107 protein-coding genes and 1 pseudogene (1 of these 108 only partly in view) are annotated in these 111,992 nt (G+C 71.0%); 46 read left to right on the forward strand and 62 right to left on the reverse strand.

From position 1 onward, the window contains the following. Positions 1-276: 276 nt before the first annotated feature. Entirely contained in the window at positions 277-1,743 is a 1,467-nt protein-coding gene (locus tag ACZ3IJ_RS07490; protein ID WP_467466716.1) for a DUF3152 domain-containing protein, read from the reverse strand. 8 nt (positions 1,744-1,751) lie between these two features. Then, a complete protein-coding gene (locus ACZ3IJ_RS07495) occupies positions 1,752-2,783 on the reverse strand; it encodes an alpha/beta fold hydrolase (RefSeq protein WP_467466717.1) in 1,032 nt (343 codons plus the stop codon). Between the two features lie 135 nt (positions 2,784-2,918). Between ACZ3IJ_RS07495 and ACZ3IJ_RS07500 the strand changes: the two genes are divergently transcribed. From ACZ3IJ_RS07500 to ACZ3IJ_RS07515, 4 genes are all read left to right on the forward strand, one after another. Then, positions 2,919-3,134: a hypothetical protein gene (locus ACZ3IJ_RS07500; protein WP_391798599.1), complete on the forward strand. Its 216-nt coding sequence runs from the start codon at positions 2,919-2,921 to the stop codon at positions 3,132-3,134. Positions 3,135-3,281: 147 nt separating this feature from the next. After that, positions 3,282-3,941, forward strand: a complete 660-nt coding sequence (locus ACZ3IJ_RS07505) for a TetR/AcrR family transcriptional regulator (protein ID WP_467466718.1) — start codon at positions 3,282-3,284, stop codon at positions 3,939-3,941. Between the two features lie 186 nt (positions 3,942-4,127). Beyond that, positions 4,128-4,355, forward strand: coding sequence for a DUF3107 domain-containing protein (locus tag ACZ3IJ_RS07510; protein ID WP_467466719.1), 228 nt, complete (start codon positions 4,128-4,130; stop codon positions 4,353-4,355). 205 nt (positions 4,356-4,560) lie between these two features. Next, positions 4,561-4,830, forward strand: coding sequence for a hypothetical protein (locus tag ACZ3IJ_RS07515; protein WP_467466720.1), 270 nt, complete (start codon positions 4,561-4,563; stop codon positions 4,828-4,830). A gap of 138 nt (positions 4,831-4,968) precedes the next feature. Here the strand turns inward: ACZ3IJ_RS07515 and ACZ3IJ_RS07520 are convergent, their stop codons facing one another. Then, positions 4,969-5,748 carry a ferritin-like fold-containing protein gene (locus ACZ3IJ_RS07520; protein ID WP_391798602.1) on the reverse strand — a complete coding sequence of 260 codons (780 nt, stop codon included), beginning with the start codon at positions 5,746-5,748 and terminating at the stop codon, positions 4,969-4,971. Between the two features lie 488 nt (positions 5,749-6,236). Here ACZ3IJ_RS07520 and ACZ3IJ_RS07525 point away from each other — a divergent pair, with 488 nt between their 5' ends. Together ACZ3IJ_RS07525 and ACZ3IJ_RS07530 are read left to right on the forward strand one after the other, a co-directional pair. Beyond that, positions 6,237-8,402 (forward strand): DEAD/DEAH box helicase, encoded by a 2,166-nt coding sequence (locus ACZ3IJ_RS07525; protein ID WP_467466962.1) that lies wholly within the window; start codon positions 6,237-6,239, stop codon positions 8,400-8,402. A 94-nt stretch (positions 8,403-8,496) separates the two neighbouring features. After that, positions 8,497-9,381 (forward strand): alpha/beta fold hydrolase, encoded by an 885-nt coding sequence (locus tag ACZ3IJ_RS07530; RefSeq protein WP_467466721.1) that lies wholly within the window; start codon positions 8,497-8,499, stop codon positions 9,379-9,381. Here ACZ3IJ_RS07530 and ACZ3IJ_RS07535 read toward each other — a convergent pair. Next, positions 9,378-10,316, reverse strand: a complete 939-nt coding sequence (locus ACZ3IJ_RS07535) for an NYN domain-containing protein (protein ID WP_467466722.1) — start codon at positions 10,314-10,316, stop codon at positions 9,378-9,380. The two genes, ACZ3IJ_RS07530 and ACZ3IJ_RS07535, sit on opposite strands and share 4 nt — an antisense overlap. Before the next feature lie 183 nt (positions 10,317-10,499). Between ACZ3IJ_RS07535 and ACZ3IJ_RS07540 the strand changes: the two genes are divergently transcribed. Beyond that, a complete protein-coding gene (locus ACZ3IJ_RS07540; protein WP_391798605.1) occupies positions 10,500-10,652 on the forward strand; it encodes a hypothetical protein in 153 nt (50 codons plus the stop codon). 90 nt (positions 10,653-10,742) lie between these two features. Here the strand turns inward: ACZ3IJ_RS07540 and ACZ3IJ_RS07545 are convergent, their stop codons facing one another. From ACZ3IJ_RS07545 to ACZ3IJ_RS07560, 4 genes are all read right to left on the reverse strand, one after another. After that, a complete protein-coding gene (locus tag ACZ3IJ_RS07545; protein WP_361436347.1) occupies positions 10,743-11,348 on the reverse strand; it encodes a MarC family protein in 606 nt (201 codons plus the stop codon). 700 nt (positions 11,349-12,048) lie between these two features. Beyond that, on the reverse strand, positions 12,049-12,912 hold the full coding sequence (locus ACZ3IJ_RS07550) for a PHP domain-containing protein (RefSeq protein ID WP_467466723.1): 864 nt from the start codon (positions 12,910-12,912) through the stop codon (positions 12,049-12,051). 107 nt (positions 12,913-13,019) lie between these two features. Next, a complete protein-coding gene (locus ACZ3IJ_RS07555; RefSeq protein WP_467466724.1) occupies positions 13,020-13,658 on the reverse strand; it encodes a DUF6758 family protein in 639 nt (212 codons plus the stop codon). A gap of 196 nt (positions 13,659-13,854) precedes the next feature. Further along, positions 13,855-14,439: a suppressor of fused domain protein gene (locus ACZ3IJ_RS07560; RefSeq protein WP_467466725.1), complete on the reverse strand. Its 585-nt coding sequence runs from the start codon at positions 14,437-14,439 to the stop codon at positions 13,855-13,857. A 416-nt stretch (positions 14,440-14,855) separates the two neighbouring features. Between ACZ3IJ_RS07560 and ACZ3IJ_RS07565 the strand changes: the two genes are divergently transcribed. Together ACZ3IJ_RS07565 and ACZ3IJ_RS07570 are read left to right on the forward strand one after the other, a co-directional pair. Then, positions 14,856-15,995 (forward strand): magnesium and cobalt transport protein CorA, encoded by a 1,140-nt coding sequence (locus ACZ3IJ_RS07565; RefSeq protein WP_467466726.1) that lies wholly within the window; start codon positions 14,856-14,858, stop codon positions 15,993-15,995. 213 nt (positions 15,996-16,208) lie between these two features. After that, on the forward strand, positions 16,209-16,727 hold the full coding sequence (locus tag ACZ3IJ_RS07570; protein ID WP_467466727.1) for a hypothetical protein: 519 nt from the start codon (positions 16,209-16,211) through the stop codon (positions 16,725-16,727). Positions 16,728-16,752: 25 nt separating this feature from the next. On the opposite strand, the gene ACZ3IJ_RS07575 is transcribed toward ACZ3IJ_RS07570, so the two are convergent. Further along, a complete protein-coding gene (locus ACZ3IJ_RS07575) occupies positions 16,753-17,565 on the reverse strand; it encodes a hypothetical protein (protein ID WP_467466728.1) in 813 nt (270 codons plus the stop codon). Between the two features lie 185 nt (positions 17,566-17,750). On the opposite strand from ACZ3IJ_RS07575, the gene ACZ3IJ_RS07580 reads away from it, so the two are divergent. Genes ACZ3IJ_RS07580 through ACZ3IJ_RS07590 form a run of 3 tightly spaced genes read left to right on the forward strand, consistent with a single transcriptional unit; the run spans position 17,751 to position 20,772 of the window. Then, positions 17,751-19,022 carry a magnesium transporter MgtE N-terminal domain-containing protein gene (locus ACZ3IJ_RS07580; RefSeq protein ID WP_467466729.1) on the forward strand — a complete coding sequence of 424 codons (1,272 nt, stop codon included), beginning with the start codon at positions 17,751-17,753 and terminating at the stop codon, positions 19,020-19,022. Next, positions 19,012-19,596: a DUF1003 domain-containing protein gene (locus ACZ3IJ_RS07585; protein WP_391798612.1), complete on the forward strand. Its 585-nt coding sequence runs from the start codon at positions 19,012-19,014 to the stop codon at positions 19,594-19,596. Before ACZ3IJ_RS07580 ends, ACZ3IJ_RS07585 begins: the two co-directional genes overlap by 11 nt. A gap of 42 nt (positions 19,597-19,638) precedes the next feature. Beyond that, entirely contained in the window at positions 19,639-20,772 is a 1,134-nt protein-coding gene (locus ACZ3IJ_RS07590; protein ID WP_467466731.1) for an Mrp/NBP35 family ATP-binding protein, read from the forward strand. A 54-nt stretch (positions 20,773-20,826) separates the two neighbouring features. Here ACZ3IJ_RS07590 and ACZ3IJ_RS07595 read toward each other — a convergent pair whose 3' ends face one another. The 5 genes from ACZ3IJ_RS07595 to sigE all read right to left on the reverse strand — a co-directional run bounded on the left by ACZ3IJ_RS07595 (position 20,827) and on the right by sigE (position 25,780). After that, positions 20,827-21,453 (reverse strand): hypothetical protein, encoded by a 627-nt coding sequence (locus tag ACZ3IJ_RS07595; protein WP_467466732.1) that lies wholly within the window; start codon positions 21,451-21,453, stop codon positions 20,827-20,829. A 93-nt stretch (positions 21,454-21,546) separates the two neighbouring features. Then, positions 21,547-21,990, reverse strand: a complete 444-nt coding sequence (locus tag ACZ3IJ_RS07600) for a sec-independent translocase (protein WP_467466733.1) — start codon at positions 21,988-21,990, stop codon at positions 21,547-21,549. A 92-nt stretch (positions 21,991-22,082) separates the two neighbouring features. After that, the gene (locus ACZ3IJ_RS07605; protein WP_467466735.1) at positions 22,083-23,939 is read right to left on the reverse strand and encodes a S1C family serine protease; all 1,857 of its coding nucleotides are present in this window, start codon (positions 23,937-23,939) and stop codon (positions 22,083-22,085) included. A gap of 78 nt (positions 23,940-24,017) precedes the next feature. Then, positions 24,018-25,025 (reverse strand): anti-sigma factor family protein, encoded by a 1,008-nt coding sequence (locus tag ACZ3IJ_RS07610; RefSeq protein WP_467466737.1) that lies wholly within the window; start codon positions 25,023-25,025, stop codon positions 24,018-24,020. Further along, positions 25,022-25,780: an RNA polymerase sigma factor SigE gene (gene sigE, locus ACZ3IJ_RS07615; protein ID WP_352191173.1), complete on the reverse strand. Its 759-nt coding sequence runs from the start codon at positions 25,778-25,780 to the stop codon at positions 25,022-25,024. Before sigE ends, ACZ3IJ_RS07610 begins: the two co-directional genes overlap by 4 nt. A gap of 140 nt (positions 25,781-25,920) precedes the next feature. Between sigE and ACZ3IJ_RS07620 the strand changes: the two genes are divergently transcribed. Next, positions 25,921-26,586 (forward strand): O-methyltransferase, encoded by a 666-nt coding sequence (locus tag ACZ3IJ_RS07620; RefSeq protein WP_467466738.1) that lies wholly within the window; start codon positions 25,921-25,923, stop codon positions 26,584-26,586. 133 nt (positions 26,587-26,719) lie between these two features. On the opposite strand, the gene ACZ3IJ_RS07625 is transcribed toward ACZ3IJ_RS07620, so the two are convergent. Further along, entirely contained in the window at positions 26,720-26,887 is a 168-nt protein-coding gene (locus tag ACZ3IJ_RS07625) for a DUF3117 domain-containing protein (RefSeq protein ID WP_006346801.1), read from the reverse strand. A 301-nt stretch (positions 26,888-27,188) separates the two neighbouring features. On the opposite strand from ACZ3IJ_RS07625, the gene chcB reads away from it, so the two are divergent. The 3 genes from chcB (at position 27,189) to ACZ3IJ_RS07640 (ending at position 30,637) form a co-directional block, all read left to right on the forward strand. Then, positions 27,189-27,992 (forward strand): 2-cyclohexenylcarbonyl CoA isomerase, encoded by an 804-nt coding sequence (gene chcB, locus ACZ3IJ_RS07630; protein WP_467466739.1) that lies wholly within the window; start codon positions 27,189-27,191, stop codon positions 27,990-27,992. Positions 27,993-28,118: 126 nt separating this feature from the next. Further along, the gene (locus ACZ3IJ_RS07635) at positions 28,119-29,369 is read left to right on the forward strand and encodes an FG-GAP-like repeat-containing protein (protein WP_467466740.1); all 1,251 of its coding nucleotides are present in this window, start codon (positions 28,119-28,121) and stop codon (positions 29,367-29,369) included. Positions 29,370-29,407: 38 nt separating this feature from the next. Beyond that, positions 29,408-30,637, forward strand: a complete 1,230-nt coding sequence (locus ACZ3IJ_RS07640; protein ID WP_467466741.1) for an FG-GAP-like repeat-containing protein — start codon at positions 29,408-29,410, stop codon at positions 30,635-30,637. Between the two features lie 53 nt (positions 30,638-30,690). Here the strand turns inward: ACZ3IJ_RS07640 and ACZ3IJ_RS07645 are convergent, their stop codons facing one another. Both ACZ3IJ_RS07645 and ACZ3IJ_RS07650 read right to left on the reverse strand, forming a co-directional pair. Beyond that, positions 30,691-31,275: a DNA-3-methyladenine glycosylase I gene (locus tag ACZ3IJ_RS07645; protein ID WP_467466742.1), complete on the reverse strand. Its 585-nt coding sequence runs from the start codon at positions 31,273-31,275 to the stop codon at positions 30,691-30,693. Further along, complete coding sequence (locus ACZ3IJ_RS07650; protein WP_391798623.1) at positions 31,272-31,628, reverse strand: hypothetical protein; 357 nt, start codon at positions 31,626-31,628, stop codon at positions 31,272-31,274. The genes ACZ3IJ_RS07645 and ACZ3IJ_RS07650 overlap by 4 nt, the downstream gene beginning before the upstream one ends. A gap of 104 nt (positions 31,629-31,732) precedes the next feature. On the opposite strand from ACZ3IJ_RS07650, the gene folP reads away from it, so the two are divergent. Next, a complete protein-coding gene (folP, locus tag ACZ3IJ_RS07655; protein WP_467466743.1) occupies positions 31,733-32,593 on the forward strand; it encodes a dihydropteroate synthase in 861 nt (286 codons plus the stop codon). Between the two features lie 62 nt (positions 32,594-32,655). On the opposite strand, the gene ACZ3IJ_RS07660 is transcribed toward folP, so the two are convergent. Further along, positions 32,656-33,405 carry an LOG family protein gene (locus ACZ3IJ_RS07660; RefSeq protein WP_352191178.1) on the reverse strand — a complete coding sequence of 250 codons (750 nt, stop codon included), beginning with the start codon at positions 33,403-33,405 and terminating at the stop codon, positions 32,656-32,658. An 84-nt stretch (positions 33,406-33,489) separates the two neighbouring features. Continuing rightward, complete coding sequence (gene dapE / locus ACZ3IJ_RS07665) at positions 33,490-34,572, reverse strand: succinyl-diaminopimelate desuccinylase (RefSeq protein WP_467466744.1); 1,083 nt, start codon at positions 34,570-34,572, stop codon at positions 33,490-33,492. Positions 34,573-34,601: 29 nt separating this feature from the next. On the opposite strand from dapE, the gene ACZ3IJ_RS07670 reads away from it, so the two are divergent. After that, complete coding sequence (locus ACZ3IJ_RS07670) at positions 34,602-35,531, forward strand: VldE C-terminal domain-containing protein (protein WP_467466745.1); 930 nt, start codon at positions 34,602-34,604, stop codon at positions 35,529-35,531. 281 nt (positions 35,532-35,812) lie between these two features. After that, positions 35,813-36,244, forward strand: a complete 432-nt coding sequence (locus ACZ3IJ_RS07675; protein WP_467466746.1) for an ATP-binding protein — start codon at positions 35,813-35,815, stop codon at positions 36,242-36,244. Between the two features lie 87 nt (positions 36,245-36,331). On the opposite strand, the gene dapC is transcribed toward ACZ3IJ_RS07675, so the two are convergent. Beyond that, a complete protein-coding gene (gene dapC / locus ACZ3IJ_RS07680; protein WP_467466747.1) occupies positions 36,332-37,441 on the reverse strand; it encodes a succinyldiaminopimelate transaminase in 1,110 nt (369 codons plus the stop codon). A gap of 83 nt (positions 37,442-37,524) precedes the next feature. After that, the gene (gene fdxA, locus ACZ3IJ_RS07685; protein ID WP_003985062.1) at positions 37,525-37,845 is read right to left on the reverse strand and encodes a ferredoxin; all 321 of its coding nucleotides are present in this window, start codon (positions 37,843-37,845) and stop codon (positions 37,525-37,527) included. Between the two features lie 112 nt (positions 37,846-37,957). On the opposite strand from fdxA, the gene ACZ3IJ_RS07690 reads away from it, so the two are divergent. From ACZ3IJ_RS07690 to ACZ3IJ_RS07705, 4 genes are read left to right on the forward strand one after another with little or no spacing between them, the layout of a single operon-like run. Further along, positions 37,958-38,959 (forward strand): GNAT family N-acetyltransferase, encoded by a 1,002-nt coding sequence (locus tag ACZ3IJ_RS07690; RefSeq protein ID WP_467466748.1) that lies wholly within the window; start codon positions 37,958-37,960, stop codon positions 38,957-38,959. Next, positions 38,956-39,801 carry a transglutaminase family protein gene (locus ACZ3IJ_RS07695; protein WP_467466749.1) on the forward strand — a complete coding sequence of 282 codons (846 nt, stop codon included), beginning with the start codon at positions 38,956-38,958 and terminating at the stop codon, positions 39,799-39,801. Before ACZ3IJ_RS07690 ends, ACZ3IJ_RS07695 begins: the two co-directional genes overlap by 4 nt. A gap of 57 nt (positions 39,802-39,858) precedes the next feature. Next, complete coding sequence (locus ACZ3IJ_RS07700) at positions 39,859-40,161, forward strand: ArsR/SmtB family transcription factor (protein WP_391798631.1); 303 nt, start codon at positions 39,859-39,861, stop codon at positions 40,159-40,161. Continuing rightward, the gene (locus ACZ3IJ_RS07705; RefSeq protein ID WP_467466750.1) at positions 40,158-40,547 is read left to right on the forward strand and encodes a VOC family protein; all 390 of its coding nucleotides are present in this window, start codon (positions 40,158-40,160) and stop codon (positions 40,545-40,547) included. The genes ACZ3IJ_RS07700 and ACZ3IJ_RS07705 overlap by 4 nt, the downstream gene beginning before the upstream one ends. A gap of 33 nt (positions 40,548-40,580) precedes the next feature. Here the strand turns inward: ACZ3IJ_RS07705 and ACZ3IJ_RS07710 are convergent, their stop codons facing one another. After that, a complete protein-coding gene (locus ACZ3IJ_RS07710) occupies positions 40,581-42,401 on the reverse strand; it encodes an FG-GAP repeat domain-containing protein (RefSeq protein WP_467466751.1) in 1,821 nt (606 codons plus the stop codon). A gap of 94 nt (positions 42,402-42,495) precedes the next feature. Continuing rightward, entirely contained in the window at positions 42,496-43,377 is an 882-nt protein-coding gene (locus ACZ3IJ_RS07715) for a MerR family transcriptional regulator (RefSeq protein ID WP_467466752.1), read from the reverse strand. A gap of 114 nt (positions 43,378-43,491) precedes the next feature. Between ACZ3IJ_RS07715 and ACZ3IJ_RS07720 the strand changes: the two genes are divergently transcribed. The 3 genes from ACZ3IJ_RS07720 (at position 43,492) to ACZ3IJ_RS07730 (ending at position 46,190) form a co-directional block, all read left to right on the forward strand. Then, on the forward strand, positions 43,492-44,034 hold the full coding sequence (locus ACZ3IJ_RS07720; RefSeq protein ID WP_467466753.1) for a DapH/DapD/GlmU-related protein: 543 nt from the start codon (positions 43,492-43,494) through the stop codon (positions 44,032-44,034). A 106-nt stretch (positions 44,035-44,140) separates the two neighbouring features. Then, a complete protein-coding gene (locus ACZ3IJ_RS07725; RefSeq protein WP_467466963.1) occupies positions 44,141-44,461 on the forward strand; it encodes a GatB/YqeY domain-containing protein in 321 nt (106 codons plus the stop codon). Between the two features lie 121 nt (positions 44,462-44,582). Then, a complete protein-coding gene (locus ACZ3IJ_RS07730; RefSeq protein WP_467466754.1) occupies positions 44,583-46,190 on the forward strand; it encodes a serine/threonine-protein kinase in 1,608 nt (535 codons plus the stop codon). Here ACZ3IJ_RS07730 and ACZ3IJ_RS07735 read toward each other — a convergent pair. Further along, the gene (locus ACZ3IJ_RS07735; protein WP_467466756.1) at positions 46,173-46,406 is read right to left on the reverse strand and encodes a DUF397 domain-containing protein; all 234 of its coding nucleotides are present in this window, start codon (positions 46,404-46,406) and stop codon (positions 46,173-46,175) included. The two genes, ACZ3IJ_RS07730 and ACZ3IJ_RS07735, sit on opposite strands and share 18 nt — an antisense overlap. Further along, on the reverse strand, positions 46,378-47,220 hold the full coding sequence (locus ACZ3IJ_RS07740; RefSeq protein ID WP_467466758.1) for a helix-turn-helix domain-containing protein: 843 nt from the start codon (positions 47,218-47,220) through the stop codon (positions 46,378-46,380). The genes ACZ3IJ_RS07735 and ACZ3IJ_RS07740 overlap by 29 nt, the downstream gene beginning before the upstream one ends. A gap of 115 nt (positions 47,221-47,335) precedes the next feature. On the opposite strand from ACZ3IJ_RS07740, the gene ACZ3IJ_RS07745 reads away from it, so the two are divergent. Together ACZ3IJ_RS07745 and ACZ3IJ_RS07750 are read left to right on the forward strand one after the other, a co-directional pair. Then, the gene (locus ACZ3IJ_RS07745; RefSeq protein ID WP_467466759.1) at positions 47,336-47,560 is read left to right on the forward strand and encodes a hypothetical protein; all 225 of its coding nucleotides are present in this window, start codon (positions 47,336-47,338) and stop codon (positions 47,558-47,560) included. Between the two features lie 252 nt (positions 47,561-47,812). After that, a complete protein-coding gene (locus tag ACZ3IJ_RS07750) occupies positions 47,813-48,703 on the forward strand; it encodes a hypothetical protein (RefSeq protein ID WP_467466760.1) in 891 nt (296 codons plus the stop codon). 25 nt (positions 48,704-48,728) lie between these two features. On the opposite strand, the gene ACZ3IJ_RS07755 is transcribed toward ACZ3IJ_RS07750, so the two are convergent. Next, a complete protein-coding gene (locus ACZ3IJ_RS07755; protein WP_467466761.1) occupies positions 48,729-48,905 on the reverse strand; it encodes a hypothetical protein in 177 nt (58 codons plus the stop codon). Positions 48,906-49,071: 166 nt separating this feature from the next. Here ACZ3IJ_RS07755 and ACZ3IJ_RS07760 point away from each other — a divergent pair, with 166 nt between their 5' ends. Continuing rightward, positions 49,072-49,650, forward strand: a complete 579-nt coding sequence (locus tag ACZ3IJ_RS07760) for a phosphoesterase (protein WP_467466762.1) — start codon at positions 49,072-49,074, stop codon at positions 49,648-49,650. After that, entirely contained in the window at positions 49,647-51,221 is a 1,575-nt protein-coding gene (locus ACZ3IJ_RS07765; protein ID WP_467466763.1) for an alkaline phosphatase D family protein, read from the forward strand. Before ACZ3IJ_RS07760 ends, ACZ3IJ_RS07765 begins: the two co-directional genes overlap by 4 nt. Positions 51,222-51,298: 77 nt before the next feature. On the opposite strand, the gene ACZ3IJ_RS07770 is transcribed toward ACZ3IJ_RS07765, so the two are convergent. From ACZ3IJ_RS07770 to ACZ3IJ_RS07785, 4 genes are all read right to left on the reverse strand, one after another. After that, entirely contained in the window at positions 51,299-53,503 is a 2,205-nt protein-coding gene (locus ACZ3IJ_RS07770; RefSeq protein WP_467466764.1) for a peptidoglycan binding domain-containing protein, read from the reverse strand. 185 nt (positions 53,504-53,688) lie between these two features. Beyond that, a complete protein-coding gene (locus ACZ3IJ_RS07775; protein WP_467466765.1) occupies positions 53,689-54,033 on the reverse strand; it encodes a DUF6113 family protein in 345 nt (114 codons plus the stop codon). Further along, positions 54,030-54,926 carry an N-acetyl-1-D-myo-inositol-2-amino-2-deoxy-alpha-D-glucopyranoside deacetylase gene (gene mshB / locus ACZ3IJ_RS07780; RefSeq protein ID WP_467466766.1) on the reverse strand — a complete coding sequence of 299 codons (897 nt, stop codon included), beginning with the start codon at positions 54,924-54,926 and terminating at the stop codon, positions 54,030-54,032. The genes ACZ3IJ_RS07775 and mshB overlap by 4 nt, the downstream gene beginning before the upstream one ends. 55 nt (positions 54,927-54,981) lie before the next feature. Further along, positions 54,982-55,176, reverse strand: a complete 195-nt coding sequence (locus tag ACZ3IJ_RS07785) for a hypothetical protein (RefSeq protein WP_137993529.1) — start codon at positions 55,174-55,176, stop codon at positions 54,982-54,984. 174 nt (positions 55,177-55,350) lie between these two features. Here ACZ3IJ_RS07785 and ACZ3IJ_RS07790 point away from each other — a divergent pair, with 174 nt between their 5' ends. Further along, complete coding sequence (locus ACZ3IJ_RS07790; RefSeq protein ID WP_467466768.1) at positions 55,351-57,516, forward strand: S9 family peptidase; 2,166 nt, start codon at positions 55,351-55,353, stop codon at positions 57,514-57,516. A 1-nt stretch (position 57,517) separates the two neighbouring features. On the opposite strand, the gene ACZ3IJ_RS07795 is transcribed toward ACZ3IJ_RS07790, so the two are convergent. The 13 genes from ACZ3IJ_RS07795 to ACZ3IJ_RS07855 all read right to left on the reverse strand — a co-directional run bounded on the left by ACZ3IJ_RS07795 (position 57,518) and on the right by ACZ3IJ_RS07855 (position 75,452). Further along, positions 57,518-58,447 (reverse strand): hypothetical protein, encoded by a 930-nt coding sequence (locus ACZ3IJ_RS07795; RefSeq protein WP_467466769.1) that lies wholly within the window; start codon positions 58,445-58,447, stop codon positions 57,518-57,520. 199 nt (positions 58,448-58,646) lie between these two features. After that, positions 58,647-59,690, reverse strand: coding sequence for an ABC transporter ATP-binding protein (locus ACZ3IJ_RS07800; protein WP_467466770.1), 1,044 nt, complete (start codon positions 59,688-59,690; stop codon positions 58,647-58,649). Beyond that, on the reverse strand, positions 59,683-60,657 hold the full coding sequence (locus tag ACZ3IJ_RS07805) for an ABC transporter ATP-binding protein (RefSeq protein ID WP_352191202.1): 975 nt from the start codon (positions 60,655-60,657) through the stop codon (positions 59,683-59,685). Before ACZ3IJ_RS07805 ends, ACZ3IJ_RS07800 begins: the two co-directional genes overlap by 8 nt. A 6-nt stretch (positions 60,658-60,663) precedes the next feature. Beyond that, a complete protein-coding gene (locus tag ACZ3IJ_RS07810; protein ID WP_467466772.1) occupies positions 60,664-61,659 on the reverse strand; it encodes an ABC transporter permease in 996 nt (331 codons plus the stop codon). Next, positions 61,652-62,575 carry an ABC transporter permease gene (locus tag ACZ3IJ_RS07815; RefSeq protein ID WP_352191204.1) on the reverse strand — a complete coding sequence of 308 codons (924 nt, stop codon included), beginning with the start codon at positions 62,573-62,575 and terminating at the stop codon, positions 61,652-61,654. The genes ACZ3IJ_RS07810 and ACZ3IJ_RS07815 overlap by 8 nt, the downstream gene beginning before the upstream one ends. Positions 62,576-62,657: 82 nt before the next feature. Next, on the reverse strand, positions 62,658-64,283 hold the full coding sequence (locus ACZ3IJ_RS07820) for a peptide ABC transporter substrate-binding protein (protein ID WP_467466773.1): 1,626 nt from the start codon (positions 64,281-64,283) through the stop codon (positions 62,658-62,660). A gap of 145 nt (positions 64,284-64,428) precedes the next feature. Next, on the reverse strand, positions 64,429-65,592 hold the full coding sequence (locus ACZ3IJ_RS07825; protein ID WP_467466774.1) for an ABC transporter ATP-binding protein: 1,164 nt from the start codon (positions 65,590-65,592) through the stop codon (positions 64,429-64,431). Continuing rightward, positions 65,585-66,643 (reverse strand): ABC transporter ATP-binding protein, encoded by a 1,059-nt coding sequence (locus ACZ3IJ_RS07830; protein WP_467466775.1) that lies wholly within the window; start codon positions 66,641-66,643, stop codon positions 65,585-65,587. The genes ACZ3IJ_RS07825 and ACZ3IJ_RS07830 overlap by 8 nt, the downstream gene beginning before the upstream one ends. A gap of 17 nt (positions 66,644-66,660) precedes the next feature. Continuing rightward, a complete protein-coding gene (locus tag ACZ3IJ_RS07835; RefSeq protein ID WP_467466776.1) occupies positions 66,661-67,614 on the reverse strand; it encodes an ABC transporter permease in 954 nt (317 codons plus the stop codon). Further along, a complete protein-coding gene (locus tag ACZ3IJ_RS07840) occupies positions 67,607-68,533 on the reverse strand; it encodes an ABC transporter permease (protein ID WP_361436229.1) in 927 nt (308 codons plus the stop codon). Before ACZ3IJ_RS07840 ends, ACZ3IJ_RS07835 begins: the two co-directional genes overlap by 8 nt. Positions 68,534-68,622: 89 nt before the next feature. Beyond that, positions 68,623-70,266 carry a peptide ABC transporter substrate-binding protein gene (locus ACZ3IJ_RS07845; protein ID WP_467466777.1) on the reverse strand — a complete coding sequence of 548 codons (1,644 nt, stop codon included), beginning with the start codon at positions 70,264-70,266 and terminating at the stop codon, positions 68,623-68,625. Between the two features lie 515 nt (positions 70,267-70,781). Next, a complete protein-coding gene (gene typA, locus ACZ3IJ_RS07850; protein ID WP_391798657.1) occupies positions 70,782-72,683 on the reverse strand; it encodes a translational GTPase TypA in 1,902 nt (633 codons plus the stop codon). A 303-nt stretch (positions 72,684-72,986) separates the two neighbouring features. After that, a complete protein-coding gene (locus tag ACZ3IJ_RS07855) occupies positions 72,987-75,452 on the reverse strand; it encodes an ABC transporter family substrate-binding protein (protein ID WP_467466778.1) in 2,466 nt (821 codons plus the stop codon). A 260-nt stretch (positions 75,453-75,712) separates the two neighbouring features. Here ACZ3IJ_RS07855 and ACZ3IJ_RS07860 point away from each other — a divergent pair, with 260 nt between their 5' ends. The 4 genes from ACZ3IJ_RS07860 (at position 75,713) to ACZ3IJ_RS07875 (ending at position 79,524) form a co-directional block, all read left to right on the forward strand. Next, complete coding sequence (locus ACZ3IJ_RS07860) at positions 75,713-75,943, forward strand: hypothetical protein (RefSeq protein WP_391798659.1); 231 nt, start codon at positions 75,713-75,715, stop codon at positions 75,941-75,943. A gap of 92 nt (positions 75,944-76,035) precedes the next feature. Continuing rightward, complete coding sequence (locus tag ACZ3IJ_RS07865; protein ID WP_467466779.1) at positions 76,036-76,872, forward strand: hypothetical protein; 837 nt, start codon at positions 76,036-76,038, stop codon at positions 76,870-76,872. 1 nt (position 76,873) lies between these two features. Further along, entirely contained in the window at positions 76,874-78,757 is a 1,884-nt protein-coding gene (locus ACZ3IJ_RS07870; protein WP_467466780.1) for a fumarate reductase/succinate dehydrogenase flavoprotein subunit, read from the forward strand. Then, entirely contained in the window at positions 78,754-79,524 is a 771-nt protein-coding gene (locus tag ACZ3IJ_RS07875; protein ID WP_467466781.1) for a succinate dehydrogenase/fumarate reductase iron-sulfur subunit, read from the forward strand. Before ACZ3IJ_RS07870 ends, ACZ3IJ_RS07875 begins: the two co-directional genes overlap by 4 nt. Before the next feature lie 252 nt (positions 79,525-79,776). On the opposite strand, the gene ACZ3IJ_RS07880 is transcribed toward ACZ3IJ_RS07875, so the two are convergent. Continuing rightward, positions 79,777-80,796, reverse strand: a complete 1,020-nt coding sequence (locus ACZ3IJ_RS07880; RefSeq protein ID WP_467466782.1) for a glycoside hydrolase family 18 protein — start codon at positions 80,794-80,796, stop codon at positions 79,777-79,779. Between the two features lie 127 nt (positions 80,797-80,923). Between ACZ3IJ_RS07880 and ACZ3IJ_RS07885 the strand changes: the two genes are divergently transcribed. Together ACZ3IJ_RS07885 and ACZ3IJ_RS07890 are read left to right on the forward strand one after the other, a co-directional pair. Continuing rightward, positions 80,924-83,041, forward strand: coding sequence for a TPM domain-containing protein (locus ACZ3IJ_RS07885; protein ID WP_467466783.1), 2,118 nt, complete (start codon positions 80,924-80,926; stop codon positions 83,039-83,041). Between the two features lie 80 nt (positions 83,042-83,121). Next, complete coding sequence (locus ACZ3IJ_RS07890) at positions 83,122-83,829, forward strand: PspA/IM30 family protein (protein WP_467466784.1); 708 nt, start codon at positions 83,122-83,124, stop codon at positions 83,827-83,829. 38 nt (positions 83,830-83,867) lie between these two features. On the opposite strand, the gene ACZ3IJ_RS07895 is transcribed toward ACZ3IJ_RS07890, so the two are convergent. The 5 genes from ACZ3IJ_RS07895 to ACZ3IJ_RS07915 all read right to left on the reverse strand — a co-directional run bounded on the left by ACZ3IJ_RS07895 (position 83,868) and on the right by ACZ3IJ_RS07915 (position 89,146). Continuing rightward, on the reverse strand, positions 83,868-86,456 hold the full coding sequence (locus ACZ3IJ_RS07895) for a SpoIIE family protein phosphatase (protein WP_467466785.1): 2,589 nt from the start codon (positions 86,454-86,456) through the stop codon (positions 83,868-83,870). A 147-nt stretch (positions 86,457-86,603) separates the two neighbouring features. After that, a complete protein-coding gene (locus tag ACZ3IJ_RS07900) occupies positions 86,604-87,023 on the reverse strand; it encodes an ATP-binding protein (protein ID WP_391798667.1) in 420 nt (139 codons plus the stop codon). Between the two features lie 141 nt (positions 87,024-87,164). Continuing rightward, a complete protein-coding gene (locus tag ACZ3IJ_RS07905) occupies positions 87,165-87,608 on the reverse strand; it encodes a (deoxy)nucleoside triphosphate pyrophosphohydrolase (RefSeq protein WP_467466786.1) in 444 nt (147 codons plus the stop codon). A 24-nt stretch (positions 87,609-87,632) separates the two neighbouring features. After that, positions 87,633-87,812, reverse strand: a complete 180-nt coding sequence (locus tag ACZ3IJ_RS07910) for an SPOR domain-containing protein (protein WP_352192255.1) — start codon at positions 87,810-87,812, stop codon at positions 87,633-87,635. 581 nt (positions 87,813-88,393) lie between these two features. Continuing rightward, complete coding sequence (locus ACZ3IJ_RS07915) at positions 88,394-89,146, reverse strand: GntR family transcriptional regulator (RefSeq protein ID WP_391798669.1); 753 nt, start codon at positions 89,144-89,146, stop codon at positions 88,394-88,396. Positions 89,147-89,371: 225 nt separating this feature from the next. Here ACZ3IJ_RS07915 and ACZ3IJ_RS07920 point away from each other — a divergent pair, with 225 nt between their 5' ends. Continuing rightward, positions 89,372-90,715: a glycoside hydrolase family 18 protein gene (locus tag ACZ3IJ_RS07920; RefSeq protein WP_467466787.1), complete on the forward strand. Its 1,344-nt coding sequence runs from the start codon at positions 89,372-89,374 to the stop codon at positions 90,713-90,715. A 126-nt stretch (positions 90,716-90,841) separates the two neighbouring features. Here ACZ3IJ_RS07920 and ACZ3IJ_RS07925 read toward each other — a convergent pair whose 3' ends face one another. Together ACZ3IJ_RS07925 and ACZ3IJ_RS07930 are read right to left on the reverse strand one after the other, a co-directional pair. After that, positions 90,842-91,936: a DUF4190 domain-containing protein gene (locus ACZ3IJ_RS07925; RefSeq protein WP_467466788.1), complete on the reverse strand. Its 1,095-nt coding sequence runs from the start codon at positions 91,934-91,936 to the stop codon at positions 90,842-90,844. Between the two features lie 370 nt (positions 91,937-92,306). Beyond that, entirely contained in the window at positions 92,307-93,881 is a 1,575-nt protein-coding gene (locus tag ACZ3IJ_RS07930; protein WP_467466789.1) for a S8 family peptidase, read from the reverse strand. Positions 93,882-94,059: 178 nt separating this feature from the next. Here ACZ3IJ_RS07930 and ACZ3IJ_RS07935 point away from each other — a divergent pair, with 178 nt between their 5' ends. Further along, positions 94,060-95,190 (forward strand): threonine synthase, encoded by a 1,131-nt coding sequence (locus ACZ3IJ_RS07935; RefSeq protein ID WP_467466790.1) that lies wholly within the window; start codon positions 94,060-94,062, stop codon positions 95,188-95,190. Here the strand turns inward: ACZ3IJ_RS07935 and ACZ3IJ_RS07940 are convergent. The 11 genes and pseudogenes from ACZ3IJ_RS07940 to ACZ3IJ_RS07990 all read right to left on the reverse strand — a co-directional run bounded on the left by ACZ3IJ_RS07940 (position 95,162) and on the right by ACZ3IJ_RS07990 (position 106,714). Then, positions 95,162-95,644 (reverse strand): cupin domain-containing protein, encoded by a 483-nt coding sequence (locus tag ACZ3IJ_RS07940; RefSeq protein WP_467466791.1) that lies wholly within the window; start codon positions 95,642-95,644, stop codon positions 95,162-95,164. The genes ACZ3IJ_RS07935 and ACZ3IJ_RS07940 overlap by 29 nt on opposite strands. Before the next feature lie 30 nt (positions 95,645-95,674). Next, positions 95,675-95,905: a hypothetical protein gene (locus tag ACZ3IJ_RS07945; RefSeq protein ID WP_383571234.1), complete on the reverse strand. Its 231-nt coding sequence runs from the start codon at positions 95,903-95,905 to the stop codon at positions 95,675-95,677. 29 nt (positions 95,906-95,934) lie between these two features. Continuing rightward, the gene (locus ACZ3IJ_RS07950; protein WP_467466971.1) at positions 95,935-96,762 is read right to left on the reverse strand and encodes a hypothetical protein; all 828 of its coding nucleotides are present in this window, start codon (positions 96,760-96,762) and stop codon (positions 95,935-95,937) included. Between the two features lie 246 nt (positions 96,763-97,008). Next, a pseudogene (locus tag ACZ3IJ_RS07955) lies at positions 97,009-97,290 on the reverse strand (WhiB family transcriptional regulator); the annotation flags it as partial. Between the two features lie 115 nt (positions 97,291-97,405). Next, on the reverse strand, positions 97,406-97,996 hold the full coding sequence (locus ACZ3IJ_RS07960) for a hypothetical protein (protein ID WP_467466792.1): 591 nt from the start codon (positions 97,994-97,996) through the stop codon (positions 97,406-97,408). 11 nt (positions 97,997-98,007) lie between these two features. Beyond that, positions 98,008-100,299, reverse strand: coding sequence for a hypothetical protein (locus tag ACZ3IJ_RS07965; protein WP_467466793.1), 2,292 nt, complete (start codon positions 100,297-100,299; stop codon positions 98,008-98,010). 60 nt (positions 100,300-100,359) lie between these two features. After that, entirely contained in the window at positions 100,360-100,893 is a 534-nt protein-coding gene (locus ACZ3IJ_RS07970) for a hypothetical protein (RefSeq protein WP_467466794.1), read from the reverse strand. A 48-nt stretch (positions 100,894-100,941) separates the two neighbouring features. Continuing rightward, positions 100,942-103,947: an ATP-binding protein gene (locus tag ACZ3IJ_RS07975; RefSeq protein WP_467466795.1), complete on the reverse strand. Its 3,006-nt coding sequence runs from the start codon at positions 103,945-103,947 to the stop codon at positions 100,942-100,944. A 7-nt stretch (positions 103,948-103,954) separates the two neighbouring features. Next, positions 103,955-104,509: a hypothetical protein gene (locus ACZ3IJ_RS07980; RefSeq protein WP_467466796.1), complete on the reverse strand. Its 555-nt coding sequence runs from the start codon at positions 104,507-104,509 to the stop codon at positions 103,955-103,957. Between the two features lie 72 nt (positions 104,510-104,581). Continuing rightward, positions 104,582-104,845: a TrbC/VirB2 family protein gene (locus ACZ3IJ_RS07985; protein ID WP_391798682.1), complete on the reverse strand. Its 264-nt coding sequence runs from the start codon at positions 104,843-104,845 to the stop codon at positions 104,582-104,584. Between the two features lie 111 nt (positions 104,846-104,956). Further along, entirely contained in the window at positions 104,957-106,714 is a 1,758-nt protein-coding gene (locus ACZ3IJ_RS07990) for a conjugal transfer protein (protein ID WP_467466797.1), read from the reverse strand. 291 nt (positions 106,715-107,005) lie between these two features. Between ACZ3IJ_RS07990 and ACZ3IJ_RS07995 the strand changes: the two genes are divergently transcribed. The 7 genes from ACZ3IJ_RS07995 to ACZ3IJ_RS08025 form a co-directional block, all read left to right on the forward strand. Continuing rightward, a complete protein-coding gene (locus ACZ3IJ_RS07995; protein WP_467466798.1) occupies positions 107,006-107,479 on the forward strand; it encodes a hypothetical protein in 474 nt (157 codons plus the stop codon). A gap of 54 nt (positions 107,480-107,533) precedes the next feature. Then, positions 107,534-108,166, forward strand: coding sequence for a hypothetical protein (locus tag ACZ3IJ_RS08000; RefSeq protein ID WP_467466799.1), 633 nt, complete (start codon positions 107,534-107,536; stop codon positions 108,164-108,166). Next, positions 108,163-109,185 (forward strand): hypothetical protein, encoded by a 1,023-nt coding sequence (locus ACZ3IJ_RS08005; protein WP_467466800.1) that lies wholly within the window; start codon positions 108,163-108,165, stop codon positions 109,183-109,185. The genes ACZ3IJ_RS08000 and ACZ3IJ_RS08005 overlap by 4 nt, the downstream gene beginning before the upstream one ends. Before the next feature lie 141 nt (positions 109,186-109,326). Continuing rightward, positions 109,327-109,950 carry a hypothetical protein gene (locus ACZ3IJ_RS08010; RefSeq protein ID WP_467466801.1) on the forward strand — a complete coding sequence of 208 codons (624 nt, stop codon included), beginning with the start codon at positions 109,327-109,329 and terminating at the stop codon, positions 109,948-109,950. After that, entirely contained in the window at positions 109,950-110,963 is a 1,014-nt protein-coding gene (locus ACZ3IJ_RS08015) for a hypothetical protein (RefSeq protein WP_467466802.1), read from the forward strand. The genes ACZ3IJ_RS08010 and ACZ3IJ_RS08015 overlap by 1 nt, the downstream gene beginning before the upstream one ends. 37 nt (positions 110,964-111,000) lie before the next feature. Further along, positions 111,001-111,726 carry a DUF4913 domain-containing protein gene (locus ACZ3IJ_RS08020; RefSeq protein WP_467466803.1) on the forward strand — a complete coding sequence of 242 codons (726 nt, stop codon included), beginning with the start codon at positions 111,001-111,003 and terminating at the stop codon, positions 111,724-111,726. Positions 111,727-111,967: 241 nt separating this feature from the next. Beyond that, positions 111,968-111,992: the beginning of a hypothetical protein gene (locus ACZ3IJ_RS08025; RefSeq protein WP_467466804.1), read on the forward strand. It continues 656 nt past the right edge of the window; 25 of the gene's 681 nt are visible here — the first part of the coding sequence; its start codon is at positions 111,968-111,970; its stop codon lies beyond the right edge, outside the window.

The following is a 111,992-nucleotide window of genomic DNA, read 5'->3' on the forward strand; positions in this document are numbered from 1 at the left end:
CGCTTCCCCTGCGACACCTGTTTCACACCCCCGCCCCGGCGGTTTCCCCCCCCCCCGCGGGGCGGGGGGGGGGGGGGGGGGGGGGCGCCGGCGGCGGGGGGGGGGGGGCCCCCCCGCGGGGGGGCCCCCCCCGCCACCGGAAGGGGTGAATGCACGTAACTTTCGCACCCTGGTCGCGTTCCGTCGCGCTACGAGGCGATTCGCGTACGCAGAGTCAGGCCACGGCCTGCCATGGCGCCGCCCGGGAACACCGGCCCCGGGGCGGACGGGTGGACGTCAGTTCCCGGGGTGGACCCAGGGGTTGGGACGGCACTTGATGCCGTCGATGTCCAGGGACTTGGTCTGCTGCTGCATCACGGGGGCGAGGGCGCCGGGGGTGCGGCAGCTGACGTGGTTGTTGCCGAGCCGGTGCCCCACCTCGTGGTTGATGAGCATCTGGCGATACGAGAGCATCGCCCGCGCTCCGAAGGTCTCCGAGCCCTGCGCCCAGCGGAAGGCGTTGATCATCACGCGGGAGGTGGAGGCCGAGTCGCAGGAGACGTTGTCGACGGTGGTGTCCAGGTCGGACTTCGCGCACCAGACGCCGGTGGTGCCGGGGCTGGCGAGCGTGATCACGAACTCGGGCTCGCCGCTGGAGATCCGCTCGAAGGTCATGGCGCCCTTGCCGGCCCAGCTCCGCTCGTCGTTGAGGGTCTTCTGCACGGCCTCGGCGAACAGCTTCGGGTCGAGCCCGAGCCCCTTCTCGACGTCGACGCGGTACCGGATCTTGCGCCCCTTGCCCGGCGCCCTGTCGAAGCCGCCCACGGCCTCGAACTCGCCGGAGCCCTTCAGCTTGGGGTCGATGGGGAACTGGCGCGCCATCAGCTGCTCGTACGTGGCCGGCTTGGCGGGCGCCACGGGCGCCGTCCTCGGGGGTGCGGGACGCTGGTCGGAGCGCGAGGCACCGCCCTGGTCGACGGCCCGGTCCGTGGGCCCCTCCGCCGAGCGGGCGACGGCGGTACCGGCGTCCTGGTCCGCGACCTGACCGGCCACGACGACAGCGAGGACGGTGGTGACGGCGGCGGCCGCGATGCCGGCGAACGCGCGGCCCTTGCCGCCCGACTTGGCCGGCGCCTCCTCGGGCTGCTCCTCCGGCAGGTCGTCGGGCAGGTCCTCGGGCTCCCGCTCCCTGCGAGGAGCGGGGATGAAGGGAGTGCGCCCGGTGGCAGCGGCGGCGGGACCGGCGGGACCGGTCCCGTCCGGGGCGTTCCCGCGGGTGCCCGGCCGGTCGCCGTAGCCGCCGGGCGGCCTGGGCATCGTCTCGGTGTGTTCGGGATGCCCGCCCCGTACGGCCGTGTCGGCGGGGGCGGTGTGGACCGGGGTGCCGTGCGTCGGCGTGTCCCAGACGGGACGGCCGCCGCCCTGGCCGCGCGCGCCGGGCTGCGGCGCCCCGTACGCGCCGGGTCGCTGCCCGTAGGTGCTCGGCCTGTTCCCGTAGGTGCTCGGTCCGATGCCGTAGGTGCTCGGCGCCTGCCCGTGGGGGCCGGCGCCCGGCCCGTACGGACGCGGGCTCCGCCCGTAGCCGTCCTGGCCGTACGGATCCGGCGGGTTCGTGCCCCGCGGCTCCTCGTACCGCTCCTGCGGTCCCGTGTCCTCGACGCCCTGCGCGCGCCTTCGGCGCCCCGTCCCCTGCCCCGCGGCCTCCCGCCGCCCCGGATCAGCGGGGGGTACGGGCGCGGGGCCCTTGCGACTATGTCGTCCCACGCCCCGGATCAGCTCCCGCCACTGTCGCCGCTGTCGCCGCTGCTGCCGCGCTTCTCTGCGTTCTCTACGCGGCCTTCGCTCTGTTCGTTCATTTCGATCAGTTCCCGTACGGCCTGGGCGACCGTCTCGGGGTACTCCATCATGGCCACATGTCCGGCGTCCGGGAGCGTCAGGAGGCGCGAGCCGCGGAACGCGGCGGCCGCCCTGCGCGCCATCCGGTACGAGACGAGCTGGTCACGGCCACCGTAGACGAGCAGCGTCGGGGCGAGCACCCGTTCCGCCTGCCGCCACAGTCCGTGTTGACCGCCCAGTGTGTACGCGTCGACGATGCCGCGCGAGGAGCGGGCCATGACGTCCCAGAAGTACGGGAGCTCCAGGCGTCGCTCCATCTCCTCCACGGCGTGCCGGAGTCCTTCGTCGGAGACCCTGGCGGGGTCTCCGTAACAGAGGGCGAGCATTCCGCGGACCCGCTGCTCCGGCGTCCAGTCCCTGGTCAGCCTCGCGAAGAGGGACGCGACGCCCGGCATCGCCAGGATCACGGTCGGCCACGCGGTGCGCTGGGCGCGCAGCTCGGGCAGGGCCGGGGAGACGAGGGTGAGGGTGCGGACCAGGTCGGGGCGGACGGCGGCGACCCGGGTGGAGACGGCTCCGCCGAGCGAGTTGCCGATCAGGTGGACCGGGCCGCGGCCGGAGGCGTCGAGGAACCGGATGACGGCCCGGGCGTGTCCGGTGACGGAGTAGTTGCCGTCGTCGGGCGGCGGGGAGTCGCCGAAGCCCGGCAGGTCGACGGCCTCTCCGTCGACGAGGTCGGCGAGCAGCGGCATCAGGGCCGACCAGTTCTGGGACGAGCCGCCGAGGCCGTGGACGTAGAGCGCGGGCGCGAGTCCCGGCCGGTCACCGGGGCGGGCCCGGACGGTGAGCGTGAGCCCGGGCAGCGAGACGGAGCGCAGCTGCTCGCCGTCGGCGACCCGCACGGCGCGGGTCCGCGACGAGGACGGTGCGGCGGCGGTCCGGGTCTCCGGCAGCTCGGTCGACGACATGGCCGCAATATTACGAGACGATCACGCGGGGGCGCGTGTGTGTGGCGTCACAGGTTCGGGTGCGCCGCACGGAGTGTGCTCCTACGCTCATAGGTAGGGCCATCGGAGAGGACCCGCATGCTGGAAGGAATCCGCATGACTGTCGATCCGAACGAGCCGGACACATTCGCCGAGGAAGAGGACGACGTGCTCGACGAGGAGATCCCTGAGGCCGACGCGGCGGAGCAGCGCGCCGAGGTGCAGCAGCGCGAGGACGAGCCGCACACCCATGTCGAACGGGACTCCGCGAACGAGGCGGACTCGTCCGAACAGGCACGTGTCGTCGCTCTCGACGAGGACGACTACCGCTGATTCGTTCGGTTTAATGTTGGATCGCCTATCGCCCTCGGCGTCCGGTCCGTGAAATTCTGCGTCCGCACCGCGCACAGCCGGGTTACCCAAAAGTACGATGGCGGGCGCGGCGCCACACAGCGCATGGATCGATTTTTGGGAGGCGGCGTGACAGCCATCGAGCAGACAGAGGCAGCACGCCCTCGGGGCACGCGCCTGCCGCGCCGAGCCCGAAGGAACCAGCTGCTCGGGGCGGCCCAGGAGGTGTTCGTCGCCCAGGGTTACCACTCCGCCGCGATGGACGACATCGCGGAGCGGGCGGGCGTCAGCAAGCCCGTGCTCTACCAGCACTTCCCGGGGAAGCTCGAGCTCTACCTGGCCCTGCTCGACCAGCACTGCGAGGCGCTGCTCCAGGCCGTGCGCACGGCCCTGGCGTCGACGACGGACAACAAGCTCCGGGTCGAGGCGACGATGGACGCGTACTTCGCGTACGTCGAGGACGAGGGCGGCGCGTTCCGGCTCGTCTTCGAGTCCGACCTGACCAACGAGCCGGCCGTGCGTGAGCGCGTGGACCGGGTCAGCCTGCAGTGCGCCGAGGCGATCTCGGACGTGATCGCCGAGGACACGGATCTGTCCAAGGACGAGTCCATGCTGCTCGCCGTGGGTCTCGGCGGTGTGTCGCAGGTCGTGGCGCGCTACTGGCTCTCCAGCGAGTCGACCATCCCGCGCGACAAGGCGGTGGCGCTGCTGACCTCGCTGGCATGGCGCGGTATCGCGGGCTTCCCCCTGCACCCGACCGACGGCCAGCCGCTCACCGACGGCCGCTGAGCCCGGTTCGGCGCGCTGCTGAGCCCGGTTCGGCGCGCTTCCGGCCGCCGGGCTCGGGGGTGTTCGATCCCGGATGTTCGCTCCTGGCGTTCCGCCGGTGCGCCGTGCGGATCGCCTCACCGGGCTAATGTGTGCAGCGTACGGCGCGGTAGACGCGCAACGCTGACCGTTCGGAGGGACATAGCCGTGGAGGTCAAGATCGGCGTGCAGCACGCACCCCGGGAGATCGTTCTGGAGAGCGGGCAGTCCGCCGAGGAGGTCGAGAGCGCGGTGTCCGACGCGCTGGCCGGCAAGGCGCAGCTGCTCAGCCTCACGGACGAGAAGGGCCGCAAGGTCCTGATCCCGGCCGACAAGATCGCGTACGTGGAGATCGGCGAGCCGGCGGTGCGCCGGGTGGGCTTCGGCGCGCTCTGAGACGTACGGAGAAACAGGGGAAGGGCTTGGCGGATTCGATCCGCCGGGCCCTTCGTCCGTTCGGGTGGGCTCGGGGTCCGGTCCGGTGCGCGGACTCGGGCAGAAGGTGCAGGTGAGGCGGGCGAGGAGGATTGCGTCGGAGTCGGTTCGGGTAGGACCGCCTACGACCGAATGTCCCGCCCCGCACCGCACGCGAGGTGATCACGTGTTCCTGGAAGCCCTCGGCTCCGCCCTGCTCGGACTCGCCCTGGCCTGGGCCGCCGTGCACCGGCTGCCCGACCGCCTCCCCGCACGTGGAGTCGTTCTCACCACGGGCACGCTCGGCGCCGTCTTCGGCGCACTGGTGACCCATGGCGCGCTCGGCCCCGGCCACGCCCTGGCGACGCTCATCGGGGCCGTGGCGATCGCGACGGTCCTGCTCTCCCTGCTGATCCGCCCGGCCGCGCGCCGTCTGCGCCGATCAGCGGCGGCGTGAACAGCGCCCACCCCCGGCACACCACGAACAGGCCCCCACGAACGGACGTCGGCGGCCCCGCGGATTGATCCGCGGGGCCGCCGACGTCCGTGTCGCGGTATGCGTGTCGCGGTGTGCCGCGGACCGCGGGCAGCGGTGTTACGCCGCCAGGCCCAGCGCGGCCATCCGCTTGGTGTGCGCCTCGGTGATCCGGGAGAACATCCGGCCGACCTCCGCCAGGTCGAACCCGGCGGCCATGCTGTCGACCCCGCCGACGAGCATCGTGGACAGGGCGTCGCGCTCGGCGACGACCCGCTGGGCCTGCGAGAGCGCCTCGCCCATCAGCCGGCGCGCCCAGAGCGCGAGCCGGCCGCCGACGCGCGGGTCGGCGTCGATCGCGGCGCGGACCTTCTCGACGGCGAAGTTGCCGTGGCCGGTGTCGTCGAGGACCGACAGCACGAGGCGGCGCGTGTCGGAGTCGAGCCGCGCCGCGACCTCGCGGTAGAAGTCGCTCGCGATCGAGTCGCCGACGTAGGCCTTGACGAGACCCTCCAGCCAGTCCGAGGGCGCGGTCTGGCGGTGGAAGTCGTCGAGGGCCTTGGCGAACGGCTCCATCGCGGCCGTCGGCTCGGCGTCGACGGCGGCCAGCCGGTTGCGCAGCTGCTCGAAGTGGTGGAACTCGGCGGAGGCCATCTTCGCCAGCTCCGCCTTGTCCGCGAGGGTCGGCGCGAGCTTCGCGTCCTCGGCGAGCCGTTCGAAGGCCGCGAGCTCGCCATAGGCCAGCGCGCCGAGCAGGTCGACGACCGCGGCGCGGTAATGCGGCTCTGCGGACGCGGTGGCCCAGTCCTGGGCGGCGATGCCGGTGAGCTCCTCGGTGGTCTCTCCGGTGGTCGCTTCCGCGTTCTCTTCGGCGGGCGTGGCGTTGTCAGGCGTCTCCATGAAGCGCACAATAGCCCGCTCCCCGACGCGCCCAGGGCGCCGGTCAGTCACTGTGACCGCGCCCTCATCACCAATTGTCCCAACACACATGCGCGAATCCGGGGTACAGTGGTAAAGCGCCTGCTGAGTATGCGGACAAGTTTTCGCACGTTCGGACGTACTCGGTGGGCCGACTCATGAATGAGGATGCCCGGTCGGTGGCCCGACTGGCTCCGACCCGACAGCCCTCCCAGCGCACCCGCAGGAGGGTCCCTCAAGCGGCACGACGCTCGAGCGACGGCAGTGGTCCCGCGCCACCCGGCTGTGATCCTTACGTAGATCCGGCCGGAAGCGAATCGGCACGGTACGACCCCCAGCGTTCGCCTCGCGCCGCGTCTCACAGAAGAGGCAGCACCCTGACTACGACTTTCCGAGAGCTCGGGATCCTTCCCGAGACGGCCGAGGCGCTCGAAGCCGTCGGCATCGTGTCCCCCTTCCCCATCCAGGAGATGACCCTCCCGGTCGCCCTCTCCGGCACCGACGTCATCGGCCAGGCCAAGACCGGCACCGGCAAGACGCTCGGTTTCGGACTGCCCCTCCTGGAGCGCGTCACCGTCCCCGCGGACGTCGAGGCCGGCCGGGCCAAGCCCGAGCAGCTGACCGACGCCCCGCAGGCCCTGGTCGTCGTCCCCACGCGCGAGCTGTGCACCCAGGTCACCAACGACCTGCTGACCGCCGGCAAGGTCCGTAACGTCCGCGTGCTCGCCATCTACGGCGGCCGGGCGTACGAGCCCCAGGTCGAGGCGCTCAAGAAGGGCGTCGACGTCATCGTCGGCACCCCGGGCCGCCTGCTCGACCTGGCCGGCCAGCGCAAGCTGGACCTGTCGCACGTCAAGGCCCTCGTCCTGGACGAGGCCGACGAGATGCTCGACCTGGGCTTCCTGCCCGACGTCGAGAAGATCATGAACATGCTTCCGGCGAAGCGTCAGACCATGCTGTTCTCGGCGACCATGCCGGGCGCCGTCATCGGTCTGGCCCGTCGCTACATGACGCAGCCGACGCACATCCGCGCCACGTCGCCCGACGGCGAGGGCGTCACCGTCGCCAACATCAAGCAGCACGTCTTCCGCGCGCACTCGATGGACAAGCCGGAGATGGTCTCCCGCATCCTGCAGGCCAACGGCCGCGGGCTCGCGATGATCTTCTGCCGTACGAAGCGCACGGCGGCCGACATCGCCGAGCAGCTGCAGCGTCGCGGCTTCGCCTCCGGCGCGGTCCACGGCGACCTCGGCCAGGGCGCGCGCGAGCAGGCCCTGCGCGCGTTCCGCAACGGCAAGGTCGACGTGCTCGTCTGCACCGACGTCGCCGCTCGGGGTATCGACGTCGAGGGCGTCACGCACGTCATCAACTACCAGTCGCCCGAGGACGAGAAGACGTTCCTCCACCGCGTGGGCCGCACCGGCCGCGCCGGCGCCAAGGGCACGGCCGTCACCCTGGTCGACTGGGACGACATCCCGCGCTGGCAGCTCATCAACAAGGCGCTCGGACTGGACTTCCACGAGCCGGTGGAGACGTACTCCAGCTCCCCGCACCTGTACGAGGAGCTGGACATCCCGGCGGGCACCAAGGGCGTCCTGCCCCGCGCCGAGCGGACCCGTGCGGGTCTGGGTGCGGAGGAGCTGGAGGACCTGGGCGAGCCGGGCGGGCGCGGTCGCAAGAAGGCGGCCGCACCGGTGGCCGAGGAGCGTCCCGAGCGTACGCGCACCCCGCGCCAGCGCCGCCGGACGCGTGGCGGCTCCACGGCCGGCGAGGCGGTGGAGACGACCACGGCTCCGACCACGGCCGCGGCTCCGGCCGCCGTCGCCGACCCGGCGGCGGAGGACGCGGCGGCCGCGCCGCGCACCCCGCGCCGCCGTCGCCGTACCCGCGCCACGGCCGTGTCGAACACCGCCGTGTCGAACACCGCCGTCTCCAGCGCCGCCGCGCCGGCCGTCGAGGCCGCCGCCCCGGTCGTACCGGCCCCGGTCGCGGAGGCAGCCGCCCCCGCCGCCAAGGCTCGGGTCGCCAAGGCCCCGGTCTCCGTGGTCGCGCAGGCCAAGCCGGTGGACGAGGCCCCGAAGGCGGCCCCGCGCCGCCGTCGTGCGCGCATCGTGCCCGAGGTCGAGACGGTCACCTTCCAGACCGTGGAGACCGCGGCCGCCGCCCTCGCGGCGGCGAAGCCGGCCGCCGAGGTCATCGAGCCGGTGACCGAGACGGTCGAGGAGCCGAAGAAGGCGCCCCGCCGTCGCGCGGCGAAGAAGGCCGTCGTGGCCGAGGTCGTGGAGGTCGTCGAGGCGGCCCCCGCCGCCGAGGTCACCGAGGAGCCGAAGAAGGCGCCCCGTCGCCGTACGGCCAAGAAGGCCGTCGCGGCCGAGGCCGTCGCGGTCGTCGAGGCCCCGGCCGTCGAGCCCGTCGCCGAGGAGGCCCCCAAGGCCCCGCGCCGCCGGACGGCGAAGAAGGCCGTCGCCGCCGAGGCCCCGGACGCGTCCGAGCCGAAGACGGCGCCCCGCCGCCGTACGACGAAGAAGGCCGCCGCCGCTCCGGCGGAGGCCGCGGTCGCCGAGACCGCCGAGGCCCCCAAGGCCCCGCGTCGTCGGACGACGAAGAAGGCCGCCGCCGCGCAGCCCGAGAGCTGACGCGCCGACGCACCCCCGTAGTGGCCCGGTCCCTCCCCAGGGGCCGGGCCACTGCGCCGTCCTGCCCCCGCTGAACAGCGGTTACAGTCCCCTTATGAGCAAGCCCCGGTCCCTGGCGCTGCCGCCGCGCACCCGTGCCCACCGGCTTCGGACCACGCGCGGCGACTTCGCCGTACTGGACACCGTGCCCGCGGGCGAGACCCGCGGCACGGTGCTGCTGCTGCCCGGCTACACCGGCAGCAAGGAGGACTTCCTCGCCCTGCTCGGCCCGCTCGGCGAGGACGGTTTCCGTGCCGTCGCCGTCGACGGGCGCGGCCAGCACGAGACCCCCGGGCCGCGCGGACGCCACGCCTACAGCCGCCGCGCCCTCGCCCTCGACGTGGTCGCGCAGGCCGCCGCGCTCGGCGACGGGCCGGTGCATCTGCTCGGCCACTCCTTCGGCGGACTGGTGGCCCGCGCCGCGGCGGAGCTCGCGCCCGCCGCGTTCCGCTCCCTGACGCTGCTCTCCTCGGGGCCCGGCCGGGTCGCCCGCCCGCAGCGGATCAGGGTCCGGGCGCTGCGCGGTGCGCTCGCCGTGCTGCCCAAGGAGCGGGTCTGGCTGGCGACGCGCTGGCTGGACAGCAGGGGCGAGGAGCCGGGGACCACCGACCCTCCGGAGATCGTACGGTTCCTGCGGCGCCGCTGGATGGGCACCCGCATCGCCCAACTTGCGGGCGCGGGGCGGCTGTTGCTGCGCGACCCGGACGGTACGGCACGCCTCGCCGCACTGGCGCTGCCGGTGCACATCGCGTACGGCGCGGAGGAGATGGTCTGGCCGGTGCCGGGCCTTGCCGCGGCGGCGACGAGCGTGGGCGCGCACCACACGGTGGTCGCGGGCGCGGGCCACTCCCCCAACGTCTCCCACCCGGAGGAGCTGGCGGCGCGTCTGGCGGCCTTCTGGTCGCACGTGGACGCGACCGCGGCCGGAGCGGTCGGCTAGGACCGCGGCTGAAGCTGGGTCTGCAGGTGCTGCCAGAAGCCGTCGCGCAGCGCCCTGCGCAGCGCCGCGTGGCCACGGAGGGAGCGGCTGAGGAGCTTCTCGGCCTCGATGAGCAGGTCCTGGTCGACGGGTCCCGGCAGGTACGGGTGTCCCGGCAGCAGCTCGGCCATCGCGTCGCCGCCCCGTTCGGCGAGCCAGACCGCGGCGATCTGGGCGCCGACGAAACGGACCTCCTCGCGGGAGGGCGGGGGCTCGCCCTCGTTCTCGTACGTCGTGACGGGGCGTCGCGTGACGTACGGGCGGCAGAAGTCGAGGTCGAAGGTACGGCGGCTGTCGACCTCCCAGAGCAGCGGCTCGGCCTGGTTGCGCCCTTCGGCGGCCTCGATGCCCCAGAGGTGGACGCGGGCCCCGTAGCCCTGCGCGGCCTCGACGGCCGGCACGAGGTCCTCGTCACCGCCGACGAGGGCGGCGTCGCTGATGGCACGGTGCCGGGCGAGGGACTCCAGGTCGGAGCGGATGAGGGAGTCGACGCCCTTCTGCTGGTTGTTGGCGTTGAGGTTGCCGAGCCGGACCTTGACGTCGGGAAGTTCGGCGATGGTCTGCTGCTCGGGCGTGTGGATGCGGCGCCGGGCGCCGTCGTACCAGTAGACCCGCAGCAGCCGGCTGTCCGCGAAGATCGTGCGGGCCTTGTCGATGAAGGCCTCGATGAGCCCCTCGGCGTCGAGGTCGAAGGAGCGCCGGTCCTCGGTGCCCGCCACCAGCAACCCGGCCGAAGCGTAGACGTAACCGGCGTCGACGAAGATGGCATGGGTCGAGGGGGTCTTCGCCACCTCGGCCAGCATCCGCCGGAGGAGCTCATTGGTGTGCTCCAGGCGGTCGCGCAGGTCGTGGACGGGGTCACCGGACGGCGTGGGGGAAAGCTCGGCGTCGTTCATACGGGCCTCATTCTGCGCCGGTCGCGGGGTTCCCGCCAACGTCCCCTACCGCTTAGTAGTTAGCCATCCAAAAAATTTCCTTAGCGTAGGGAATGTTTGCAGGATGCATCCCGTTGGATGTCTATGTAGCACGCAACACAGTTCTCCAACAGGAGGATCAACTCCAGACGAAGGGAGAAGCCCATGCGCTTCGAAATCCTGCGACTCGACGACATCGACGGCACGCCCGTCGACCGGACCGTCGTGGACGCCGCCTCCGTCAACCGGATCGTGCAGCAGGCCGCCTCGATCGGCCAGCGCATCTGGATCCGCCCGGCCGACACCTCGGCCTCATAACAGGCACAGCTGAGACGCACCGCGCCCCCGCATGGACTCCGTGGAAACGGAATCCGTACGGGGGCGCAGTGGCGTGCGGGGCCTCGTGGGTCAGGCCCCCTGGATGACCTGGGTGACGCCGTTGATGATCTGCTGCACGGCGATGGCGGAGAGCATCATGCCGGCGAGCCGGGTCACGAGCACGACGCCGCCGTCCTTGATGACGCGGATGATCAGCAGCGAGTAGCGCATGGTCAGCCAGAGGACGACGTGCATGGCCACGATCGCGGCCCAGACCGAGACCTGCGCGCCGACGCCGTCGGCGTGCTGCACGGCGAGGATCACGGACACGATCGCACCGGGCCCGGCGAGCAGGGGCATGCCGAGGGGCACGAGGGCGACGTTGACGTCCTTGGTCTGCTTGGGCTCGTCGGTCTTGCCGGTGAGGAGGTCGAGTGCGATGAGCAGGAGGAGCAGACCGCCGGCGATCATCAGAGCCGGTACGGAGACGTGGAGGTAGGCGAGGATCTGCTGCCCGAGGATCCCGAAGACGGTGATGACCCCGAAGGCTACGGCGACGGCCTGCCAGGCCATGCGCCGCTGCACCTTGGCGGGGCGGCCGGAGGTGAGGCCGAGGAAGATCGGGGTGATCCCGGGCGGATCCATGATCACAAAGAGGGTCAGAAACAGCGAGCCGAATACGGCGACGTCGAACACGGTGTGCCTTGCGTGATGGGGTGTACGAGTGGGTGATGGGGTGGTGGGGGTGCGCGCACCGGGGGCCCGTGGCGGCGTGACCGCTCACCGGCCCGAGCAGGCCCCCAACGGGAGCCAGGCGCCGCCCAGGCGGCCGTGCCGGCCGAGGACGGGCCCTTGCCAGGGCCGGACACCAGCGGGAGCCCGCACCGACCGAGGACGCGTGCCTGCCCGGAGACCGGCCGCCGACCCGGGCCGGACACCGGCCGGAGCCGGACACCAACGCGGAGCCGGACCCCTGCCGGAGCCGGACACCCGCCGGAGGCAAAGCCCTGCCGGAACCAGGCCCCGGCTGAGGTCGGACCCCGCCTGGAGCCGGACACCAGCCGAGGCAAACCCCTACCGGAGCCGGACATCAGCGCGGAGCCGAACCCCTACCGGAGCCGGACACCAACGCGGAGTCGAACCCCTGCCGGAGCCGGACATCAGCGCGGAGTCGAACCTCGGCCGGAGGCAGGGCCCGGCCAAGGACCGACCCCCGGCGAAGCCGGGGCACTGTCGAGGGGCGGTCTGCTCTGGGGCGCCGGGCCCTTTCGGGCCAGGTGGCCTGCGGGGGCTGCGCTCTGACGAGGTGCCGGGGCGCTGGAGTCGCCCGGGTCGCCGCGTCGGACACGACGGGCGGGCGCGGGCCGGCCCCTGACGGGGCAGGTGGCGCGGTGCGCTAGCGGGGTCCTCCGCCGGCGCCGGGGACCGGGAACGCTCCTGTGGCACGGCGGGTGATCTCGCCGTAGATCTCGGGATCCGTCACGTACTCGCCGAGCCCGCACGTCTTGCGGCTGCCGTGGTAGTCGCTGGACCCCGTGGCCAGCAGTCCGAGCTCCTTCGCCAGCCCCCGCAGCCGCGCCCGCGTCGGCTCGTCGTGGTCCATGTGGTCGACCTCGATGCCGTCGAGGCCCGCCTCGGCGAGCCGCGCGATCGCGGACTCCGGAACGACCTCGCCGCGCTTGACCGCCGCCGGGTGCGCGAAGACCGTGACTCCGCCGGCCGCCTTGACCAGGCGGACCGCGTCGAACGGGTCGAGCTCGTGCTTCCGCACGTACGCCCGGCCGCCGTCCGCCAGCCACTCCGGCGTGAACGCCCCGGACACGTCCCGTACGACGCCGAGTTCGACCAGCGCCTCCGCCACGTGCGGGCGGCCCACCGAGCCGTCTCCCGCGATCCGGGCGACCTGCTCCCACGTGACCGGTACGCCGAGCTCCTGGAGCTTGCCGACCATCGCCCGCGCGCGCGGGACCCGGTCGTCCCGGACCAGCTCGCGCTCGGCGGCCAGCTCCGGCTCCTCGGGGTCGAAGAGGTACGCGAGCATGTGCAGTCCGACGCCGTCCACGCGGCAGGACAGCTCCATGCCGGTGACGAGCGTCAGCCCTTCGGGCAGCGCCGCGATGGCGTCCGCGTACCCGCGCGTGGTGTCGTGGTCGGTGAGGGCGACGACGTCCAGCCCGGCGCCCGCCGCGTTGCGGACGAGCTCCGCCGGGGTGTCCGTGCCGTCCGACGCCGTGGAGTGGGTGTGCAGGTCGATGCGCACGACGCGATACTCCAGGGCTCGAAGGGCGGACGAAGGGGACGCTCCAGCATAACCGGCGCACCGCGCACGCCCACCCGCGCGCACCCGGCCCCGCCCGCGCCCCTGCCCTACGTCAGCAGACGCGGCGTCAGCGCCCCGCACGGCAGCAGTTCCACCTCGGCGCCCGCGTCCCTCAGGTCCGTCAGCACCAGTTCGTCGTACATCAGCAGTCCCGACTGCTCCGGCCACACGATCGCCCACAGCCACAGGCCGCGCGCCTCCCCCGCGAAGACCGCCCGGTCCTGCGGGGTCCCGGACACGTGCCACAGCGGCGTCGGCCGACCCGCCGCGAGCACCTTGGTCTGGGCGGGCTTGTCGATGGCCATCCCCGCACCGGGGTCGGGCCCGTCGATCCCCGCGTACCGCGCTCCGAGTCCGACGCCCAGCTCCTCCGCCACGAGCAGCAGCTCACCGATCCCGCCCAACGGCCCGGGACCCGAACAGGCGACGGCGGTCGCACGGCCCCCGCTGCGATCGTCACCGGCGTACGCGACCCCGGTGAAGAGCCAGCCGACCGGCAGGGGCCACGGCATCCAGACCGGCACCTGAGCCCGGTGCACCACGACACCGAGGGCCTCGACGCTGGGCGGGATCACGGGCTGCAGCGGGTGCACCGAACCATGCACGTCGCACTGCCAAGAATCGGCAAAAAGACCGGGCGCCCTGACCCGGCCACCGCACTTCGGGCAACTGGGTTCGCCCCTCATAGAGCCCAACGGTCCTACCCCGCCGCGCCCGCGTCAAGGACGATCACCCGTCCGGACCGACCAGTTCACCCCGAGTGATACACACCACGGCGCACGCGTCGGTCCGGCACCTCCGGCACCTCTGGCACCGCAGGCATCCTCTGCAACACCGAACCCACCGGCTCCACCGACCCACCGGGTCCACCGGCCCAGTCGGTCAGTCCAGCGTCACCGACCGCCGCAGCGGGTCACGCAGGTCGGTGCCGTTCGCCAGCCAGCGCTCCTGGAGCGCGTCCGCCCCGTGCACCCGCTTCCACGCCGCCTCGTTGGACGTCATCGGCAGCAGCGGCAGGAACCGGACCGGATCCATCGGGTCGTCGAGGTCCAGGTCCTCCACCAGACCTCCCGGCTCCGCTACGAGCACCGAGCTGAACGGCGCCCCGGGCCAGAGGGGTTCACCCACGTCCAGCGAGGCGCCGGAGGCCACGACGACACCCTCGACCTGCGGGGTCGACGCGAGCACGGCGAGCGGCCGCAGCACCTTGTCGGTGTCGGCGAGCCCGGCCCGTACCGAGAGCACCAGCTCCGCGCGCGGGCCCTTCACCGGATCGGCGAGCGCGGCCGTCGGGTCGGTCATCGGGTACGCGGACATCCCGAGGGTCGCGTATCTCACGACGTCGCCGTCGATGAAGCGGAGCACCTCGATCCGGTCCGTGCCGAGAAACGTCACCGCGGCGCGCGCGTCCGGTTCACCGAGCGCCGAACGCAGCCGGGCCTCGACCAGAGCAAGAACTTCTCCCATGCGGTGAGCATAAAGCGCGTGGGAAACGGGCAATGGAAGGGATTGACCCTCTGTCGGCTGATAGTCTTGGCCGCTGGTCGGTACTCCCGACCAACTCGTCATCCCCCAAGGGGGACCGGCCGGAGGAGGTGGGGCTGCGTGGATCGAAGTCGATCGGGCAGTACCAACCGCTCTTCCGCCCCCGCACCCCAGCCCGGTGCGTTCCTCCCGGTGATCTGAGGCCTTCCGCATCCGGTCCGCCCACCGTCACCCGGCATCTCGCACGACGGAAGAGCACTTCGCCTTTGCCTGTCTGTAGCGAACGCCGTCACCGCGATCCCGCGGTGCCGCCCGCTTTGTGGACGACGTAGCACCACGTCCCCATTCCGGGCTGTGCCACGCCTCGCCGACGGCTTCTCCGTGAAGGAGCATGCCAAATGTCGATGATCCGTGACCTGCGAGCCGCGGTCCGCCCCTCCCTGCGCCCCTCCCTGCGCAAGCCCACCGCCGGCAGCGCCTCGCCGTACGCGAACTACGACGCGACCCGCGACCCGTCCGCCTCCAGCGCCGTCGTCGACTGCGCGGTCTACCGCGACGGGCGGCGTGTGGACGACCGTGCCTGCCTCACCCCGCGCGGCGCGATGCGCCAGGTACGGGAGAGCGGCGGCTTCGCCTGGATCGGCCTGCACGAGCCGACCGAGGCCGAATTCGCCGGTATCGCGGCCGAGTTCGGGCTCCACCCGCTCGCCGTGGAGGACGCCGTCCACGCCCACCAGCGACCGAAGCTGGAGCGGTACGACGACACCATCTTCACCGTCTTCAAGACGATCCACTACGTCGAGCACGCCGAACTCACCGCCACCAGCGAGGTCGTCGAGACCGGCGAGGTGATGTGCTTCACCGGCCCCGACTTCGTCATCACCGTCCGGCACGGCGGGCAGGGCTCGCTGCGCAACCTCCGCCACCGCCTCCAGGGCGAGCCGGAGCTGCTGAGCAAGGGCCCGTCGGCCGTGCTGCACGCGATCGCCGACCATGTCGTCGACGGCTACATCGCCGTCGCCGACGCCGTCGAACTCGACATCGACCAGATCGAGATCGACGTCTTCTCGCCGCCGGCGAAGGGCTCCACGCGCGGCACGGACACCGGGCGCATCTACCAGCTCAAGCGTGAGGTACTGGAGTTCAAGCGGGCCGTCACCCCGCTGCTGCGCCCGATGGCGCTGCTGAGCGAGCGCCCGATGCGGCTGGTGGACCCCGACATCCAGAAGTACTTCCGCGACGTCGCCGACCACCTCGCGCGCGTGCAGGAGCAGGTCGTCGCCTTCGACGAGCTGCTCAACTCGATCCTCCAGGCCAACCTGGCGCAGGCGACCGTCACGCAGAACGAGGACATGCGCAAGATCACCTCTTGGGCGGCCATCATCGCCGTCCCGACGGCGGTCTGCGGTGTGTACGGCATGAACTTCGACCACATGCCCGAGCTGGAGTGGAAGTACGGCTACCCGATGGTGCTCGTCGGCATCACGGCGATCTGTTTCGCCATCCACCGCACCCTCAAGCGCAACGGCTGGCTCTAGGGCGTGTTGCGAAAGTCCCGCCTGCCCCGCGACGCCTGGCACGCACGCTCGCTGCGTTGTCGGGATCGTCCGAGTACACCCGGTACGAGGACGACCCTCCGCCTTGCGATCGCACGCACCAGACGCCGCGGGGCCCGCCCTTCGGGCGGACGGCGCTACTTTCGCAACACGCCCTAGGCGTCCGACCGACCGGCTCTCGATAGGCTGCGGGGCATGACAGACACGCTGCTCGGCCCCGCCCTCGTCGAGGAGGCCACGAAGAAGTCCGGCCTCATCTGGGTCCGGGGGGCCCGGGGCGACGCCCCCGCCGCCCGCGCGCTCTGGCACGTCTGGCACGAGGGCGCGGCGCACGTCGTCGGCGACGGTCCGGGCGAGCAGCCGCTGCCGGGGCTCGTGGCGGGCTCGACGGCCGAGGTCACGGTCCGCAGCAAGGACAAGGGCGGCCGTGTCGTCGCCTGGACGGCCGCGGTGAGCGAACTGGCTCCGGGTACGGAGGAGTGGGACGCGGCGGTCGCCGAGCTGAAGGGCAAGCGCCTGAACGCGACGGACGGCGAGGCGATGCCGCAGCGCTGGGCGCGAGAGTGCCGCGTCCTCCGGCTGGCCCCGCTGGACTCGACCACGGACCTGCCGACCGGCTCGCTCGCGGCGGTTCCGCAGCCCTCGGACGCGCTCACGCGCCGCCCGGTGCCCGCGGCTCTCCCCCGCCTGCTGTTCAAGCGCCGCAAGCGCTGACCCCGGTACCGCGCCCGCCCGGAGGTCAGGTACGCGGCAGCTGTTTGCCGTAGTCCAGCGTCTGGCCGGGCGCCGGGGCCTCCAGCGGGAAGTCCTTGTCCCACTCGGAGAGGACGACCACGCCCGCTCCGCCGCCGCGGGCGAACTGGAGCGGGAACGGGGTGCCCTCCAGGGCGACGTCCAGCGTGCCGCCCTCGCCGTCCTCGCCGCCCTTGACCTTGACCGTACGGATGCCGCCGATCCTGTCCCGGTCGCCCTTCACGACCTCCCCGTGGAGGCCGATCAGCCCGTCCAGGAGGAGGTCCATGTCGGTGAAGCCGCGGAGCTGCTTGTACGAGGGGTCGTCCTGCGGCACCTTGACGTACTTGTCCTGGAGCTTGTCCGCGGCCTCGCTGTCGGCCTCCGAAGGGGTCTCCGACCCCTGGCCGCCGCCGTCGCCCGCGCCGTCACCTTCGCCGCCGCCCTCGCCGTGCGTCCAGAACGCCGCGTCGGCCTTCATGTAGAGCGCGTCGCCGACCCGCAGCAGTTCGAACGTGCTGTTCTTCGTCACGACCGAGCCGGTCGCGCCGTCGTCCTTGAGGCGCATGTTCAGCTTGAACGTGCCGCCCTTGCTGACCAGCGTCCCGGCGAGCCGGACGGCCTTCGCCGCGTCCGCCGCGGACTGCGCCTTCTCCTCGATCGCGTCCGGAGCCAGCTTCCCGATCCCGTTCGTCCCCTCGTCGGGATCCTCCGCGCAGCCGGTGAGTCCGGCCGCGAGACCGGCGCAGAGCGCCAGCGGCAGGACGGCCCTACGGATGCGCGCCCCGGGGACGCGCGCGGCGGTGGGGAGAAGGGGCACCTGCGCTGCCTCTCGTCGTCGTGGGTGGGAGAAACGGCAGACCGCAGCGTACCCGGGCGGCGCGCCGTCGCCGCAGGCAGCCGTACGGGCGCTCTGCCGGGGCGCCACGGATGGGCACGGGCTAGCCTGAACCCGGCATACCTCAGCAATGACCCGAATCGAGCGGCACCGAGGAGGCGCGTGGCATGGCGGCAGGCGCTCCCCGGATCTTCGTCTCGCACCTCGCCGGCGTGCCGGTCTTCGACCCCAACGGGGACCAGGTGGGACGGCTCCGCGACCTCGTCGCGATGCTCCGCGTGGGCCGCCGTCCGCCCCGGCTGCTCGGCATGGTCGTCGAGGTGCTCAGTCGCCGCCGGGTCTTCGTCCCGATGACCCGGATCACGGGCGTCGAGTCCGGCCAGGTCATCACCACGGGCGTGGTCAACATGCGCCGCTTCGAGCAGCGGCCCACCGAGCGGCTCGTCCTCGGCGAACTCCTCGACCGCCGGGTGCGGCTCGTCGGCACGGACGAGGACGTCACCGTGCTCGACGTGGCCATCCAGCAGCTCCCCGCCCGCCGCGAGTGGGAGATCGACAAGGTCTTCGTGCGACGCGGCAAGCCCGGCGCGCTGCGCCGCAAGGGCGAGACGCTGACCGTGGAGTGGTCCGCAGTGACGGGCTTCTCCCTGGAGGAGGAGGGTCAGGGCGCGGAGAACCTGGTCGCCACCTTCGAGCGGCTGCGCCCCGCCGACCTGGCCAACGTGCTGCACCACCTCTCCCCCAAGCGACGCGCGGAGGTCGCCGCCGCCCTGGACGACGACCGGCTCGCCGACGTCCTGGAGGAGCTGCCGGACGACGACCAGATCGAGATCCTCGGCAAGCTCAAGGAGGAGCGCGCCGCGGACGTCCTGGAGGCGATGGACCCGGACGACGCGGCCGACCTGCTCTCCGAGCTGCCGGAGGAGGACAAGGAGCGGCTGCTCATGCTGATGCGGCCCGACGACGCGGCGGACGTCCGCCGGCTGCTGGCGTACGAGGACCGGACGGCCGGCGGTCTGATGACCACGGAGCCGATCGTGCTGCGGCCGGACGCCACGGTGGCGGACGCGCTGGCCCGCGTACGGCAGCAGGACCTCTCCCCGGCGCTGGCGGCGCAGGTGTACGTCTGCCGGCCGCCGGACGAGACGCCGACGGGCAAGTACCTGGGCACGGTCCACTTCCAGCGGCTGCTGCGCGATCCGCCGTTCACCCTGGTCAGCTCGCTGGCGGACAGCGATCTGCCGCCGCTGGCCCCGGACACCCCGCTGCCGGGTGTCGCCAGCTATCTCGCCGCGTACAACATGGTCGCGGCGCCGGTGGTGGACGAGAGCGGCTCCCTGCTCGGCGCGGTCACGGTCGACGACGTGCTCGACCACCTGCTGCCGGAGGACTGGCGGGAGACGGAGTTCCACGGCGAGGAGGCCACTCATGGGGGCTGAGCGCGCGCCGGAGAGGGAGCGGGAACGGGAGCGCTCCCTGCCGCGGATCCGGCTCGATCTCCCGCGCGAGCGGCGGCCCAGGTTCCTTCCGGAGTACGACCCGGAGGCCTTCGGCCGGTTCTCGGAGCGGATCGCGCGCTTCCTGGGCACGGGCAGGTTCATCGTCTGGATGACGATCACCATCATCGTCTGGGTGCTGTGGAACATCTTCGCGCCGTCGTCGCTGAAGTTCGACGAGTACCCGTTCATCTTCCTGACGCTCGCCCTGTCGCTCCAGGCCTCGTACGCGGCGCCGCTGATCCTCCTCGCCCAGAACCGCCAGGACGACCGGGACCGGGTCAATCTCGAGCAGGACCGCAAGCAGAACGAGCGGTCCATCGCCGACACCGAGTACCTGACCCGGGAGATCGCGGCGCTGCGGATGGGCCTGGGGGAGGTCGCGACCCGCGACTGGATCCGCTCGGAGCTCCAGGACCTGATCAAGGAGATGGAGGAGCGGAGCGACGGCCACCGGGGTCCTCGCGATCTATTCCCCTCCGCCGGCGATCGCGGAAGTGACGTACCCGACCGCTGACAGACTTTCCGGCGCCGGTGGTCCGCGCCGTACCATCTCCGTATGGCTACGGAAGACGCGGTGCGCGAAGCACTGGCGACGGTGAACGACCCCGAGATCAACAAACCGATCACCGAGCTCGGCATGGTCAAGTCGGTGGAGATCGGATCCGACGGCAGGGTCGCCGTCACGGTCTATCTCACCGTCTCCGGCTGCCCGATGCGCGACACGATCACGCAGCGCGTCACGGACGCGGTCGCGGCGGTGGAGGGCGTCACCGGCGTCGACGTCTCGCTGGACGTGATGAGCGACGAGCAGCGCAAGGAGCTGGCCTCGGCTCTGCGGGGCACGACGGCCGAGCGCGAGGTCCCGTTCGCCAAGCCCGGCTCGCTGACCCGGGTGTACGCGGTCGCCTCCGGCAAGGGTGGCGTGGGCAAGTCCTCCGTGACCGTGAACCTGGCCGCGGCGATGGCCGCGGACGGCCTGAAGGTCGGTGTCGTGGACGCCGACATCTACGGCCACTCGGTGCCCCGCATGCTGGGCGCGGACGGCCGGCCGACCCAGGTCGAGAACATGATCATGCCGCCGTCGGCGAACGGCGTGAAGGTCATCTCCATCGGCATGTTCACCCCGGGCAACGCCCCCGTGGTGTGGCGCGGCCCGATGCTCCACCGCGCGCTGCAGCAGTTCCTCGCGGACGTGTACTGGGGCGACCTGGACGTCCTGCTCCTCGACCTGCCCCCGGGCACGGGCGACATCGCGATCTCCGTGGCGCAGCTCGTGCCGAACGCCGAGATCCTCGTCGTCACGACCCCGCAGCAGGCGGCGGCCGAGGTCGCCGAGCGGGCCGGCTCGATCGCCGTCCAGACGCACCAGAAGATCGTCGGCGTCGTCGAGAACATGTCGGGCCTGCCGTGCCCGCACTGCGACGAGATGGTCGACGTGTTCGGTACGGGCGGCGGACAGAAGGTCGCGGACGGCCTGACGAGGACCACGGGCGCGACGGTGCCGGTCCTGGGCTCCATCCCGATCGACGTCCGTCTGCGCGAGGGCGGCGACGAGGGCAGGCCGGTGGTCCTGAGCGACCCGGACTCCCCCGCGGGCGCGGCGCTCCGCGCCATCGCCGGCAAGCTCGGCGGCCGCGCCAGGGGCCTCTCGGGCATGAGCCTGGGCATCACCCCGCGCAACAAGTTCTGAAGGCCGAAGGGGCGCCGCTCACATCGAGCGGCGCCCCTTCGTCATGCCTCGTGCCTACGCGTACGCGTCCAGGTCCTTGACCCCCGCGAACCCCAGCCCGTACGCGCTCATGCCACGCCCGTACGCCCCGATGTGCACCTCACCCGCGGAGCCGGCCAGCACCCAGCCGAACTCGGACTCCCGGTAGTGGAACGGCACCGGTACCCCGTCCACCGGCAGCGAGAGCGTCGACCACTCCGCCCCCTCCAGGTCGTCCGCGAGCTCGAACGCCGTCTCCGTCTGCTGGTCCAGCCAGTCGTCGCGCAGCGCGTGGTCCAGCTGCGCGGGCCAGGTGTACGCCAGGAGCCCCGAGCCGGCCAGCCAGGCCGCGGAGGCGACCGTGGTCGCGTCCAGCACCCCCGTACCGTCCGCCGACCTGCGCACCGGGCTCGCCGCGACCGTCACGACGACGGCGAAGCGCTCCTTCTCGACCCCGCTCGCGTCGGACTTTATGGACGGCTCGTCCCCGTGGCCCATCGAACCGTGCTGGACGGTCCCGTCCGCCGCCGTGCCGACCTGCATCAGCCAGCGCGGTCCGGTGAACGCGTCGTCGAGTCCGTACCAGGTGAAGGGTGCGCGCAGATAGCCTTCGGCCGTACCCCGGGCTGCGGGCACTCCCTCCACCCGACTCGTCGTCTCCATCTCGGCCGCCTCCTCGATCCGTCGTGCCCGCGTCGGCGGACAACAGAGGGAGGATATCCACCGGTTGGCGTCAGGTCGTGTCAGCCCAGGTCGTCAGGTCGCGTCGGAGTCGTACGGCGGCCGCTCGTCGGTGCCCGGCTTGTCCTGCTTCTTCAGCAGGTCCGGCGACGACCCGTTGACCGCCGCGGGGACGGCGGACGGCTCCGGCTCGCGCCCGTTCACCGCGTCCGCGACCTCGTTCATCTCCTTCTTGAGGTCGAAGCTGCTGCGCAGCTCCTTCAGCTCCTTGAGGTCCTCGTTGCCGTCCAGCTGCTTGCGCAGGAACGTCTTGGGATTGAGGTCCTCGAACTCGAAGTCCTTGAACTCCGGCCCCAGCTCGGAGCGGATGTCCTGCTTCGCGCTCTCGGAGAACTCACGGATCTTCCGGATGAAGCGCGAGACGTCCTGGATGACCTTCGGCAGCTTGTCCGGGCCGAAAACGAGTACGGCGAGGACCACGAGCGTCACGAGCTCGAGTATGCCGATGTCGTTGAACACCTTTGCTGCTCCTTACACGGGGTCCGGGGCCCGCTCCACGGTACCCGCCGAAACCGCCGGGCGGGTACCTTGCGGTGTCCCCCACATGGCGTTCAGTCGCCCTGCGAGGAACCGAGCGTCAACGTCTTGGTCTGTTCCTTGCCACCGCGCAGGAGCGTGAGCTCCAGCCGGTCGCCGGGGCGGTGGGCGCGGATCTTGACGATCAGCTCCTCGCCGCTGTGGACCCGCTGGCCGTCGACCTTGGTGATGACGTCACCGGCGCGGACGCCGGCCTTGGCGGCCGGGCCGCCCGGGGTGACCGAGGCGGAACCGTCCTTGCCCTTCTCCCCGACGCGGGCGCCGTCGCCGTTGAACTGCATGTCGAGGCTCACACCGATGACGGGGTGGGTGGCCTTGCCGGTGTTGATGAGCTCCTCGGCGACCCGCTTGCCCTGGTTGATCGGGATGGCGAAGCCGAGGCCGATGGAACCGGACTGGGCGCCGCTGTCGCCGCCCGAACCGTCGCCGGCCGCACGGATCGCGCTGTTGATGCCGATGACGCGGGCCTTGGAGTCGACCAGCGGGCCGCCCGAGTTGCCCGGGTTTATCGGGGCGTCGGTCTGGAGGGCGTCGACATAGCTGACGTCGCTGCCGTCACCCTTCTCGCCGCCCGCCGTGATGGGGCGCTCCTTGGCGCTGATGATGCCGGAGGTGACGGTGTTCTGGAGGTCGAAGGGGGCGCCGATGGCGACGACGGGGTCGCCGACGCGGACGTTGTCCGAATTGCCGAGCGGCAGCGGCTTGAGCCCCGAGACGCCGGTGACCTTGACGACGGCGAGGTCGTAGCCGCTGTCCCTGCCGACCAGCTTGGCGTCGGCGGTCTCGCCGCTGCTGAAGGTGACGGTGATCTCGCCGGAGGAGGCGGCCGCGTCGACCACGTGGTTGTTGGTGAGGATGTGGCCCTGGGTGTCCAGGACGAAGCCCGTTCCGGTGCCGGAGGAGCCCGCGCCGCTGACGTGGAGGGTGACCACGCTCGGCAGGGCGCTGGCGGCGATGCCCGCGACGCTGTCGGGTGCCCGGCCGGAGTCCTCGGCGCCCGCCTGGGGCAGCTCGACGGTCGTGATGCCGCCGTTCCGCTCGACGTACGCGCCGATCGCGCCGCCGACGACGCCGGTGAGGAGCGCGAAGACCAGCACGCCCGCGAGCACCAGCCCACGACGGGAGCGACGGCTCTCGGCGGGCGGCACGGAGCTGACGGTCAGCGGGGCGACCGGGGCACCGGGTGCTCCCCAGGGGTCGTACTGCACCCACTGCGCGGGCGGGGCGGGGACCGGCTGCGGGGCTTGGGGCTGCGGGGCGGGGACCGGCTGCGGGGCGGTCTGCTGCTGATGCGGTACGGGAAGCTCGTGGGCCGGAGTCGCCACGGGCCGCTGCACGGGCGGGGCGGGGGCCCAGGGTCCCGGCCCGCCGTAGGGCGGGGTCCGGTACTCGTCGGGCTCGTGCAAGGGCTGCGGGGCCGGAACCTCGCCCCGGCCCTGGACGTCAGCCGGCGCCTGCTGCGGTACGGCGGCGGGCACGGGCTCCGGCACGGCCGCACCCGGAGCCGGGACCTCCGGAACGGCGGTCTCCTGGGCCCCGGCCTCCGAGGCGGCGATCTCCGCGGCCGGGAACTCCGGCGTCCCGGTCACAGGCGTCGCGGTCTCAGGCGTCCGGGTCTCCGCGGTCGCGAGCGCCTGGGCCGGAGCCTCGGCCCGGTCCTGCGGCTCGGCTTGGGCCTGGGCCTGCTGCGGTACGGGGACGGCGGCGGGCGCGGGGTCCGGAGCCGGGGCCGCCGGCGTCGCGGGGGCGGCGAGGGTGAAGTCGCCCTCGTCCGCGACCGGCGCCGCCGGTTCCGGTACGGCCGCCGGCGGCGTACTCGTCGGCCGACTCCACCACTTCGGCTTCTGGCCGGTCGGCTTCCCGTCGTTCATGCTCTCCCCGCAACAGCTGGCCTGTCCGTGCCCGCCTCGCGGCGGGCACTCGTGCCCTGGATTCAACCAGGTCCGGGGTCAGCGGTGGGAGGTGAGCGGTGTCGTCGTCGGACTCGGGGCCCCGAGCGGGGTCGGAGCCGGGGTGACTCCCGTACCGCTCAGGGCGTCGAATCCGGAGGTGAACGCCAGCCGCAGGGCCGGCCCCGTGGGCCGGACGAACGGCGAGAGCTCCAGCACGGACGGCGCGGGCGTCCCCTGGAGACCGACGGTCTCCGTGGGCGTCACGCCGCCCGGCAGCAGGGGTCCGGCGGACACCGTTCCCGTGGTCGAGCCGAAGCCGATGCGCCTGGTCGAGGAGTCGGCGGCCGCACGCTCCGCCGCACGCCCGCCCCTGCCGGAGGCCGTGCCCACAGCCGTGCCCGTACCGGATCCGCTGCCCGAGCCGGTGCCGGGGAGCGAGCCCGTGAGGGAGGGGCCGCCGGAGGCGGTGGCCCTCAGCGGGGTGACGTTCGTACCCGTGCCATCGCCGCGCGCGCCGATGTTCGGCGTCGTCTCCAGCGGAAGGGCGCCGCCGAGCGCTATCGCGGCGAACGAGACGGCACTGGCGGCCGCGATGCCGAAGCGCCGGCCACGCCACGACGAGCGGTCCTGGTCGGGCCGCCCGCCGGCGGCGTGGATACGGAAACCGGAGTGCGGGGAGACCGCACCGGCCGTCGCGAAGCCGTCCGACTTCACTCCGCCGAGGTCGCCGAGACCACCGGCGCCCGGACCGGGGCCGACGGAGCCGCCCAGGGCGAAGATCTCGTCGAAGGGTCCCCCCCGACGCTCGTCACCCCCCGGAGGGCCCCCGGGCAACCCCTGGAGGCGTGCGAGGAGCCCCTCCGAGGGCGGAGGGGGTGCGGTGGAGGCGAAGACGCTCTTCAGCCGACGCTGGGCGTCGGCCTCCGCCTTGCATTTGGCACAGGTCGCGAGGTGCGCGAGAACCCGCTCGCGGGCGTCGTGGCCGAGCTCCCCGTCGACCAGCGCGGCGAGCCGGTCCCCGAGGTGCTGCTCCGCGGGGGTCGGGCCGGCAGGACTGCTGTTCACGCCGTTCCGCCCTCCCAACCGACGGTGGCCAGGGCACGCTCCGCCCGGGCCTCGGGGGAACGGTGCTTGAGCGCCTTGCGCAGGTGCGAGCGGCCCCGGTGGATACGGCTGCGGACCGTGCCGAGCTTCACGCCGAGCGTGGCCGCGATCTCCTCGTACGAGAGTCCTTCGATGTCACAGAGGACGACCGCGGCACGGAACTCGGGTGCGAGGGTGTCGAGTGCCTGCTGGACGTCGGCGTCGAAGTGCGTGTCGTTGAACGCCTGCTGCGGGGAGGGCTCACGGCTGGGCAGCCGCTCGGCCGCGTCGTCGCCGAGGGCGTCGAAACGGATCCGCTGCTTGCGGCGGACCATGTCGAGGAAGAGGTTCGTGGTGATGCGGTGCAGCCAGCCCTCGAACGTGCCCGGCGTGTACGTCGACAGCGAGCGGAAGACGCGGACGAAGACCTCCTGCGTGAGGTCCTCGGCGTCGTGCTGGTTGCCGGTGAGCCGGTAGGCGAGGCGGTACACGCGGCCGCTGTGCGTGCTGACGATCTCCTCCCAGGTGGGCGGAGTCCACGCCTGCGATTCCGCATCCGATGCGAAGGTCGCGGTGGTGGGAGCGGAGTCTGCGGTGTGGATTCGGTCAGCGGTGTCGGTCACGGATTTCGGCTCACCCGCCGACCTGAGAAGACGCCGAAGCACTCCTCCCCGATCCACAGGCGCAGCCGCACCTCCCCTGTCGGCTCTGGTGGTGTCCAGTGGAGCCCCTACCATAGCCACCTCGCCCGTTAGCTCCGGATAAGAATCTTTACGCGAATTTGGGGACCGGTCACCCGCCGCCCGCATCGACGTCCTGCCCTGGTGAACGCGCGGTCCCATCTGCGGGTTCCCGTGCGCAGCGGATACAGTCACCGTTGCGCCAACTACGGGGACAGGAGAGGGCCATTACCGCCAACCGGCAGACGAGCTGGGCGTTCGCCGACGCCTTTGTCGCCGAGGACGAAGCGCTGCGCTGGGCCCGCGACCGGGCCCGGGAGACAGGGCTGCCCTCGGTGTCACCGGGCACCGGCGCCGCTCTGCGCCTGCTGGCGGCGACGGCGGACGCGAAAGCGGTGGCCGAAATCGGTACCGGGACGGGCGTGTCCGGGATCTATCTGCTGCACGGCATGCGGCCGGACGGCGTGCTGACGACCGTGGACCTGGAGCCCGAGCGCCAGCAGTTCGCGAAGACGGCCTTCCGGGCGGCGGGATTCGCCGGGAACCGGGCGCGCTTCATCCCCGGCCGCGCCCTGGACGTGCTGCCGAGGCTCGCGGACGGCGGATACGACCTGGTCTTCTGCGACGGCGACCGGCTGGAGCTGCTGGACTACCTCGCTGAATCGTTGCGCCTGCTGCGACCGGGCGGTCTTGTCTGCTTCGAGGGCGTCTTCGCGGACGGCCGCACGGTCGACTCGGCGGCGCAGCCGGCCGAGGTGCTGCGGATACGGGAGCTGCTGCGGGCGGTCCGGGAGAGCCAGGAGCTGCTTCCGGGACTGCTCCCCGTGGGCGACGGTCTGCTGTGCGCGGTGCGGCGCGGCTGACGGCACCCCCGCCGCTCCTCGAAGCACCCGGCCCCGTGAACCGCCCCGCCCCTCGAACCACCCCCGACACACCCCTGCCCCGGCGCGGTGGGTACCGTGCCGGGGCAGGGGCGGACAATCCTGGCTTGTCGCGTCAGCCGACTACCTGCTTCAGGGCGTCGCCGAGGGCTTCGGCCTCGTCCGGGGTCAGCTCGACGACAAGCCGACCGCCGCCTTCGAGCGGAACGCGCATGACGATGCCCCGCCCCTCCTTGGTCACCTCGAGCGGGCCGTCGCCCGTCCGCGGCTTCATGGCCGCCATGCTTGTTCCCCTTCCTGAAACCAGCTCTTCGTCAGCCGACGGCCCCTGATCGGGAGCACACGTCACCGGCATCGAACACATTGCTTCCAGGTCATTATCCCGCATCACAGGACCCGATGACCAACATCAGGTTGCATCGCTTGCGCAACGCGCTTCCGCAAAACCGCCCATTTCGGCGATCGGCCTGCGATACTTCGCCGCTCGTTCGCCACCGGGCTTTGACGCAGGTCACATGTGCGGGTCGGGTGATCTCCGTCATGCTGAGCGCATCAGGGACGCAACGACGCGAAGGGAAGCCCCGATGGCCGACACCGTGCTGTACGAAGTGACCGACGGACTCGCCACGATCACGATCAACCGGCCCGAGGCCATGAACGCGATGAACGTGGAGGCCAAGGTCGCCCTGCGGGACGCGGCGGAAGCCGCCGCCGCGGACACCGCCGTACGGGCGGTACTGCTCACCGCGGCGGGCGACCGGGCCTTCTGCGTGGGCCAGGACCTGAAGGAGCACGTGGGTCTGCTGATGTCGGACAAGGAGACCGGCTCGCAGGCGACGATGAACACCGTCCGCGACCACTACAACCCGATCGTCAAGGCGCTGACCGGCATGAAGAAGCCGGTCGTGGCGGGCGTGAACGGCGTCGCGGCGGGCGCCGGCTTCGGCTTCGCGCTGGCGGCGGACTACCGGGTGGTCGCGGAGACGGCCGCGTTCAACACCTCCTTCGCGGGGGTCGCGCTCACCGCCGACTCGGGCATGTCCTGGACGCTGCCCCGGCTGATCGGCGCGAGCCGCGCCTCGGACCTGCTGCTCTTCCCGCGTTCGATCAGCGCCCAGGAGGCGTACGAGCTGGGCATCGTGAACAAGCTGGTCCCGGTGGCCGACCTGGCCGAGGAGGCCCGGAAGATCGCCCGCACCCTGGCCGAGGGCCCGACGGTGGCCTACGCGGCGCTGAAGGCCTCCCTGGCGTACGGCGCGGACCACTCGCTGTCCGAGGCCCTGGAGAAGGAGGACGAGCTCCAGACGGCGGCGGGCGCCTCCGAGGACCACACGATCGCGGTCCAGGCCTTCCTGGCCAAGGAGAAGCCGAGGTACGTCGGCCGCTAGGGCCTCCGGAGCCCCCGCTGGAACCCCGTCGATCGAGTGGTGTGCGCGTCTATATGATCCGCACACCACTCGATCTTCTCGAGTGCGTTCTCATCGACTTCACACGCACATCACCTGGGGGGTTCCGTGCGTTCTTCTTCCGCGTCGCGATCCGTTCGCGGCGCACTCACCGGCGCTCTGGCACTGGGCCTGGCGTCGACGGCTCTGACCACCCCGGCTCAGGCGGCGGACGGCTGGGACCGCTGCCCCTCCGGCAAGGTCTGCGCCTTCAGCAAGCCGCTGTACCAGGGGGACATGCTGGTCGTCAGCAAGCCGATGTACTCCCTCGGCGCCTGGGACAACCGCATCCGCTCCTTCGTGAACCTCAGCGCCGACGCGGTCTGCTTCTATCCGCAACCCGGCTTCGCTCCCGAGGGCTCCGTGCACTTCTACACCGCGGAGTCCTTCGACGAGAGCGCCTACCCCGAGCTCGACCGCGCCGCCAGCTCGATCGACGTCGGGCCCGAGGCGGACGACTTCTGCGGGTCCGAGAGCCGGATTCCGACCTGGTACGGCACCGACGCCGGTCCGAAGCTCCGTCCGGCCTCGTCGTCGGCGCTCGGCGCGTTCGGCGACATCGACGACGACGGCTACGCCGACCTGCTCACCCGCGACGCGATCGGCGGACTCTGGACCTCCCACACCTGGGAGAGCACGGGCACGACGCAGCGCATCGGCGGCGGCTGGAACAGCATGACCAAGCTGGTCCGTCACGGCGACCACGACGGGGACGGCAACGAGGACGTGCTCGCCCGTGACTCCGCCGGCGTCCTGTGGTTCTACCCGGGCAACGGCAAGGGCCTGTTCAAGCCCCGCGTCAGGATCGGCGCGGGCTGGAACAGCATGCGCGACATCGCCGCCGCGGGTGACCTCACCGGAGACGGCAGGGCGGACCTGCTCGCGGCCGACGGCGCCGGTGACCTCTGGACGTACCCCGGCAACGGCCGCGGCTCCTTCGGGGCGCGCAAGAAGGTCGGCGGCGGCTGGAAGGTCATGAACGAGCTCGTCGGTGCCGGCGACATGAACTCCGACAAGCGGGCCGACCTCATGGCCCGTGACACGGCGGGCAGGCTCTGGCTCTACCCGGGGACCGGCCGGGGCACGTTCGGCGTCCGCAAGCTCGTCGGCTCCGGCGGCTGGAACTCCCTGAAGGAGCTGGCCGGTCTCGGCGACCTGACGGGCGACGGGCGGCCGGACCTGGTCGCGCACGCCCCGGGCACCGACTCCTGGGACCGGACCACTCCCATGTACCTCCGGGTCTACCCGGGCAAGGCGGACGGCGGCCTCGGAGCCCCGAAGCCGTTCGCTCTGCTCCGCTCCTCCCATTTCGTCTTCTGATGCCGACCCTCACTCCTCCATCGAAGGGAGTCCGATCCATGGTCGGAACCTCTCGGGCCCGGCGCGCCCTCGGCGCGGCCGTGGCCACCCTGGCCTCGCTGGCCACCCTCGTCACCGCGGCGCCGAGCGCCGCGGCGGACTCGTCCCGGTGCCCGGCGGGCAAGCTCTGTGTGTTCCAGTACCCGGAGTTCGGTGGAGAGATGAAGATCATCTCGTCCAGCCAGCCGACCCTGGGCGTGTGGAACGACTCCATCTCCTCCCTGGTCAACAACTCCGGGCTGTACGCGAGCGCCTCCACGGGCCCGAACTACACCGGCGAAGACTCGCTGCACGTCAGCCCGCACAACGGCCCGATCGACCTGGGCGGCGGCGCGTTCGACGGCAGGCTCGACAACAAGATCAGCTCGATCCGGGTCGCCGCGACCGACTGGGAGCTCTCCTACGGCTACCCGTGGATGGACTGGCTGGCACCCAGCGCGCGCCCCGAGCCCACGCCCGTGACCTCGTTCGGTGACCTGGACGGCAACTGGGTCCCCGACCTCCTCCACCGCGCGGAGGACGGCAGGCTGTGGTTCCTTCCCGGCTACGTCCCCAGGGGGAGCACCGCCGCGCCGAAGGGACGGCTGATCGGGGGCGGCTGGAACGCGATGACCCAGCTCGTCCGGCACGGCGACTACACCGGCGACGGGTACGAGGACGTCTACGCCCGCGACAGGGCAGGTGTGCTCTGGCTCTACCCCGGCAACGGCCTGGGCTCGCTCCGGACCCGCGTCAAGATCGGCGGCGGCTGGAACTCCATGCGTGAGATCGAGGCGGTGGGCGACATCACCGGCGACGGCCGTCGCGACCTGGTCGCCCGGGACACCGCGGGTGTGCTCTGGACGTACCCGGGCAACGGGCGCGGCTCCTTCTCCACCCGCAGGACGGTCGGTGGCGGCTGGAACGCCATGAACCGGCTCGTGGCGCCGGGCGACATGAACGGGGACGGCAGGGCCGACCTCGTCGCCCGTGACGGCTCGCGCTCGTTGTGGCTCTACCCGGGCAACGGCCGTGGCGCCTTCGGATCCCGCACGAAGCTGCCGTACGCCTGGGGGACCAACGAGGAGCTGCTGACGGTGGGAGACGTGACCGGGGACGGCGTGTCCGACCTCATGCGCACGATCAACTACCGCGAGCTGTACGTCGACGCCGGCAACGGCCGGGGAGGCATCGGCGCGCCGTCGTACCTGACGTCCTACGACTCCGCCGAGGGCGTCCACGTCTTCTGACGCACTCCCACCGCGGACGGCGGCCACAGCTCTGCGTGGCCCCGCGGCCGCCCCTAGCGGGCGCCGCGGGCCACGCAGTTCGTCAGGTGGTCGTCGACGAGGCCGCAGGCCTGCATCAGGGCGTAGGCCGTCGTCGGGCCGATGAAGCGCAGGCCGCGCTTCTTCAGGGCCTTGGACAGGGCGGTCGACTCGTCGGTCACCGCCGGGACGTCGGCGATCGTCAGCGGCGCGGGGCGGGACGCCGGGTCCGGGGCGTACGACCAGATGAGGGCGTCCAGCTCGCCGGGGGCCCACTCCGTCAGCGCCTTGGCGTTGGCCATGGTCGCGTCGATCTTCGCGCGGTTGCGGATGATGCCCTCGTCGGCGAGGAGCCGCTCCCGGTCCGTCTCGTCGAACCGCGCGACCGAGGCGATCTCGAAGCCGGCGAAGGCCCGGCGGAAGCCCTCGCGACGGCGCAGGATCGTGATCCAGGAGAGTCCGGACTGGAACGCCTCCAGGCAGAGCCGTTCGAAGAGCGCGTCGTCCCCGTGGACCGGGCGTCCCCACTCCTCGTCGTGGTACGTGACGTAGTCCCCGGTCGACAGGCCCCAGGGGCAGCGCAGGCGCCCGTCCGGGCCGGGGACGGCCTCGCCGGTCACCGGCCCTCGCCCTCGTCCTTACGAAGCGAGGGGCCGTCGGACGCGGGGCCGGGTCTGCCGGGCCCCGCCGCCAGCGCCGCCTCCAGCTCCGCGATGCGGGCGTCCCGCTCCGCGAGCTCGGCGCCCAGGCGTCCCAGCACATCGTCCACGTCGGCCATGCGGTACCCCCGCGCCGTCACCGGCAGCCGGAGCGCCTCGACGTCGTCGCGGTCGACCGGACGGGCCGCCGGCAGCGGGTCGACCAACTGCTCGGGCGCCACCTCGGGCAGCACCTCGCTGTCGCCTCCCCCGACCACCGCGAGGGTGACCGCAGCGACGACCACGACCATCGCGATCAGCAAAAACCAGAACACCAGCGCGCCTCTCCCCGAAATGGATTTCGTCCCGTGGTCGATCGTGCCATGCGCCACCGACAGTTAGGGTCGCAGGCGAACGGACGCGAGGGAGGACAAAAGGGATGCTGCGCTTGGGACGGCGTGAATTCGGGCCGAACGAGCCGGTGATCATGGCGATCGTGAACCGGACCCCGGATTCCTTCTACGACCAGGGCGCCACCTTCCGCGACGAGCCCGCTCTCGCCCGCGTCGAGCAGGCGGTGGCCGAGGGCGCCGCCATCATCGACATCGGCGGGGTGAAGGCGGGCCCGGGCGAGGAGGTCTCGGCCGAGGAGGAGGCGCGTCGCACGGTCGGTTTCGTCGCGGAGGTACGGCGCCGGCACCCGGACGTCGTCATCAGTGTCGACACCTGGCGCGCGGATGTCGGCGAGGCGGTCTGCGAGGCCGGCGCGGACGTCCTCAACGACGCGTGGGGCGGGGTGGATCCGCGGCTCGCGGAGGTCGCGGCGCGGTACGGAGCCGGGCTCGTCTGCACCCACGCGGGCGGCGCGGAGCCACGGACCCGGCCGCACCGGATCGCGTACGAGGACGTGATGGCCGACATCCTGCGGGTGACCGTCGGACTGGCCGAGCGGGCGGCCGGACTCGGGGTGCGGCGGGACGGGATCATGATCGACCCCGGCCACGACTTCGGGAAGAACACCCGGCACAGCCTGGAGGCGACCCGTCGGCTCGGCGAGATGACGGCGACGGGCTGGCCGGTGCTCGTCTCGTTGTCCAACAAGGACTTCGTGGGCGAGACGCTGGACCGGCCGGTGAAGGAGCGGGTGCTGGGGACGCTCGCGACGACCGCCGTCTCCGCCTGGCTCGGCGCGCAGGTGTACCGCGTCCACGAGGTGGCCGAGACGCGCCAGGTGCTGGACATGGTCGCGTCCATCGCCGGGCACCGGCCACCGGCCGTGGCCCGGCGCGGACTCGCCTGAGCCGGGCCCCCGGGACCGGCGCCCGTTTCAGGGCGCGGGCGCCGGCTCCCGGGGGGCGACCGCTACCTGCTCGTCTCCTTCGACACCAGGGCCACGGCCTCGTCCACGTCGTCGGTCACGTGGAAGAGCAGGAGGTCCCGCTCGGAGGCCTTGCCGCCGGCGACCACCGAGTCGCGGAGCCAGTCGACGAGGCCCTTCCAGTACTCCGTACCGAAGAGCACGATCGGGAAGCGGGTCACCTTGCGGGTCTGGACCAGGGTGAGCGCCTCGAAGAGCTCGTCCAGGGTGCCGAGGCCGCCCGGGAGGACGACGAACCCTTGCGCGTACTTCACGAACATCGTTTTTCTCACGAAGAAGTAGCGGAAGTTCACGCCGATGTCGACGTGCGGGTTGAGCCCCTGTTCGAAGGGGAGCTCGATGCCCAGGCCGACCGAGATGCCCTGGGCCTCCCGCGCACCCTTGTTCGCGGCCTCCATGGCGCCCGGGCCGCCGCCCGTGATCACCGCGAAGCCGGCCTCGACCAGCGCGCGGCCGAGCCGTACGCCCGCGTCGTACTCCGGCGTGTCCGGCAGTGTGCGGGCCGAGCCGAAGACGCTGATCGCGCTCGGCAGTTCGGCGAGCGCGCCGAAGCCCTCCACGAACTCGGACTGGATGCGCATGACCCGCCAGGGGTCGGTGTGCACCCACTCCGAGTCACCCTCGGTGTCCAGCAGACGCTGATCGGTGGTGCCGGGCTGGACCTGATCCCGGCGCCTCAGCACCGGTCCCAGCCTCTGCTCCTCCGGCTTCGACCCTCCCTCGGGGACACCCATGGTCTGCTCCCTCCGCCGATCCTCTGATCTTCTGATTCGGTCAGGGTAGGTCCACAGACGTGACAAAAGGCCGAATGACGGCTGTCACGAAGTGAGCCAGTCGCGGAGACGTTCCTCGCACTGGACGATCCGCTCGACGACGACGTGCTCGTCGACCTTGTGCGCGTAGATCGGGTCTCCGGGGCCGTAGTTGACGGCGGGGACGCCGAGGGCGCTGAAGCGCGCCACGTCGGTCCAGCCGAACTTGGGGTGGGCCGTGCCGCCCACGGCCTTCATGAACGCCTCCGCGGCCGGGTGGGAGAGGCCGGGGAGGGCGCCTCCGCTGTGGTCGTCGACGACGAACTCGGCGACGCCGCAGTCGGCGAAGACCTCGCGGACGTGTGCCTCGGCCTCCTCCGGGCCGAGGTCGGGCGCGTAGCGGTAGTTGACGACGACGGTGCAGGCGTCGGGGATGACGTTGTTGGCGACGCCGCCCTCGATCCGTACCGCGTTGAGGCCCTCGTGGTACTCCAGGCCGTCGATGACCGGCTTGCGCGGCTCGTACGCGGCGAGGCGGGCCAGGATCGGGGCGGCGGCGTGGATGGCGTTGGAGCCCATCCAGGAGCGCGCGGAGTGGGCGCGCTCGCCCTGCGTGTGCAGGAGGACGCGGAGCGTGCCCTGACAGCCGCCCTCGACCTCGGCGTTCGATCCTTCGAGGAGGATCGCGAAGTCGCCCTCCAGCCAGTCCGGGTGCGCCTCGGCGACCTTCCCGAGGCCGTTGAGGTCGGCGGCGACCTCCTCCTGGTCGTAGAAGACGAAGGTGAGGTCCCGGTTGGGCTCGGGCACGGTGGCGGCGATCCGGAGCTGGACGGCGACGCCCGACTTCATGTCGGAGGTGCCGCAGCCCCACAGGATGCCGTTCTCGTCGAGCCGCGAGGGCACGTTGTCGGCGATCGGCACGGTGTCGATGTGCCCGGCGAGGATCACGCGCTCCCCGTGGCCGAAGCGGGTGCGGGCGACGACGTTGTTGCCGAAGCGGTCGACGGTGAGGTGCGGCAGGGCGCGCAGGGCCAGCTCGATCGCGTCGGCGAGCGGCTTCTCCGTCCCGCTGACCGAGGGGAAGTCGACGAGCGCGGCGGTGAGCGCGGGGCCGTCGAGCGTGAGGTCGAGGGGAGCAATGTCAGCCATGTGCCGACCCTAACCCGGCCTCCAGTACGGTGGGCCCCGTGTCCGAGCCCAGCCGTTCCCCCCACCCCCGCCGCAAGGGCCGTCTCGCCAGGTTCACGACGGCCCTCGTCGTGCTCTGCGGCCTGATCGCCTATGTGGCGGTACACCAGTCGACGGGCTCCAGAGGCGCGCCCCGGTGCACCGTCGGCAGTGGCGAGAACACGTACGAGTTCACCCTGGAGCAGGCGTCCAACGCGGCGACCATCTCGGCCGTGGGCACCACACGCCGGATGCCGGAGCGGGCGGTCACGATCGCCCTGGCGACGGCGCTCCAGGAGTCCGCGCTGCGCAACATCAGGCACGGTGACCGGGACTCGCTCGGACTGTTCCAGCAGCGCCCGTCCATGGGCTGGGGAACGCCGGAGCAGATCATGGATCCGGTGTACTCCTCGGGAAGGTTCTACGAAGGCCTCGCGGAGGTTCCCGGCTATTCGCGGCTCCCGCTGACCGTGGCGGCGCAGAAGGTGCAGCGCAGCGGGTTCCCGCAGGCGTACGCGAAGCACGAGCCGGACGCGACGCTCCTGTCGGCGGCGCTCACGGGCCGCTCGGCCGCCGCCCTCCGCTGCATGACGGACCCGGCGCGGGACGGCGCCGCGGGCGATCCGGCGAAGCTGCGGGCGGAGCTGGTACGGGCCTTCGGCGAGAAGGCGGCGCCCCGGACGACGGCCGGCGGCAGTGCGAGGACGAGCGTCGGCTCCTCCTCCGCCGTGATCACCGTGCCGGTCCCCGCGACCACGGGGTCCGACGCCCGGCGCGGCTGGGAGCTCGCACATTGGGCCGTGGCGCGCGCGGAGGATCTGCGGGTCGTGGAGGTGGCGTACGCGGACAAGGTCTGGCGGGCGGGCGACTCCGCGGGCGCGTGGACGAAGACGGCCGACGCGGCCGGTGAAGGAACGGTTCGCATCCGCCTCGCGCGCTGAGGCGGGCCCTAGGGCGTGCGTACGGGTCGTCACCCGACCGGGTATTCGCCGACGGACGTCACCAGTCACCCGCACCGGGCTGCGCTCACGCCCCCACTTCCCTTGTCCGGCAAGGGAAGTGACGGTTCGGCAGGGGTTGGATCTTCATCGCCTTCGTCCGCTTTCCTCCCCACCCGATAATGCGATGCATTGCGGAGCCTTTACCTTCGGCCGCCGCAACCTCCCCCTCCCTCGCCTCGGTTGTCACGGCGTCAGTACGTCGTCTTCGTCGAAGGAGCACCATGTCCCTCCCCCTGACCCGTCGGATCGCCCGCGCCGCCCTTCTCGTCGCGGCCGGAGCAGCCCCCGTGGTCGGTGCGGCCGGCTCCGCGAGCGCCATGGACCACAGCATCGCCCCGACCGGTGCGCTCTCCGGCATCAGCTCGCTGGACGGCGCCGGTGTCGGCAACGCCGTCGACGGCGCCTCGGAGACCGCCACCGGTGTCGTCGGCGACACCGGTACCAAGGCCGTCGGCAAGGCCGTCCCGACCGCGGGCAAGACCGTGGACTCGGCGGGCAGGACCGCCTCGCCGGTCGCCGAGCAGGTCACGGGCGACGCCGCGGGCGGCGCGGGCGAGGTCCTCGGCGAGGCCGCCCCTGCGGCGGGCGACCTCGGCAAGAAGCTGCCGGCCGGCGGCGTGCCCTCGCTGGGCGGTCTGCCGATCGGCGGCTGAACCCCCGGTACCGGTTCTCCGGTACCGGTACGGGGAAGGGCCCGGGGAGCATCACGCTCCCCGGGCCCTTCCCCGTCCGTGCGGCGGTCAGCCCAGGCGCTTGACCGCGGCTTCCACGCGCTCGTCCGTGGCCGTGAAGGCCACCCGGACGAACCGCTCCCCCGCCGTCCCGTAGAAGTCGCCGGGCGCGACGAGGATGCCCTTCTCGGCCAGGTACGCCACGGTCTCCCAGCACGGCTCGTCGCGGGTCGCCCACAGGTAGAGGCTCGCCTCGCTGTGCTCGATCCGGAAGCCGTGCGCCTCCAGCGCCGTCCTCAGCGCGGAGCGCCGGGCCGCGTACCGCTCCCGCTGCTCGGCGACGTGTCGGTCGTCGCCCAGGGCGGCGACCGTGGCGGCCTGCACCGGGGCGGCCGTCATCATCCCGCCGTGCTTGCGGATCAGGAGCAGCTCGCCGAGGACGGCCGCGTCGCCCGCGACGAACGCGGCGCGGTAGCCGGCCAGGTTGGAGCGCTTGGAGAGCGAGTGGACGGCGACGATCCCCTCGTACGAGCCGCTACAGACCTCCGGATGCAGCACGGAGACCGGGTCGGCCTCCCAGCCCAGCTCCAGGTAGCACTCGTCGGAGAAGACGAGGATGCCGTGCTCGCGGGCCCAGGCCACGATCCGGGTCAGCTCGTCCTTGCCGAGGACCTTGCCGGTCGGGTTGGAGGGCGAGTTGAGCCAGAGCAGCTTGACCGCGGCCGGGTCCAGGTCGGTCGTCGGGTCGTCGTAGACGACGGGCTCCGCGCCGCAGAGCCGCGCGCCGACCTCGTACGTCGGGTAGGCCAGGCGCGGGTAGGCGACCTGGTCCCCGGCGCCGAGGCCGAGCTGGGTGGGCAGCCAGGCCACCAGCTCCTTGGAGCCGACGACCGGTAGCACGTTGTGGTGGGTGGGCGCGACCGCGCCGAGGCGCCGCTCGCACCAGCCGGTGAGGGCGTCCCGCAGCTCGGTGGTGCCCCAGACCGTGGGATAGCCGGGCGAGTCCGCCGCCGCGACCAGCGCGCTCCGGATCAGCTCCGGCACGGGGTCGACCGGCGTGCCGACGGACAGGTCCACGATGCCGTCGGGGTGGGCGACCGCCGTCTTCTTGTACGGCTCCAGCTTGTCCCAGGGGAAGACGGGCAGGCGCGAGGAGACTGCGCCCGGGACTGCGCTCACGGTTTGGCTCACTTCGTCGTACGGACGGGAAACGCGTCGGTCCCGTACAGCGGGCGAGGCCGTACGGGACCGAGGGCGGTAGGTCAGCCGTTCTGCGGCGGCAGAGCGGCGATGAAGGGGTGGTCGCGCTCGATCAGGCCGAGCTTGGAGGCACCACCGGGCGAACCGAGCTCGTCGAAGAACTCGACGTTCGCCTTGTAGTAGTCCTTCCACTCCTCCGGGGTGTCGTCCTCGTAGAAGATGGCCTCGACCGGGCACACCGGCTCACAAGCACCACAGTCGACGCATTCGTCCGGGTGGATGTACAAGGACCGGGAGCCCTCGTAGATGCAGTCGACGGGGCACTCCTCGATGCATGCCTTGTCCTTGACGTCGACACAAGGCTGCGCGATGACGTAGGTCACGCTGTCGTTCCTCCTCGGTAGGGCTGGTCTGCGCGGGAGCGCGGCGTCGTCGATGCCCGCCCCTAGTATCTCCGTTCTTGGGGTCGATCCGAACAGGAGGGGCGGAGAAGCTGTGGAATTCACCGCAGGAGGTCGCCTTGAGGTACGTATTACCCGCGCTGACGTGGGAAAACGTGTCTCAGTTCGGTACGTGACGGATGCGGGTGACCACGGTGCGAAATTCACCGACGCGGTTGGAGTTCTCACATCCTGGGCCCACGGTGTGCTCTTGATCACACGCCGGACCGGTGAGACCGTCCGGATCGCGGAATCCGCCCTCGCCGCCGGCAAGGTCGTGCCGGCCGCTCCGGCCCGCAGGCGCGGCCCCGCCGCCTCCTTCGAGGAGCTGGCGCGCACGATGGCGCGCGGTTGGCAGCCGGTGGAGAGCGAGCCGCTGGGCGAGTGGACGCTGCGGGCGGCGGGCGGGTTCACCCGGCGCGCCAATTCGGTGCTTCCGCTCGGCGACCCCGGCCTCCCCCTGGACGAGGCACTCGCGCGGGTGCGCGACTGGTACGGCGAGCGCGGTCTTCCCGCGTACGTACAGACCGCGACCGGTGCCGAGGGCGCGCAGGAGCTGCTCTGCGCCGACCTGGAGCGGCACGGCTGGCGCTCGGAGGTCTCGGCGGAGGTGCGGATCGGAGGGCTCGCCCCGGTCGGCGACCTGGACGCGGACGTGTCGCGCGTCCGGCTCACGCGGAGCGTGGACGAGGCGTGGCTCCGCCGCTACAACCGGTCCGGCGAGGTCGGACCTCATGTGCTGAGCGTCCTGACCGGCGGCCCGAGTGTGTGGTTCGCGTCCGTACCGGGCACGGAAGACATACCGGCGGCGATCGGACGGTGTGTGGTCGACGGCCGCTGGGCCGGGTTCATGGCGGTGGAGGTCGACCCCGCACAGCGGCGTCAGGGCCTGGCCACGGCCGTGATGGCGGCGCTCGCCCGGCAGGCCCTGGACGAGGGCGCGTCGGCGGCCTGGCTGCAGGTGGAGTCGGACAACGACGGCGCCCGGGCGTTGTACGAGCGGATGGGCTTCGCGGTCCATCACCACTACCACCACTACCGGGCGACCGAGGCGTGAGCGAGGTGACCGACGTGACCGGCGCGGGCGACTGGCGGCGCGAGTTCGCGGAGGAGGCGCGTTCGCGGCGCCCGGACCTGGCGCGGCTCTGCCTGCTGATCGGGGCGGTCGCGGACGGGTCGGTGACCTCGGCGGACCTGGACGCGTCGGAGATCGAGCTCGACCGGCTGGCCGGGGAGCTGCCGTACGGCCTGCGTGAGCCGGACGACTGGGTGGCCGCGCTGGCCCGGCTGCTCGGCGGCCGGTACGGGTTCCAGGGCGTCCCCTCGGACTACCAGCGGCTGGAGTCCTCGCTGCTCCACGAGGTCCTGAAGCGCCGGCGCGGCCTGCCGATCCTCCTCTCCGTGCTCTGGATGGAGGTCGCCCGCCGGGCGGGCGCGCCGGTGTACGGCCTCGGGCTGCCGGGCCACTTCGTGGTGGGCTTCGGCGACCCCTCGGTCCAGGTCTTCGCGGACCCGTTCGCGGGCGGTCGGCCGATGACGGGCATGGACGCCGAGCTGCTGGTGGCCGGCGCCACCGGCGAACCCCTCGAACCGTCGATGCTGCGCCCGGCGGACCCGCTGGAGATCGTCCTGCGCATCCTGAACAACATCAGGGCCTGGGCCGCGCCCCGCCCGGAGCGCTCCGGCGTGGCGCTGTGGGCCGTGGAGCTGTCCCTGATGCTCCCCGCCCACCCGGCCAGGCTGCGCTACGAGCACGCGGAGCTGCTGGTGCAGCGGGGCGAGTTCGAGGCGGGGGCGGCGGAGATGGAGGCGTACGCCTCGGTGGTCGACGCGGTCGAGCCGAGCGCGGCGGCGTCGATCCGGAACCGGGCGCAGGCGGCGCGGGCGCTGCTGAACTAAGGCGGTGCTCGGGGTGTCGACTTGATAGGCAAGCAAACACTTGCCTATCCTGGGGGCATGGCCGACGACGTCTTCAAAGCCTTGGCCGACCCCACTCGCCGCACGATTCTCGACGAGCTGACGGAGAGGTCCGGACAGACACTGTTCGAGATCTGTTCGCGACTGAGCATGAAGCACCAGCTCGGCATCTCGCGCCAGGCGGTCTCCCAGCACCTCGCGGTGCTGGAGGCGGCCGGCCTCGTCGAGACCAGGCGGGAGGGGCGCTACAAGTTCCACGACCTGAACACGGCCCCGCTGCGGCAGATCGCCGAGCGGTGGCTCGTGCCCGACACCTCCGGACCGCGGGAGAGCACCCCATGAAGATCCGTCTGACCAGCGTCTTCGTCGACGACCAGGCGAAGGCCCTGCACTTCTACACCGAGATCCTCGGCTTCGTGAAGAAGCACGACGTCCCGGTGGGCGAGAAGGACCGGTGGCTGACCGTCGTCTCCGCCGACGAGCCCGAAGGCACCGAACTCCTCCTGGAGCCCGCCGGCCACCCGGCCGTCAAGGCCTACCGTGACGCGCTCGTCGGCGACGGCATCCCGCTCGCCCAGTTCGCCGTCGACGACGTCCACGCGGAACACGAGCGCCTGACCGCCCTGGGCGTCCGCTTCGTCCAGGAACCCCTGGAGATGGGCCCCGTCACCACGGCGGTCCTGGACGACACCTGCGGCAACCTGATCCAGCTGGCGACGCAGCCGTAGGGGGCGCCGTCACGCCCCCCACGAACCGCGAGTTCAGCTCATGTGGTTGTACGTGCGCCCCGCGTGGATGTCGGTGACCGTGCGGGCGCCGAACGGCCGCAGGCGGTCACCGGTGCCGGAGTAGACGTAGATCGTCTTCGAGCCCGGGTGGGTGGCGAAGAGGTCGGCCCTGCCGTCGTGGTCGACGTCTCCCGCGCCGATGAGCTGGGAGTAGATCTGCCAGCCGCCGCCGATGCGGGTGCGCTGGGTGAAGGTGCCGTCGCCCTTGCCGAGGTAGAGCCACAGCACGCCCTCCCTGTCACGGGCGACGAGATCGCCCGCCGGACCGCCGGCGAGCTCTCCCACGGCGGCGAGCTGGTCGTAGATCTGCCAGCCGGTGCCGATCCGCTTGCGGGCCTCGAAGGGGCGGGAAGGGAGGCCGGTGCTCTCGTAGAGCCAGAGGGCGCCGGCCCTGTCGATGGCGACGACGTCCGGACGCCCGTCCCCGGTGAGGTCGCTGCCGCCGGTGATGGTGGCGTACGTCTGCCAGCCTCCGCCGATCTGCGTGCGAGAGAGGAAGCCGGTGCCTGAAGGCTGGTGGAGCCAGAGGACGCCGGCCTTGTCACGGGCGATCACATCCGCGGTGTGCCCATAGCCGGCGATGTTCCCGACGACCTCGGTCTTGTCGTAGATGTGCCAGCCGGAGCGGATCGCGTATGCCTGGCGGCCGTCTCCGGGACTGTCCCTCCACAACGTGCCCGAGGAGTCACGGCCGAGCAGGTCCGGGGAGCCGTCGTTGTCCAGGTCGTGTGTCACCGAGGCGTCGCTGCCGAGGCGGGCCAGGAGCTGGACACCGGGCCGGCCGTCCGCGGCCGGCGCGATACGGAAGACACCGGCACCGTGCACGGCGGAACGGCCTTGTGTGATTTTGGCCGTGCCGTCGGGGGTGGTGTGCGACGTGGAGCTGTGGTCGAGCACCTTGACCGTCTCGCCCGACCTCAGATGGCGGGCGGTCCCGTCGTACATCAGCCAGTCACCGAGCAGTTCGATGTCGGGTCCGTGGTCGGCCGCGGTCCCCGGGACCGTCACGGTGCTCTCGGCTCCGCTCGCGCGGTCGCGGACCACGACCCTGAGCGTGTTCGTGACCGTGTCGCCCTCGACCCAGGCGAAGCGTTCGCCGGAGACCGCGGCATCGCGGCCCCACGGGCCCGCCGGATACGGGAAGGTCTCCGTGACGGAGGCGGTGGCCAGGTCGATCAGCCCGCGCCGGCGTTCGCCGGCCGCGGTGCTGTAGGTGAGCAGGCCCTGCCCGGCGGCGGCCGGCACCACGCGTTCGTACCGTGTCCCTTCCGGCAGACCGGTCACGAGGCGCTGGGGGGAGCCCTTCGCCTTCATGAACAGCCCGTCCCTCGCGAGGACGAACAGAGCCTCGCCGGCGGTGCCCCGGTACTCCAGATCCAGCGTGCCGGGTACCTCGTCCGGGCCGAACGACTCCCCCGTGGCCAGGTTCGTGGCTGTGGCCCCGAACCCCTCGGAGGACACGACCAGGAGGTCCCCGGACGTGTCGGTGATGTGCATGTCCGTCCTGAAGGACATGTCACGGGACGGGCCCGGACCGTAGGGGGTCCAGCGCACCGTCTTGCTCATGTCGTCGTCGCCGACGGTGACGCTCGTGAAGTACCCCGCGCTGCCCCCGCCCAGCAGGTGGGTGCCCGGCAGGAGCGATCGGACCTCGACCGCGTCCGCCGCGGAGGACGTCCGGACGGCGACGACGGCGCACGCCGGTGCGGCGGTCAGAACGCCCGCTCCGAGGGTGACGGCAAGGACGGCGGCGACGGCGGCACCGAGACGGCGCCTGGGCATGCGGCTGGACATCACGTCACTTCTCCTGAACGGGCGGGCAGACACGCACCGGTGCGCGCCACCCGTTCGACCACCGAACAGGAGAAGGGGTTGTACGAGCCGCTGCTCAGATCTGCGGCACCGTCCTGCGCAGTGCTCGCAGGAACCAGTCGACGGCCGGGGCCGGAGACTCCGGGGGTGGCCAGCCGTTGATGCGGGCGAGGAGCTGGAGGTACCGAACGCGGCGGGGGTCGGTCGCGGCCTTCAGGTACGCGGGGAGGTCGTCCGGGCATGCGGGGTGGGCCGTGACGTGGGCGACGATCGCCCCGGCCTCCGGCGAGGCGGGGTCGAGGGCGAGGTCGGCCCTCTCCCGTACGACGGCCACGATGTCGGGACGCGGGGGCGCGCCGCCGCCGTCCCGGGCGGCGGAGACCCGCTCGGTCAGGCGCCGCGTGTCGGCCACGAACTCCCGGTCCTGCGTCAGCTCGGCCAGCTCCACCCACGCCGCGACCTGCGCGTCGTCGGGATCGTCGGGCAGATCCGGCGTCATGGAGCGGACGACGCCCGGGTCGAGTCCGGTGCAGGCGGCGTCGAGGAACTCCGCGATCAGACGGTCACGTTCGGCTGCGGACAGTTTCGCCAGCTTGTGCATGAGGTCCATCTCCTCCGGGGTAGAGCCCCGACCGGCCACCGACGTCAGCACCGCGCGCCGCAGCCTCAGCGTGCGGATCTGCACGTCCAGCGCCTCAGCGTGCGCGGCGGCCACCTCGGCGAGCGAGTCCTCCCGGTCCAGGACCTTCCGGATGTCGGCAAGCCCGAACCCGAGGTCGCGCAGCGTCCGTACGAGGTCGAGGCGTGCGACGGCGTCCACGCCGTAGAGGCGGTGACCGGCGGGAGTGCGGTCGAGGGGCGGCACGATCCCCTCGTCGGAGTAGAACCGCACGGCCTTGACCGTGACACCGGTCCGCCGCGCCAGTTCACCGATCGAGAAGAGCGTGTCGCCGTCCATGCGGACCACTCTGGGACCTCCCCTTGGGGGAGACGCAAGCCGGTCGGGGGTCTCGGTAGATTGACGACGACCCGACCACCAGACCCGCGTCAGGTGTCCCGAAAGGAGCGTGGCATGCCCGGCGACCGGCTCATGCGCATCCACAGCGACGAGTTCCAGGCCATGGCCGAGCGGGTCCTGCGGGTCACCCAGCTCACCTCGCGCCTGAACGTCCTGCCCTTCGAGGACGAGGTGGGCAAGGCGGAGCTGTTCGCGCAGATCCTCGGCAGGCCACTGCCACCGAGAGTCACGATCTATCCGCCCTTCTACACCGACCACGGTTTGAACCTCGACCTCGCCGAGCGGGTCTTCATCAACCAGAACTGCACGTTCCTGGACTACGCCGGCATCCGGCTCGGCGAGCGGGTGATGGTCGGACCGAAGGTCACGTTCATCACCAGCGGTCACCCGGTCGATCCCGAGGAACGGCGGCTGTACCTCACCGGCGCGCCCATCGACGTGGCGGAGAACGTGTGGATCGGTGCAGGCGCCACCATCCTGCCCGGCGTCAGCATCGGCCGGGATGCCGTGATCGCCGCCGGCGCGGTCGTGGCCGACGACGTTCCGCCGGCAAGCCTGGTGACCGGCGGCAAGGCGACCGTGCGGCGCACCTGGTGAGGTCGCCCCTTCGAGGCCGCATATCGCGTTGTGGGCGCCCGGGCGGGCGCATAGGGTCGCCGGCATGTCCGTACGTCTCCGTATGCGTGATGCCCTGCCCGTCGCCATGCGCGCCCGCGACAAGGCGGCGGTGAGCGCCCTGCGTTCGACGCTCGCCGCGCTCGACAACGCCGAGGCGGTGCCCCTGGACGAAGCCTCGCTCAAGGGCCGGGCACTGGAGGACGCACCGGTCGGTGCCGGCGCGACCGAAGCCGTGCGGCAGGAGCTGAGCGAGGCCGTGATCGTGGATCTCGTACGGGCCGAGGCCACCGAGCGCCTGGAGGCAGCCGCCCAGCTGACCGCACCGGCCCACGCCGACCGGGCCGAGCGGCTCCGCGAGGAGGCGGCCCTGCTGCTGCGCTTCCTGGACGAGCCCGGCGCCGCCTAGCACAGGATCTTCGCCCCGCCCCCGAACGAGATCGGGAGTTGACCACCCACCCTTCGGCCGGGCGCCATAGGATCACCGCGCGGTCAGGGGAGATCCGAGGGGGAGCCGTGGGGGAACCGGTATGAAGCCGCTCGACGCGTCCATGCCGACGGAGGCAGGACCGTACCGGCTGCTCACCGAGCTGGGCAGCGGCGGCATGGGCCGGGTGTTCCTCGGAGCCGCTCCCGACGGCCGCCTCGCCGCGGTGAAGCAGGTACACCGGCGGTTCGCCGCCGAAGACGGCTTCCGGGCACGGTTCCAGCGCGAGGTCATCGCCTCTCGCCGCGTCTCCGGCGCCTATACGGCCGCCGTCATGGACGCGGACGCCGATGCCGAGCTGCCGTGGCTCGCCTCGGTGTTCGTGCCCGGCCCCTCCCTCGGCGCGGCCGTGAACGCCACCGGTCCGCTGACCGCCGAGACCGTACGCCGACTGGCGCTGGGCCTGGTGACGGCGCTCGAGGAGATCCACCGCGTCCGCCTCATCCACCGCGACCTCAAGCCGGAGAACGTCCTGCTCGCCGAGGACGGCGTCCGCGTCATCGACTTCGGCATCGCCCGTGCGGCCGAGCCGGAAGCGGCCACCGCACTGACCCAGACCGGCTGGGTGATCGGCTCGCCGCCGTTCATGTCGCCCGAGCAGGCCGAGACCAAGGACCTCACCCCGGCCAGCGACGTCTTCTCGCTCGGCGCCGTCCTCGCCTTCGCGTCGACCGGCCGCTCGCCCTTCGCGGCGGACTCGACCCTGATGACCCTGTTCAACGTGGTCAACTCCAAGCCCGACCTCGGCGGAGTACCGAAGGACCTGCGCGGAACCGTCGCCCGCTGCCTCGCCAAGGATCCGTCGGACCGCCCGACCCTGGCCGACCTGAGGAAGCTGCTCGGTCCGGTCTCCCCGGCGACCCGTCCGTGGCCGCCCGCAGTCCACGACCTGATCGCCGAACAGAAGGACCGGCTGGACGCCCTGTTGGGCGGGGACGACGACACCGAGGACAGCCCGCCCACCCCGCCCCCACCGGCACCCGAGCCCGCCCCGGACGCCGTAACGGTCACGGCGCCCGTACGAGAGCCCGCCCCCGCGCCCGCCCCCACCACCCGCGCGCCGCGCAGGCGCGGCAGGCTCGTGGCCCTGGTGGCGGCGGTCATGGTTCTGGCGGGCGCGGGAGTGGGCACGTACCTCACGCTCCAGAGCGACGACGGCAAGGGCGGCGGTACGGGCGGCGCGGCGAAGAGCCCGGCGGACAAGTACACGAAACTGCCGACCTGCGCGGACGCGGCCCCGACGCTGCCCCTGCCGGCCCGGCGCACGGACCAGGACAGCAGCGTCGAGAACAGCCCCGTCTACGTGACCCGCTGCTCCTGGTACACCAAGGAGACGGAGCTGTACGCGGGGGATACGCCGCACGCGGTCGTCCGCTGGACCCTGATACGGACGACCAGCGCGGACGGGAACGGTACGGAGCGCGCCGACAAGACCTTCGACCAGGATCACTACGTCCGCGCGGAAGGCGTCGACTTCGGCGACGAGGCCACCTGGGACCCGTTCCGCAGCGACTGGAACTGCTCCTTGAACGTCCGCGACGGCAACCTCACCGTCTGGGTCATGCTGACGGGCGACCGGCACCCCAACTCGACGTGTGAGGACGAGGCCGTCCGGATCGCCAGGGCCGCCGTGTCAGCGATGCCCAAGTGACGACCGCTTGACCCCGTCGACGAACACCGCCCAGGCGGGAGCGGGGAAGAGGAGCGCGGGGCCGGCGGGGTGCTTGCTGTCCCGGACGGGGACGTGGGCGGGACAGGCTGCGTCGTTGACTTCGAGACAGTCACCGCTGTTGCCGCCGCTGTAGGACGACTTGCGCCAGGCAGGGAGGATCGAGGCGTCAGGGATGCTGGCCTGTGCGTGCTGCATGCTCGAATTCCTCCGCGACGGACCCGATCAGAGCGAGCGACTCACGATGAGACAGCGCGTCGCCCAGAGCATGATCGTAGGCCACCTGGCAGTCCCGAACCACGGCCGGATTCTCCCAGACCCTGCCGGACTTGAGCCCTTCGACGTACGCGATCGGGGGCTGGTCCTCGAACCACATCAGCTTGACTTCGCCCTCGATCAGCGCGTGGTACCCGCCGGAGAAGGGCAGCACATGCACACGGATACGCCGGTTCTCCCCCAGGCGCACGATGTGACGAAGCTGCTCGCACATCACCTTCGGGCCTCCGACGTGACGCCTCAGCACCGCCTCGTCCAGGAGCACCCACACCACCGGAGCGTCGAAGTTCTCGAGTATCCGGGCTCGCTCCAGCCGTGTGACAAGCAGCCTGTCACGTTCCTCATCGCTCTTCGGCGTGGAGCCGGAGTTCAGGACCTCCCTGGCGTAGGACTCCGTCTGCAGGATGCCCGGCACCAGCTTCGGGGCGTACTCCCGGATCACGATGGCCTGGCCCTCGAACTCCAACGCCTCCGCGAAGTGCTCGGCCACCTTCTTGCCGTCCAGCACCGGCAGGAACCGCTCGAAGAAGTCGTCCCCCGTGCTCAGCACCTGGTCCAAACGCCGCGCGTCCCCCACGTCCGGGCGGCGTCTGCCCGCTTCCATGTGGGCCAGGTGGGTGCGCGAGATGATCGTCAGTTCGCTGAGGCCCTCCTGGGTGAGCCCCGCCGCTTCTCTTCGGCGTTTCAGCTCTTCACCGTATTTTCGACGCGACTCGGGATTGTCCTCGATTGCCATGGCCAACTCCCCGACGTGCTGGTTGCGTTGTCACATGCGGACCCCTGTCGAGCGTAACGTGATCCACGCCACTGTGTGACCGGAACAACACACAGAGCGAAAGGGCTCGCGCGCAATGCAAACCCCCCACGGTCCAGGCACCTTCGTCGCCCATACCGGAACCGACGTCTACGGCCCCGGCAAGGTCATCGGCGTGGACGGAGTCCACCGGCGCGTGCGGTTCGTGCACTTCGTGGCCACGATCCGCTTCTCCGACCTGCGGCCCGCCACCCCCCGCGAGACGCGGGAGATCCAGGACTGGCTGCGCGCGAAGCAGCAGCGGTACGGCGGGGAGTGGTGATGCGGCTGCGCGTCTCGCGCGACGGCGGGCGGACCTGGTCCGAGACGAAGACGTACACGCCCCGGCGGGGAGACGTACCGGTCGAATCGATTCTGCGATTTCCGCCCTGCCGGTGCGACCGATGCACGGTCACACCAAGTGACCATACGGTCACGGAGCTTGCGGTACGGTGAGCACAAAAGCGGCCCCCGAGCTGGTTGCAGCCAGCGCCGAGGGCCTTCACTTCGAGTGCCAAGCAGGAGCGCACCCGGAATGCTTCGTCATGCTAACGCGCCCACTCGGCGCTTCAGTCAGATCCCCCACGAGATCCTGCGCCACCCCGATCTCAATTCCGACGCGGTACGGCTGCTGTGCTGGCAGCTCTCGCTGCCCGACGGCGTCAACGAGCCGCTCTCCAAGACCGCCGAACGGGCGGGCATCCGCAAGGTCGCCTTCCTGCGCGCCAAGGGGCAGTTGAAGGCGGCCGGCTATCTCCACGAGTGGCGCGAGCAGGGCGCACGCGGGCTCTGGGCGACCCGGCAGCTCGTCTCGAACGTGCCGTTGAGTCCGGTCGAGGCGTCAGCGGTGCGGTGCGGCGCTCCGACGGACACCCGTCCGGCCGCCGGTGAGCCGACCGGTCGGGTCGTCGGCCGTCATCCAGACGGAACATCCGGGGAGAACACCTCCAACCCTCCCCCGCCACCGCCCCTGGTGCCGGAAGACCCCGACGCCCGCCGCCTCGTCGACGAGTTGCCCGCCCTCGATCCCCGGCTGCGCGTTCCGCGCGCCATGCTCCCCGAGCTGACGGGCCTCGCGGCCCGCTGGCTGGAGGCGGGTCACATGGCCGACGCCGTGCGGGACGCCGTCGCCCGTTGCCTGCCGGGCCGGGGCAGTCCCATCCACCGGCCCGGCGGGCTGCTGCGGTACATCCTCCGCGAGGTGCCGCCGGTGGCTCCGCCGCCCCCGCCGCCCAGGGTCTCGGGCCTCCGTGAGTGCGAGAGCGGGCGGCACGTGCAGCCGTACCAGTTCCGGCCCTTGGCGGACGAGGACGTGTGCGAGCCGTGCGTCCGCGACGCCCCGACCAGCCCCCTGGACCGCCCCTGTCCCGCCACCGCACAGACCGGCCCTTCCCTGGCCCGCGCGGCCCTCCGACGGCGCCTGTAGGGCGCGTGCGTGGGCGACTTCCCGCCTACTCGCCGGCCCACCACTTACGAGGCGCACCCGTCTCCCAGTGCAGCCCGTCGTGGCCGCGCGGCAGCTCGCAGAAGAAGTTGCCCTGAAGGAAGAGGTCCCAGCTGTCCGGTCCGGGCTCCCTACAGCGAGCCGTGGGCTCCTCTGCCGATACGGGATTCTGCTTGTCGGTCATGCACACATCCTCTCGCGCGGCCGCGTCGATGCGAGAGCCACCCCTCCCTACCCGAGAGTTGTCTGTACAACTCCCGGTCGCCGTTCCCCGATCGGACGTCAGGAGTTCACTCCCGACTGCTGCGATACACGCGCCATTCGAAGAGCGCTTGATCGAGGAGGCTCGAGTGAATCTCGTAGTCAACGGAGACGCGGAGAGCGGGCCCGGCGGGTCCGCCGAGCCGGTCACCGGTGTGACCGGCTGGGAGGTGCGGGAAGGAGCGCCCGCGCTCATCGCGTACAGCCTGGGCAACGGCTACCCGGGGCCCGCGGACCCCGGGCCCGCCGACCGTGGCACCCGGTTCTTCTCCGGCGGCGACAGCCCGCGCACCGCTCTCGTCCAGGACATCGTCCTGCCGCGGACGGGTACCACGGGGTGGCGGCACATCGACGCCGGGCGGGTGCGGTACACGCTCGCCGGCTGGCTGGGCGGCTACGCCACGCAGGAGGACGGCGCCCGGCTGTCCGTGGAGTTCCGGAACGCCCAGGGGACCCCGGTCGCCCTGTCCGTGCTCGGCCCGGTGACCGCCGGCGAGCGGCTCTCCCGCACCGCGCTCCTGCAGCGCACTGCGACCGCGCAGGTGCCCCGTACGGCGCGCTCCGCGCGGGTGCTGCTCGTCTTCACCCGCAGCGGCGGCGGGACCTCCAACGACGGCTACGCCGACTCCGTATCGCTCACGCTGCACGCCACGGAGGGACACCAGTGACCAGGCTCAACCGACGCGATCTGCTGAAGGCCGCCGGAGCCGCCGGTGCCCTGAACCTCGCCTGGCCGCTGGCCGCCGGGCTCTCCCCCGCGCAGGCCCTGGAGGCCGCCCAGGCGCTGGGCGCGGACTACGACCCGGCGCCGTTCACCCTCGGCGTCGCGTCCGGCGACCCGCAGCCCGACAGTGTCCTGCTGTGGACGCGGCTCGCCCCCGAGCCGCTGGCAGCCGAGCAGAAGCTGTCGGAGATCGTCGAGGTCCAGTGGGTCGTCGCCACCGACGCCCAGCTCAGGCGCGTCGTCGCCGAGGGCACCGTGCCCGCCTCGGCGACGCTCGGCCACAGCGTGCACGTCCCGGTCTCCGGGCTTCGGCCGAACACCCGCTACTGGTATGCCTTCAAGGCACTGGGCAAGCGGAGCCGCATCGGCCGCACGAAGACCGCGCCCGTGGGCCGCGTCTCCTCGGTGCGCTTCGCCGCCGCCAACTGCCAGGCGTTCCACGACGGTTTCTACGCGGCCCACCGGGGCATCGCCCGCGAGAACGTCGACTTCGTCGTCCACCTCGGCGACTACATCTACGAGCACGGCCAGGTCGGCGGAGTCCCGGCCGACCACGTCCGCGACCACGAGGGCCCGGGGATCCTCACGGTCGCCGACTACCGCCGCCGCCACGCGCTCTACAAGGGCGACCCCTCCCTGCGCGAGGCGCACGCCGCGCACCCCTGGTTCCTGACGTGGGACGACCACGAGGTCGTCAACGACTACTCCGGTACGGGCGGGGGCGCGCCGTTCGTGCAGCGGCGGGCGGCCGCGTACCAGGCCTGGTACGAGAACATGCCGCACCGCGAGGGGGGCGCCGGCGGTGCGACCGCGCTGCCGGACCCCGAGATCCACCGGGTGCGCCGCTGGGGCGACCTGCTGGAGCTGACCGTCCTCGACCTGCGGTCGTACCGCTCGGCGCAGAACCTCGCCGACGGCACGATCCTCGGTGCCGGGCAGAAGGGGTGGCTGAAGCGGAACATCGACCGGGCCCCGGACACCTGGCACGTCTGGGCCAACTCGATCATGCTGAGCCAGCTGCGGTCCCGTGCCGGCGGCTCGTACATGTTCACCGACCAATGGGACGGCTTCCTCGCCGAGCGCAAGGAGGTCCTCGGCCATGTGCACAGCACCGGCATGGAGGACCTGGTCGTCATCACGGGCGACTGGCACTCGGCGTTCGTCGACGACATCCGGCCGGACTTCGACGACGTCTCGTCGCCGGTGATCGGTACGGAGTTCACGGCGCACTCGGTGACCTCGGGGGCGTACTCGGCGAGCTGGAACGCCACGAACGGCCCGGTCATGGGCGCGGGCAACCCGCACCTGAAGTACTTCGAGGGCAACCGCTACGGCTACGACGTCTACGAAGTCACGCCGGAGCGTTTCAGCGCCCACATGCGGGTGATCGACGACCGCCGTGACGCGGTCTCCCCCGTCTCGACGCTGACCACGTTCCATGTGGACCGCGGGACGGCGGGCTCGTACGAGGACCCGGCGACGAAGAACTCGCCGGCGCAGTACCGCAGGGACTGACCACGCGAAGACGCCCGTCCCGCCGGTCGTGACCGGCGGGACGGGCGTCCGTGCGTGCTCGCGGCTCCGGGCGGTGATCAGCCCTGGCCGGTGAGGTCGATGGTCTTCGTCCGCTCGGCGGTCGTCTTGCCCAGCAGCGCGTCGCGCATGACGAAGGCGACGTCGTCGGCGGAGACCTGGTGCTGCTTGCCGTCGGCCTTGGTGATCATGATGCCGTCGAAGACGCCGTCGAGGAGCCGGTCGATCGCCTTCTTGTCGTAGACCTCGACCAGACGGCCGTTGACGGCCTTCATGGAGAGGATCTGCGGCAGCGACCGCGCCGGGCCGAACTTGATCTCCTTGGGGCCCGCCTTGATCAGGATCACGTCGGACATGGCGGGCTTGGCGAACTCCTTCATGGCCCGGTCCAGCTCCGCCTTGGTGATCGTGGGCTGGCGGGTGACGACCGGGAGTTCGACCGGCTTCGTCTGGCCGGTCTCGACCTGGGCGCGGAAGGCGTCCTTGACGAAGATCATCGAACGTCCGACGTCCAGGCCCTTGCCCGGCTTGCCCTCCACGGCGGTGACCTTGCCCGGGGAGAACGTGATCGTGCCCTCGGTGGCCGAGCCGGAGGCACCGGCCACGTCGGAGAGGGCGACGGCCAGCTTCTCCTCGTCGACCGGCAGCTTCGGCTCGGCGACGCGCTCGCCGCCGAAGAGGGAGCCGATCACGGAGACGGGGTTGTAGTCGCTGCCCGCGGCGGCGCGGACGGTCTCCTGGCTGTCCAGGGTGAGGCCAGCCTTGTCGGGGGCGAGCTCGACGCTCTTGCCGCCCACGTTCAGCTTGAGCGGGGCGTGGGCGCGCTTGCCGAGGGCGGCCTCCAGCTTGTTGACCGCCTCCTCCTTCGTACCGCCGCCGATGTCGACGCCGAGGACGGTCGTGCCCTTGGGGACGTCGGAGTGGTTGAGGAGGAGCCCGGCGCCATAGGCGACACCGGCCAGGCCGAAGAGACCGACACCGACGAGGACCAGCTTGGAGCGGCCCTTCTTCGCCGGGGCGGAGCCGCGGCCCGAGGAGGAGGGCGCGGGGCGGGGCGCGGCCGGGGCCGGTGCGCCGCCGGCGAACTCCGGCTCGGAGAAGCCGCGGTCCGACTGCCGGGGCGTCAGGTCGGGACCCGAGGGCACGACGGGGATGCCGCTGGTGAGCGTGTCCCCGGAGACATGGCCGGCGGGGCCGGGGGGCGGGGTCACCGGGCCGGGCTTCTGCGGCGTCAGGACGGCGGTGTCGTCGGACATCACCGGCGCGCCCGGGAAGGGGTCACCGCCCATGGGGTCACCGCCCATCGGAGCGCCGCCCATCGGGGCACCGCCCGTGGGGCCGCCGCCGGCCGGTCGTCCGCCGGCCGGAGCGCCGCCGATCGGGCTGCTTCCCGTGACCGGGCCCGTGGTCGGGCCGGACGGCGCCTGCGGGTTACCGCCGGCGCCCTGGGCGTAGGGCGCGCCGCCGGGGCCGTACGCGGCCTCGTCCTGGGGCGGGGTCGCGAGGAACATGGGCGTACCGGACGCGGGGGTGGCCGAGATCGACGCGCCGCCGACGCGCGGGATGCCACCGGTCGCGGGACCGGCGAAACCGGCACCGCGGTTCGGGCCCGAGCCCGGGGCCGGAGGCCGTACACCCGCGGGAGGCGTACGCCCCGGACCGGAGGCCCCGGGTCCGGACGGGCGGGGGCCGGGAGCGCCGGGGCCGGGGGCCGACTGGGACAGCTCGGACAGACCCGACTTTCCGGCCGGAGAGGACGGAGCGCCCGGAGCAGCCGGATCCGCGGGGCCTGCCGGAGCGCCTGGCGCCGCCTTGCGCGGGGCGAACCAGTCGCTGGTCGGCTTCTCCTCCGCCTGGGGCCCCTCGGCCTCGGCGGGAGCGGGCGCGGGGGCGGGAGCCGGCGCGGGAGCCTTCGGCGCGGACGCGGGCGCCGGCGCCTTCTCGGCGGCCGGGGCGCTCGCGGACTCCGAGGAGGTGTCACCGACCGGCTTGCGGACCACCACGGGCGGGATCGGCCGCGAGCCCGGGATGTTGATCCGGATCCGCGTGGTCAGCGTGGTCTCGGTCTTCGGCTCTTCCGGCAGCGGCGGAGCGGGGTGCGTGCCGGTGCTTCCGGACGCCTCGTCCGTACCGTCCTGCGTGGGGTGGAGCGACGGATACTGACGGGATCCGTACGGCGGCGTGCCCGACGGGTACGCGGCTCCACCGCGCCCCTGGGCGCCGGAGGACGAACTGTCAGTCTCTCGACCAGTTTCACGACTCAAAGCAGGATCTCCCGGTTGGCTCCACCGCCCGCTCTTGCTGGTGCTCGTGTACCCGGGCGGCTCGGCGGCGCGCACCACCATACTGGCCGTCGCCGAATCGCACCCGATCGCAGGGGATCCAGTACGGGGCATTCCGGCCGAAGTCGGGGCACTCCTTCACCGAAGCTCCCCCCAAGTCACCCTGGTCACGCGGTCGGTCGAGGAATCCTCGCCACCGTGGCACACATCACAGCGATCGCCAGGCCTCCGAGAAGGTAGATCATCTCCGACACTCCGCCGCCGAAGAGCCCGTCGCCCTCCGGGCGTCCGACGCTGAGCAGCACGACGGCGACGAGCCAGCCGACCGCGGGGGCCAGGATGCCCAGCTGGGTGTCGGTGGCCCGCAGTCCGCCGTAGAAGACTCCGGCGGTGGCGAGCAGGGCGAGGAACAACCCGCCCGGGAACCAGGCGGGTTGGGCGATCGAGCCGGCGACGCCCACGAGGGCGCCGAGGGCGAGGAAAAGGACGTACCAGACGATCCGGAGGTTCACGCGTCCTCACCCACACCCGCGAAGAGGTCAGTCTCGCGCACGCCGGCCGGTGCGCCGGGCGTACCCCACACCAACTGGTAGTACTCCGTGGTGAGGATCGGCTGCCCCAGGTCGTTGGAGAGAGCGAAGAAGGGGCCTTCGACGGCGATTTGGGTGGCATGGGCCCGCATCGCGGCGGTTTTCCGGGCCGCCCAGGCGGTGTCGCCGTCGATCTCGGCGGTGATCAGCGACTCCTCGACGACACCCGGTACGTCGTCGATGTCCGCGATGCCGGGGAAGCCGGAGCCCTCGGCGCGGAGGCGGGCGAACGCGGCCTCGGCGACCGGGCGCGGGACCCGGTTCCAGTAGATCTTCGCGATCGCGTGGGCCGGGCCGAGGTCGGGGCGGTACGCGGCGTCCGCGGCCAGCTCGGCGGCGCGCATGGCGACGCGGTGGGCCTGGATGTGGTCGGGGTGTCCGTAGCCGCCGTCGGGGTCGTAGGTGACCAGGACCTGGGGGCGGGTCTCACGGACGATCTCGACGAGGTACGCGGCGGCGATGTCGACGTCGGTGTTCCAGAAGGCGTTCGGGCGCCGGTTCTGCTCGACGCCCATCATTCCGGAGTCGCGGAAGCGCCCGGGGCCGCCGAGGAAGCGGTGGTCGGTGACGCCCAGCTCCTTCATCGCGTCGGCGAGCTCGCCGACGCGATGGGCGCCGAGCCGGTCCTCCCGGTCGGGTGCGAGGTGGGCGAGCGCGGGCGGGATGACCTCGCCCTCCTCGCCGAGTGTGCAGGTCACGAGCGTGACCTGGGCGCCCTCGGCCGCGTACCTGGCCATGGTGGCGCCGTTGTTGATCGACTCGTCGTCGGGGTGCGCGTGCACCAGGAGCAGACGACGGGCTGGGAGAACCGTCATGGCCCCACCCTACGAGGCGGGGCCGGGGACCGCCGGGCACCCCCGAGGACGCGGCTCAGAACTTGAGGCCGCCGATCATGCCCGCCACGTTGGTGGTGAGCGTGCTGATGGACGGGGCGATGGACGAACTCGCCAGGTAGAACCCCAGGAGCGCGCAGACCGCCGCATGTCCAGCCTTCAGCCCGGATTTCCGGATCAGCAGGAAGACGACGATCGCCAGCAGCACCACCGCCGAAATCGAGAGTGCCACGGCGGTTCACCTCCACACTTCTTCGGTCGGATATTCGGACGGTCAGTTCGGCGAGCATGTGCCAGATGTCAGGAGACCCCTACCCACCTAGCGCTACGGATCATAACTATGTGTGGCTCCGTATTGATGGTGTACGGAGGCACAGAGGGGGCGCACAGCGCTAGTTTCGGTCGCATGACCTCCACGCAACTGCCGTCGTCCCCCCTCTCGTTCCCCCGCCAGTACGCCCGGACCCAGCGCTTCACCCTGGGAGTTCCTCGCGCCTTCACGGTCTCCCCCGACGGTGAGAGGGTCGTGTTCGTCCGCTCGCCGTCCGGCACGGAACGCGCCCACGCGCTGTGGGTGCTCGATCTCGCGAGCGGGGCCGGCGGCACGGCGGGGGACGCTCCGCGCGAGCGGCTCGCGGCGGACCCGGAGGCCCTGCTCGCGGGCGCGGCCGAGGAGTTGTCTGCGGAGGAGCGGGCGCGGCGGGAGCGGAGCCGTGAGGGCTCGGGCGGGATCGTGGCGTACGCGGTGGACGCGGCCGTGGAGTTGGCGGCGTTCGCGCTCTCCGGGCGGCTGTTCGCGGCGGAGCTGAGGGCGGGGACGGCCGGGGAACTCACGGTGCCGGGGCCGGTGGTCGACCCGCGCCCCTCCCCGGACGGGCGGCACATCGCCTACGTGACCGGCGGCGCGCTGCGGGTCACGGGCGCGGACGGGGCGGGCGACCGGGCGCTCGTGGAGCCCGAGGACGCGCACACGACGTACGGGCTGGCGGAGTTCATCGCCGCCGAGGAGATGGGGCGGTACCGCGGCTTCTGGTGGTCGCCCGACTCGGACCGGCTCCTGGTAGCCCGCGCGCACGACCGGTCGGTGCGGCGGTGGTGGATCGCCGACCCGGCACACCCGGACCGGGAGCCGCAGGTGGTGCCGTATCCGGCGGCGGGGACGGAGAACGCGGAGGTCCGGCTCTACGTGGTGGACCTGGCGGGAGAGCGCACGGAGGTCGTGTGGGACCGCGAGCGGTACCCGTATCTGGCCCGGGTGCACTGGTCGGCGGACGGGGCTCCGCTGCTGCTCGTCCAGGCGCGCGACCAGCGCACGCAGCTGCACCTGGCGGTGGACGTGGCGACGGGGGCGACACGGACCGTGCACGCGGACGAGGACCCGGTGTGGCTGGAGCTGCTGCCGGGGGCGCCGGCGTGGGCTCCGGACGGGCGGCTCGTGCGGATCGCAGACGAGGGCGGGGCGCGGGTCCTGGCGGTCGGGGACCGGGCGCTCACCGGTGGGGCGCTCCACCTGCGCGCGGTCCTGGACGTCGGCGAGGACGACGTCCTGGTCTCGGCCTCGGCCGGTGAGGAGCGGGCGGAGCCGGAGACCGGGGAGATCCATGTGTACCGGGTGAACGGGCGGGGCGTGGAGCGGGTCTCGGAGGGCGTCGGGGTGCACTCGGCGGTGCGCTCCGGCGCGGTGACGGTGCTGGTCTCCGCGCGGCCGGACGCGCCGGGGAGTGTGGCGCGGGTGCTGCGGGACGGGGCCCAGGTCGCCGTGATCGCCTCGTACGCGGAGACACCGGCGCTCTCCGCGGGCGTGCGGCTCGTGGAGGGGGGCGCACGGCGGATTCCGTGCGCCGTCCTGCTCCCCACCGGTTACAGGAAAGAGGACGGGCCGCTTCCCGTACTGATGGATCCGTACGGCGGTCCGCACGGTCAGCGGGTGGTGGCCGCCCACAACCCGCATCTGACGTCCCAGTGGTTCGCCGACCAGGGGTTCGCCGTGATCGTGGCGGACGGGCGGGGTGCGCCGGGCCGGTCGCCCGGCTGGGAGAAGTCGATCAAGAACGATCTGACGCCGACCCTGGACGACCAGGTCGAGGCGCTGCACGCGCTCGCGAAGGACTTCCCGCTCGACCTCGGGCGGGTGGCGATCCGTGGCTGGTCGTACGGCGGCTACCTCGCCGCGCTCGGGGTGCTGCGGCGGCCGGACGTCTTCCACGCGGCGATCGCGGGGGCGCCGGTGACGGACTTCCGGCTGTACGACACCCACTACACCGAGCGCTATCTCGGGACGCCGCAGGAGGCTCCGGAGGTGTACGCGGCGAACTCGCTGGTGACCGACGACGGGCTGTCGGCGCCGGAGGAGCCGGCCCGGCCGATGATGATCATCCATGGTCTCGCGGACGACAACGTGGTGGTGGCCCATACGCTCCGGCTCTCCTCGGCGCTGCTGGCGGCGGGCCGCCCACATGAGGTGCTGCCGCTGACGGGCGTGACCCATATGACGCCGCAGGAGCAGGTGGCGGAGAACATGCTGCTCCTCCAGGTGGAGTTCCTGAAGCGGACGCTGGGCCTGAACCCGTAGCTCACCAGCCGGGAGGGCGGGGGTGCGGCGGTGCGGGCGGCAGCGCGGCCGCCGGGCGGCCGTGTGCGGAGCGTGGTGCACCGGGCAGGGAGAGCAGGACGAGGACGGCGGCGCCGGCGAGGAGTCCGTAGCCCGAGGTGGCGAGGGTGAGCCGGCCCTCGTCGTCGAGGGCGGCGAGCCGCTCGGCCCGGCCGGTCCGTGACGCGAGGGCGACTGCGGAGAGCCCGCAGCCCGTCATGAGCAGCCCGGCGAGCAGGCCGAGGGGGCGGGCGTGCGAGGAGCGGGCGAAGGCCGTGGCGGCGGCCGTGAGGAACAGGGCGGCGAGGGTCAGGTTCAGCCAGGCCGGGGGGACCGCGAGGGCGGGCAGCAGGAGCGAGCGGCCGCCGGTGAACCGGTCGACGGTGGCCTCGACCGGGAGCGCGGTCGCGCGGTGCACCTCCCAGGCGGCCCAGGCGAGCCCGGCGACGGCGCAGAGAACCCCGGCGGCGACGGCGGGGCCGGTGCGGGGGCGGCCCGGCAGCTCATGGCGGGTCTCGGCGGGGCGGCGGCCGGTGACGGCGGTGACGACGAGCCCGGCGGCGAGGGCGAGCGTGACGAGGGTCGTGACGAGGGCGTCGACACCGGTGGCCCAGAGGCCGGGGAGCCGCAGCGCGAGGGTGACGGCCCCGGTGACGGCGAGGGCGGGCGCGGCGAGGGAGGAGCGAAGGGAGGCGACGGCGGTGGCGGCGTACGCGCCGAGCAGGAGCGGGTCGACCAGCGAGGTGGCGGCCCGCCGGCGTAACGGGAACGCCTCCTCCCCTGCCCAGTACCAGGCCAGCCGGGCGGGAGAGCCGAAGGCCGCGAGGTCCCGCAGGACCCAGAAGACGATGACGAGTGCGAGCGCACCGCACAGCGCGGCGCCGGTGAGACGTGCCGGTCGTGTGACTGTCACGACGCCGATACTCACCGCTACCACGCGCCGAAACAAGCGGTTCCGCATATTCACCGGGCAAGCCACGAACACGGGGTGGCCGACCGGGTGTCTGGTGCTCCCGGTCGGCCTACGGCACCCGCACGGCCGTACGCTCGTGAGCATTCCGCGTTCGTATATCGGATCCAAGTCGCGCGCGTTGCCCCGGCGTTAACCCTCGCTACGGCGTCTCGTCGCCCTCTGAGGGGACCACGTGCTTCTCCTCCGCGAAGTGGCACGCGGAGTCGTGCTTCGCCGGGGTGTCCGCCAGCCGGAAGACCGCCGGGACCGCCAGTTCCGGCACCTCCAGCTCGCAGCGCCGCTGTGCCTTCCAGCACCGGGTGCGGAACCGGCAGCCGGAGGGGATGTTGGCCGGCGAGGGCACGTCCCCGGTGAGGATGATGCGCTCGCGGTGCTCCCGGGCGTCGGGGTCGGGGACCGGGACCGCGGAGAGCAGCGCCTGGGTGTACGGGTGCGTGGGGTGGTCGTAGATCTGCTCGTCCGAGCCGATCTCGACGATCCGGCCGAGGTACATGACGCCGACCCGGTCCGAGATGTGACGGACGATCGACAGGTCGTGCGCGATGAAGACGTAGCTCAGCGAGAACTCGTCCTGGAGCTTCGCCAGGAGGTTCACCACCTGCGCCTGTACGGAGACGTCGAGCGCCGAGACCGGCTCGTCCGCGACGATGATCTCCGGCTGGAGCGCGAGCCCGCGGGCGATGCCGATGCGCTGGCGCTGACCGCCGGAGAACTGGTGCGGATAGCGGTTGATGTACTCCGGGTTGAGCCCGACCACGTCCAGCAGGTCCTGGACCTTGCGCCGCCGGTCCCCCTTCGGGGCGACCTCGGGGTGGATCTCGTACGGCTCCCCGATGATGTCGCCGACCGTCATGCGCGGGTTGAGCGACGTGTACGGGTCCTGGAAGACCATCTGGATGTTGCGGCGGACGGCGCGCAGGGCCTTGGCCGAGAGCTTGGTGATGTCGTCGCCCTTGTAGCGGATCGACCCCGAGGTCGGGCGCTCCAGGTTGACGAGCATCTTGGCCACGGTCGACTTGCCGCAGCCGGACTCGCCGACGATGCCGAGGGTCTCCCCCGCCCGCAGGTCGAAGTCGACGCCGTCGACGGCCTTGACCGCACCGACCTGCTTCTTGAAGAGGACGCCCTGGGTCAGCGGGTAGTGCTTGTGCAGGTCCCGGACTTCGAGGATCGACTCAGCCACGGAGGGCCTCCTGCCAGAAGTGGCACGCGCTGCGGCGTTCCTCCGACACTTCGTACAACGGCGGCTCGTCCGTACGGCACACGTCCCTGGCCAGCGGGCAGCGCGGGTTGAAGGCGCAGCCGGGCGGGATGGCGAGCAGGTTCGGCGGCAGGCCCTTGATCGCGTACAGCTCCTGGCCCTTCTGGTCAAGGCGCGGGATCGAGTCGAGCAGGCCCCGGGTATAGGGGTGGGCGGGCGCCTTGTAGATCTCGTGGACGGGGGCGGTCTCGACGATCCGGCCCGCGTACATGACGGCGATCCGGTCGGCGACGTCGGCGACGACGCCGAGGTCGTGGGTGATCAGGATGAGTCCCATGTTGAGCTCGCGCTGGAGCTCGGCGAGGAGGTCCATGACCTGGGCCTGGACGGTGACGTCGAGGGCGGTGGTGGGCTCGTCGGCGATGATCAGGTCGGGTTCGAGGGAGAGCGCCATCGCGATCATGATGCGCTGGCGCATGCCTCCCGAGAACTGGTGCGGGTACTGCCCCACCCGTTCCTTGGCCGCCGGGATGCGGACCCGGTCCATCAGCTCGACCGCCTTGGCCCGGGAGTCCTTGCGGGACATCCCCTGGTGGACCTGGAACATCTCGCCGAGCTGGTCGCCGACGCTGATGACGGGGTTGAGGGAGGACAGCGCGTCCTGGAAGATCATCGCCATCTTCGCGCCGCGGACCTTGCGCCGCTCCTCCTCCTTGAGCTTCAGCAGGTCCTGGCCCTGGAAGAGGATCTCGCCGCCGGTGATCTTCCCCGGCGGGATGTCCAGGATGCCCATGACGGCCTGCGCGGTCACGGACTTGCCGGAGCCGGACTCGCCGAGCACGGCCAGCGTCTCGCCCGCGTCGACCGAGTAGCTGACCCCGTTGACCGCCTTCGCCACTCCGTCCCGGGTGTGGAACTCCACGTGCAGATCGCTCACTTCGAGCAGCATGGGCGGCTACCTCAGCTTCGGGTCGAGGGCGTCGCGCACCGCGTCGCCGAGCATGATGAACGCGAGCACGGTGATGGCGAGCGCGCCCGCCGGCCAGAGGAGCATGTGCGGGGCGTTGCGGATGTACTGCGAGGCCGAGGAGATGTCGATGCCCCAGGAGACGGTCGGCGGCTTCAGGCCGACACCCAGGTAGGACAGGGTCGCTTCGAGCGAGATGTACGTACCGAGGGCGATGGTCGCCACGACGATGACCGGCGCGACGGCGTTCGGGGTGATGTGGCGCAGCAGCATGCGGGAGTTGGAGGCGCCGAGCGCGCGGGCCGCCTGCACGTAGTCGTTCTGCTTGGCGGTGATGACCGAGCCGCGGGCGATGCGGGAGATCTGCGGCCAGCCGAGGAGCACCATGAAGCCGATGACGGGCCAGATGGTGTTGCTGGTGACGACCGACAGCAGGACGAGTCCGCCGAGGACGACCGGGATGGCGAAGAAGACGTCGGTGATCCGGGAGAGGACGGCGTCCGAGCCGCCACCGAAGAAGCCGGCGATGCCGCCGAGGAGCGAGCCGAGGATCGCGACGCCGAGCGTGGCGAGGACGCCGACGCTGACGGAGGTCCGGGCGCCGTAGACCGTACGGGTGTAGACGTCGCAGCCCTGGCCGTTGAAGCCGAAGGGGTGGCCTGGCTGGGAGCCCTCCTGGGCCTTGGAGAGGTCGCACTGGAGGGGGTCGCCGCTGGCGATCAGGGACGGCCAGATGGAGATGATCACCAGGAAGATGATGATCAGGCCCGAGACGATGAAGACCGGGTTGCGGCGCAGGTCGTGCCAGGCGTCGGACCACAGGGACCGGGGCTTGCCCGCGGGGCCGGTACCGAGGGGGCCGCCGGGGGTCTTCTCCAGGGACTCGCCCTCCTCCATGGCGAGGTCCGTCGCGCCGCCCGCCCCCGTGTGGTCGATGGCGCGCCCGTCGTCGAACGGCTCGTGCGGCGTAAGAGGCTCAGGCATAGCGGATCCTCGGGTCAAGTACGGCGTACAGGAGGTCGACGATCAGGTTGGCCACCAGGAAGACGAGGACGAGGACGGTCACGAAGCCGACGACGGTCTGGGTGCTCTGGCGGACGATGCCCTGGTAGAGCTGGTAGCCGACGCCGTGGATGTTGAAGATCCGCTCGGTGACGATGGCGCCGCCCATCAGGGCGCCGATGTCGGCGCCGATGAAGGTGACCACCGGGATGAGCGAGTTGCGCAGCAGGTGCCGGGAGATGACCCGGCGGCGCGGGAGGCCCTTGGCGACGGCGGTGCGGACGTAGTCGGCGCGCTTGTTCTCGGCGATCGAGGTCCGGGTGAGCCGGGTGACGTAGGCGAGGGAGACGGAGGCGAGGACGAGGCCGGGGACGATCAGCTCGTTGAAGGGGGCCTCGGGCGAGACGGCCGGCTTGATCCAGCCCCACTCCACGCCGAGCAGCAGCTGGAGCAGCAGGCCGGTGACGAAGGTGGGGATCGAGATCACGACGAGGGTGAGCAGCAGCACCGTGGTGTCGACCGGACGGCCGCGCTTCAGGCCGGTCAGGACGCCCAGGCTGATGCCGATGACGATCTCGAAGAGGATCGCGACGATGGTGAGCCGGATGGTGACGGGGAAGGCGCTGGCCATCAGCTCGGTCACCGGCTGGCCGTTGAAGGCCGTACCGAAGTCGCCGGTGAAGAGGTTGCCCATGTACGTCAGGTATTGCTGCCACACCGGCTTGTCGAGGCCGAACTCCTTCTCCAGCTGGGCGGCGGTCGCCGGGTCGCAGGCGCGGTCGCCGCAGAGGCCGGCGATGGGGTCGCCCATCACGTTCACCATCAGGAAGATCAGCAGGGTGGCGCCGATGAAGACCGGGATCATCTGCAGCAGACGCCGGATCACATAACGACCCATGAGGGGCTCCGGGGGTGTGAGGACGTCGTACGGCCCGGCGCGCGGAGGGACGCGGGGCCGGGCCGTACGCCGACGAGCTGCGTCAGTTGACCTTGATCTGGTCGTAGACGGGGACGCTGAAGGGGTTCAGCAGCACGTTGGAGACCCGCTCGGAGTAGCCGGCGCTGCCGTTCTGGTACCAGAGCGGGATCGCGCCCATGTCGTCGCGCAGGACCTCCTCGGCGCTCTGGAAGGTCTCGACGGCCTTGGCGATGTCGGACTCGGCGTTGGCCTGGTCGACGAGCTTGTCGAACTCCGGGTCGGTGTACTTCCCGTCGTTGGACGAGGCGTTGGTGTAGTACAGCGGCTGCAGGAAGTTCTGGATGAGCGGGTAGTCCATCTGCCAGCCGGCGCGGAACGGGCCCTTCATCTTCTGCGTGCTGACCTGGCTGCGGAAGTCGGCGAACGTGCCGACGGGGTTGCCGACGCAGGCCCGGTTGTTGCCGAGGGCGTTGTTGATGGAGTTGCAGACGGCGTCCACCCACTCCTTGTGGGAGCCGGTGTCGGCGTTGTACGTGATCGTCATGGTGCCGCCGGGGATGCCGCCGCCCTCGGCGACCAGCTTCTTCGCCTCTTCGGCGTTGTACTGGCAGAAGTCGCCGCAGATGTCCTTGAAGCCGCCGTCCTCGCCGAGTACCGGGGAGGTCCAGTCGACGGCCGGGGTGCGGGTCTTCTGGAAGATCTGGTCGGTGATCTGCTCGCGGTTGATCGCCATGGAGAGCCCCTGGCGTAGCTTCTCCTGCCCCGGCTTGTTCCACGCCGGGTCGTAGAAGGGGAAGCCGAGGGTCTGGATGATGCCGGCCGGCACGTTGATGTACCGGTCGCCGAGGTCCGCCTGGACGTTCTTGAGCTGGGAGGCGGGCACGTCGTCGACGAGGTCGAGGTTGCCGGCCGTCAGGTCCGTGTAGGCGGTGTTGTTGTCGGTGTAGACCTTGAGGGTCACGCCGCCGTTCTGCGCCTTGTCCTCGCCGGGGTAGTCGTCCCACCGCTGGAGCTCCATCTGCGAGCCCTTGGTGTACGAGGAGACGGTGTACGGGCCGTTGCCGACGGGCTTGTCGAGCCAGGCCGCGTGGTCGGTGAAGAAGGACTGGGGCAGCGGGGCGAAGGCGGCGTAGCCGAGGGTGTCCGGCCAGGTGGAGAACTTCTGGGTGAGCTTGACGGTGAACGTCTTGGGGTCGACCACCTTGAGGCCCGACATGGTCTCGGCGGTCGGCTCGCCCGACTCGGGGTGGACCTTGTCGTAGCCCTCGATCTGGCCGAAGAAGAACGCGTTCTTCTGATTGTTCTTCAGGGAGGCGCCGTAGTTCCAGGCGTCCACGAAGGACTGCGCGGTGACCTGCTCCCCGTTGGAGAAGGTCCAGCCGTCCTTGAGGGTGATGGTGAAGTTCGTCGAGTCGGTCGTCTCGATGTTCTCGGCGAGCATGTTCTTGGCCTCGCCGGTCTTCGGGTCGTACTGCTTGAGCCCGCGGAAGATCATGGACAGGACCTTGCCGCCCTGGACCTCGTTGGTGTTGCCGGGCTCCAGCGGGTTCTGCGGGTCACCCCAGGACGAGCTCACGATGCCGTCGGCGCCACCGCCCCCGCCGTCGCCTCCGCCGCCGCAGGCCGTCACCGTGAGGGCGACGGCGGCGGCCAGTGCGGTCCACTTGGCGTGCGTGGCTCCACGCATCAGGTGCCTCCCGAGGATCTCTGGTCACTACCAAGAGCCCCAATATCACCCCACTGGGGGCGGTATGCACCTTTACGACACCCGTAAGAAGAAACGCGTGAGGCGCCCGGCCGAATCGGCCGGGCGCCTCACGCGTCGAACTCGGTCATCCGGCGTGGACGACGTCCTTCTCCTCGGCGAAGTGACACGCCGACTCGTGCGCGGCCGGGGTGTCCTGGCCCTGGAAGCGCTCGGGGATCGCCAGCAGCGGGACCTCCGTGGAGCACTTCTCCTGCGCCTTCCAGCACCGGGTGCGGAAGCGGCAGCCCGACGGCGGGTTGGCCGGCGAGGGGACGTCACCCGTGAGGATGATCCGCTCGCGGCCCTCGCGGGCCTCCGGGTCCGGAACCGGGACCGCCGACAGCAGCGCCTGGGTGTAGGGGTGCGTCGGGTGGTCGTAGATCTGCGTGTCCGTACCGATCTCGGCCATCTTGCCGAGGTACATGACGCCGACCCGGTCCGAGATGTGCCGGACGATCGACAGGTCGTGCGCGATGAAGACGTAGGAGAGGTTGAACTCGTCCTGCAGCTTCTCCATCAGGTTGATGACCTGCGCCTGGACGGAGACGTCCAGCGCCGAGACCGGCTCGTCGCAGATGATGATCTCCGGGTTGAGCGCGAGGCCTCGGGCGATGCCGATGCGCTGGCGCTGACCGCCGGAGAACTGGTGCGGGTAGCGGTTGATGTACTCGGGGTTCAGACCGACCACATCGAGCAGCTCCTGCACCTTGCGGCGCCGGTCACCCTTCGGGGCCACCTCGGGGTGGATGTCGAAGGGCTCACCGATGATGTCGCCGACCGTCATACGCGGGTTCAGCGAGGTGTACGGGTCCTGGAACACCATCTGGATGTTCCGGCGGACGGCCTTCAGGGCGCGGCCGGACAGCTTGGTGATGTCCTGGCCCTTGTAGAAGACCTCGCCCGCGGTCGCCCGCTCCAGGTTCATCAGGAGCTTGGCGACCGTGGACTTGCCACAGCCGGACTCGCCCACGATGCCGAGGGTCTCGCCCTGGTAGAGGTCGAAGGAGACCCCGTCCACGGCCTTGACCGCGCCGACCTGGCGCTTGAACAGGATGCCCTGGGTCAGCGGGAAGTGCTTGACCAGGTTGCGCACCTGCAGGATCGGCTCACCGCGCTCGACCGGCGCCTCGATGGCGGCTACGGCCTCCGCCTCGCTCGCGGCGTCGACCGTGTGCACCTCGGTGACGTTCGGAGTCGCGTCCGCGGCCGAGCCCTCGGGCGATGTAGCAGCCTTGCTGAGCTCAGCCATGGATCGTCTCCTTCCAGAAGTGGCAGGCGCTGCCGCGGCCCGGCAGCTCCGTGCCGTCCCGCTCGGTGACCGGCGCGAGCGCCGGGATCTCCGTGCGGCACACGTCGTCCGCCTTGGGGCAGCGCGGGTTGAAGGCGCAGCCGGACGGGATCTTGAGCAGGTTGGGCGGCAGACCCTTGATCGCGTAGAGCTCCTGGCCCTTCTGGTCCAGGCGCGGGATCGAGTCGAGCAGACCCTTGGTGTACGGGTGGGCCGGGCGCGCGTAGATCTCGTGCACCGGCGACTGCTCGACGATCCGGCCCGCGTACATCACGGCGATCTTGTCCGCGACGTCGGCGACGACGCCGAGGTCGTGGGTGATCAGGATCAGACCCATGTTGAGCTCGCGCTGGAGCTCCGCGAGAAGGTCCATCACCTGGGCCTGGACGGTCACGTCGAGCGCCGTGGTGGGCTCGTCCGCGATGATCAGGTCGGGCTCGAGGGCGAGCGCCATCGCGATCATGATGCGCTGGCGCATGCCGCCGGAGAACTGGTGCGGGTAGTCGTTGACCCGCGCCGCGGCGGCCGGGATCTTCACCCGGTCCATGAGCTCGATCGCCTTGGCCTTGGCCTCCTTCTTGGAGAGGCCCTGGTGCACCCGGAACATCTCGCCGAGCTGGTAGCCGACGCTGAGCACGGGGTTGAGCGAGGACAGCGCGTCCTGGAAGATCATCGCGATCTTGCTGCCGCGCAGCTTGCGGTGCTCGTCCTCGGACATCTTGAGCATGTCCTGGCCGCGGAAGAGGATCTCTCCCTTGGTCACGAACCCCGGCGGGGTGTCGAGGATGCCCATGATGGCCTGCGCGGTCACGGACTTGCCGGAACCGGACTCGCCGAGGACGGCGAGGGTCTCGCCGGCGTTCACGGAGTACGAGACGCCGTTCACGGCCTTGGCGACACCCTCACGGGTGCGGAACTCCACGTGGAGGTCGCGTACGTCGAGCAGCGGACCGTCGTGGGTCGCGCCGTCGCGCGGCGCGGGGACGCTCGCGGTTTTGTCGATGGTGGTCACTGCGTTCGTCCTTACTCTCAGCGCAGCTTCGGGTCGAAGGCGTCACGGACCGCGTCGCCGAGCATGATGAAGGCGAGCACCGTGATGGTGAGCATTCCGGACGGGAACAGCAGCGGGTGCAGCCCCTGGGAGATGCGCTGCTGCGCCTCGGAGATCATCACGCCCCAGGAGATGGCCGGGGGCCTGATGCCGATGCCGAGGAAGCTCAGCGTCGCTTCCGCGCCGATGACGACACCGAGGGAGATCGTGGCGACCACGATCACCGGGGTGACGGAGTTCGGCATGACGTGACGGAACATCAGCCGCCAGGTGGAGGCACCCAGCGAACGGGCCGCGGCGACGTAGTCCGCCTGCTTCACCTGCATGACCGCGCCGCGCATGACGCGCGCCATGGACATCCAGCCGACGACGGAGAGCGTGATGACCACGGCCATCACACCGGCGTTGCGCATGCCCTTCTCGTCACGGAAGTTGTTCAGGATGACGATCGCGGCGAGCAGCAGCGGCAGTCCGAAGAAGACGTTGGTGACGAACGAGAGGAGGGCGTCCGTCCACTTGCCGAAGAAACCGCCGAGGACACCGACGAGTCCGCCGATGAGCAGCGAGAAGATCGTCGTCAGCACACCCACGATCACCGAGTTGCGGGTGCCGTAGATGGTCTGCGAATAGACGTCGCAGCCCTGGAAGTTGTAGCCGAACCAGGCATCGCCGCTGGGGCCGGCCATCGAGTTCTTCAGGTCGCAGTCGAGCGGCTCGACGCTGGTGAAGAGGCCCGGGAAGGCGGCGATGGTCAGGATGGCGAGGATGAGGACCGCCGACACCAGGAACATCGGCCGGCGGATCAGGTCCCGGAACGCGTCCTGGGCGAGACTGCGCGGCTTTTCCTGCTTGTTGACGGCCGGACCCGGCGCGACGGTCCCGGCCATGCTCTCGGTGTAGGCCTCTTCAGGCGCCTTGAACGCGTTACTCATAGCGAATCCTCGGGTCAAGCACGGCGTACAGCAGGTCGACGATCAGCGCGGTGATCAGATAGACGAGCACCAGCAGGCTGACGAATCCGACGACCGCCGGTCCGTCCTCCACGTTGAGCGAGCTGAACAGCTGGAAGCCCACACCGGGGATGTTGAAGATGCCCTCGGTGACGATGGCGCCGCCCATGAGGGAGCCGAGGTCGGCGCCCAGGTAGGTGACCACGGGGATCAGCGAGTTGCGCAGCACGTGGATGCCGATCACTCGGCTCTTCGGAAGGCCCTTGGCCTTCGCGGTCCTGATGTAGTCGGCGCGGAGGTTCTCCGCGACGGAAGCCCGTGCCAGTCGCGCGATGTACGCGAGCGAGACGGAGCCGAGCACCATACCCGGCAGGAGGTAACTGATGAATCCGTCGTCGGTGCCGGCGACGGGGAACAGTCCCCATTCCTGCCCGAGGAAGGTCTGGCCGACGTTGCCGAGCACGAAGATCGGGATGGCGATGACGGTCAGGGTGGAGACGAGCACCAGGTTGTCGATGAAGCTGCCGCGGCGCATGCCCGCGAGCACACCGGCGACGACGCCGATGACGAGCTCGAAGACGAAGGCCACGCCGGCGACCTTCAGCGTCTCGGGCCAGGCCTCGGCGAGGAGCTCGACGATGGGCCGGCCCTGCGCGATGGACTCACCGAAGTCACCCTGGAGGAGACCGCTGAAGTAGTACCAGTACCGAATGAGGAAAGGCTCGTTCAGGTGGTACTGCTCGGTCAGCGTCGCTCTGATGTTGTCAGGTACTGGCTTCTCGCCGTACAGATTCTGGATGGGGTCGCCACCCATCTGCGTGACGAGAAAATAGACGATCAACGTGGTGCCGATGAAGACGGGCACCATCTGAAGGATTCGTCGGATGACGAACCGGCCCATGGGTCCTCCTCGCGAGAAGCGGGGGGGGCCGGTGTTCCGGCCCCCGCCGCCGTTCTCGACTATTCGTTTGGGTCAGATGCCTGAGGCTGTTAGGCCTGCGAGATCTTGGTGACGTCGACCCGGTTGAAGAGGTCCATCTCGACGTTCGCGACCTTCTTGCTGTGCGCGAACACGTTCTTGCCGAAGCGAAGCGGGATCACCGGCATGTCCTGGACGAGGACGTCCTCGGCCTGCTGCCAGAGCTTGATGGCCTCGGCAGGGGTCTTGGCGGCGCGGCCTTCCTCGACCAGCTTGTCGAACTGCTTGTTGCTGTAGCCGTAGTAGTTCGAGGAACCACCGGTGGTGAACAGCGGGCCGAGGTAGTTCTCCATGGACGGGTAGTCCATGATCCAGCCCATGCGGAACATGCCGGAGAACTTCTTCTGCTCGACCTGGGTCAGCAGCTCGGCGAACTGCGGGACGGCCTGGCCGACGCAGTCGACGCCGAGGTTCTTCTTGACCTGGTTGCAGGTGGCGTCCACCCACTCCTTGTGACCGCCATCGCCGTTGTAGCCGATGTTGATCTTGTTGCCCTCGATGCCGCCGGCCTTCGCGAGGAGAGCCTTGGCAGCGGCCGGGTCGAACTTGCAGGACTCACCGCAGGTGTTGTCGCGGTAGCCGCCGACGACCGGGGAGACGAAGGAGCGAGCCGGGGACTGCGAGTCGTTGAAGATCACCTTGGTGATCTCCTCGCGGTCGATGGCCATGGAGATCGCCTTGCGGATCTCCGGCTTCGAGTACTTCTTGTCGTAGGTCGGGAACGACACGAACTGGAAGGTCGAGGCCGGGGACGACTTGAAGCGGTCACCGAACTGCTTGGGAGCGTTGGCCAGCTCGGAGGTCGGAACCTGCGGGATGACGTCAAGGGCGCCGGCGACGACGTCCTTATACATCGTCTCCTGCTTCTGGTAGATCTTGTACGTCACCGAGTCCACGTTGGGCTTGTTGGTGCCCGTGTAGTCAGGGTTCTTGACGACCTTGATCGCCTTGTTGTGGTCCCACTTGCCCTCGATCTTGAAGGCGCCCTGGCCGATCGGAGCCTCTTCGTACGCCTTGATGTTGGCGATCGCGGCGTCCGGCAGCGGGTAGAAGACCGTGTAACCGAGGACGGTCTTGTAGTCGGCGAAGGGCTTCGCCAGCTTGACGGTGAAGGTGGTGTCGTCCACGACCTTCAGGCCCGACAGCTCCTTGGCGGAGGGCTCGGGAGCCTTCTTCGGGCCCTCCTCGCCGTCCGGGTCCGCCGGGTTGAGGGCGTCGTAGCCGTCAATGGTGGCGAAGAAGTAGTTGCCGTCGGCCGCGTTCGGGCCGTAGGCACCCCAGTTCCAACCCTGGACGTAGCTCTTGGCGGTCACCGGGGTGCCGTCGTGGAACTTCTGTCCCGGCTTGATCTTGATGGTCCAGAGCTGGTTGTCCGTCGTCGTGATCGACTCGGCAGCGTCCTCGACCGGCTGGTTCTTGTCGTCGTAGCTGACGAGCGGACGGAACAGCGCGTCCAGCACCTGCGAGCCCTCGGACTCGGTCGTCGTCTGCGGGACGAGGCGCTTCGGCTCGGAGATGCCGACGCTCACAGCGCCGCCGGCCTTCGCCTTGCCTTCACCCTCCCCACCCTTGTCATTGCTGCCGCCACAGGCGGTTGCTGCCAGGGCCACGACGATCGCGCCCGCTACCCACTTGGCGCTCTTGGCACCGCGCATGGGTTCCTCCTCATGAGTCCACTTGTCACTACAAGGGGGGCACTTCGAGTTCGCCGACACCCCTGACGGCATTGGACTCAAGTGCCCCTAGTGTGCTCGTGAGTCGACACTCCCCACAGTGCGTGACCCATTGACCCGAGCTCAATGGAGCCAACTATTAAGTACGTCCGGGCTGTAAACCACACTTAAGTGGTCTCGTTTTGGCAACATCAGCAAGGGCCTTGAGACCGAAATCCGGACAAACTGATCACAGACAGACACCCCCGAAACGGACCGTTAACACACGTTCCGGAGAGCGACGTCCGGAAATCGAACAGTGGGACGGGAAATCGGTTTGACGGCTTCCCGCCCATCCGAAGTGTCAGATTCGCCACGCTGTGCCCCTCGGGCCGGGGGTCCGGAGAGGATCCGGGGAGGGGGGCCGGGGAGGATCCGGGGAGTGCTCCCAGGGGCTTCCGGAAACGACGACGGCCCCCGCGGGAATCCCGCGGGGGCCGTCGTCGGTGTGGCTCGGATCAGCCGTTCTTGGCGCGCGACGCCGTGCGACCGCGCTGGTTCTGGTCCAGGACGACCTTGCGGATGCGCACGGCCTCCGGGGTCACCTCGACGCACTCGTCGTCGCGGCAGAACTCCAGCGACTGCTCCAGGGAGAGCTTGCGCGGCGGGACGATCGCCTCGAAGGAGTCGGCGGAGGAGGAGCGCATGTTGGTGAGCTTCTTCTCCTTGGTGATGTTCACGTCCATGTCGTCGGAGCGCGAGTTCTCGCCGACGATCATGCCCTCGTACACCTCGGTGCCGGGGTCGGTGAACAGGACGCCGCGCTCCTGGAGGTTGGTCATCGCGAAGGCGGTGACCGCACCCGCGCGGTCGGCGACCAGCGAACCGTTGTTACGGGTCGTCAGGGTGCCGAACCACGGCTCGTGGCCCTCGTGGATCGAGTGGGCGATGCCCGTACCACGGGTGTTGGTCAGGAACTCCGTACGGAAGCCGATGAGGCCACGGGACGGAACGACGAACTCCATGCGGACCCAGCCGGAGCCGTGGTTCGACATGTTGTCCATGCGGCCCTTGCGGACACCCATGAGCTGCGTGACCGCGCCCATGTGCTCCTCGGGCACGTCGACCGTGAGGCGCTCGACGGGCTCGTGGATCTTGCCGTCGACCTCCTTGGTGACGACCTGCGGCTTGCCGATGGTGAGCTCGAAGCCCTCGCGGCGCATCTGCTCGACCAGGATGGCGAGCGCGAGCTCACCACGGCCCTGGACCTCCCAGGCGTCGGGACGCTCGGTGTCGAGGACGCGGAGCGAGACGTTGCCGATCAGCTCGCGGTCCAGACGGTCCTTGACCTGGCGCGCGGTGACCTTGCGGTTCTTGACCGCGGCCTTGGCGTCCGCACCCTTGCCCGTGCCACCGCGGCCGACGAGCGGCGAGGTGTTGGTGCCGATGGTCATGGAGATGGCCGGCTGGTCGACCGTGATCAGCGGCAGCGCGATCGGGTTCTCCGGGTCGGCCAGGGTCTCGCCGATCATGATGTCCGGGATACCGGCGACGGCGCAGATGTCACCGGGGCCGGCGACCTCGGCGGGCTTGCGGGTGAGCGCCTCGGTCATCATCAGCTCGGTGATGCGGACGTTGGAGATCGAACCGTCACGCTTGATCCACGCGACCGTCTGGCCCTTGCGCAGCTCGCCCTGCTCGACGCGGAGCAGCGCGATACGGCCGAGGAAGTTGTCGGCGTCCAGGTTGGTGACGTGCGCCTGGAGCGGGGCCTCCTCGTCGTACACCGGGGCCGGGACGTGCTCCAGGATGGCGGAGAAGAACGGCTCCAGGTTCTCGGAGTCCTGCGGGACCGTGCCGTTCTCCGGCTTGGTCAGCGAGGCGATGCCGTCACGGCCGCAGGCGTAGACGATCGGGAACTCGATCTGGTCCTCGTCCGCGTCCAGGTCGAGGAACAGGTCGTAGGTCTCGTTGACGACCTCGTCGATCCGGGAGTCCGGGCGGTCCGTCTTGTTGATGCAGAGGATGACGGGCTTGCGCTGCTGGAGGGCCTTGCGCAGCACGAAGCGGGTCTGCGGGAGCGGACCCTCGGAGGCGTCCACGAGGAGGACGACCGCGTCCACCATCGACAGACCACGCTCGACCTCGCCACCGAAGTCGGCGTGACCGGGGGTGTCGATGATGTTGATCGTGATCGGGGCCCCGCCGTCCTTGGGGTGATACTTCACCGCCGTGTTCTTGGCGAGGATCGTGATGCCCTTCTCACGCTCCAGGTCGTTCGAGTCCATCATGCGGTCGTCGAGCTGCTGGTGGGCGGCGAAGGCACCGGCCTGCTTGAGCATGGCGTCGACGATGGTCGTCTTGCCATGGTCGACGTGGGCGACGATGGCGACGTTACGGATGTCGTGGCGCGTGGGCATGGGTGCTTGCGCTTCTCTCGGATCGTGGGATGCGGCGTCAGTTCCTCTTACGCCCGCCGGGCGGACGCGCCACGGCTATGTCCTATGGTACGGGGCCGCCGCGCAAGGGGCTTCCCCGCCTTGATTCGAGAAGGTCTGCCGGAGGCGTGGGGACACCTCGGTGGTGCGGTGCACTGGGGATGAGGAGGAGCACTGGGCGTGCGGAGACGGCCGGGTCAAGGGGCCGGACGTGATCCTGCCCGCCGGGGGCACCGGCGGGCAAGGAAATTGAGCTGCATCTGAGGTTGTGACCTGCGGTTTCGCCTACTTGGTGGTGCGCTCCGCGCCCTTGGCGGATTCGGGCTTCTTGAACCCGATGTCCTGGTAACGCGGGGCCGCGAAGCCCCAGGCGCCGGCGTTCACGAGCTCGGGCTTGGCCGCCACCAGCTGGGGGCGCTGGTAGAGGGGAATCGATCCGGCGGCGGCCCAGATCCGGGCGTCGGCCTGGCGGACCAGGTCCAGCGCCTCCTTCTCGTCGAGCGTGGACACCGCCTGGTCGAACAGTTGGTCGATCCGGTCGGTGCCGACACGGGAGTAGTTCTGCTCGACCAGGAGGGAGCCGTCCGAGGCCGCCTCGGGCTTGGCGTAGATCGGCCGGGCGTCGGTCGCCGGGAAGGCGGAGGCGGGCCAGGAGTAGAGGGCCAGGTCGTAGTCGCCGGAGGCGATGTGGTCCTTGAAGAAGCTCTCGTCGGCGACCTTGGTGACCTCGGTGCGGATGCCGACCGCGTCGAGCATCCGGACGATCTTGTCCCCGACGGCGCGGAGCGACTCCGAGCCGGGACCCGAGGGCAGGACGAAGCGGAGGTTCAGCGGTTCGCCGTCCTTGCCGAGTGCCTGGGACGCGCCCGCGGGGACGGCGGGGGCCGCGGTGCCGCGCGGGGCGTAGGCCCCGGGGGCACCCTGGTCGGGGCGGGCCGGGTTCTGCGCCTTGGCCTCGGTGCCGCCGGAACCGTCGGCGCGGGCGGCGGGCTCGTTGTCGAGCAGGGCGGCCCGGTGCAGCAGACCGGGGGCCGGGGCGACGACGGTGGTGCCGTTCTCCGGGCCTCCGGTGCCGATCACGGGCTCGCCCGCGGTGGCGGCGGCCGGCTTGTCGTCGCCGACGATGTAAAGGCCTTCGTCGGAGGCGGCGTCGGCGGCGTCGGGCTTCCCGGCCTCCTCGGCCGAGCCGGCTCTGGCCTTAGGGTCGGCCTTCTCCGCCTTCTCGGCCTTCTTCTCCGCGGCCTTCTTCTCCGCGGCCTTCTTCTCCGCGGCCTTCTTCTCCGCGGCCTTCTTCTCCTCGGCCGCCTTCTCCTCGGCCTCGCTGCCGGCCTTCGTCCCGGCGGGCTTCTTGTTCGCACCGCCGGGGACCCAGCCCGCGTCCGCGAGCAGCGCCCGCGCCTCCTTGGCGTCCTGGTCGCCGAGCGCGTCACTGCTGTCCGCGTACGCCGCCTGTCCCGCGAGAGCCAGGTGGCTGCCGGGGGGACGGGCGGGCAGCCCGAGCGGCTTGAGTACGGCTTCGGCCAGTTCCTGGCGGTCGAGGGCGCGCGCCACCGCCCGGCGTACCCGCTCGTCCGAGAGCGGGCCGCTCTCGCCGTTCAGGGAGAGCTGGGTGTACGCGGGCTCCAGGGACTTGCGGACCACGAACTTCCCCAGGGCCCGCTGCTCGGCCGCGTACCCGTCGATGGCCTGCTGGTTCTTCTCGCGCGCGGCCTGAACCGCCTGCGCCTTGCCCTCGTCGGAGCCGTTCGCAAGAGCCCAGGACTTCAGGGCGGCCGACGGGGTGATCGCGGCGCCGGGGCCGTGGGCGAGCGGCTGTCCCGCACTCCGGCCGGCCTGGGCGTCCCGCGCCGCGAGGGCGATGCGGTCGGCGGCCGACCGATCGATCTCGGCCAGATCGAGCTTGCCCGCGGCGAGCGCGGCGAGACGCTCGTCGCGAGGCACGGCACGCAGGACGACCTGGTCGAGCTTGGCGGACTGGCCCCACCAGCGGGGGTTGCGGACGAGGGTGACGGTGGCGGCCTTCCTGTCGGCGCCCTTCAGCAGGAACGGTCCTGCAGTCGCCTTCAGGGTGGTGCGGGCGCCGTCGTTGAAGGCGTTCGGGGTCCCCGTCACCTCCTTCGGGTAGAGGGGCGTGAAGAGGGACTGCCAGTCGGCGTACGGCCGGGCGAAGGTGACCCGTACCTCCAGGTCGTCCTTGCCGCGCTCGATCTTCTCGATCCGCTCGTAGCCGGAGTTGCGGGCGGTCCAGTACGCGGTGTCCCGGCCGTTCAGAGCCCGCCACTGCGCGACGAAGTCGGGCGCGCCGATCTCCCGGCCGTCGCTCCACACCGCCTGCTGGTTGAGCTTGTAGAGGACGACCTGCTTGGGCTCCGTCTCGATCACCTGCGCGGACTCCAGATAGTCCGCGTTGCGCCGGGGCCGGCCCCGCTCGTCGAGGGTGTAGAGCGCGGGGAGCACGGCTCCGGCGACGCGTGACGTCGCTCCGTCGGCGTCGGCCTGGAAGGCGTTGAGCGTGGTCGGCATCGCGTCCACGGCCCAGTTCAGCGTGCCGCCGTCGGCGACCTTGTCGCGGGCCGCCGGAGCGTGGTCCGGGGCGGCGGCCGGGGTCTCGTCGGCCTCGTCACCGGAGCTGCATCCGGCGAGGACGGTGATGGCGAGCACCGCGCTGGTGAGCGTGGCGGCGGAGCGGAGCGTGCGGGAGCGGGGGCTCCTGGAGCATGTCCTCCCGCGAGGGGCGCCGACCTGGGACATGACTTGTACCCCTTCGTCCAGTTTTATGGCATTTGGAGATGATCACACCTATTGCTCATACACTGAAAGCGACGTAACGGATCCGGCCACGCCGACACGGCGGCGGGGCGGCCAAACCCCACCCGTGCGGCCCAACCGCCGGGCGGCGCGGCTCACCGGACGAGTGGAATCCCGTACACATGGCTTCACAAGCGGGATGTGACGCGCGACACTCTCAGGCGCGTGTTCGCCACCCGCACTCGCGGAAGTGAGGGCAACCCATGTCCGTTCAGGATGATTTGGCGGCTGTCAAGCGCTGCCTCGAAGACCTGGTCCGCACGGTCGGACAGCTGGAACGCAGCGTCGCGGCGGAACGGGGCGCCACCGCGCCACCGGCCGCCGGCCGGCCCGAGAACCTCGTGACGATCCCCGACACGCCCTACGACAGCGCGCTCTGGGGATCGGACACGGACGACGAGGGCCTGGGGGCACGCGACCGGCGGGCACCCTAGGCGCACCCCCAGGGCCCGCGGCCTCCGGGAGAGCGGCAGCCGCTGGAGGCCCCAGGAGACCGACAGTCGGAACGCTCCCGAGGAGACCGACCTTGGCCACAGGAACCGAACCGCCGTCCACAGGGAGGGGGGTGCGCGCCACCGGCGTGCACTCCCCTTCCCGTGCGGCCATCGCCCCACGCCATCTGCGCACCGACCGCTGGTGGCTGGCGCCGGCCGCCACCGCCGCCGGACTGCTCGCCTTCGTCGCGTACTCCACCTGGCGAGCCTTCGCCAACAGCGACTACTACGCGGCCCCGTACGTCTCGCCCTTCTACTCGCCCTGCCTTGCCGAGAACTGCGTCCCGATGCGGGGCGGGCCCAACTGGGAGATCTTCGGCAGCTGGTGGGGCCTCTCCCCCGCCCTGCTGATCCTGGTCTTCCCCCTCGGCTTCCGGCTGACCTGCTACTACTACCGCAAGGCGTACTACCGGGGGTTCTGGGCCTCGCCCCCGGCCTGTGCCGTCGCCGAACCCCACCGGACGTACACCGGCGAGACCCGCTTCCCGCTGATCCTGCAGAACATCCACCGGTACTTCTTCTACACCGCGCTGCCGGTCGCCGCGATCCTCACCTACGACGCCGTGCTGACCTTCCGGGACTCCTCGTACGCCTGGGGGCACGCGGGTCTGGGAACCGTGATCTTCCTGATCAACACCGTGCTGATCTGGGCGTACACCCTCTCCTGCCACTCCTGCCGGCACATCGTCGGCGGGCGGCTGCGGCACTTCTCCCGCCATCCCGTGCGCTACCGCATGTGGAACCTGGTCGGGAAGCTCAACGCCCGTCACATGCTGCTCGCGTGGGCCTCGCTCATCTCCGTCGCGGTCTGCGACCTGTACGTGTACCTGCTCGCCACCGGCACCTTCGACGACCCGAGGATCTTCTGACATGGCGCAAGTCGAGCGGCAGCAGTGGGACGTGGTGGTGGTCGGCGCGGGCGGCGCCGGACTGCGCGCCGCGATCGAGGCGCGCGAGCGGGGCGCGCGGACGGCGGTGATCTGCAAGTCCCTGTTCGGCAAGGCCCATACGGTGATGGCCGAGGGCGGCATCGCCGCCTCCATGGCCAACGCCAACCCGCACGACACCTGGCAGGTCCACTTCCGCGACACCATGCGCGGCGGGAAGTTCCTCAACCAGTGGCGGATGGCGGAGCTCCACGCGCGGGAGGCGCCCGAGCGGGTGTGGGAACTGGAGGCCTGGGGCGCCCTCTTCGACCGCACGCCGGACGGCCGGATCTCCCAGCGCAACTTCGGCGGCCACGAGTACCCGCGCCTCGCGCACGTCGGCGACCGGACGGGGCTCGAGCTGATCCGTACGCTCCAGCAGAAGACGGTCGCCCTCCAGCAGGAGGACTTCCGGGAGAGCGGGGAGTACGAGTCCCGGCTGAAGGTCTTCCAGGAGTGCACGGTCACGCGCGTCCTGCGGGACGGGTCGGGTCGGGTCGCGGGGGTCTTCTGCTACGAACGGGAGACCGGCCGCTTCTTCGTCCTGGAGGCGCCGGCCGTCGTCCTGGCGACCGGCGGGATCGGCAAGTCCTTCAAGGTCACGTCGAACTCCTGGGAGTACACCGGCGACGGGCACGCCCTGGCGCTGCTCGCGGGCGCGCCGCTGGTGAACATGGAGTTCGTGCAGTTCCATCCGACCGGGATGGTCTGGCCGCCGTCGGTGAAGGGGATTCTGGTCACCGAGTCGGTGCGCGGCGACGGCGGGGTGCTGCGCAACTCCGACGGCAAGCGGTTCATGTTCGACTACGTCCCCGACGTCTTCAAGGAGAAGTACGCGCAGACGGAGGCGGAGGGCGACCGCTGGTACGAGGACCCGGACAACAACCGGCGCCCGCCCGAGCTGCTGCCGCGCGACGAGGTGGCGCGGGCCATCAACGCCGAGGTGAAGGCGGGGCGCGGCTCGCCGCACGGCGGTGTCTTCCTCGACGTGTCGACCCGGATGCCGGCCGAGGTGATCAAGCGACGGCTGCCCTCGATGTACCACCAGTTCAAGGAGCTGGCGGACGTCGACATCACGGCGGAGGCGATGGAGGTCGGGCCGACCTGCCATTACGTGATGGGCGGGGTCGCCGTCGAGTCCGACACCGCGGCGACCGTGGGCGTGCCGGGGCTCTTCGCGGCGGGCGAGGTCGCGGGCGGGATGCATGGCTCGAACCGGCTCGGCGGGAACTCGCTCTCGGACCTGCTGGTCTTCGGGCGGCGGGCGGGGTGGCACGCCGCGGAGCACGCGGCCGCCGCCTCCCGTGAGGGCGTTTCCGAAGCCGGGGTCGCGGAGGCGGCAGCGGAGGCGCTGGCGCCGTTCGGGGCGGCGGAGGAGCCGTCGGCGGAGAACCCGTACACCCTCCACCAGGAGCTCCAGCAGACGATGAACGACCTCGTCGGCATCATCCGACGGGAGGGCGAGATGGCCGAGGCCCTGGAGCGGATCGCCGCGCTGCGCGATCGGGCCCGGCGCGCCGGGGTCGAGGGACACCGGCAGTTCAACCCGGGCTGGCACCTGGCGCTCGACCTGCGGAACATGCTGCTCGTGAGCGAGTGCGTGGCCCGGGCCGCGCTGGAGCGGACCGAGAGCCGGGGCGGGCACACCCGGGAGGACTACCCGTCGATGGATCGGGCGTGGCGTCCGGTGAACCTGCTGTGTCATCCGGCGGAGGAGGGCGTCGCCCTCGAGCGCACCCGTACGGAACCCATTCGTCCGGACCTCCTCGCGCTGTTCGAGAAGGAGGAGCTGGTCAAGTACCTGGCCGAGGAGGAGCTGTACGAGTGAGTACCTATGACGCGCACTTCCGGGTGTGGCGGGGCGACACCGACGGCGGGGACCTGAGGGACTTCACGGTCGAGGTGAACGACGGCGAGGTGGTCCTCGACATCATCCACCGGCTGCAGTCCACACAAGCCCCGGATCTGGCCGTGCGCTGGAACTGCAAGGCGGGCAAGTGCGGTTCGTGCTCGGCCGAGATCAACGGGCGGCCCCGGCTGATGTGCATGACCCGGATGTCGACCTTCGACCGCACGGAGACCCTCACGATCACGCCCCTGCGGGCCTTCCCGGTCGTACGCGACCTGGTGACGGACGTGTCCTTCAACTACGCGAAGGCGCGGGAGATCCCGGCGTTCGTGCCGCCGGAGGGGGTGGCTCCGGGCGAGTACCGGATGCGGCAGATGGACGTGGAGCGCTCGCAGGAGTTCCGTAAGTGCATCGAGTGCTTCCTGTGCCAGGACACCTGCCATGTGGTCCGGGACCACGAGGAGAACAAGGGGGCGTTCGCCGGGCCGCGCTTCCTGATGCGGGTCGCGGAGCTGGACATGCACCCGCTGGACGCGGCGGCGGAGGCCGGTCTCGACCGGCGGCGGACGGCGCAGGACGAGCACGGGCTCGGGTACTGCAACATCACCAAGTGCTGTACGGAGGTGTGTCCGGAGGACATCAAGATCACGGACAACGCCCTGATCCCGCTGAAGGAGCGGGCCGTGGACCGCAAGTACGACCCGCTGGTGTGGCTGGGCAACAAGATCCGGCGGCGGGAGGGCTAGGGCGTGTTGCGAAAGTAGCGCCGTCCGCCCGAAGGGCGGGCCCCGCGGCGTCTGGTGCGTGCGATCGCAAGGCGGAGGGTCGTCCTCGTACCGGGTGTACTCGGACGATCCCGACAACGCAGCGAGCGTGCGTGCCAGGCGTCGCGGGGCAGGCGGGACTTTCGCAACACGCCCTAGGGCCTGATCCGAACGACGGGCCCTGGGGCAGTCCCGCCCGCGCACCGCGCCGGCGCCGGTATGCCGCGCGGGCGGTCAGTGCCAGCCCTCGCGGTAGGCCGTCCAGTCCTCCTCCTTCGCGGCGAAGTCGACGTAGAGCGCGACTCCGAACCGTTCGCGGTCGCGGTCCGTGCGCCCGAGGCCCAGCCGGGTGCCGCGGATCGCGGCCGCCACGGTCTCCGCCGAGTCGTGGTGGCCGAGGTCGTCCTCGTGGAAGAAGGGCAGGCCCATGAGCAGGTCGGTGTCCTTCGGCGTGACCTCCAGGGCGAGGCTCGTCTGCTGGGCGACGTACCCGCCGTAGAGGCTCTCCAGCGGCATCCACGTGTCGTACGACATGACGGCTATCTGGTCGACCCTGCGCGCGACCTGCCCGAAGAACTCCTGCGACCACCACTTCTCACTGCCGCTGACCGCGCCGTTCACCGAGTGCAGGGCGGGCAGCGGGTCGATCTGGTGGGCGGCGACGGAGAGCGGGACCTTGCGGGCCCGGGTCAGCTCGCCGAGGTCGTCGAGGAGGGACAGGTAGTGCGCGTCGTCCGAGAGCAGCGGCTCCAGGTCGAAGTGGACCCCGTCGAAGCCGGCGTCGAGGATCTGCCGGGCGGATCCCACCACGGCCGTCCGTGAGGCCGTGTCCTCCAGACGGAGCCCCTCGGGCCCCTCGGTGGCCAGGATGTCGCCGAGCCAGGCGTGCACGCGTATGCCGGGCATCGTGCGGTGGACGCTCTGGATCAGCCACGCCGCCTGGGGATAGCGGGCGGCGGGCAGGGTGCCGTCGTGCTCCAGCGGCCCGGCGTGGACGTACAGGTCACGTATGCCGGTCCCCTTGACACGGGCCGCGAACTCGGCGAGGTCGGCGTCCTTCTTCCGGCCGTCCACCCAGGCGTGGCCCAGCCAGATCGCGTCCTTGCCGCGGGTCTTCGTCCCGTCCTGGAGGTCGCCCGCGTAGTTGACGCGCAGGGCGACGGCGCTGCCGGCGAGGGGCAGGACCAGAAGAAGGACGAGACCGAGGGCGATCCATCGCCCCCGCCTCCACCAGCCGCGTACGCGTCCGTTCACCCGAGCCCCCCGAGATCGTCGATGTCGTGATCACCACCCTAGGAGCGGCTACTGACAGTGACGCTCGGGGCCGAGGATGCGGTTCCGCCCGGTCGCGAGCGAACAGACCGGGACATAACCTCCCCATGTGACGCGAACAGTCAGCCGAGCTCTCCTCGCGGTGCTGGTGGCGGCGTGGTGGCTGACCGTGCCCGCCGTTCACGGCGCCCGCGCCGACGACCCCGTCGTGCTGTCCCGCGAGGGGCAGATCACGGACACGGTGGACGCGCTCGGCGACCGTCGCGGCGCGGTCGTCCGGGCCCTGGACCAGCTCTACGACGACCGGCGCGTCCAGCTCTTCGTCGTGTACGTACGGGACTTCTCCGGTCGCCCGGCCCAGAGCTGGGCCGACGCCACGGCCGAGCGCAACGGCCTGGGCGTCGACGACCTCCTGCTCGCGGTGGCCACACACGACCGGCAGTACGGCTACTCGGCCGACCCGGCCTCCCTCTTCACCCAGGCGCAGCTCGACGACGTCGCCCGGACCGCGATCGAGCCGCCCCTCCGGCAGAACGACTGGGCGGGGGCGGCGATCGGCGCGGCGAACGGCTACGACGCGGTCCTCTCCGGGCAGCCGGTGATCACCCCCACGATCACCCCGGGCGTCGCCGATCCGGGCGGCACGGTGGACGACGGCACCTCCGGGTCGGACCTCGTCCTGCCCGTCGTCCTCGTCGGCGGAGCCGGGGTCGTCGCCGCGTACGCCTGGAGCAAGCGCCGCCGGCGGCCCGGAGCGGGCGCCGGTAGGGGAGCCGGTACCGGCGCGGGCGGAGGCCCGCCGGGCGGACAGGGCTGGGGTGCTCCGAAGGAACCCGCGCCGCCCACGCTCGCCGAGCTGGACGGACAGGCCCGGCAGGCGCTGGTCGCCACGGACGACGCCGTCCGGACCAGCACGGAGGAACTCGGCTTCGCGACCGCCCAGTTCGGCGAGGAGGCGGTCGAGCCCTTCACCGAGGCCATGGCGTTCGCGAAGGAGGAGCTGACGGCCGCGTTCCGGCTCCGCCAGAAGCTCGACGACGCCTTCCCCGAGGACGACGCGACCCGCCGCTCGATGCTCGACGAGATCGTCCGGCGCTGCGCCGACGCGAACGCGCGCCTGGACGCCCGGTCCGAGGACTTCGACCGGCTTCGGGCCCTGGAGCGCAACGCCCCCGAGGCGCTGGCCGCCGTCGAGGCCGCGTTCCGCGAGCAGTCGGGGCGGGTCGGCACGGCGCAGGCGGCGCTGACCGCGATGCGGGAACGGTACGCCGAGTCCGCGGCCTCCCCCGTGGCGAGCGACGTCGAACAGGCCAAGGACCGGCTGGTGTTCGCGACGACACACGTGGAGCGCGCTCGGCAGGCCGTCGAGGCGGGCGACCTCGGCGTCGCGGCCGTCCACATCCGGGCGGCCGAGGGCGCGGTCGACCAGGCGGCCCGGCTGAGCGAGGCCGTCGACCGGCGCGCCAAGGAGCTGGCGGAGGCCGTGGGCAAGCTGACGACCGCCCTCTCGGAGACCGAGGCCGACCTCGCCGACGCCCGCGGACTGCTCCAGGGCACGGCCGAGGGGGTCTCCACCGCCGACCTCCAGGGCCGTATCGCCCGCGCGGAGGCGGTCGTCGCCGATGTCCGGCGGACGGTGGACGCGGGCCGCCACGATCCGTTGGACGCACTGCGGCGCATCGAGGAGGCCGACGCGGCGCTCGACGAGGCGCTGGCGGGGGCGCGGGAGCGCGAGTCGGGCGCGCGGCGCGCCCGCGCGCTCCTCGACCAGACGATGCTGACGGCCCGTTCCGCCATCGGGGCGGCGGCCGACTACATCACCACCCATCGCGCGGCCGTGGGCAGCGAGGCCCGCACGCGTCTGGCCGAAGCACAGCGCCGGCTGGGGAAGGCGGCGGCCCTGGCGGAGGCCGACGACCCGCAGGCGGGCCTGGGCGAGGCCCAGCAGGCGGACGCGCTGGCCCGGCGGGCGCAGGACCTCGCCGAGCAGGACGTCCGGACGTATGGGAACCCGAACGGGCTGGGCGGTGTAACAGGGGTGGGAGGTGGCGGCGGCGGGCTCGGCGGAGCGGTGCTCGGCGGCATCATCCTCGGCGGGCTGTTCGGCGGAGGAAGGGGAGGCGGAGGTCATGGCGGGGGATTCGGCGGGGGCGGGTTCGGCGGCGGACCCGGGCGGTTCGGCGGCGGGGGGACCCGCGGCCGGCTGGGCGGCGGCGGCCGCTTCTGACACTTCACGGCTCATCGCGCTCTTGGCGCGCACCGTGCACTTCGTGCTCACCCTGCTCATCGCGCTCAAGGAGAAGGACCATGACGAAGCAGACCATCCTCGGTCGCGTCACCCAGCTGGCGAAGGCCAACATCAACGCGCTGCTGGACCAGGCGGAGGACCCACAGAAGATGCTGGACCAGCTGATCCGCGACTACAGCAACAACATCACGGAGGCGGAGGAGGCGGTCGCGGCGACGATCGGCAACCTGCGGCTGATGGAGCAGGACCACCAGGAGGACAAGGCCGCGGCGAAGGAGTGGGGCGAGAAGGCGCTGGCCGCGAGCAGAAAGGGCGACGAGCTGCGGGCGGGCGGGCAGACGGCGGAGGCGGACCGCTTCGACAACCTGGCGAAGGTCGCGCTGGGGCGCCAGCTCCAGTCGGAGAAGGAGGCGAAGACGGCCGAGCCCACGATCGCGGCCCAGACCGAGGTCGTGGAGAAGCTCAAGCCCGGCCTGGACCAGATGAAGGCCAAGTTGGGCGAGTTGCAGGCGAAGCGCGACGAGCTGGTCGCCCGGGCCACCTCCGCGCAGGCGCAGAACCGGATGATGGACGCCGTGAAGAACATCGACGTGCTGGACCCGACGAGCGAGCTGAGCCGGTTCGAGGACAAGGTGCGGCGGGAGGAGGCGAAGGCGATGGGCAAGCAGGAGCTGGCCGCCTCCTCGCTGGACGCCCAGTTCGAGCAGCTGGACACGCTCGGCGACAGCGCGGAGATCGAGGCGCGGCTCGCGGCGCTGAAGCGGTAGCGCCCACCCCGCGCGCAGGCGGGGTGGTGCGGCGCCGGTCAGAACATGCTCAGGAGCTGCTCCACCGTAGGCTCCGCGGCCCCCTCGCCGTCCGGCAGAGGCAGTTCGAACCAGACGGTCTTGCCGCGGGGGGTGCGGCGCGAGCCCCAGGCGGCGCTGAGCAGCCCGACCAGCTGCAGTCCGCGCCCGCCCTCGTCGGTGTCACGGGCCCGGCGTCGCCGGGGCTGCACCAGCCCGGAGTCCCAGACCTCGCAGACGAGGGTCCGGTCACGGAGCAGCCGGAGCCGGATCTCACCCTCGCCGTACCGCAGGGCGTTGGTGACCAGTTCGCTGACCAGGAGTTCGACGGTGTCCACGAGCGGCTCGAGGTCCCAGGCGGTGAGCTGGGCACGCGCCAGTTCGCGGGCCCGGCCGACCGAGCGGGGCTCGCGGGGCAGCCGCCAGTCCCCGACGGCGTCGGCCGGCAGTCCCTGGATACGGGCCATCAGGAGGGCGATGTCGTCCTCGCCGTGCTCGGTGTCGAGGGTGGACAGCACCCGGTCGCAGACGTCCTCGAGAGGCAGGGCCGCGTCCGTGAGCGCGCTGCGGAAGGCGCTGAGCCCCTCGTCGAGAGGATGGTCGCGGGACTCGACGAGCCCGTCGGTGTAGAGGGCCAGCAGGGCGCCCTCGGGCAGTTCGACCTCCACCTCCTCGAAGGGCTCTCCGCCGACGCCGAGCGGCATCCCCGGCGGCACGTCGAGGAGCAGGGCCTTCTCCCCCGGTTCGACGAGGACCGGCGGAAGGTGGCCGGCGTTGGCGAAGGTGCAGCGCCGGGTGACGGGGTCGTAGACGGCGTAGACGCAGGTGGCGAGGTAGACCTCGGAAAGCTCCGGCCCACGGGGCTTGTGGGCGCGGGCGTTCTGCTGGGCTCCCACGGGTGCGCCGAGGCCGCGGGCGATCTCGTCGAGGTGGGAGAGCACCTCCGCGGGTTCCAGGTCGAGCTGGGCCAGGGTGCGGACGGCGGTGCGCAGTTCGCCCATGGCGACGGCGGCGCGCAGGCCTCGGCCCATGACGTCCCCGATGACCAGGGCGGTGCGATGGCCGGGCAGTTCGATGACGTCGAACCAGTCGCCGCCGACCTCGGTGGCCGTGGTGCCGGGGAGATAGCGGCAGGCGATGTCCAGACCGGCGGCCTCGGGGTCACCGGGCGGGAGCAGGCTGCGCTGGAGGATCAGGGCCCGCTCGTGCTCGCGGCGGTAGAGGCGGGCGTTGTCGATGCAGACCGCCGCGCGGGCGGCCAGTTCGACGGCGAGGGCCCGGTCCCGCTCCCCGAAGGGCTCGCTGCCCTTGGTCCGGGAGAACTGGACGAGACCGACGACGGTGTCGTGGGCGACCATCGGCACGACGAGGGTCGAGTGGACGAGACCGCCCTCGGCGCCGGGGACGGTTCTGACCTGTCCGGTCCGGAGGGCACCGGCGCAGGGCGAGTTGAACGGGTAGCGGTGGACGGAGCCGACCTCGACGGGGCCGGTGCCGCAACAGCCGCCGTCGGCGTCGGTGCCGGTCGTTCCGTCGGGGTTGCGGAGCGGGGTGTCGGACACCGCGCTCGCGAAGGCGACCCGGCGCAGCTCGGCGCTGCCCGCGCCGTAGCCGACGTCGTGGGAGCTCCCCCACCGTCCGGGCGGAGCCTCGTCCCCGGTCAGCAGACCCTGGTAGAGGTCGACGGAGGCGAGGTCGCAGAAGCCGGGGACGGACACGTCGAGCAGCTCCCGGGCGGTGGCCTCCAGATCCAGGGAGTTGCCGATGCGGGCGCCGGCCTCGTTGAGGAGGGCGAGGTTGCGGCGGGCGCTGGCCGCCTCGCGGGCCGCGCTGTGGCGGCGGGTCACGTCGATGCCCAGTCCGGCGACGCCGACGGGCCGGCCGGAGCCGCTGTGCACGCGGTAGAGGTTGATCGACCAGTGGCGCCGGTCGGTGGAGCCGGGAGGGGCACCGACGATCTGCAGATCGGTGACGGACTCACCGGTCTCCAGGACGCTCTGGAGCGCGGCCGTCATCCGGTCGGCCTCGGGCCGGGAGAGATAGTCGTGGACGGTGCGGCCCCGGTGGTCGTCCGCCGAGCCGCCGAAGACGGTGGCGAAGCGCTGGTTGGCGCGCTTCACGGTGAGGTCGGTACCGAAGAGCAGAAAACCAAAAGGGGATTGGCCGAAAATCGCCTGCGAAGCGGCGAGGTCGGTCTCGATGTGCCGCAGCGCCCGTACGTCGACGACGATGCAGAGCGCGGCCTGTTCCCCGGTCGTGGTCCGGCTCGGCATGACATACATCTCGGCGATGCCGTCGCGACTCGCGCCGCGGTCCTGGCCCGGGATCCGGAAGGGGACGAGGCCCGTCCACTCACGGCCGTCGAGGATCTCGGCGACCCTGCGCCGCCCGCGTTCACGCAGGTCGGCAGGCATGAAGGCCTCGACCGGATCCTTGCCCATGGCCTCTTCGGCAGGCACGCCGAAGAGGTCGACGGCCCGGCGACTCCACTGATCGACGAGCCCGTCGGGCCCTATCGAGAAGGAGGCGACCCTGATGTAGTCATAGATCGAGCCGGGCGGGCTGCTCTGCCACACGAAGCCGCTCGCCGTCTCAGGTATCTCGCTCACGCGACCGTCCCCTCCAGCTCACCGCACCGGACCGGCCATGCCCGCAGTATTCAGCACTACGGCCCCCGACGGCACGACGTTCACGATCACAGGGTGGTCTCGTTCATTTCCGGCCGAGCCCTCGGTGATCGTTGTCCCAACCCTCTCTTAACCCGGCAGGGCCAGCTCGAACCACACTGTCTTGCCCGTTCTGTCTTGACGGGTCCCCCAGCTCCGAGCGGAACCGGCCACGAGCTGGAGACCGCGACCCCCCTCGTCGTCGGGCCCGGCGGGGCGTTCGGTGGGCGGATCCGGAAGCGGATCGGAGACCTCCACGAGAAGGGCGGGGCGGTGGGCGTCGCCGTCCGGCTCCGGATGGAGGTGGACGAGGCGGACACCGATGGGGCCGGAGGCGTAGCGGAGGGAGTTGGTCACCAGCTCGCTCACCAGGAGGACCGTCAGGTCACCCACCGTCGAGTCGATCCGCCAGGTCCGAAGCGTGTCGCGCACCGCGTGGCGGGCGGTGCGCACGGCATTGGCCTCAGCCGGGAAGTTCCACTCGACGCAGTCGCCATCGGTGTCGATCACTCCCGATCACTTCCCCAACCCATCACCAGAAGGAAGGCCCACGTCCTATTTCGGGGGGTTAATCAGCACATACCCGAATTGAGGGCGCGGTATCGCGGGAGTGGGCCAAGGGGAGCACCGTGGCACGAACGGGTCAAGGCCTCAGCCGCGCGCTCCGTCGGCGGCGACGGGCGGCAGACGCAGCCCGGCCTCGGCGACGGCGGGCCGGTCCTGGTCGAGCCAGTCGACGGAGTCCAGCTCATGACGGGCCAGCCAGCGCAGTTCGTCGTGGTCCTCCAGCGGGCGGGGCTCACCCGAGAGCAGACGGGCGGTCCACACCCGGAGGACGTAGCCGGGCTTCAGCGGCCACTCGCCCGGGATGCGCTCACCGGGCTCCGCCTCGACGCCGAGTTCCTCGCGCAACTCGCGGACCAGCGCGGCTTCGGCGCTTTCGCCCGGCTCCACCTTGCCGCCGGGGAGCTCCCAACGCCCCGCCAGCTCGGCGGGGGCACTGCGGCGCGCGGCCAGCAGACGCCCCCTGTCGTACACGGCGCCGGCGACCACGACCACGTGGTCGGCCACGTGGTCGGAGTGGGGTTCTGTCATGGGCCGGAGCGTATCCCGCGGAGGTCAGACCGCGGGTTGCCCGATCCGCTCCACCCAGTAGAGCTGCTTGTGCCCCCGGTCATCGAGGCTGTCGGCGACCTTCTGCGCCTCGTCCCTCGTCGCGTACCGCCCGACCCGATAGCGGTTCCCGTTGTCGTCCTGCCGTATCACCAGCCAGGGCAGGACAGGGCCACTGTCGGTCATCGACCATCTCCCTCCGCCGGTCCGGTCGTCTCTAAGGATCTCCCTGAAATGGCAATCCGCATATGCCTGACCTTACGCCTGACCTTTACACAGCGGATACGAGATTTCACAAAGAGGTACGGATCCGGCCGGGAATTGACGAAGGGCGGCCGAAGATCAGACCCGGGAACGGGAGGGGGGCGCGGGGCAGCGCGGCGCCGACCGACTCCGGCGGGCGCGGGCGCCGGGAGCCGGGAGCCCGGGGCCGGGGGCCGGGGGCCGGGCGCGGGCGCCGGGAGCCCGGGGCCGGGGGCCGGGCGCGGGAGCCGGGAGCCCGGGGCCGGGGGCCGGGAGCCCGGGGCTGGGGGCCGGGCGCCGGGGGCGCGGGCGCCGGGAGCCCGGGGCCGGGGGCCGGGCGCGGGCGCCGGGAGCCGGGGGCCGGGAGGACTCGGCGTCGCCGCGCCTCTCAGGCCCGGCCCGGCCGGCGAGGCGCCTCCGTCCGGCGGGGGCGCCGGGTCGGCTCCAACGCGGGGGCAGCCGACCGGGGCCCACGGCGCACTCAGGCGCAAGGGACAACCCTGACGACGGCAGGCGCGGTTCCTTCAGCGCACCGGGAGGTGGTAGGCGATGCGGTAGCGGTCGGCCGGGACGACGACCTCGGCGGTCTCCACCGCACGGCCCGATGCGTAGTACGTCCGCTCGACGACCATCACCACATGGCCCGGGACGCCACCGAGGGCCAGGAGCTCCTCCGCGAGGCCCGGGCGGGCGCCGACCTCCTCCACCACGTTGTCGACGACGACGTCGATCGCCGCCATGCGCTCCACGACTCCGCAGCCGCCGAGCGGCCCCTCCTCGGGCAGCATCACGGGCGTCCGCCCCGTGACCGCGAGCGGCTCCCAGGAGGTGGAGAGCATCATCGGCTCGCCCCCGTCCCGGTAGACGTACCGTGTGCGCATCACCCGCTCCCCCGGCTCGATGCCGAGCCGCTCCGCCACGACGGCGCTCGCGTGCTCCTGCTCGCTGCTCGACTCCCAGGTGCCGCGCGCCCCGTCCGCCGCCTGCTCCTGCCGGAAGGGGTTGGCGCCGGACGGCGGCCGGTACCCGGAGCGGGCGATCCTGCGCGGCACCGGCCGCTCCCGCACATACGTCCCCGAGCCCGAGCGGCCCTCGACGAGCCCCTCGGCCATCAGCACCTTGCGGGCTTCCAGGGCCACGGTGTCCGAGACCCCGTACTCCTCGCGAATGCGCGCCTGCGAGGGGAGTCGGGTATGCGGCGGAAGCGAGCCGTTGGCGATCTTCTCTCGAAGATCGCTCGCCACGCGAAGATAGGCGGGCTGCTCACCGAACGTCACTGGACACTCCCCTCAGGTTGACGGACAGCTACAGCCTGACAACCCTCGGTGGCCACCCGCAAGCATGGGCCAGAGTTTCACCCGAAGTGATGACTTGCCTTTACGCCTGCGCTTACCGCAGGTATGGACGCCGATTCCCCGCGGGAGTCTTGACCGTAATGGTCCAGACCAATACGTTCCTGTGAGCACAGCTCCCTTCCGGCACACGCACAGGAAACGAGCCCCATGCGTCGTAGAACCCTTTCCCGGCTGACGACCGCCGCCCTCTCCCTCGGCCTCGTGGCCGGACTCGCGCCCGCAGCGGGCGCCGACTCCGCCTCGCACAGCACCAGCCGCCCCTCGTACAAGCGCGTCGGCTACTTCACCCAATGGGGCGTCTACGGACGCGACTTCCAGGTGAAGGATCTGGAGACAAGCGGCACGGCGGCCAAGCTCACCCACATCAACTACGCCTTCGGGAACGTCAGTTCCGACGGCAGGTGCTTCACCGGCAACGTGCCGGGAGAGGCCGACGCGTGGGCCGACTACGTCCGTCCGCTCGACGCGGCCGACTCCGTGGACGGCGTCGCCGACACCGCCGAGCAGCCTCTGGCCGGCAACTTCAACCAGCTGCGCGAACTCAAGGCGAAGCACCCGGGCCTCAAGGTCCTGATCTCGCTCGGCGGCTGGAGCTGGTCCACCCACTTCTCCGACGCGGCCCGCACCCCCGCGTCCCGCAAGGCCTTCGTCTCGTCCTGCATCGACCTCTACATCAAGGGCAACCTGCCCGTCGACGGAGCCCGTGGCGGCGCGGGAGCCGCCGCGGGCCTCTTCGACGGCATCGACCTCGACTGGGAGTGGCCGGCCTCCGCCGGCGACGTCGACACCGTCTTCCGCCCGGAGGACAAGCAGAACTTCACCGCCCTGGTACGGGAGTTCCGCAGCCAGCTCGACGCCTACGCCACGTCCCGGCAGGGCCACGGCAAGCGCAAGCACTACGAGCTGACCGCCTTCGTGCCGACCGCCCCGGCCAAGATCGACGCAGGCTTCGAAGTCCCGAAGATCATGCGGGACTTCGACTTCGTGAACCTCCAGGGCTACGACTTCCACGGCTCCTGGGAGTCCACGACGGCCCAGCAGTCGGCGCTCTTCGCGAAGAGCGGCGACTTCAGCGTCGACCAGACCGTGAACGACTGGCTGCGGCGCGGCGCGCCCGCCCACAAGCTCGTGGTGGGCATGCCGTTCTACGGCCAGGGCTGGACGGGTGTGACGGGCGGCGGTGACGGGCTCGGGCAGCCGGCCACCGGCCCCGCGCCGGGCACCTGGGCGAACGGGAGCGAGGACTACAAGGCCCTGAAGAAGCTCGCGGACTCGGGGACGTACAAGGTGCACCGCGACTGGCGCACCGGCCACGCCTGGCTCTTCGACGGCACGACCCTGTGGACGTACGACGACCCGCAGGTGCTGCGCACCAAGTCGACGTACGTACGCGTCAAGGGGCTCGGCGGCGCGATGTTCTGGTCGCTGGACGGTGACACCCCCGACGGCGAGCTGATCACCGCCGTGGACCGCGGACTCGGCCGCCGCTGACCCACCGGCGCGCGACCGCCCGGCCGGCGCACAGCGCCGACCCGCGGGCGCACGCGCGCGTGCACGGGGCCGGGTCTCCCGAAGGAGGCCCGGCCCCGGTTCACACGCACGCCCGACAGCGACGTCTCAGGCGGACGTGCCGGAGTCCAGCGTCGCCGTGAGGTCCAGGGCCCTGCGGGCCCCGGACTCCGACTCCCAGTAGGTCCCGTCGTACGCGGCGTCGTAGTGCTCCCAGAAGACGTCCGCGTCGGCGGCCTTGGCCAGCCTGTCCCATTCCTTCGCGGAGGAGTCCAGCTCCTTCACCAGCTCGGCGACGCGGGGCGCCGCCGCCGGCGACCAGGTGTGGCTCTTCAGGTTCCGGCTCGCTCCGGTGAGGGCGCCGTGGACCTTCCCCGCCCATTCCCTGTTTCCGGCCAGATCCTCGTCCGCGTCCTCCTCCGGCTCCTCGTTCAACGCGTCGTCGATCGGGTTCATGGTCGTGAGGTAGTGGAGCTGGTGGGCGTCGAGGGTGGTCTTGTCGCTGCGCAGCGAACCCTTGATCGGTTCACCGCCGTCCACGATGAACGCGCAGGTCACGACGCGGTCGCCGGCCCGCCAGCTGGCACGGCTCGGCATGTAGTAGAAGTCGTAGACGTCCTCGGGGAAGGCCCAGCTGTCCAGCGCGTACGCCTGGCCGACTTCCTGGCAGCGCTTCTCCGCGATGTCGTCGATGGCGCTCTCGCCCGGCCACTTGGTGAAGCCGGTGAGTTTGAAGCCGCCGGTGACCTCGCCCTCGTGCGGCCGGTCGCAGGGGACGACCAGGACGTCCGAGGTCTCGGCCTCCATCTCGCCGTCGACGTTGTAGCACTGGCCGGTGCGCAGGGAGAACGCCGAGCTCGAACTCGCCGCCTCCTCCACGCCCTTCTGGAAGCCGCGCCACGCCTCGCCGAAGACGCCGGTGACCAGACCGACGATCATGACGAGGGAGCTGAGCGCGGACAGGATGATGCCCGCGACGGCGAGCCCCTTGCCGGACTGGTTCCGCTTCCGGATCTGCGGGAGGGCGGTCAGTCCGAGGACCAGGCCGAGCGGCGGCAGACAGCAGACGACACCGGAGACCAGCGAGGCGATGGCCAGACCGTTGGTGGTCTGCTGCGGGGCGGCGTAGGCGGCGGGACCCACCGCACCGGGGCCGTACGGCCCGTACGGGGCGTAGGGGTTGGCGTTGTACGGCCCCGGCACCACCGGAGTCCCGGGAGGCCCGTGAGGAGTCACCGGAACCCCCGGAGGCCCGGCGGGAGCCGTCGAAGCACCCGGGGGAGCCGTCGGGTCCGAAGGCTCCGGGGCGGGCCACGCTCTGTGGGGTGGCTGAGAGTCCTGGGGCGGCTGGGAGGGCTCCACGAGTACGGTGCTCCTGTGCGGGCGGATGATACGAACGTGCGATCAGGCGCGCGCATCGTACGTGCTCCAGGGGTGGGGGCGGTACAGCGCGGCTGCTCGACCCGCCCTACGAGGCGGCCTGGTCCGCCTCGACCTTCTCTGACGACGGCGGAGGGACGGCCGCCGGACCCGGCGACCGCCCCTCTCAGGCACCTACGTGCTACTCACCCACTCAGAACTGGAGCGCCCAGGAGTCGATCTTCCCGGTGTCGTAGTTCGCGTTGTCGCTGACGCGCAGCTTCCACGTGCCGTTCGCGACCTCGGAGGAGGCGTTCACCGTGTACGTGGTGTTGATGTTGTCGGAGCTGCCGCCGGTGCCGTAGCCCTTCAGCGTGTACGCCGTGCCGTCGGGGGCGATGAGCTGGACCTGAAGGTCACCGATGTAGGTGTGAACGATGTTCACGGGCACCTGGAGCGCGGAGGGGGCGTTGCCCGTGACACCGCTGACGGTCACCGGGGACTCGACGGTCGAGTTGTCGGCGATGGCGAAGTCCGCGGTGTTCTCGAACTTCTTGCCGGGCGGCGGGGTGGTGCCGCCGCCGCCCACGAAGAGCAGCCGGTTCGGCGAGCCGGAGCCGGGGTTGCCGACGACGTTGGGGGTGGCGGCGCTCGTCAGCGCGGACGAGACCTGGGCCGGGGTGGCCGACGGGTTGTCCGCGAGCCAGACCGCGGCCGCGCCCGCGACGTGCGGGGTCGCCATCGACGTGCCGGAGATGGTGTTGGTGGCGGTGTCGTTCGTGTTCCAGGCCGAGGTGATGGAGGAGCCCGGGGCGAAGATGTCGAGCACGCTGCCGTAGTTGGAGAAGCTGGAGCGGGCGTCGGTGTTGGTCGTGGAGCCGACCGTGATGGCCTCGGAGACGCGCGCCGGCGAGTAGTTGGAGGCGTTGGAGTTGTCGTTGCCCGCGGCCACGGCGTAGGTGACGCCCGACGCGATCGAGTTGCGCACGGCCGTGTCGAGGGCGGAGTCGATGCCGCCGCCGAGGCTCATGTTGGCGACGGCCGGCTTGACGGCGTTCTGGGTGACCCAGTCGATACCGGCGACGACCTGCGCGGTCGTGCCCGAGCCCTGGTTGTTGAGGACGCGGACGCCGACGATCTTGGCCTTCTTCGCGACACCGTAGGAGGATCCCGCGACGGTTCCGGCGACGTGGGTGCCGTGGCCGTGCCCGTCCTGGGCGACGTTGTCGTTGTCGATCGCGTCGTAACCGTTGAAGGCCCGGCCGCCGAAGTCGCTGTGGGAGATCCGTACACCGGTGTCGATGATGTACGCCGTGACGCCCTGGCCCGCGGTGTCCGGGTAGGTGTAGCTCTGGTTCAGCGGAAGGGCCCGCTGGTCGATCCGGTCCAGGCCCCAGGACGGCGGGGAGGGCTGCGTGCCGTCGACCGTGAAGACGCGGTTCTGCACGACGGAGGCCACCGCGGGGTCGCCGGCGAGCTTCTTCGCCTGCGCCTCGGAGAGCTCGACGTTGTAGCCGTTCAGCGCCGAGGTGTACGTCTTCTTGATCTTCGCGCCGTGCTTGGCCGCGACCGCCCGACCCTTCGAGGTCTCCGCCGGGGCGGAGTCCTTGAGGGTGACGATGTAGCTGCCGTCGATCGTCCCGGGGGCCCCGGCGTTCTGGATCACGCCGTCGGGAGCGGCCTCGGCCGCGGTGGCGGGGAAGGTGGCGGCGGTGCCGAGAGCCAGGGCGGCGACGGCTATGGCACTGGCGGCGGCGAGTCTGCGCCGCGAGTCACGCATCACTGACATGTGAGGGATCCTCCTCATAGGTGGTGCGTTGCTGTGGGGGTACGGCAGGAACATGACAACTAGACGTGAAGTGTCCACGCCGTTTCGCACATCCGGCTGCCGAGCGAAAGATTGACGGATCCATAGGAATCTCACAAGGGTCCTGAGCGCCCCGACACACGTGCGCCACACGGCTGACATGCTGGCGCTCATGACGCCGTACGTGTGCCCCCGTTGCCGGCTCCGGTCCCCCGCAGACGCCCTCACCTGGTGTTGTCCGCAGTGCCGCGGCCCTTGGGATCTCGAGTTCACGAGCGCCCCGGTTTCACTCACGTCCCTTGCGTCACGTGTGAATTCATTGTGGCGTTACGAAGAGGCGCTGCCGCTGGCGACCGGGGCCCCGCGGGTGACGCTCGGGGAGGGCCGCACTCCGCTCGTCCCGCTCACCGACGGGGTCTCGGCCAAACTCGACTTCCTCATGCCGACGTTGTCCTTCAAGGACCGGGGCGCGGTGATGCTCGCCGAACTCGCCCGCCGCCTCTCCCCGACCCGCGTCCTCGCCGACAGCAGTGGCAACGCCGGCACGGCGATCGCCGCGTACTGCGCGCGGGCGGGCCTCGACTGCGTCGTGTACGTACCGGAGGGAACGTCCGCCAAGAAGCTCGAGCAGATGCGGGCGCACGGGGCGCACGTGACGGTCGTGCCCGGCGACCGCGAGGCCACGGCCCGGGCGGCCCGGGACGCCGCCGACGAACCGGACACGTTCTACGCCTCGCACGTCTACAACCCGCACTTCCTGCACGGCACGAAGACGTACGTGTACGAGCTCTGGGAGGACCTCGGCGGCAGGCTCCCGGACACCCTCGTCGTCCCGGTCGGCAACGGCACCCTCCTCCTGGGCGCCGCCCTGGCCGTGGAGGAGCTGTACGGCCACGGGCTGATCGACGGCCGCCCCGCGCTGATCGCCGTACAGGCGGAGGCGGTGGCTCCCCTGGCGGAGGCGTTCGCGGCGGGCGCGGACGACCTCCTCGAACCGGCGGACGCCCGCCCCACCCTCGCCGAGGGCATCGCCATCCCGAACCCACCACGCGCCGCCCAGATCCTGCGAGCGGTGCGGGCGGCGGGCGGAACCTTCCTCACGGTGACGGAGGACCAACTCCACACCGCCCAGGTGGACCTGGCCCGCCGCGGGCTCTTCGTCGAGGCGACGGGCGTGGCGTGCTGGGCAGCGGTCCGCGCGTCACCCCCACGCCCGGGCCTCACGGTGCTGCCACTGTGCGGGGCGGGGGCGAAGACGGGGCTCAGTCCGTCCAGTACGTGTCGTGTTTGAGGAAGAACTCCGTCCGCTCCTCTTCGGTCATCCCGGCGACCGTCCCGACCTTCTCGAAGTACTCCTCACGGGGAGCGCCGGGCGCGAAGAGGATCAGGAACGAGGCCGGCTCGTCGGACTCGTTGCGGAAGGCGTGCAGCCCGCCGGTCGGGACGTACAGGAAGTCGCCCTTCTTCGCGTCGACCCACTGCTTGCCGTCGAAGAGCCGCACGGTCCCGTCGAGGACGAAGAAGCTCTCGGAGATCGTCCTGTGGAAGTGCGTGGCGGGGCCGCCGGCGCGCGGTGTCATGTCGACCTGGTAGAGCCCGAACTCGCCCCCGGTCGAAGCGGTGGTGGCGAGGTAGTGCGTCTGCGTCCCGTTGGCGACGGTGAGGTCCGCCGGGGTACCGACGGGGCGGAAGGAGGCGCTGACCTCACCGTTCTCGCCGTGGTAGCGGTCCTGCGGGTACGACATGCTGATCTCCGTTCGTCGCGGACGGCCTCCCTAGTCGAGCGCTTCCGTCGTGCCGTCCGGGTGGATGAGCAGACGGATACCGCCACCGAACCGGTCGTCGGTGATCGTCGCCGCGGCGGGCGCGCCGAACTGCTGGGCGCGCTGCTGGAGGATCGAGATGACGACCTCCTGGATGTCACCGTACGGCGGCGCCGTGACCGGGACACCGTCGATCAGGCCGGCGTTGGGCGAGAAGATACGGACTTCGGCCGCCGGAGGCATGGGCTGCACGACTCGGGTCCTTTCAGGAGTTAGGCGAGGTCGTCCCCGGCGAACGGAACGACGGGGGATTCCGCAGGGTCCATGGAGTACTTACCACGCGACACCCGCCGCAGCCGCCCGGACTTGACCAAGGCGGAGAGGACGTTGCTGATCGACTTGGCCGACTCCTGGTACACCTCCGGAGGTAGCGCGAGCAGGACGTCGCGGGCGGTGAACGGTCCCGGGAAAGAGGCGACGGCTCGGTCCACGGCCTGGCGCAGGCTCATCGAGGGGTGCAGGGCACGCACCACGGCACCCGCGCCGTCCGAACCCCCCCGGCTGCCGAGGTGCGGAACGGAGGCGGGCGCGACGGTGCCGTAGGCCGCGATGTGCGCGGCGAGTTCACGCAGCGCGGTCCGCAGGTCGGCCAGCAGCGAGCGTCCGGACGCATCCGTGTCCTCACCGCCCTCCTGCCCGGTCATGAGGACCGACATAACCTCCTCGATCCGTGCGATCGAATCGGCGACACGGCGCAGCAGAGGCTCGAAGAGGTCCTGGCGCAGAGCGGTGATCGGGTCGCTGGTCGCGAGCTCGACGCTGACCGAGCCGACGAGCCCGGTGCCCGCCGGAAGGCGGGGAGCGTCGTCGGCCAGCTCCGCGCGCCAGGCCTCCATGCTGAGGCGCGCCCGTCGGCAGGATGCGGCCAGCTCCGGGGCGAGGCCGGCGGACGGCGCGTGCGCCAGCATGCCGGCCAGTCGCTCGGAGGCTTCGAGCGCGGGTAGCGCGGCGAGCAGCAGCGGCGTGAGGACGGCGTTCTGCACGGCGAGCACGGGATCGTCGAGTGCGAAGGTGATGCGTTCACCTGCCGGCGCCGCCATTGATTCCTCTGCTACGTGATGTGTCTTCTGAGCTGGGACCACGGAACGCGGTCCCGGCCGACCCTGCGTACGCGGGCGCGGGATCCCTGAGGCGCGTACCGGCGCGAACGCGTCTAGGACGGCTTCGAGTTCGGCGTGGAAGCCCGCGTCGAAGCCGACGGAACCCTGTCGGGGATCCACCGGGGCCGTCAGGTCCCCGTGCGGGGTGCCGATGCCGAGCCGGCGGCGGATGAGCCGGCGGTCCTGCTCGGTGGTACCGGCGAGGTACCCGCCCGGGTCCGGGCGGAGGACGGATTCCCGCAGGCACTCCCGCCGGACCGGGCAGGAGGCGCAGAGCTGCCGTGCCGCATGGGCGAGCGCCTGGAGGCGCCGTCCCTGGATGGGCAGCTCGGCCGAGCTGACGGGCGGGTTCTCAAGGAGCGGATGCCGGAAGATGTCCGGTCGGCGTTGGCAGGGCAGCGGAGCGGAGGCCGTGCCTGGCGTTCCGGATATGTTCGCTGAGTGAGTCCTGCGCATAGTCGTGACCATGTAAGTGCCCCCCGTGGCAATTTTTGATACCTGGGGACTCTAGAGCAGTGCAAATGGCGACAGCAAAGCCGTTCCGAACTGTAACCATTTTGCTCACACGTGATCTGATGTGACATCAGGCTCCCTTGACCCGTCTCGCGACGCGCCGCACGGCCCGGCGGAGCGCCGCTGCGCCCCCGCCCCGCACCATGAGAACGGCGACCACACCGGCGAATCCAAGCGGCACGGCGACCGGGGGCGCGACCGTGCCCAGCCCCGCTGCCACGAGGAGGACGGCATCGGCGATCACGACGGTGAGCCCCCGCCGCCCGGGATGGTCCTTGACCATCCACGCGCCGAGCAGCGCCATCCCGGCGATCGCCCAGTGCCCGAACACGGCCTGCCCGCTCACCCATCCGGCCGGAATGCCCCGGGCGATGTCCGCCACGGCCGCGAGATAGCCCGCGAACGCGGCGGTCACCACCGTCGACCCGATCGCAAGCAGCAACTGACCGCGCTTGCGCAGCAGGAACACCAGCAGGCCGAGCACCAGGAGCGCGCAGATCGTGACGAACGAGCTCATCGAGGAGGAGGCGAGGATGAAGAGCGTGTACGCCCCGGCGATCCCGAAGACGAGCCTGGGCAGCAGCCGGACGGCCCAGGCGTCGCTCTTCTCCTGCCGGACCAGACGCCGCACGGCCTCGACGACCGAGTCGGTACGTGACATGAACGGTCCTCCTATCGGGGCATGCGGTTGTCGTCACCCGACGGTCGCTGCGGGGGCAGCTGCGGCGGGTTCGGCTGCGCGGGCTGCTGCGTTACCGGCTGCTGCGTCGGCTGCGTACGCGCCGGCCGGGGCGCCGGGGCAGGAGGCGCGGCCTGCTGCGGCACGGGTGCAGGTGCTGCGGTGGGCGTCGGGGTGGCAGCGGGGGGCGGAGTGGTGTTGCGCTGACTGACACGGCCGACACGGGGGGTCTCCGACGCGGCCTTCTCGTCGGAGTTCGGGTGCTCCGAGCTCTTCGTGTTGACGGTGTTGTCGTACGACTTCTCCTGTACGACGCGAGCCTGGTGCGCGCTCTTGCGCTGCTGGCGCTTGGAGTTGCTCTCCGCGAGCCAGCCACCCTTCTGAAGACGCCCGTTGTTCCACTTCTTGTCCGCCCCTCGGGCAGCCGCGCCGGCTCCCTTCAAGGCGGCGCCCGCGGCGACCCGCCCCGAGCCCGTGACCACACCGGCGCCCTTCTGGCCGACGGCCCCCAGGAACGGCACGGCCTTTCCGCCGACCACACCCGGCATGTCCCCGACGCCCAGGTCCGCGGCGCCGGCGATCTTCGGGCTGAATTCCCCGCTGATGAGCTTCTTGAGCATCATCACGACGGCGACGGTGACGAGGAGGAGCATGAGGAGCTGCATACCCAGGGGGATCCGGGCGGGCAGGATCATCTGATAAAGCACGAGCAGCACGGTCAGAATGACGCCGAAGCCCGCCCGCAGCACGAAGCTGTGAATGAAGGTCTGCAGCCAGCCCTTGAGCAGCTTCTGCTGGGAAGGGTGGATGCCGAGAGTGGCGACCAGCGGGAGCAGGATGATGAGGATCAGGGTCACGGAGTGCCAGAGCAGCGTGAGAGCGCTGAGAACGATGACCATGATGCCGACGATGAGGGCGGCGATCAGGGAGTAGAACGCGAGCCCGACCCGGCCTCCAGCGTTGTGACCGGCCCAGTCACCAAACGGGACAGGGTAGATGTTCTGATCCTTGGGAAGGTCTTCTTCGTCGGGAATATCCTCCCGTGGGCCACCCGCGATGTCCTGCCGGATGGGCATCCACTCGCCTTCCTCCTTACTCTCGGCGTCCTTCGGATCGCCCTTCAGGGGGAACTTGTCAAAGTTGGTCATGGACTGCGCCGCGGCCTGCTTGACCCTAAGGTCCTCGCAGCGCGCGCCCCTTCCGAAGTCACACTCGCCCTTGGCGCTACCGAGGTCGCACGCGGCGTCCTTGGTGACCTTGGCCCCACCGTCCGTTCGGAATATGCAGTTCGCACCTTTCTCGCCGAACTGCCCCAGGGCCCATGGACGGAAGGCGAGGGTGTCGTACATCGCACAGCTCGAGGCACGGAGACCTCGGTTGGTCGTCTCGTCCTTGTTCATGTCGCAGGGCGGCTGCATCTGCCCAGAAACACCCGCCAGCGCCGCCTCGGCGAGCAGCGAGTTGAAGTTCGCGATGCCTGCGTCGGCCTGGTCGATGACCTTGTGATAGTTGCTGTTCTGACCGCCGCCGGCCAGCAGCGCGACTACGGCGATGGTCGTCAGACAAGCCCAGCCGACGCCCGACCAGACCTCGCGCATCTCCTGCCGGCGCCACTTGGTGAATACCCAGATGCCGGTGAGCAGGATCATTGCGGGCACAGCCGGCCTGAAAACGTTGTTCTGCAACGTCGTCACAGCGGCGTTGCGTCCCTCGTACAGGCCTCGGAGAGGACTCGGGTTGGAGGCGAGTTCCTTGATGGAGATGGCCGCGCGCGTGAGGATCTTCGTGCCGTTGAAGACCATGTTGGCTACGCCGTTGTTGACGAAGTCCATGACCGAGCAGTCGTCGGCGCCGCTGTCGTCCGTACCGTCGGGGACAGAGGCATCGGGCCGGCCCTTGAAAGTCCCCGTCCAGATCAGACCCCGCACGCCGTTAATCTCATAAAACGTGTATCTGTCGGGGCTCTTGGACATCTTGACAGCACCGGTGATCATCCCCCGTGTGTCATTGATGTCCTCACCCGTCTGCCCCGTCTTCTCCCACTGATTGACTGCGGGAATGATGGACTCGCCATTCGCGCCCGGATTGTCGCGGCTGTAGTTGTCGTCCCCGGTGATCTTGCAGCTCAGGTTGAGGTCGGGGCCGAAAGCCTGCGCCGAGTTCGGGACGGACAACGTCAGCGCGACCAGCGCGAGAACCAGGAACAGACCTGCTCTGATGATCCGCCCGGCACCGCGCACAAGGTTGCCCGGCGAGCGGAGAACGGAACGGGTTCCGCGTGACATGACCCTACGGCGCACGGGTATTGGTTTCCTTCCAGGTCCGGGGATCCGGGGCGGGGGCGGCTACAGGTCGTAGTTCGTGAGGAAACAGCCCTTGACCAGGCCGTCGTGGATCTCGTAGCCGCTGGGCACGTCCTGACGGTCGTCCGGGTCGCAGGAAACCGTGAGCAGACCGCCCTGCATCAGGCTCTGCGCGGCGTTGTCACTCTCGGCGGCGACGGCGAAGTTCTGGCCGATCGTGAAGGAACGCTTGCCCTTGGCCAGCGCCCCCTGGAACTTGGCCATGTCGCCGATGAGCAGCAGGGTGACGGACCTGCCCGAGTCGTCGCGGCACACAGCGCGCTCCTGGACGCCCCAGGTGGGGTCCTTTGCTTCATCCTCCATGTAGGAGTTGTCGCCGCTCTTCCGAAGCTTGCCGCACGAGACACCGCGCTCCTGGACGGCCTTCTGGACGTCCGCCATGGTCTCCGCCTTCGGCAGGCCGCTCAGCGGGCCGGCGGCCGCGTCTCCCCCCTCGTCGCTCCCGCCGCATCCCGTCAGGGTCATGAGCGCGGCGAGCGCGACGGCTCCGGCTGCGAGGTTCTTGGTCAGGCGCATCGGGATGCTCCTCGGGGTCGATTCGGTCGTTCAGGGTGGCCGGGCAGGTCAGGCCACCGCGGACGGGGCTTCCTGAGCCGGCGTGGCTGTCGGGTCCAGGTCGTTGGTCTCCTGGAGGAAGGTCCAGTCCCAGACACTCAGCGGAGGGTTGACGCCCTGGCGCGACGGGCGGGTCGTGCCGTTGGTGTCCGTGGCGGCGAGGATCTCCTTGAAGACCAGGTCCACCGCCACCGTCCCCACCCGCTTGTCGGCGTCGCGCTGGAGGCAGACACCCGTGCGGAGTTCCTGGAGCGCCGCCACGACCTTCGCGTCCGACTCCGGACGGCCCAGCAACGGTGCCACGAGGGACGCCTCCTGGGCGGACTTCTGCTTGAACGCGAACACCGTGTGGATCTGGTTCGCGCCACCGCTGCGCGCCTCGGAGTCCTCGATCTGGACCAGGTCGATGGCCTGCTGCGTGATCAGCACGGTGACCGCCAGGTACGAACGGCCCTGCTTGAGCGCCCGTCGCATCAGGTCCCGGCCGCTCTCCGTCGCCGTGACGACGTACGCCTCGTCGACGAACAGCGCCTTCGGCCGCAGCCCGATCTCGCCCGTCACCGGGTTCTTCTCGTAACCGACGTCGAGCATCTGGCTGCCGAGCTCGACGACCGCCATCAGCGCGGTCGCCGCGAGCCGCTCGGCCGGGTTCCAGTTGCGCGGGTCGGAGGCCGCCGGCGACTGGAAGCCTCGCAGCGTGATGACCGTACGGCGCTTGCGCATCGCCGACAGCGTCTGCGGCTTCTCCGCGAACGCGAGTCGCGCGTACGGCAGCGTCCGCAGCTCCGTCAGCAGCATCTGGGCCAGCTTCAGGTCCTTCGCCGCCTCGCGGTCGTTCGTCGCGAGCGCGTGCTCGTACGCCCGGACCACCTCGTCTACGACGTTCCACAGCGTCGGCCTCGGCACCTGCGCCTCGGCGTCCCGGGCGCTCAGGCCCTGCTCGGTCGCCTGTCGGATCGCCGAGTTGTACCAGCCGACGACCGTCGCCATCGCCTCGATCACGGGCAGACGTACGCGCTGGTAGTCCTCGTCGCCGAGGAAGCCCCGCAGCATCGACTCGGCCAGCAGCCGGCCCGACGGCACGTCGCGCGCGATCACCCACGGGTCGAGCACGCCCGCCTGGCCCTTGAGAAGGTCGACGACCTCCGTCTCGGCCCAGAACTCCGGGTTCACCGGCTGGAACCGGCTCTCCGGCGTCCCCAGCACACCGCGCTCCGCGTCCGACGCGAACTCCGGGTCGTTCACCTGGGCACCGAAGCCCAGGTAGTAGCAGAGCTGCGCGAAGTCGGTCTTCGGGTCGATGACCAGGCAGCGGACGCCCGACTCCGACTCCTCGTAGAACTTCTGCAGCGCCAGCGAGGACTTTCCACCACCGGACGCGCCGACGATGGCGAGGCCACCGCCGTCGTTACGGGCGGGGCCCACGTGCAGCGAGTAGTGGACCGGCATCTTGCCCGCCCAGCCGACCAGGTTGCCCACCCAGCCGAGCTTCTTGCCGGACCGCTGCTCGGGGTTGTCGCCCAGCTCCGTACCGGCCGTCGGCAGCCCGGCGCCGAGCTGCTCCACCTCCTGCAGCCGCAGATACGGCGCGATCGGCAGCTTCGGCGCGTTGCCGGGCAGCTGCGACTGGAGCAGCCGCCACTGCTGACGCGTCGGGCGCAGCAGCGTGACCTTCAGGTCCTGCTTGAACTGCATCTCCAGGATGCGGCGGCGGCGCTCCAGCTCCGTCGGATCGGACGCGGAGATGGTGAAACGGATCTGCGCCTCCATCCCCGGCATCTTGTGCTCCTCGATGTCGTCCACGAGGTGCTGGGCGCGGGTGACCTGGTTGGCGAGCCGGGTGTCCGGGGAACGGCCCGAGTTCGCCATGTCGTTCATCTCGTCGACCAGGTTGCCGCTCATCTTCCCGGCGCGGTCCTTGAACTTCAGGTACGGGATGAGCGTGAAGCGCATGTCGATCTCGACCGGGAACTCCACGTTCTGCGCCGCGTACCGCGCCCAGGCGGTCGACTGCCGGAACCGGGTCTCCGTAGGCCAGTTGGCGGCGACCAGCGTCGTCGTGTAGCTGGTGTGCTGCTCGCCGGTGACCTCGTCGTACTGGTGCAGCACGATGTGCGTCTTGCGGTTCTCGCCGGAGAAGTCGACCACCAGGTCGAACTGGTCCGGCCCCCAGGAGCGCGAGCCGAGCACGGGCTCGGGCGGCACCGGCAGGTCGCCGTGGAGCGGCTTGCGGATCAGCCAGACCAGCTCCTCGCGGGCCAGTGGCGTACCGCCGAGGCTCTCCAGGCTTTCGTGCACCTCACGCGCGACCTGCGTCCACTGGGCCAGCAGGACCGGCGACAGGTACTCCCCGTGCACACCGGTCGCGGCGGCCGCGGCCTTGTCGGCCGTGCCCGTCAGGGCTCGCGACAGGGCAAGATCCTCGACCGGGTCGTCCCCACCGGGCAGCACACCGCTGCCGTCGCCGGAGCCGCGCTTGAGCGAGCCCAGCTTGACCAGAAGGATGTTCCGCTCGCGCATGGCACCGATGCGCTCCTGGTACTCCGCCTTGCGGAAGTTGTACGCCTTGTAGTTCTCGGTCGGGTCCCAGGCGACGGCGTTGAGCTCCTCGGCCCAGCCGACGGCGGTGATCGGCCGGTACACCTTGCGGTAGTGGCACTCGACGTTCCGGTCGCCGCGCGCGAGGTTGAGCAGCGCACGGGCGGGCGCCTCGGCCATCGCCTGGAGCTCGGTGGCGTTCAGGTACTCGTCGATCGAGGTGGGCAGGACGATGCCGGTCCACACCGAGTCGCCGTGCACGAAGATCATGTCGTCGGCGTAGCGGTACGGCAGCCGCATCTCCTCGCGCCGGGTCTTCGCCCGGTCGCCCTGCGACCGCCCGCGGTTGCCGGAGCCCTGCTTCCCGCCTGCGCCCTGCTTTCCGTCGGCGCCCTTGGTCTTGGAGGAGGAGGCGGCCATGATCATGGCGATCACGAAGAAGGCGACCGCCCCGCCCAGAAGGATCATCATGAACATGGAAGGGTCATCCTGCGGTCTCGGAGGAGGGTGAGCTTGCGGTGGGTACGGCTGACGGCGCGGGGATTACCGGGCCCGTTCCGGCGTACGACGATCCATGGCGCGCCGCCTCGGCGATCGCCTGCTCGTAACTCTGCTGCCAGCGCCGCGAACCCGGCTGCCAGAAGATCACCTGCCAGTGCAGCTGCTCCGGCTCACGGTCGGCGGCCAGGCCCTGCAGCCGCTTGGGCTGCCACCAGTAGTCGGCCCAGACCACCAGCTGCTGGCTGAGGGTGAGGGCGGAGGGGAGCGGCCGGCCCCAGACGAAGTAGACGCCGACGGGCGGCCCCAGGTAGAGCGCCGCCGTCATCACCGACATGCCGAGGAAGGGCACGAAGGCGGAGAGGGAGAGCAGCGCGATCATCCACACCACACCGAACCCGAACGCCGCCCCGAGCGCGGGCAGCAGCAGTCCGGGAAGCGGGATGTTGCCCCAGTTCCAGATGCGCTTGGGACGGTTGAGCAGATCCGTGTGGTCGTAGGCGACCATCGGCTCCGGCTCGCCGTTCACGTCCTGCGCCATGGGTCACTCCCCCCTCTCTCGTCGGCTGTGGCCCGTCCGGCGGCCGGGACCGCACGGTCCCGGCCGAGTGGCTCAGTTGCCGTCGCCACCGACCTGCTTGCCGAGTTCGATGAGCACACCGGCAAGACCGGTCGCGCCACCGATGATCAGGGCTGCCAGCGCGATCATGCCGAAGCCCTGGAAGGCCTCGCGCATGCCGTCGCCGCGCTTCATGGACAGCAGCATCCGGATGCCGAGGATGAGCAGGGCGATCACCGCGACCATCGTTCCGATGGTCGTGAGGATCTCCTGGATCTCGCCGAACATGCCCTCCAGCGAGGTCGCTGCCAGGTACATGGGGTGTCCTTTCGGTTCTGGGGGTCGTGAGAGGAAGAGCGGGAAAGTCGGAAGGGTTCGGCAAGAGGCAGGCCGTGCCCGGGAAGACGGCTCCCGGAGAGCCACGCCCCGTCAGGGCTTGGGCGGCTGGGGCTTGCCGGCGGCCGGCTTGTTGGCCGGCTTCGTGGCGGGTGGCTTGGCCGCGCCGGTCGCGGGCGGCGGAGTGGCGGTACCGCCGGCGGGTGGGGTCTGCTGCCCGGGCGCCGGCGTGGCGCTCGGGGTATCGGTAGTGGCGTCACCCTGCCCGCCAGCCGGGTCGAGGATCGCGCCGCGGATGTCCTTGATGAACCAGCCCTGCGCGGTGTTCACGACGGTCAGCCGATAGGAGCGCTTGACCTGCGGGGTGGTCTCCTGAGCAGGCGTGCCTTCGGCACCTGCACCTGCCCCGCCCCAGACGACCATCACCCGCACCGGCACGGACTGCCCGTACTTGTACGTGATCGCGCCGCTGTCGTCCGTACCGGCCGGGGCCAGCGCCTCGACCGTCTGGACCTGGGGAGCGGACAGCGCGCCGGCCAGCCCGGAGGTCGCGGCGGGCGTGGCGTCGGGTGCCGTGAACCGGGACATCGAGGTGGTGTCGGAGGCACCCCAGGCCGTGAAGTAGCCAGGCAGGACCTGCGCCTTGAGCTGGTCCGAGAGCGCGTCGTCGACGATCTCGTCGCCCCGGTCCACCTCGGGCGCGGTGCCGCGGCCGGGCAACGGCATCTCGCCGACGTCGCCGACGACCCGCAACCCCGAGCCGGCCGCGAGATTCGCGACGTACACAGGCACGGAGACGGTGGTGACCCGTCCGGTCGAGAGAGTGACCTGCACGCCGAAGTAGCGGCCGTTCTTCCCGTACTCGGGCAGGTCCTCGACACTGCCGTCCCAGACGGCACCGGTCACGCTCTGCGTGCCCTGACCGTTCCAGCCGCAGTCGCGGTCCACCCCGGACGTGGCGTAGCGGGCCAGTTCCTCGCGGCGCTGCTCGGCCGTCTTCGGGTCGTACGTCAGACAGAGCGTCGCGTACTTCTCGGCAAACGTCCCCGCCGCCTGGGTCGGGAACTCGGTGAGACGGTACTTCTGGACGTCCTTCTTGCCGAGCGCTGCCGTCGGCGCACTGGAGGACTTCCCGATCGCCAGGCCGACGACCCCGCACGAACCGAGCGCGAATGCGCAGGTGGTGAAGAGCAGGGTGGCGCGGAGGGCGACGTGGGTACCGCGGCCCGTCGCGGGCAGCCGGCCACCGGGGCGGGGTACGTCGAACCCGGCACGCGCGGAGGGCGGCGAGGCTGACGCAGGGGTTGCCGCGTTCCCGGCACCCGCAGGGGCGGCGGCACCGACGGACCCGGCGGTGCCGCTCGGTGCGGCAGCGCCGGGCGCGGGCGCCAGAGCCGGTGCTCCACCACGCTTACGGCTCTCCCGCTCGGCCTTCTTCGCCTCGTACGCGGCCTTCCGCTCGGCCCTGGCCTGCTCGCGACGGTCCTTCTTGTTCTGCTTCGCGGCGTCCGAGGACGAGCCCTGGCGCGGCGGAAGGGCCGGTACGGCGGCCTGCGCCGGCGGTACGGCGGCCTGCGGGGCGCGTCGCGTCCACGCGGCGGCGACCTGGGCACGGGCAGCCTCGGACGCCACCGGCGGCTGGGCCGCGACGGGAGCGGCGGGCGTGGCCGGGGTGTGCGCAGCCGGATATCCGTACGGCGCCTGGCCCTGTGCCTGCTGAGGCTGGGCCGGCGTCTGCTGAGGTGCGTGCGGCTGCTGTCCAACGGCCATGTGCGGCGGCCCGAACTGGCCCGGCTGCACGGGCGGTTGACTCTCGCCGGCACCACCGGCGGGACTGCTGTGGTCCGTCATCGGCTCGGTCTCCCCCCGCGTGTGATCCCTGATCCCCGGCCGGCCGGAATCGGAACGCGGCGGGCCCTGGTGAGGCCAGGTGCGGAGGCAGTGTGGCAAACGGACCGGGCGGGAACACCGCCACTTTCCTCGCCGGGGAAAGGGCGAGGAAAGCGAGGACAGGGCGAGGAAAGGAGGGGTGTCCCATGGCCGACACTTCCGAGTCTCGTTCCCGGTAGCTCGGCACAATGCGGGGGTCGTGCCCGCGCGCCGGGCGCGCCGTACCGTCCCCGACCTTGCCAAGGACGAGAGTTGAGCGACCAGACCGCAGGACCTCAGCACGCCGCCGCACCCGCCGTGCCCACCGCATCGGCCGCGCCCGTGGCACCCGCGGCGCCCGTACCGACGTACAACGCCCAGCACGCCTGGATCGACGGCTACGAACCCGGCAACCCCTGGCAGTCCCGACTCTGCTTCCAGACCGAGTTCGGCACCGTCATGTACCCCCTCACCCCGAACACCATGCCCGAACTCCTCGAGGGCCTGGTGATTGTGGCCCAGGAGCAGCAGGGCATCACGGGCGACCTTGCCCCGGACACCCCCGACACCACCGAGGCGGCGGACTCTCCCGAGGCGTCCGCCGCGAGCCTCCACGACGGCCGCGCCGCCCGGCTGACGGGCTGGGCCGTCGTCCACGACCTCTGGGAACGCGAGGACCCGAAGGTACGTCTGATCATGGGCGCGGTCGTGGTGGTTCTTCTACTCCTCGGGATCTTCCTCACCTGACGGGATACGGTCGGGCAGGTGTATCGAGTGAGTGGATCGAACTGAGGAATCGAGATGCTGGCAGAGACCACGGGGCGGACCCCTCAGGACATGGTCGCCGAGCTCAAGGACGAGCTGGCGGTGGACTGGCTGCCGGTGTGGCAGGGGCTGCCTCAGCTTGGAGGACCGGAGTTCCGGAGGTTGTTCGACGCGTACGGATGGGAGTACGAGGTCCCGGTCCATGAGCGCGAGAGCATGACCGTGCGCACCCGCACGGGGGCGCACCTCACCATCGGGCTGGGCACCCTCTGGGGCATCGAGAACGTGAGCCACTACGCGTCGCACGTCAAGGCGGGCGACCCGTCCGAGAACGGTGCCGTCCTTGCCCGTGCCGCGGAGGACTGGCCGGGCTACGTGAAGGCCGCCGAGTCCGTGCTGGGCGCGCCGACCTGGACGGGACAGTGGGACGCGGCGGAATTCCCCGAGCCCCCGCACCCCTCGTACTGGCCCGACCGTTCTTTCCGGCTCGAGAGCCGCCGGCCGTACCAGTTCGCTCACTGGGCACCGGCCAATGACACTCAGGGGCGTCCCCACATCGTGCTGAGCCAGTCGGTGTCCTTCCCCACGTGGACGACGACCGCACCTGGCGGATCCCGAATCCATCTCGAACTCTGGGCTCCGATTGAGTTCCTGACGGCTCGCAGATGACGGCGACACCTCCGACCCGGGCGGAGGTCGAGAACGCCCTGAGGCTTCAGGACGAATTCGACCGGGGAAAGCCCACCACAGCGGCGGAGGCCACCGTGGTGGCCTCCCGCATCTACACCGACTGGCAGACGGCCAAGGCGAACAACCCCGAAGGCCGCGAGCTCGGCACGCTCCCGGACTACGTTCGCGACATTGCCGAACACGGAAACGTCACCAGCCCGGATCGAGGAAAGATTCGCGCGTTCTGGTCGTACCGGTCTCAACAGGAGGGGTCGCCCCGGGAAGTGCGGCACCAGTTCCTCGCGGAGGCCTGTGGCCGGACCAGGGGGTACCAGGTGCTGGAGGAGACTCCGGCGGGCGGACTGCTCGACTCGTACCACCTCTCGAATCCGCTCGTTCAGGCGGCATTGGCCCAGGACTACGAAGTGGACGCGCAGGAGACGGACAGGGCGATCAAGTACGCGTGGAAGACGGTCTCGGATCGCTACACGCAGGCCGCCGAAGGGCCGGTAGTGATCTTCGCGACCGACATCACCGAGGGATCCATACTCGGCGCGAACGAGATGCCGATCGTGCTCGCCCACGAGAAGGTCGGCAAGGACGCCGTGAGCTTTCCCTTGGAGATGCCCCGACACGAACATCTCCCTTCGGAGATCGACGCGTTGATCGCGAACCCGCCTCTCCGGGCGCAGGTGCGCAAGGAGGACTTCGCCCCCGACAAGTCGCCGAAGGACTTCGCTGAGAAACTCGCCGATCTCGACGTTCCCGAGAACCAACGAGAAGCCCACGAAGCAGCACTGTGGCGGCTCTCGACCGCCAGCAGCTACGCCGAACTCAACGCGCGCGCAGAGAAGAACGCGATCCCGCAACAGAAGCACTCCGCCTTCACACACGGCATGAACGTCCGCCCCGAAGTCACCCACGGCCCGACGGGCCACGGCGTGTATAACCCCACGGTCGTCGAACCTCCGACCCCGGCGCCTGCCCCCGCTGCCGCTGCTAGTGGCGTCGAGCGCTAACCGGGCCCGAAGCCGACCGAGCGTGCGGTGGCGGGCGCCCTGCCAGTGAAAACGCCATTTCCTGGCAGCGGACCCGGGATACGGTCAAACGCACATGCCGCGTGAGTGGATCACGCGAATGTCTCTAGCGAAGGGATGACGATGCCTACGGAGAAGACTGGTCGCACCGCCCAGGACCTGGCTGCCGAACTGACGGGGCTGCGAGGCGTGGACTGGGCCTCGGTGTGGGCGGGTCCCCCGCAGGGCGGATCGGCGGAGTTCCGCGCGTGGTGCGGACGGTACGGCTGGGAGCCCCAGACGGTCGAGGGGAACCTCAAGGTGCTGACACGCAGCGGCGGACAGTTGACCCTCTGGTCAGACGGCATGTGGCACCCGGTCCACCAGCTGGCGCACTACGTGCTGAGCCTCCGGGCCTCCTCGCCGGCCGACAACGCCGAGGTCGTCGAGCTCGCGGACGCGGCCTGGCCGGAGTATCTGAGCGCGGCCGAGACCGTCATGGGTCCGGCCGTGTGGAGCGGAACTTGGGAAGCCGCCGACTTCCCCGAGCCACCCGAGTCACCGTTCTGGCGGTCGCGAGACGCTCGGCTGCGGACCCGCAGCCCCTACCGCCTGGCCTACTGGAAGCCGGTCGGCGACCCGCCCGGTCAGGCTTTCTTCGTGCTCAAGCAGTCCGTGTCATTCCCGACGTGGACCACTGACATGGCCGGCAGCTCAACCATCACGTTGAATGTCGAGGCTCCCCAGGGCTCGCGGCGGCGCCGGTGATGTACGACGCCCCTCCCACCCAGGAGGAGATCGACACAGCGTTCCGGCTTCGGGACGAATACACAAAGGCCACCCCTTCCAACGAGGAAGAGGCGCGCGTCCTCGCCGGCCGCGTCTACGAGGACTGGCAGACGGCGCGTACCGAAGGACGCACCACCGCACCTGACCTGCTGTCCTTCTTCAAGGACATCGGCGACAACGCCTCCGTCACGGCTGCGGACAGGGGCAGCGTGCGAGCTTTCTGGGCCTACGAGTCCCAGCCCGACGGGGCGCACGAGCCCATCGGACACCGCTTCCTCGCACGCGCGTACGGGGCGTCCCGTGGACTCCAAGTGCTGCAGGAGACGGACGGCGGCCGACAGATGGACTCGTACCGTCTGGAGACCTCGGCAATGCAGAACGCCCTGGTGGAGGACTACGGCCTGGATCGCGAGGAGCTCGAGTCCACGGTCAACAACTCGTGGATCAAGCTCTCGGAGCGCTACGCACTGGCCGCGGAAGGACCGGTCGTCGCCCTCGTGGGCGACATCGCCGAACAGACCGTGCTGGGCAGGGACGAGTTGCCCATCCTCCTGGCACACCCCAAGGTCGGCAAGGACGGCGTGAAGTTCCCCGTTCCCCTGCCCGAGAACGAGCACCTGCCGCGGGAAATCCACTCGTTCATCGCCCAGCCACAGAACCGGGTCCAGCTGCGCATGCAGGACTACGATCCCGACTCGTCGCCGAAGGAATTCGCGACGAAGCTCGCCGGACTGGACGTCCCCGAGAACCAGCGGGAAGCGCATGAAGCTGCGCTGTGGCGGCTCTCGACCGCGAACAGCTACGAGGAACTCAACACACGCGCCGAGCAGAACGCGATCCCGCAGCAGAAGGGCTCCGCCTTCACACACGCCATGAACGTGCGCCCTGTCGCCCGCCCCGCTGCTCCCCGCGGCCCCACAGGGCACGGCGTGTACGACCCGGCCATCGCACCCCCGGCTCTCGCCGCGGCGACCGCCGGCGTCGAGCGTTGACCAGGATCGCAGCCAGCATCACTGTGAGAGGTTCCTCGTGAGCAGAGACAACGCGTACGCCCAGGCGGCTCAGGTCTTGGCGGAGAAGGCAGTCTTCTTCGCGGGCACGAAGGCCTGGGACTCCATGGGGACAAAGCTGACGTCCTTCCTCGCCGGCGGCCGCCCGGCCGCCGAGGAGGAGCATCACGGTCGGCAGCTCGACGATTGGAGAGACCGGCTGCTCGCCGCGAGGGCGGCCGGCGAACCCAGCGCCGACGCCGTCTCACAAGCCGAACTCGGCGCCTTGGTCCTGGCTGAGCTGCGCAACCGGCACGGTGCCATGGAGCAGCTTCTACAGGCATTTCCCATGCTTGCCGAGTTCGCGTCAGCACCTCTCGGACAGGGCGCGGCGCAGTCCGACGGCGTCGAGGAGGGGGAGTTCTACTACGCGGACGTTTTCGTCTTCGTCACCGAGTACCTCGCCCCGATGGTGCGCCGCAGGATCAACGGCTCCTCATCGACCTGGTGCCCCCGCTGGTGGGCTCACCCCGAGGCGGGTGCGAGGCTTGCGGCACTCTGGCTTGCATGGGAGCAGCTGCGCCAGGAGCCGGGCGCTGCCATATCAACATGGTGGCTGCACCACGCCGACCCCCATCTGCGGGTGCTGATGGACCCGGATATGGGTCCGTTCGCGGCTTGTTCACCGAAGGACGGACACACGGCGTACCCCTTCGATCCGCTGCCTGTGGAGCCGTACGACGCGAGCCAGGACCCACTGGCCTGAGAGAGCTTGATGAGATCGTCCAGGATGGCTGACCCCCGAACGCTGCCCGCGAAGCGTTGGTGAAGACGGCTCACGCACCCCCACAACTTCCCCACGCCCGCCTTCCACCTCTCCTCTCACTACGATTCCCCACTTTTCCTCACCCCCTCCTCCTCTTTCCCCGTCAGGGAAAACGAGTGATCGACCGGTTGCCTCTCCCCCTACCGTGTCCCGGCAACCTGACTGAGGGAGGCCCGGGACGGTGGAGTCACCTGCCGACAACAAGC

The sequence above is a fragment of the Streptomyces sp. NPDC013317 genome (genome assembly GCF_055563155.1).

Excerpts from the sequence above, each read along its gene's own strand:
- ACZ3IJ_RS07855 (WP_467466778.1), bottom strand. The coding sequence starts at position 75,452 with ATGTCCCAGGTCGGCGCCCCTCGCGGGAGGACATGCTCCAGGAGCCCC.
- ACZ3IJ_RS07580 (WP_467466729.1), top strand. The coding sequence starts at position 17,751 with ATGGCGGCAGGCGCTCCCCGGATCTTCGTCTCGCACCTCGCCGGCGTG.
- ACZ3IJ_RS07845 (WP_467466777.1), bottom strand. The coding sequence starts at position 70,266 with ATGCGCGGTGCCAAGAGCGCCAAGTGGGTAGCGGGCGCGATCGTCGTG.
- ACZ3IJ_RS07920 (WP_467466787.1), top strand. The coding sequence starts at position 89,372 with ATGCGTCGTAGAACCCTTTCCCGGCTGACGACCGCCGCCCTCTCCCTC.
- ACZ3IJ_RS07835 (WP_467466776.1), bottom strand. The coding sequence starts at position 67,614 with ATGAGTAACGCGTTCAAGGCGCCTGAAGAGGCCTACACCGAGAGCATG.
- ACZ3IJ_RS07960 (WP_467466792.1), bottom strand. The coding sequence starts at position 97,996 with ATGTCACGTACCGACTCGGTCGTCGAGGCCGTGCGGCGTCTGGTCCGG.
- ACZ3IJ_RS07570 (WP_467466727.1), top strand. The coding sequence starts at position 16,209 with ATGACAGACACGCTGCTCGGCCCCGCCCTCGTCGAGGAGGCCACGAAG.
- ACZ3IJ_RS07625 (WP_006346801.1), bottom strand. The coding sequence starts at position 26,887 with ATGGCGGCCATGAAGCCGCGGACGGGCGACGGCCCGCTCGAGGTGACC.
- ACZ3IJ_RS07565 (WP_467466726.1), top strand. The coding sequence starts at position 14,856 with ATGTCGATGATCCGTGACCTGCGAGCCGCGGTCCGCCCCTCCCTGCGC.
- ACZ3IJ_RS07965 (WP_467466793.1), bottom strand. The coding sequence starts at position 100,299 with ATGTCACGCGGAACCCGTTCCGTTCTCCGCTCGCCGGGCAACCTTGTG.
- ACZ3IJ_RS07870 (WP_467466780.1), top strand. The coding sequence starts at position 76,874 with ATGGCGCAAGTCGAGCGGCAGCAGTGGGACGTGGTGGTGGTCGGCGCG.
- sigE (WP_352191173.1), bottom strand. The coding sequence starts at position 25,780 with ATGGTAGGGGCTCCACTGGACACCACCAGAGCCGACAGGGGAGGTGCG.
- ACZ3IJ_RS08015 (WP_467466802.1), top strand. The coding sequence starts at position 109,950 with ATGTACGACGCCCCTCCCACCCAGGAGGAGATCGACACAGCGTTCCGG.
- ACZ3IJ_RS07640 (WP_467466741.1), top strand. The coding sequence starts at position 29,408 with ATGGTCGGAACCTCTCGGGCCCGGCGCGCCCTCGGCGCGGCCGTGGCC.
- ACZ3IJ_RS07970 (WP_467466794.1), bottom strand. The coding sequence starts at position 100,893 with ATGCGCCTGACCAAGAACCTCGCAGCCGGAGCCGTCGCGCTCGCCGCG.
- ACZ3IJ_RS07530 (WP_467466721.1), top strand. The coding sequence starts at position 8,497 with ATGAGCAAGCCCCGGTCCCTGGCGCTGCCGCCGCGCACCCGTGCCCAC.
- ACZ3IJ_RS07930 (WP_467466789.1), bottom strand. The coding sequence starts at position 93,881 with ATGTCAGTGATGCGTGACTCGCGGCGCAGACTCGCCGCCGCCAGTGCC.
- ACZ3IJ_RS07860 (WP_391798659.1), top strand. The coding sequence starts at position 75,713 with ATGTCCGTTCAGGATGATTTGGCGGCTGTCAAGCGCTGCCTCGAAGAC.
- ACZ3IJ_RS07790 (WP_467466768.1), top strand. The coding sequence starts at position 55,351 with ATGACCTCCACGCAACTGCCGTCGTCCCCCCTCTCGTTCCCCCGCCAG.
- ACZ3IJ_RS07555 (WP_467466724.1), bottom strand. The coding sequence starts at position 13,658 with ATGAGGGGCGAACCCAGTTGCCCGAAGTGCGGTGGCCGGGTCAGGGCG.
- ACZ3IJ_RS07700 (WP_391798631.1), top strand. The coding sequence starts at position 39,859 with ATGGCCGACGACGTCTTCAAAGCCTTGGCCGACCCCACTCGCCGCACG.
- ACZ3IJ_RS07715 (WP_467466752.1), bottom strand. The coding sequence starts at position 43,377 with ATGGACGGCGACACGCTCTTCTCGATCGGTGAACTGGCGCGGCGGACC.
- ACZ3IJ_RS07805 (WP_352191202.1), bottom strand. The coding sequence starts at position 60,657 with ATGCTGCTCGAAGTGAGCGATCTGCACGTGGAGTTCCACACCCGGGAC.
- ACZ3IJ_RS07660 (WP_352191178.1), bottom strand. The coding sequence starts at position 33,405 with ATGGGTGTCCCCGAGGGAGGGTCGAAGCCGGAGGAGCAGAGGCTGGGA.
- ACZ3IJ_RS07725 (WP_467466963.1), top strand. The coding sequence starts at position 44,141 with ATGCGCGCCCGCGACAAGGCGGCGGTGAGCGCCCTGCGTTCGACGCTC.
- ACZ3IJ_RS07595 (WP_467466732.1), bottom strand. The coding sequence starts at position 21,453 with ATGGAGACGACGAGTCGGGTGGAGGGAGTGCCCGCAGCCCGGGGTACG.
- ACZ3IJ_RS07585 (WP_391798612.1), top strand. The coding sequence starts at position 19,012 with ATGGGGGCTGAGCGCGCGCCGGAGAGGGAGCGGGAACGGGAGCGCTCC.
- ACZ3IJ_RS07905 (WP_467466786.1), bottom strand. The coding sequence starts at position 87,608 with ATGACAGAACCCCACTCCGACCACGTGGCCGACCACGTGGTCGTGGTC.
- folP (WP_467466743.1), top strand. The coding sequence starts at position 31,733 with ATGCTGCGCTTGGGACGGCGTGAATTCGGGCCGAACGAGCCGGTGATC.
- ACZ3IJ_RS07740 (WP_467466758.1), bottom strand. The coding sequence starts at position 47,220 with ATGGCAATCGAGGACAATCCCGAGTCGCGTCGAAAATACGGTGAAGAG.
- ACZ3IJ_RS07950 (WP_467466971.1), bottom strand. The coding sequence starts at position 96,762 with ATGGCGGCGCCGGCAGGTGAACGCATCACCTTCGCACTCGACGATCCC.
- ACZ3IJ_RS07735 (WP_467466756.1), bottom strand. The coding sequence starts at position 46,406 with ATGCAGCACGCACAGGCCAGCATCCCTGACGCCTCGATCCTCCCTGCC.
- ACZ3IJ_RS07815 (WP_352191204.1), bottom strand. The coding sequence starts at position 62,575 with ATGGGTCGTTATGTGATCCGGCGTCTGCTGCAGATGATCCCGGTCTTC.
- ACZ3IJ_RS07990 (WP_467466797.1), bottom strand. The coding sequence starts at position 106,714 with ATGACGGACCACAGCAGTCCCGCCGGTGGTGCCGGCGAGAGTCAACCG.
- chcB (WP_467466739.1), top strand. The coding sequence starts at position 27,189 with ATGGCCGACACCGTGCTGTACGAAGTGACCGACGGACTCGCCACGATC.
- ACZ3IJ_RS07840 (WP_361436229.1), bottom strand. The coding sequence starts at position 68,533 with ATGGGCCGGTTCGTCATCCGACGAATCCTTCAGATGGTGCCCGTCTTC.
- ACZ3IJ_RS07535 (WP_467466722.1), bottom strand. The coding sequence starts at position 10,316 with ATGAACGACGCCGAGCTTTCCCCCACGCCGTCCGGTGACCCCGTCCAC.
- ACZ3IJ_RS07820 (WP_467466773.1), bottom strand. The coding sequence starts at position 64,283 with ATGCGTGGAGCCACGCACGCCAAGTGGACCGCACTGGCCGCCGCCGTC.
- ACZ3IJ_RS07975 (WP_467466795.1), bottom strand. The coding sequence starts at position 103,947 with ATGTTCATGATGATCCTTCTGGGCGGGGCGGTCGCCTTCTTCGTGATC.
- ACZ3IJ_RS07500 (WP_391798599.1), top strand. The coding sequence starts at position 2,919 with ATGACTGTCGATCCGAACGAGCCGGACACATTCGCCGAGGAAGAGGAC.
- ACZ3IJ_RS07755 (WP_467466761.1), bottom strand. The coding sequence starts at position 48,905 with ATGACCGACAAGCAGAATCCCGTATCGGCAGAGGAGCCCACGGCTCGC.
- ACZ3IJ_RS07705 (WP_467466750.1), top strand. The coding sequence starts at position 40,158 with ATGAAGATCCGTCTGACCAGCGTCTTCGTCGACGACCAGGCGAAGGCC.
- ACZ3IJ_RS07980 (WP_467466796.1), bottom strand. The coding sequence starts at position 104,509 with ATGGCGCAGGACGTGAACGGCGAGCCGGAGCCGATGGTCGCCTACGAC.
- ACZ3IJ_RS07520 (WP_391798602.1), bottom strand. The coding sequence starts at position 5,748 with ATGGAGACGCCTGACAACGCCACGCCCGCCGAAGAGAACGCGGAAGCG.
- dapE (WP_467466744.1), bottom strand. The coding sequence starts at position 34,572 with ATGGCTGACATTGCTCCCCTCGACCTCACGCTCGACGGCCCCGCGCTC.
- ACZ3IJ_RS07810 (WP_467466772.1), bottom strand. The coding sequence starts at position 61,659 with ATGCCTGAGCCTCTTACGCCGCACGAGCCGTTCGACGACGGGCGCGCC.
- ACZ3IJ_RS07605 (WP_467466735.1), bottom strand. The coding sequence starts at position 23,939 with ATGAACGACGGGAAGCCGACCGGCCAGAAGCCGAAGTGGTGGAGTCGG.
- typA (WP_391798657.1), bottom strand. The coding sequence starts at position 72,683 with ATGCCCACGCGCCACGACATCCGTAACGTCGCCATCGTCGCCCACGTC.
- ACZ3IJ_RS07710 (WP_467466751.1), bottom strand. The coding sequence starts at position 42,401 with ATGTCCAGCCGCATGCCCAGGCGCCGTCTCGGTGCCGCCGTCGCCGCC.
- ACZ3IJ_RS07750 (WP_467466760.1), top strand. The coding sequence starts at position 47,813 with ATGCTTCGTCATGCTAACGCGCCCACTCGGCGCTTCAGTCAGATCCCC.
- ACZ3IJ_RS07945 (WP_383571234.1), bottom strand. The coding sequence starts at position 95,905 with ATGCCTCCGGCGGCCGAAGTCCGTATCTTCTCGCCCAACGCCGGCCTG.
- mshB (WP_467466766.1), bottom strand. The coding sequence starts at position 54,926 with ATGACGGTTCTCCCAGCCCGTCGTCTGCTCCTGGTGCACGCGCACCCC.
- ACZ3IJ_RS07730 (WP_467466754.1), top strand. The coding sequence starts at position 44,583 with ATGAAGCCGCTCGACGCGTCCATGCCGACGGAGGCAGGACCGTACCGG.
- ACZ3IJ_RS07935 (WP_467466790.1), top strand. The coding sequence starts at position 94,060 with ATGCTGGCGCTCATGACGCCGTACGTGTGCCCCCGTTGCCGGCTCCGG.
- ACZ3IJ_RS07720 (WP_467466753.1), top strand. The coding sequence starts at position 43,492 with ATGCCCGGCGACCGGCTCATGCGCATCCACAGCGACGAGTTCCAGGCC.
- ACZ3IJ_RS08010 (WP_467466801.1), top strand. The coding sequence starts at position 109,327 with ATGCCTACGGAGAAGACTGGTCGCACCGCCCAGGACCTGGCTGCCGAA.
- ACZ3IJ_RS07560 (WP_467466725.1), bottom strand. The coding sequence starts at position 14,439 with ATGGGAGAAGTTCTTGCTCTGGTCGAGGCCCGGCTGCGTTCGGCGCTC.
- ACZ3IJ_RS08000 (WP_467466799.1), top strand. The coding sequence starts at position 107,534 with ATGCTGGCAGAGACCACGGGGCGGACCCCTCAGGACATGGTCGCCGAG.
- ACZ3IJ_RS07495 (WP_467466717.1), bottom strand. The coding sequence starts at position 2,783 with ATGTCGTCGACCGAGCTGCCGGAGACCCGGACCGCCGCCGCACCGTCC.
- ACZ3IJ_RS07745 (WP_467466759.1), top strand. The coding sequence starts at position 47,336 with ATGCAAACCCCCCACGGTCCAGGCACCTTCGTCGCCCATACCGGAACC.
- ACZ3IJ_RS07985 (WP_391798682.1), bottom strand. The coding sequence starts at position 104,845 with ATGTACCTGGCAGCGACCTCGCTGGAGGGCATGTTCGGCGAGATCCAG.
- ACZ3IJ_RS07590 (WP_467466731.1), top strand. The coding sequence starts at position 19,639 with ATGGCTACGGAAGACGCGGTGCGCGAAGCACTGGCGACGGTGAACGAC.
- ACZ3IJ_RS07825 (WP_467466774.1), bottom strand. The coding sequence starts at position 65,592 with ATGGCTGAGCTCAGCAAGGCTGCTACATCGCCCGAGGGCTCGGCCGCG.
- ACZ3IJ_RS07675 (WP_467466746.1), top strand. The coding sequence starts at position 35,813 with ATGTCCCTCCCCCTGACCCGTCGGATCGCCCGCGCCGCCCTTCTCGTC.
- ACZ3IJ_RS07525 (WP_467466962.1), top strand. The coding sequence starts at position 6,237 with ATGACCCTCCCGGTCGCCCTCTCCGGCACCGACGTCATCGGCCAGGCC.
- ACZ3IJ_RS07890 (WP_467466784.1), top strand. The coding sequence starts at position 83,122 with ATGACGAAGCAGACCATCCTCGGTCGCGTCACCCAGCTGGCGAAGGCC.
- ACZ3IJ_RS07940 (WP_467466791.1), bottom strand. The coding sequence starts at position 95,644 with ATGTCGTACCCGCAGGACCGCTACCACGGCGAGAACGGTGAGGTCAGC.
- ACZ3IJ_RS07540 (WP_391798605.1), top strand. The coding sequence starts at position 10,500 with ATGCGCTTCGAAATCCTGCGACTCGACGACATCGACGGCACGCCCGTC.
- ACZ3IJ_RS07910 (WP_352192255.1), bottom strand. The coding sequence starts at position 87,812 with ATGACCGACAGTGGCCCTGTCCTGCCCTGGCTGGTGATACGGCAGGAC.
- ACZ3IJ_RS08005 (WP_467466800.1), top strand. The coding sequence starts at position 108,163 with ATGACGGCGACACCTCCGACCCGGGCGGAGGTCGAGAACGCCCTGAGG.